The 112,932-nt window shown below is 67.9% G+C and carries 95 protein-coding genes, 4 tRNA genes, 4 pseudogenes and 1 riboswitch (1 of these 104 only partly in view); of the genes and pseudogenes, 35 read left to right on the forward strand and 68 right to left on the reverse strand.

The features are described 5' to 3' along the window. Positions 1-420: 420 nt before the first annotated feature. Positions 421-1,002 carry a hypothetical protein gene (locus AC1RCS_RS21910; RefSeq protein WP_492246001.1) on the forward strand — a complete coding sequence of 194 codons (582 nt, stop codon included), beginning with the start codon at positions 421-423 and terminating at the stop codon, positions 1,000-1,002. 53 nt (positions 1,003-1,055) lie between these two features. On the opposite strand, the gene AC1RCS_RS21915 is transcribed toward AC1RCS_RS21910, so the two are convergent. Further along, positions 1,056-1,637: a hypothetical protein gene (locus AC1RCS_RS21915; RefSeq protein ID WP_492246002.1), complete on the reverse strand. Its 582-nt coding sequence runs from the start codon at positions 1,635-1,637 to the stop codon at positions 1,056-1,058. 1,335 nt (positions 1,638-2,972) lie between these two features. Here AC1RCS_RS21915 and tnpC point away from each other — a divergent pair. Beyond that, positions 2,973-3,683: pseudogene (gene tnpC, locus AC1RCS_RS21920) on the forward strand (IS66 family transposase); the annotation flags it as partial. Between the two features lie 164 nt (positions 3,684-3,847). On the opposite strand, the gene AC1RCS_RS21925 reads toward tnpC, so the two are convergent. Both AC1RCS_RS21925 and AC1RCS_RS21930 read right to left on the reverse strand, forming a co-directional pair. Beyond that, positions 3,848-4,489 (reverse strand): class I SAM-dependent methyltransferase, encoded by a 642-nt coding sequence (locus tag AC1RCS_RS21925; protein WP_492255483.1) that lies wholly within the window; start codon positions 4,487-4,489, stop codon positions 3,848-3,850. 550 nt (positions 4,490-5,039) lie between these two features. After that, a pseudogene (locus tag AC1RCS_RS21930) lies at positions 5,040-5,543 on the reverse strand (transposase); the annotation flags it as partial. 511 nt (positions 5,544-6,054) lie between these two features. Here AC1RCS_RS21930 and AC1RCS_RS21935 point away from each other — a divergent pair. The 3 genes and pseudogenes from AC1RCS_RS21935 to AC1RCS_RS21945 all read left to right on the forward strand — a co-directional run bounded on the left by AC1RCS_RS21935 (position 6,055) and on the right by AC1RCS_RS21945 (position 9,481). Next, positions 6,055-7,158, forward strand: a complete 1,104-nt coding sequence (locus AC1RCS_RS21935; RefSeq protein WP_492246004.1) for a hypothetical protein — start codon at positions 6,055-6,057, stop codon at positions 7,156-7,158. 92 nt (positions 7,159-7,250) lie between these two features. Then, a pseudogene (locus tag AC1RCS_RS21940) lies at positions 7,251-8,607 on the forward strand (IS3 family transposase). Between the two features lie 196 nt (positions 8,608-8,803). Further along, entirely contained in the window at positions 8,804-9,481 is a 678-nt protein-coding gene (locus AC1RCS_RS21945; protein WP_492246005.1) for a 3'-5' exonuclease, read from the forward strand. Positions 9,482-9,553: 72 nt separating this feature from the next. Here the strand turns inward: AC1RCS_RS21945 and AC1RCS_RS21950 are convergent, their stop codons facing one another. Beyond that, on the reverse strand, positions 9,554-11,617 hold the full coding sequence (locus AC1RCS_RS21950) for an oxidoreductase (RefSeq protein ID WP_492246088.1): 2,064 nt from the start codon (positions 11,615-11,617) through the stop codon (positions 9,554-9,556). Positions 11,618-11,712: 95 nt separating this feature from the next. Here AC1RCS_RS21950 and AC1RCS_RS21955 point away from each other — a divergent pair, with 95 nt between their 5' ends. Further along, positions 11,713-12,345 (forward strand): TetR/AcrR family transcriptional regulator, encoded by a 633-nt coding sequence (locus AC1RCS_RS21955; protein WP_492246006.1) that lies wholly within the window; start codon positions 11,713-11,715, stop codon positions 12,343-12,345. 9 nt (positions 12,346-12,354) lie between these two features. Here AC1RCS_RS21955 and AC1RCS_RS21960 read toward each other — a convergent pair whose 3' ends face one another. After that, positions 12,355-12,582, reverse strand: coding sequence for a SlyX family protein (locus AC1RCS_RS21960; RefSeq protein WP_369642211.1), 228 nt, complete (start codon positions 12,580-12,582; stop codon positions 12,355-12,357). Between the two features lie 7 nt (positions 12,583-12,589). Beyond that, complete coding sequence (locus AC1RCS_RS21965; RefSeq protein ID WP_492246007.1) at positions 12,590-13,780, reverse strand: aminotransferase-like domain-containing protein; 1,191 nt, start codon at positions 13,778-13,780, stop codon at positions 12,590-12,592. 125 nt (positions 13,781-13,905) lie between these two features. On the opposite strand from AC1RCS_RS21965, the gene AC1RCS_RS21970 reads away from it, so the two are divergent. After that, the gene (locus AC1RCS_RS21970) at positions 13,906-14,382 is read left to right on the forward strand and encodes an AraC family transcriptional regulator (protein ID WP_492246008.1); all 477 of its coding nucleotides are present in this window, start codon (positions 13,906-13,908) and stop codon (positions 14,380-14,382) included. 11 nt (positions 14,383-14,393) lie between these two features. Here the strand turns inward: AC1RCS_RS21970 and AC1RCS_RS21975 are convergent, their stop codons facing one another. Together AC1RCS_RS21975 and AC1RCS_RS21980 are read right to left on the reverse strand one after the other, a co-directional pair. Further along, positions 14,394-15,377, reverse strand: coding sequence for a Bug family tripartite tricarboxylate transporter substrate binding protein (locus tag AC1RCS_RS21975; protein WP_492246009.1), 984 nt, complete (start codon positions 15,375-15,377; stop codon positions 14,394-14,396). A gap of 78 nt (positions 15,378-15,455) precedes the next feature. After that, entirely contained in the window at positions 15,456-16,940 is a 1,485-nt protein-coding gene (locus tag AC1RCS_RS21980) for an amidase (RefSeq protein ID WP_492246010.1), read from the reverse strand. A gap of 95 nt (positions 16,941-17,035) precedes the next feature. Between AC1RCS_RS21980 and AC1RCS_RS21985 the strand changes: the two genes are divergently transcribed. Further along, positions 17,036-17,983, forward strand: coding sequence for a LysR family transcriptional regulator (locus AC1RCS_RS21985; RefSeq protein WP_492246011.1), 948 nt, complete (start codon positions 17,036-17,038; stop codon positions 17,981-17,983). After that, entirely contained in the window at positions 17,980-18,618 is a 639-nt protein-coding gene (nth, locus tag AC1RCS_RS21990) for an endonuclease III (protein WP_369642207.1), read from the forward strand. Before AC1RCS_RS21985 ends, nth begins: the two co-directional genes overlap by 4 nt. Before the next feature lie 78 nt (positions 18,619-18,696). Here the strand turns inward: nth and AC1RCS_RS21995 are convergent. From AC1RCS_RS21995 to AC1RCS_RS22025, 7 genes and pseudogenes are all read right to left on the reverse strand, one after another. Next, a pseudogene (locus AC1RCS_RS21995) lies at positions 18,697-18,894 on the reverse strand (type II toxin-antitoxin system death-on-curing family toxin); the annotation flags it as partial. A 40-nt stretch (positions 18,895-18,934) separates the two neighbouring features. Next, on the reverse strand, positions 18,935-19,681 hold the full coding sequence (locus AC1RCS_RS22000; RefSeq protein WP_492246012.1) for an aspartate/glutamate racemase family protein: 747 nt from the start codon (positions 19,679-19,681) through the stop codon (positions 18,935-18,937). 16 nt (positions 19,682-19,697) lie between these two features. Then, positions 19,698-20,459, reverse strand: a complete 762-nt coding sequence (locus AC1RCS_RS22005; RefSeq protein ID WP_492246013.1) for a GntR family transcriptional regulator — start codon at positions 20,457-20,459, stop codon at positions 19,698-19,700. Between the two features lie 13 nt (positions 20,460-20,472). Next, positions 20,473-21,360, reverse strand: a complete 888-nt coding sequence (locus AC1RCS_RS22010; protein WP_492246014.1) for an ABC transporter permease — start codon at positions 21,358-21,360, stop codon at positions 20,473-20,475. A gap of 1 nt (position 21,361) precedes the next feature. Continuing rightward, positions 21,362-22,276, reverse strand: a complete 915-nt coding sequence (locus AC1RCS_RS22015; protein WP_492246015.1) for an ABC transporter permease — start codon at positions 22,274-22,276, stop codon at positions 21,362-21,364. Positions 22,277-22,459: 183 nt separating this feature from the next. Further along, the gene (locus AC1RCS_RS22020; protein ID WP_218340815.1) at positions 22,460-23,755 is read right to left on the reverse strand and encodes an ABC transporter substrate-binding protein; all 1,296 of its coding nucleotides are present in this window, start codon (positions 23,753-23,755) and stop codon (positions 22,460-22,462) included. Positions 23,756-23,818: 63 nt separating this feature from the next. Continuing rightward, positions 23,819-24,913, reverse strand: coding sequence for an ABC transporter ATP-binding protein (locus AC1RCS_RS22025; RefSeq protein WP_492246016.1), 1,095 nt, complete (start codon positions 24,911-24,913; stop codon positions 23,819-23,821). Between the two features lie 261 nt (positions 24,914-25,174). Here AC1RCS_RS22025 and AC1RCS_RS22030 point away from each other — a divergent pair, with 261 nt between their 5' ends. Further along, complete coding sequence (locus AC1RCS_RS22030; RefSeq protein WP_255591397.1) at positions 25,175-26,308, forward strand: GGDEF domain-containing protein; 1,134 nt, start codon at positions 25,175-25,177, stop codon at positions 26,306-26,308. Between the two features lie 67 nt (positions 26,309-26,375). Here AC1RCS_RS22030 and cobT read toward each other — a convergent pair whose 3' ends face one another. Next, positions 26,376-27,440 (reverse strand): nicotinate-nucleotide--dimethylbenzimidazole phosphoribosyltransferase, encoded by a 1,065-nt coding sequence (gene cobT / locus AC1RCS_RS22035; protein ID WP_492246017.1) that lies wholly within the window; start codon positions 27,438-27,440, stop codon positions 26,376-26,378. Between cobT and AC1RCS_RS22040 the strand changes: the two genes are divergently transcribed. Beyond that, on the forward strand, positions 27,439-28,230 hold the full coding sequence (locus AC1RCS_RS22040; protein ID WP_492246018.1) for a class I SAM-dependent methyltransferase: 792 nt from the start codon (positions 27,439-27,441) through the stop codon (positions 28,228-28,230). The genes cobT and AC1RCS_RS22040 overlap by 2 nt on opposite strands. A 28-nt stretch (positions 28,231-28,258) precedes the next feature. Here the strand turns inward: AC1RCS_RS22040 and AC1RCS_RS22045 are convergent, their stop codons facing one another. From AC1RCS_RS22045 to AC1RCS_RS22125, 17 genes are all read right to left on the reverse strand, one after another. Further along, the gene (locus tag AC1RCS_RS22045; RefSeq protein ID WP_492246089.1) at positions 28,259-29,725 is read right to left on the reverse strand and encodes a cobyric acid synthase; all 1,467 of its coding nucleotides are present in this window, start codon (positions 29,723-29,725) and stop codon (positions 28,259-28,261) included. 35 nt (positions 29,726-29,760) lie between these two features. Further along, positions 29,761-30,153: a DUF3037 domain-containing protein gene (locus AC1RCS_RS22050; protein ID WP_492246019.1), complete on the reverse strand. Its 393-nt coding sequence runs from the start codon at positions 30,151-30,153 to the stop codon at positions 29,761-29,763. Beyond that, positions 30,140-30,925 carry a HipA family kinase gene (locus AC1RCS_RS22055; protein ID WP_218294168.1) on the reverse strand — a complete coding sequence of 262 codons (786 nt, stop codon included), beginning with the start codon at positions 30,923-30,925 and terminating at the stop codon, positions 30,140-30,142. Before AC1RCS_RS22055 ends, AC1RCS_RS22050 begins: the two co-directional genes overlap by 14 nt. 80 nt (positions 30,926-31,005) lie before the next feature. Beyond that, positions 31,006-32,064: an aminotransferase class I/II-fold pyridoxal phosphate-dependent enzyme gene (locus tag AC1RCS_RS22060; RefSeq protein WP_492246020.1), complete on the reverse strand. Its 1,059-nt coding sequence runs from the start codon at positions 32,062-32,064 to the stop codon at positions 31,006-31,008. Continuing rightward, positions 32,061-33,053, reverse strand: a complete 993-nt coding sequence (gene cbiB / locus AC1RCS_RS22065; RefSeq protein ID WP_492246021.1) for an adenosylcobinamide-phosphate synthase CbiB — start codon at positions 33,051-33,053, stop codon at positions 32,061-32,063. The genes AC1RCS_RS22060 and cbiB overlap by 4 nt, the downstream gene beginning before the upstream one ends. Further along, positions 33,041-34,627: a PepSY domain-containing protein gene (locus tag AC1RCS_RS22070; RefSeq protein WP_492246022.1), complete on the reverse strand. Its 1,587-nt coding sequence runs from the start codon at positions 34,625-34,627 to the stop codon at positions 33,041-33,043. The genes cbiB and AC1RCS_RS22070 overlap by 13 nt, the downstream gene beginning before the upstream one ends. Before the next feature lie 28 nt (positions 34,628-34,655). Further along, positions 34,656-36,725 carry a TonB-dependent receptor gene (locus AC1RCS_RS22075; protein WP_492255484.1) on the reverse strand — a complete coding sequence of 690 codons (2,070 nt, stop codon included), beginning with the start codon at positions 36,723-36,725 and terminating at the stop codon, positions 34,656-34,658. Positions 36,726-36,856: 131 nt separating this feature from the next. After that, complete coding sequence (gene cobO, locus AC1RCS_RS22080) at positions 36,857-37,426, reverse strand: cob(I)yrinic acid a,c-diamide adenosyltransferase (protein WP_218294164.1); 570 nt, start codon at positions 37,424-37,426, stop codon at positions 36,857-36,859. 28 nt (positions 37,427-37,454) lie between these two features. Then, positions 37,455-41,687, reverse strand: a complete 4,233-nt coding sequence (gene cobN, locus AC1RCS_RS22085; RefSeq protein WP_492246025.1) for a cobaltochelatase subunit CobN — start codon at positions 41,685-41,687, stop codon at positions 37,455-37,457. Beyond that, the gene (locus AC1RCS_RS22090; protein ID WP_192428614.1) at positions 41,684-42,070 is read right to left on the reverse strand and encodes a DUF2149 domain-containing protein; all 387 of its coding nucleotides are present in this window, start codon (positions 42,068-42,070) and stop codon (positions 41,684-41,686) included. Before AC1RCS_RS22090 ends, cobN begins: the two co-directional genes overlap by 4 nt. Then, complete coding sequence (locus AC1RCS_RS22095; protein WP_492246026.1) at positions 42,067-42,534, reverse strand: hypothetical protein; 468 nt, start codon at positions 42,532-42,534, stop codon at positions 42,067-42,069. Before AC1RCS_RS22095 ends, AC1RCS_RS22090 begins: the two co-directional genes overlap by 4 nt. Then, positions 42,531-43,349 (reverse strand): ABC transporter ATP-binding protein, encoded by an 819-nt coding sequence (locus AC1RCS_RS22100; RefSeq protein WP_492246027.1) that lies wholly within the window; start codon positions 43,347-43,349, stop codon positions 42,531-42,533. Before AC1RCS_RS22100 ends, AC1RCS_RS22095 begins: the two co-directional genes overlap by 4 nt. Then, complete coding sequence (locus tag AC1RCS_RS22105; RefSeq protein WP_492246028.1) at positions 43,346-44,380, reverse strand: FecCD family ABC transporter permease; 1,035 nt, start codon at positions 44,378-44,380, stop codon at positions 43,346-43,348. The genes AC1RCS_RS22100 and AC1RCS_RS22105 overlap by 4 nt, the downstream gene beginning before the upstream one ends. Beyond that, entirely contained in the window at positions 44,377-45,279 is a 903-nt protein-coding gene (locus tag AC1RCS_RS22110) for an ABC transporter substrate-binding protein (RefSeq protein ID WP_492246029.1), read from the reverse strand. Before AC1RCS_RS22110 ends, AC1RCS_RS22105 begins: the two co-directional genes overlap by 4 nt. 4 nt (positions 45,280-45,283) lie before the next feature. Next, on the reverse strand, positions 45,284-45,877 hold the full coding sequence (locus tag AC1RCS_RS22115; RefSeq protein ID WP_492246030.1) for a bifunctional adenosylcobinamide kinase/adenosylcobinamide-phosphate guanylyltransferase: 594 nt from the start codon (positions 45,875-45,877) through the stop codon (positions 45,284-45,286). Next, complete coding sequence (locus AC1RCS_RS22120; RefSeq protein ID WP_492246031.1) at positions 45,874-47,235, reverse strand: cobyrinic acid a,c-diamide synthase CobB; 1,362 nt, start codon at positions 47,233-47,235, stop codon at positions 45,874-45,876. The genes AC1RCS_RS22115 and AC1RCS_RS22120 overlap by 4 nt, the downstream gene beginning before the upstream one ends. A gap of 142 nt (positions 47,236-47,377) precedes the next feature. Beyond that, positions 47,378-49,255: a TonB-dependent receptor domain-containing protein gene (locus AC1RCS_RS22125; protein ID WP_492246032.1), complete on the reverse strand. Its 1,878-nt coding sequence runs from the start codon at positions 49,253-49,255 to the stop codon at positions 47,378-47,380. Positions 49,256-49,339: 84 nt separating this feature from the next. After that, positions 49,340-49,577, reverse strand: a riboswitch (cobalamin riboswitch). 36 nt (positions 49,578-49,613) lie between these two features. Here AC1RCS_RS22125 and AC1RCS_RS22130 point away from each other — a divergent pair. The 3 genes from AC1RCS_RS22130 (at position 49,614) to AC1RCS_RS22140 (ending at position 51,397) form a co-directional block, all read left to right on the forward strand. Beyond that, positions 49,614-49,838 carry a DUF904 domain-containing protein gene (locus AC1RCS_RS22130; RefSeq protein ID WP_218294155.1) on the forward strand — a complete coding sequence of 75 codons (225 nt, stop codon included), beginning with the start codon at positions 49,614-49,616 and terminating at the stop codon, positions 49,836-49,838. Beyond that, positions 49,835-50,200, forward strand: coding sequence for a cell division protein ZapA (locus tag AC1RCS_RS22135; RefSeq protein ID WP_369642189.1), 366 nt, complete (start codon positions 49,835-49,837; stop codon positions 50,198-50,200). Before AC1RCS_RS22130 ends, AC1RCS_RS22135 begins: the two co-directional genes overlap by 4 nt. A gap of 381 nt (positions 50,201-50,581) precedes the next feature. Further along, positions 50,582-51,397, forward strand: a complete 816-nt coding sequence (locus AC1RCS_RS22140; protein WP_218294153.1) for a sulfite exporter TauE/SafE family protein — start codon at positions 50,582-50,584, stop codon at positions 51,395-51,397. Positions 51,398-51,477: 80 nt separating this feature from the next. On the opposite strand, the gene AC1RCS_RS22145 is transcribed toward AC1RCS_RS22140, so the two are convergent. The 4 genes from AC1RCS_RS22145 to hemN all read right to left on the reverse strand — a co-directional run bounded on the left by AC1RCS_RS22145 (position 51,478) and on the right by hemN (position 57,577). Beyond that, positions 51,478-53,925: a sensor domain-containing protein gene (locus AC1RCS_RS22145; protein ID WP_492246033.1), complete on the reverse strand. Its 2,448-nt coding sequence runs from the start codon at positions 53,923-53,925 to the stop codon at positions 51,478-51,480. Then, positions 53,922-55,220: a cyclic di-GMP phosphodiesterase gene (locus AC1RCS_RS22150; protein ID WP_218294151.1), complete on the reverse strand. Its 1,299-nt coding sequence runs from the start codon at positions 55,218-55,220 to the stop codon at positions 53,922-53,924. Before AC1RCS_RS22150 ends, AC1RCS_RS22145 begins: the two co-directional genes overlap by 4 nt. A gap of 210 nt (positions 55,221-55,430) precedes the next feature. Next, positions 55,431-56,189, reverse strand: a complete 759-nt coding sequence (locus AC1RCS_RS22155; RefSeq protein ID WP_492246034.1) for a sulfite exporter TauE/SafE family protein — start codon at positions 56,187-56,189, stop codon at positions 55,431-55,433. Positions 56,190-56,194: 5 nt separating this feature from the next. Further along, the gene (gene hemN, locus AC1RCS_RS22160; protein ID WP_218294149.1) at positions 56,195-57,577 is read right to left on the reverse strand and encodes an oxygen-independent coproporphyrinogen III oxidase; all 1,383 of its coding nucleotides are present in this window, start codon (positions 57,575-57,577) and stop codon (positions 56,195-56,197) included. 186 nt (positions 57,578-57,763) lie between these two features. On the opposite strand from hemN, the gene fnr reads away from it, so the two are divergent. After that, positions 57,764-58,486: a fumarate/nitrate reduction transcriptional regulator Fnr gene (gene fnr / locus AC1RCS_RS22165; RefSeq protein WP_218294148.1), complete on the forward strand. Its 723-nt coding sequence runs from the start codon at positions 57,764-57,766 to the stop codon at positions 58,484-58,486. A gap of 65 nt (positions 58,487-58,551) precedes the next feature. Here fnr and AC1RCS_RS22170 read toward each other — a convergent pair whose 3' ends face one another. The 9 genes from AC1RCS_RS22170 to AC1RCS_RS22210 form a co-directional block, all read right to left on the reverse strand. Then, positions 58,552-58,845: a hypothetical protein gene (locus AC1RCS_RS22170; RefSeq protein ID WP_218294147.1), complete on the reverse strand. Its 294-nt coding sequence runs from the start codon at positions 58,843-58,845 to the stop codon at positions 58,552-58,554. A gap of 51 nt (positions 58,846-58,896) precedes the next feature. Then, positions 58,897-59,178, reverse strand: coding sequence for a FixH family protein (locus AC1RCS_RS22175; protein ID WP_218294146.1), 282 nt, complete (start codon positions 59,176-59,178; stop codon positions 58,897-58,899). 72 nt (positions 59,179-59,250) lie between these two features. Continuing rightward, a complete protein-coding gene (gene ccoG, locus AC1RCS_RS22180; protein WP_369642186.1) occupies positions 59,251-60,696 on the reverse strand; it encodes a cytochrome c oxidase accessory protein CcoG in 1,446 nt (481 codons plus the stop codon). Between the two features lie 88 nt (positions 60,697-60,784). Continuing rightward, the gene (ccoP, locus tag AC1RCS_RS22185) at positions 60,785-61,705 is read right to left on the reverse strand and encodes a cytochrome-c oxidase, cbb3-type subunit III (protein ID WP_218294144.1); all 921 of its coding nucleotides are present in this window, start codon (positions 61,703-61,705) and stop codon (positions 60,785-60,787) included. Positions 61,706-61,729: 24 nt separating this feature from the next. Next, positions 61,730-61,867, reverse strand: coding sequence for a cbb3-type cytochrome oxidase subunit 3 (locus AC1RCS_RS22190; RefSeq protein WP_010460656.1), 138 nt, complete (start codon positions 61,865-61,867; stop codon positions 61,730-61,732). Between the two features lie 12 nt (positions 61,868-61,879). Continuing rightward, positions 61,880-62,512, reverse strand: coding sequence for a cytochrome-c oxidase, cbb3-type subunit II (gene ccoO / locus AC1RCS_RS22195; RefSeq protein WP_218340799.1), 633 nt, complete (start codon positions 62,510-62,512; stop codon positions 61,880-61,882). Positions 62,513-62,529: 17 nt separating this feature from the next. Beyond that, a complete protein-coding gene (gene ccoN / locus AC1RCS_RS22200; RefSeq protein WP_218294142.1) occupies positions 62,530-63,969 on the reverse strand; it encodes a cytochrome-c oxidase, cbb3-type subunit I in 1,440 nt (479 codons plus the stop codon). 64 nt (positions 63,970-64,033) lie between these two features. After that, complete coding sequence (gene ccoS / locus AC1RCS_RS22205; RefSeq protein WP_056169616.1) at positions 64,034-64,171, reverse strand: cbb3-type cytochrome oxidase assembly protein CcoS; 138 nt, start codon at positions 64,169-64,171, stop codon at positions 64,034-64,036. Further along, entirely contained in the window at positions 64,171-66,615 is a 2,445-nt protein-coding gene (locus AC1RCS_RS22210) for a heavy metal translocating P-type ATPase (protein ID WP_218340945.1), read from the reverse strand. Before AC1RCS_RS22210 ends, ccoS begins: the two co-directional genes overlap by 1 nt. A gap of 107 nt (positions 66,616-66,722) precedes the next feature. On the opposite strand from AC1RCS_RS22210, the gene AC1RCS_RS22215 reads away from it, so the two are divergent. Next, positions 66,723-67,166 carry a universal stress protein gene (locus tag AC1RCS_RS22215; RefSeq protein ID WP_218294141.1) on the forward strand — a complete coding sequence of 148 codons (444 nt, stop codon included), beginning with the start codon at positions 66,723-66,725 and terminating at the stop codon, positions 67,164-67,166. 170 nt (positions 67,167-67,336) lie between these two features. Then, positions 67,337-67,969: a TetR/AcrR family transcriptional regulator gene (locus tag AC1RCS_RS22220; RefSeq protein WP_492246035.1), complete on the forward strand. Its 633-nt coding sequence runs from the start codon at positions 67,337-67,339 to the stop codon at positions 67,967-67,969. Between the two features lie 55 nt (positions 67,970-68,024). Here AC1RCS_RS22220 and AC1RCS_RS22225 read toward each other — a convergent pair whose 3' ends face one another. From AC1RCS_RS22225 to lgt, 6 genes are all read right to left on the reverse strand, one after another. After that, positions 68,025-69,599 (reverse strand): malonate--CoA ligase, encoded by a 1,575-nt coding sequence (locus tag AC1RCS_RS22225; RefSeq protein WP_492246036.1) that lies wholly within the window; start codon positions 69,597-69,599, stop codon positions 68,025-68,027. A gap of 62 nt (positions 69,600-69,661) precedes the next feature. Next, complete coding sequence (locus tag AC1RCS_RS22230; protein WP_492246037.1) at positions 69,662-70,465, reverse strand: enoyl-CoA hydratase/isomerase family protein; 804 nt, start codon at positions 70,463-70,465, stop codon at positions 69,662-69,664. Between the two features lie 140 nt (positions 70,466-70,605). Continuing rightward, positions 70,606-71,619, reverse strand: a complete 1,014-nt coding sequence (locus tag AC1RCS_RS22235; protein WP_218294137.1) for a Bug family tripartite tricarboxylate transporter substrate binding protein — start codon at positions 71,617-71,619, stop codon at positions 70,606-70,608. Between the two features lie 209 nt (positions 71,620-71,828). Next, positions 71,829-73,328 carry a malonyl-CoA decarboxylase gene (locus AC1RCS_RS22240; RefSeq protein ID WP_492246038.1) on the reverse strand — a complete coding sequence of 500 codons (1,500 nt, stop codon included), beginning with the start codon at positions 73,326-73,328 and terminating at the stop codon, positions 71,829-71,831. Beyond that, positions 73,328-73,996, reverse strand: a complete 669-nt coding sequence (locus AC1RCS_RS22245) for a GntR family transcriptional regulator (RefSeq protein WP_492246039.1) — start codon at positions 73,994-73,996, stop codon at positions 73,328-73,330. The genes AC1RCS_RS22240 and AC1RCS_RS22245 overlap by 1 nt, the downstream gene beginning before the upstream one ends. A gap of 578 nt (positions 73,997-74,574) precedes the next feature. Beyond that, positions 74,575-75,402, reverse strand: coding sequence for a prolipoprotein diacylglyceryl transferase (gene lgt, locus AC1RCS_RS22250; protein ID WP_218294135.1), 828 nt, complete (start codon positions 75,400-75,402; stop codon positions 74,575-74,577). Positions 75,403-75,613: 211 nt separating this feature from the next. Here lgt and bfr point away from each other — a divergent pair, with 211 nt between their 5' ends. Then, complete coding sequence (gene bfr / locus AC1RCS_RS22255; protein ID WP_218294134.1) at positions 75,614-76,084, forward strand: bacterioferritin; 471 nt, start codon at positions 75,614-75,616, stop codon at positions 76,082-76,084. 88 nt (positions 76,085-76,172) lie between these two features. On the opposite strand, the gene AC1RCS_RS22260 is transcribed toward bfr, so the two are convergent. Then, positions 76,173-77,096, reverse strand: coding sequence for a LysR family transcriptional regulator (locus AC1RCS_RS22260; protein ID WP_369642179.1), 924 nt, complete (start codon positions 77,094-77,096; stop codon positions 76,173-76,175). 111 nt (positions 77,097-77,207) lie between these two features. Between AC1RCS_RS22260 and AC1RCS_RS22265 the strand changes: the two genes are divergently transcribed. The 3 genes from AC1RCS_RS22265 (at position 77,208) to AC1RCS_RS22275 (ending at position 80,906) form a co-directional block, all read left to right on the forward strand. After that, positions 77,208-78,506: an SGNH/GDSL hydrolase family protein gene (locus AC1RCS_RS22265; protein ID WP_492246040.1), complete on the forward strand. Its 1,299-nt coding sequence runs from the start codon at positions 77,208-77,210 to the stop codon at positions 78,504-78,506. Between the two features lie 145 nt (positions 78,507-78,651). Further along, entirely contained in the window at positions 78,652-79,665 is a 1,014-nt protein-coding gene (locus AC1RCS_RS22270; RefSeq protein WP_218294131.1) for a GlxA family transcriptional regulator, read from the forward strand. 65 nt (positions 79,666-79,730) lie between these two features. Next, positions 79,731-80,906: an MFS transporter gene (locus tag AC1RCS_RS22275; protein WP_492246041.1), complete on the forward strand. Its 1,176-nt coding sequence runs from the start codon at positions 79,731-79,733 to the stop codon at positions 80,904-80,906. A 1-nt stretch (position 80,907) separates the two neighbouring features. Here AC1RCS_RS22275 and AC1RCS_RS22280 read toward each other — a convergent pair whose 3' ends face one another. After that, positions 80,908-81,861 carry a LysR family transcriptional regulator gene (locus AC1RCS_RS22280; protein ID WP_492246042.1) on the reverse strand — a complete coding sequence of 318 codons (954 nt, stop codon included), beginning with the start codon at positions 81,859-81,861 and terminating at the stop codon, positions 80,908-80,910. Between the two features lie 163 nt (positions 81,862-82,024). Here AC1RCS_RS22280 and ilvD point away from each other — a divergent pair, with 163 nt between their 5' ends. Beyond that, a complete protein-coding gene (gene ilvD, locus AC1RCS_RS22285) occupies positions 82,025-83,731 on the forward strand; it encodes a dihydroxy-acid dehydratase (RefSeq protein ID WP_218294128.1) in 1,707 nt (568 codons plus the stop codon). Positions 83,732-83,900: 169 nt separating this feature from the next. On the opposite strand, the gene AC1RCS_RS22290 is transcribed toward ilvD, so the two are convergent. After that, positions 83,901-84,143 (reverse strand): TIGR04438 family Trp-rich protein, encoded by a 243-nt coding sequence (locus AC1RCS_RS22290; protein ID WP_218294123.1) that lies wholly within the window; start codon positions 84,141-84,143, stop codon positions 83,901-83,903. Between the two features lie 106 nt (positions 84,144-84,249). Here AC1RCS_RS22290 and AC1RCS_RS22295 point away from each other — a divergent pair, with 106 nt between their 5' ends. After that, positions 84,250-84,555 carry a c-type cytochrome gene (locus tag AC1RCS_RS22295; RefSeq protein WP_218294122.1) on the forward strand — a complete coding sequence of 102 codons (306 nt, stop codon included), beginning with the start codon at positions 84,250-84,252 and terminating at the stop codon, positions 84,553-84,555. A gap of 127 nt (positions 84,556-84,682) precedes the next feature. Here the strand turns inward: AC1RCS_RS22295 and AC1RCS_RS22300 are convergent, their stop codons facing one another. Beyond that, complete coding sequence (locus tag AC1RCS_RS22300; RefSeq protein WP_492246043.1) at positions 84,683-85,168, reverse strand: LapA family protein; 486 nt, start codon at positions 85,166-85,168, stop codon at positions 84,683-84,685. A 404-nt stretch (positions 85,169-85,572) separates the two neighbouring features. Continuing rightward, entirely contained in the window at positions 85,573-87,567 is a 1,995-nt protein-coding gene (gene acs, locus AC1RCS_RS22305; protein WP_218340791.1) for an acetate--CoA ligase, read from the reverse strand. Between the two features lie 187 nt (positions 87,568-87,754). Between acs and AC1RCS_RS22310 the strand changes: the two genes are divergently transcribed. From AC1RCS_RS22310 to AC1RCS_RS22345, 8 genes are all read left to right on the forward strand, one after another. Next, entirely contained in the window at positions 87,755-88,363 is a 609-nt protein-coding gene (locus AC1RCS_RS22310; RefSeq protein ID WP_255591377.1) for a TIGR00645 family protein, read from the forward strand. 61 nt (positions 88,364-88,424) lie between these two features. Beyond that, on the forward strand, positions 88,425-89,519 hold the full coding sequence (locus tag AC1RCS_RS22315) for an RDD family protein (protein WP_218294119.1): 1,095 nt from the start codon (positions 88,425-88,427) through the stop codon (positions 89,517-89,519). A gap of 197 nt (positions 89,520-89,716) precedes the next feature. Then, positions 89,717-90,577: a dioxygenase family protein gene (locus AC1RCS_RS22320; RefSeq protein WP_492246044.1), complete on the forward strand. Its 861-nt coding sequence runs from the start codon at positions 89,717-89,719 to the stop codon at positions 90,575-90,577. 237 nt (positions 90,578-90,814) lie between these two features. Next, on the forward strand, positions 90,815-91,117 hold the full coding sequence (locus AC1RCS_RS22325; protein WP_492246045.1) for a hypothetical protein: 303 nt from the start codon (positions 90,815-90,817) through the stop codon (positions 91,115-91,117). 20 nt (positions 91,118-91,137) lie between these two features. Next, positions 91,138-92,733, forward strand: coding sequence for an ATP-binding protein (locus tag AC1RCS_RS22330; protein WP_492246046.1), 1,596 nt, complete (start codon positions 91,138-91,140; stop codon positions 92,731-92,733). Further along, the gene (locus AC1RCS_RS22335; protein WP_218340787.1) at positions 92,730-93,422 is read left to right on the forward strand and encodes a response regulator; all 693 of its coding nucleotides are present in this window, start codon (positions 92,730-92,732) and stop codon (positions 93,420-93,422) included. Before AC1RCS_RS22330 ends, AC1RCS_RS22335 begins: the two co-directional genes overlap by 4 nt. A gap of 214 nt (positions 93,423-93,636) precedes the next feature. Beyond that, positions 93,637-94,866 carry a DNA topoisomerase IB gene (locus AC1RCS_RS22340; protein ID WP_492246047.1) on the forward strand — a complete coding sequence of 410 codons (1,230 nt, stop codon included), beginning with the start codon at positions 93,637-93,639 and terminating at the stop codon, positions 94,864-94,866. Positions 94,867-94,948: 82 nt separating this feature from the next. Continuing rightward, positions 94,949-95,734: a Crp/Fnr family transcriptional regulator gene (locus tag AC1RCS_RS22345; protein WP_492246048.1), complete on the forward strand. Its 786-nt coding sequence runs from the start codon at positions 94,949-94,951 to the stop codon at positions 95,732-95,734. A 30-nt stretch (positions 95,735-95,764) separates the two neighbouring features. Here the strand turns inward: AC1RCS_RS22345 and AC1RCS_RS22350 are convergent, their stop codons facing one another. From AC1RCS_RS22350 to fumC, 3 genes are all read right to left on the reverse strand, one after another. Next, positions 95,765-98,200, reverse strand: coding sequence for a TonB-dependent siderophore receptor (locus tag AC1RCS_RS22350; protein ID WP_492246049.1), 2,436 nt, complete (start codon positions 98,198-98,200; stop codon positions 95,765-95,767). 191 nt (positions 98,201-98,391) lie between these two features. Then, complete coding sequence (locus tag AC1RCS_RS22355) at positions 98,392-99,747, reverse strand: sigma-70 family RNA polymerase sigma factor (protein WP_492246050.1); 1,356 nt, start codon at positions 99,745-99,747, stop codon at positions 98,392-98,394. 25 nt (positions 99,748-99,772) lie between these two features. Next, positions 99,773-101,158: a class II fumarate hydratase gene (gene fumC, locus AC1RCS_RS22360; protein ID WP_492246051.1), complete on the reverse strand. Its 1,386-nt coding sequence runs from the start codon at positions 101,156-101,158 to the stop codon at positions 99,773-99,775. A 449-nt stretch (positions 101,159-101,607) separates the two neighbouring features. Between fumC and AC1RCS_RS22365 the strand changes: the two genes are divergently transcribed. The 4 genes from AC1RCS_RS22365 (at position 101,608) to AC1RCS_RS22380 (ending at position 107,306) form a co-directional block, all read left to right on the forward strand. After that, positions 101,608-103,770, forward strand: a complete 2,163-nt coding sequence (locus tag AC1RCS_RS22365; protein WP_218294111.1) for a putative bifunctional diguanylate cyclase/phosphodiesterase — start codon at positions 101,608-101,610, stop codon at positions 103,768-103,770. Between the two features lie 69 nt (positions 103,771-103,839). Beyond that, on the forward strand, positions 103,840-104,406 hold the full coding sequence (locus AC1RCS_RS22370) for a hypothetical protein (protein ID WP_492246052.1): 567 nt from the start codon (positions 103,840-103,842) through the stop codon (positions 104,404-104,406). Between the two features lie 243 nt (positions 104,407-104,649). Further along, entirely contained in the window at positions 104,650-106,218 is a 1,569-nt protein-coding gene (locus AC1RCS_RS22375) for a fumarate hydratase (protein ID WP_218340781.1), read from the forward strand. Positions 106,219-106,364: 146 nt separating this feature from the next. After that, entirely contained in the window at positions 106,365-107,306 is a 942-nt protein-coding gene (locus AC1RCS_RS22380) for a glutamate racemase (RefSeq protein ID WP_492246053.1), read from the forward strand. 49 nt (positions 107,307-107,355) lie between these two features. Here the strand turns inward: AC1RCS_RS22380 and AC1RCS_RS22385 are convergent, their stop codons facing one another. From AC1RCS_RS22385 to clpX, 8 genes are all read right to left on the reverse strand, one after another. Beyond that, positions 107,356-107,880: a M48 metallopeptidase family protein gene (locus AC1RCS_RS22385; RefSeq protein ID WP_218294107.1), complete on the reverse strand. Its 525-nt coding sequence runs from the start codon at positions 107,878-107,880 to the stop codon at positions 107,356-107,358. 131 nt (positions 107,881-108,011) lie between these two features. Then, on the reverse strand, positions 108,012-108,644 hold the full coding sequence (locus AC1RCS_RS22390; protein ID WP_218340779.1) for a DUF6806 family protein: 633 nt from the start codon (positions 108,642-108,644) through the stop codon (positions 108,012-108,014). A gap of 13 nt (positions 108,645-108,657) precedes the next feature. Next, positions 108,658-108,750: transfer RNA gene (locus AC1RCS_RS22395), tRNA-Leu, on the reverse strand. A 155-nt stretch (positions 108,751-108,905) separates the two neighbouring features. Next, a tRNA-Gly gene (locus tag AC1RCS_RS22400) sits at positions 108,906-108,981 on the reverse strand. Between the two features lie 189 nt (positions 108,982-109,170). Further along, positions 109,171-109,244, reverse strand: a tRNA-Cys gene (locus AC1RCS_RS22405). 58 nt (positions 109,245-109,302) lie between these two features. Then, a tRNA-Gly gene (locus AC1RCS_RS22410) sits at positions 109,303-109,378 on the reverse strand. 88 nt (positions 109,379-109,466) lie between these two features. After that, positions 109,467-111,899 carry an endopeptidase La gene (lon, locus tag AC1RCS_RS22415; RefSeq protein ID WP_492246054.1) on the reverse strand — a complete coding sequence of 811 codons (2,433 nt, stop codon included), beginning with the start codon at positions 111,897-111,899 and terminating at the stop codon, positions 109,467-109,469. A gap of 126 nt (positions 111,900-112,025) precedes the next feature. Continuing rightward, positions 112,026-112,932, reverse strand: the 3' portion of a protein-coding gene (gene clpX, locus AC1RCS_RS22420; RefSeq protein ID WP_218294104.1) for an ATP-dependent Clp protease ATP-binding subunit ClpX. It continues 359 nt past the right edge of the window; the window shows 907 of its 1,266 coding nt (coding positions 360-1,266); its start codon lies beyond the right edge, outside the window; its stop codon occupies positions 112,026-112,028.

Below are 112,932 nucleotides of genomic sequence, written 5' to 3' on the forward strand. Positions count from 1 at the left end.
GAGATACTTCACCGGTAGAGTTCGAAAGACGCCATTTCCAACGGCTCAAAAGTGTCTAGGGAATCCGGGGCGATTCAGGGCACAGCCTCCGCGTGAAAGCTGAGTGGCTGGCGAAGGCTCTGAACGATGCCGCGGATAGGGACTAACAACGTGCCGCAGATTCCAGACGCAACCAGGTACTCCACGAAGGCCCCCACAAAGGCCGCTCAGGAGCGGGCCGCAAAGATTGCCCACGCGGTAGCTCTGCTAGAGCCCCACCGCAACAATGAGGCGGCCTTGTGAGAGCACCTACCCGACACCTTCGCGGTGGCCTTTGGGATACCGCTAAACAAACGCGACGCCCACGATTTGATGCTGTGCGGGGTTATCGTGGGATCGCTGCTTAACCTGTAACCCCCACACAACGGCGAGAGATTTACGATGAACGCCCCGTTCAAACCGGACATAGAAGGCTGGCGCAAATACTGGAGAGGAATTTACGAAGTCCCCCGCGCATGGGCCATGAAAGGTGAAAACCTCTTTCACGCCTTTGAGGCTGTGGTCGCCGCGTCGGACGAGGGATCGATGCAATTCAATCTTCGGGATCAAGCCCTCATGCTTGCAGGCATGTCTATCGAGGTGATGCTCAAGGCGCTCATCATTGACAATCCAAAGTCGCGGGACCTTGTATTGGGCTTAAGCACCCCGGAGACACCCGCGTGTAGAGCGCTGAAAGGTGCCTTTTACAGCCATAGGTTGCGCGAACTTGCCGCACACGCGGGCGTGGAAATGTCGCCAGATCAAATAGACATATTGGTGTCGCTTACGTCGCATGTTTACTGGCGCGGCCGGTATGTCGTTCCCACCGAGGCCGCACTTAGAGACATCGTCCCCATAGAGGACGAAAGGGGACTCGTGGGGCCGCCTCATCGGCATGTCTCTTACGAAGAGACAACAGCTGTGATTCGTGCAATCATTGCGTCCGTTCAGGCGCGTCTCGGCAACGCAGCAGGCCGAAACTAGGAGCGTCGCTTCGCCCCCGCCCCTCCGCAGGGCAAACCATGAGGGAACGCTTCCTATGCGTGAATCCCGTCACGGATAGTTTTCGGTAGGTCCCGAGCGACGACCTTCCCACTCTGCCGACAAGTCGCCGAAGCATCACGCAGCAGGTTTGACACTTCGAGGAACGACCTCTCCCAGCGAGATATGGTGTCGTTGTTGACAGGACCATATGGAGGGCTTCCTGCGGATATCTCGGTGTTGAGAAGGTCGACCACTCCGTAGGCCCTACTAATTTTGTGAGCGCACTGGTTTTCTAGGGGCACCAGTGCCAATAGGCCAGCATCGTCCGGGGCGAACTTGAGCTGGCGTAGATGTACTGCGATAGCGGCCACACGCTCGCCATGGGGCGGCGAACGCTCCCCCACCAAGAATTCCATGTTCGACGCGGCTCTCGCCATCATGAGCGCGTCACGGTCGAGGAGCGGGTAAATCTTTGCCGCGATAAGAGTGGCAGCAGACATTGCCCGCCTGGCTTCCCTACGGGTTGCCGCACCCGCAACATGAAGCGCAGCGACCACAGCAGCAAAAGTGAACAGTGCTGCCACCCAGCCGCTGAGATTGTTCGCAGCGAATGCTGACGTAAAGTAGGTTTCCATCTCACTATCCTAATTTGAACTCGCATACGGCGCAGAGCTGTGCGAGACGGCTTCCTTGCTGCATTCTGGCCGTTGCAAAGGCTGAAACCCACGGGGAAGCCCCTGCGGTCCGGAATGCCGCCCGCCTCTCCTCCGTGCCATCCGCCACCAATGCCGCCATCCAAAAGGTGTCGGCTGGATCAAAATCTGACGACAACGCGGCAGCCCATGCTGCATCAGCGGCAACGGTCCATGCTTCCACTCCAATCGATTCGCTAGACGCACACCCTGCGGCGGCCAACGCTGCGGCCAATGCTGCAGCTTCTGGGGCATTTCCAGGACGTGCTTGCGCTTGGCATGCCTCAGCCGCCGCCACGGCACCCATATGGGCTGCTACCAGTGTCTCCTGTGAAGCTAACCCACGGGCGTACCTTTCCGCTGCATCGATTGCGCGGCGACTTCGCGAGTCCGTCAGGAGGTGTTGCTCGTCCTTCGCGAGAGACGCCGTGAAGAGACGTATCTCTTTTTCACGGCCCTCGACCGACCGCAAGCACCAGAGAGCGTCGTCGAGCCCCACGGCTGACAGAATTACTCGGATCGGAATAAGTGCATCGCTGGGGTGTGCGTTGGCGTTTAGGCGTTTAGGCGTTTAGCGTTGCGCCAGCCCTCAGCGCATGGAGAGTGATTGCGGATCGCCGCTATGGTTGTGTGCATGGTGTATTGCGTCCACTGTGTTGTTCATTCCCTGCTTGCTGGAGCACTGGGGTGCGTAAGAACGCGTGCCCTCCGGCCGCGCGGAGTTCAAGCGCGGTTCCAAGAGTGCCCTGGACAGGGCTGGGTTGGCGCCCTACCTGCGGGCTGCTGCTGGGCCTTGTGGGCGTACTTTGCGGGAGACACGCGACCACCGTAGGCGGCGCAGAGCGTGGCCATCAATCGGTCTTTGCGGTCGGTGCCACCGTGGATGAGTGCCCAAGCCGTTTCTAGACATTGGCTGTAGATCAGGGCGTCCCCTGTGTCCAAGACATCCCGCACCCCCTTGCCAAAGGTGTCCCGCCAGTAGGCCGCGCAGCGCCCCGTAAGGACTTCGCACACGATGGCTTTCACTAGCCGTTCACGGTCCATTGCGATGGCCTTAACCGAGCCTTGAAGGTTGCCCTCTTTCGCTTGGTCTGCTGCCCGCTTGATGAGCGTGTGGGACACCATCAAGCCATTCCCAGTCGTAGCAGGCCTTGCGCAAGATGGCGCGCACCAAGGCCATATATCGGTTCACCGTCCCAGGTGACATGCCCTTGGCGCGCTTGGCCTTCGCCTCGTCCAGAAATGCGCGGTTGATCTCATCCAGAGCTTCCCCCTAGACACCTGCGAGCGTATGCCGCCGGCGCGTTTGAAGACCCCAAAGCGGTTGTCTTTGACTTCTGCCTATCGCGGGCGGGAGAGAACGCCAAGGCCTTCTTGGGCGAATGGCGCGGCAGTCTGGTTTCGACGGCTTCAGCGGCTACAAGCAACTGGTAGCTCAGGCTGTCACCGAGGTCGGCTGCTTGGCCCATGCGCGCCGCAAGTTCTTTGACCTTCATGCCGGCCATAAGAGTCAGGTGCGCAAGCAGCGCTGGAGCAGTTCGCACGCGTCTATGACACTAGCGGGAGCTCAAAGAGTGCAGAGCTGACGCGCGCCAGCGTGTGCGGTAAGAACGCTCAAGGCTGCTGATGGATGCGCTGTACGCGTGGTTGCTGCTGACTCGGCAGAAGATAACGGATGGCGCGGTGCCACTGCCAAGGCACTTTACTACTACCTGCCGCGCAGGGGCATGTTGACGCACTTCTTGAGTGAAGGGCAATTGCCCTTGGACAGCAACACATCGAGAACCAGATACGGCCGATTGCCATAGGCCGCAACAACTGGCTGTTCGCCGGCTCCCTTTGCGCGGGCAAGCGTGGTGCCGCGGTGATGAGCCTGATTCGGAGCCCTAGCTCAATCATCACGACCCGTATGCTTATCTCAAAGATGTGCTGACGCGACTGCCGACCCAACGGGCCAGGATGACTCGTGAGCTGCTGCCAGCAGCCTAGCCTGCCGCCCGGGCTGACCAAGTGCACATACAAGCGGCCTCGAGATGACCGCTTTGAAGATGTCACGACCGGTTTAATCCGCCGCCCACAAGAGACATTGCTCCTGCTCGAAAGCTGACCTTGCCCGTGCCCGTGCCCGCGCCGTGGCTGCCTGACCCTAGGCCCTAGGCGCGCGCGGCAAAGGGCACGGCCCAGTCCATCGGCCAAAGGATGCCAAACTCGGGCACGTGCGCCGCGTAGATTTGCACCGACGAGAAACCGGCCGCCGCCAAGCGGCGGCGCAGATCTGGCTCGGAGAACATGCGCATCTCAAGCGTCATGCCGTCGCCGCCGTGGAAGACCAGGTCCTCGAACACCTCGTGCTCGCCATCGACCGTGGTGTTGTGCAGCATGCGTTTGCCATCTTGCTCCACTATCCTGAAATCGTGCATGCGCGGAAAGTGCTCCTGTGTCTCGCCTTCTTTGGTGTTGGGCACGGTGAAGATGAAGATCCCATCGTCGCGCAACAGGCGGCGGCTGTTGAGGAATGCAGCTTCTAGCGCCGAAACAGGAATGTGTTCAAACACGTCGGACGAGATCAGAAACTTCTGCTGTCCCATCCATTTTGCCGGCGCATCAGTGATGTCGAGCCGCGGCTCCATGTGATAGAAGGTATTGACGTAGCCGAGCTTCTGCGCCAGTGGAATCGCATAGCCGTCCCAGTCGCTCATGCCCAAACCGAGAATGCTCTTGTCATCGGGAAACTGCGGCAGCATCAAGGGCCTGCCAAAGATCTCCATTGCCAGTGTGTGCATCACCGAGCGCATGCGCAGGCTACTGCTGCAATGGAGGCATGACTGACCCTCTCGGTCCTGCACACGATGCAGCGGCTGTGCGCGATTCTCGTTGCCACACAGATTGCAGATGAAATCGACGCGCGGGCCTGTGTATGTGGGGAAGTGCAACGGCGGTGCTGGCGGCGCTTCCGGCAAGCTACCACTACGTGGCTGCTCCTTGCCCCGGATGAGTGATCTGAGTCGCCCTTTTACTACCGCTGCGGCTCTAAGGTGATCTTTCCAACTCAAACTTCACTCTCTTCTGTTTAATGGACCCGTGATCTGTGAAATCGCAGGGGCGACGAATGTCAGCTTCCGAGCACCATTCTGCAGCGCGGACGACCGACCGGTCTTGGCCGACAGCCGAAGTCTAGCCTAACGCTCCAGCGCATCTGCCCGTCAAGATGGGATGCCCGACCGCTTACGTCAGATGAAGGATCGATGCAGTTCAATCGTCGGGATCAAGCCCTCAGGCTTGCAGGCATGTCTATTGAGGTGATGCGCAAAGCGCTGATCGGTGATTGACCCGTGTCGCGGCCACCAGCGGTGTGCGCTCGCCACTGTACTTCTTGCCCTTGTTGCGCTTGCGCACGGCCAGGCCTTGCTCGCGATAAAGGCGAAACACCTTCTTGTGCTTGGTGCCAGGAAACTCGCCCTGCAGCATGTCGTGCAGACGGCGATACCCAAAGCGCCGCCGCTCCATGGCCACAGCCTGGATGCGTTCAGCCAGGCGCACGTTCCAGCATCTTGGCGATGGCATTGCGTTTGTCTTGCGGGGCCTAGCGCTTTACCCCGAACCCGACCTTGAGCGCCTCCAGGTCGAGGTGCGCTTCGGCCAGAAGTTTCTTGAGCTGGGCGCTCTCGACTTCAAGATCCCTCAGGCGTCGGGCCTCGTCGGCTTCCATGTCACAGTACTTGGCGCGCCACTTGTAAAACGTGGATTCGCTGAACCCGCCTTGCGGCAGACCTCCTTGACTGGCAGGCCAGACTCGGCCTGCTTCAAGAACCCAATGATCGGTTGTTCGGTGAATCGACTCTTCCTCATGTCCGTCATTCTCCAAGTTGGCGGACTTCACTTCCATTCAACTGGTACGGCTATGAGGGGCCACACAATAGGAGCGTCGCTCCAAAAAACACTGCTGGTCGAAACACGCGGGGCATGAGGGATGGAGTGCGAAGCAATCGCCAACTCGCTTCTCGTGGACTCAAACAGCTTTCTACACGAATGGCCCACGTTGCAGCTAGTTGCAATTGAGAAGCAGGGAGAACTCGACCAGAAGGTTAAGCTTATCGTTTATTGGGTTGCTCACTTCGCTTATGAGTGTCCAACACAACTCACTCTTGGAATATCTATGCCCACCGTCTCGAATCCAGTTTTGAATAGGCGAAATTTCTCCATCGTGTCATTGGCCACTACTCTGTCCGCGTGCGGGGGTGGAGGTGACAGCGACGACTCGCCTGTGACGGCCCCGACAATCCTCACGCAACCCAGCAACGCGTCTCTACGGACTGGTGCAATTGCGGCCTTCCGGGTCATTGCCCAGTCAGAGCGCCCCATGTCGTACCAATGGTTGCGCAATGGCTCATCCATCACGGGCGCGACGACGGCAGAGCTTTCAGTTGGCCCCGTTAACGTATTAGATTCAGGTAGCAATTTCTCTGTTCGGGTGAGCAACTCAGCTGGCACCATAGAGTCCGCTTCCGCTACGCTATTGGTTGAGGCAGCAGACGGCATTGCCTTGGCTCAAGGAGCCTTGAGCAAGCTCTCCCACGACGAAACTGCAGTGGGGTTTAGCTCGGCAGGCGATATTTTTGTTTGGGACCGCGGACCTTCGTCGGACCGGCAGTACCCAATGCGCTTGATTCGTCGAGCCTCAGACGGCACTCCGCGCCCTTTGCTGGGCAGTAAGCAAGCCCTCGATTTGAAATCGCCATGGCGAGTCTCGGTACTAGAGCATTCCAACGGAAACATCTACGTTTCCGAGAGCTACGTGACATTTTTCGGGCTCAATACTTATGCGGGAAATTACGGAAGAATCCATCGCATTACACCAGAGGGGGCGCATTCCGTTATTTACGATGCTGCTACGTCCGCTATTCCCATTACGCCGCTAGTTCTCGCTGAAGGCCCTGGTGCACGACTCTATACTCTGCACGTAAATACTTTATCACTCTACGAGATATCTGAAACGGGGAGGCCATCTCTAGTGTCAGGCCTCACGACCGAACCGATTATCAACCTGCCAATGGCATTCGCCATACAGCCGTACTTAAATATGGCCGTGACGCGAGGAGGAGGGGTGTTCATCAGTAATATTCCCAACTCGACCGAGCCGTTCTTCAAATTCAAAGACATAGTCGGCATGGGTTCTATTGGCGAGTATGTCTATGCATTGATCAGAGAAGGGAATAGCCTCATGAGTCTAATGCGCCGCAACCCTGACGGGTCTACCCAGCGGATTGCTGGGGGAGTAGCAGCCTCGGAGTCCGCAGACCCGCAACCCGGGCCCTTGACTGGGTCCCTAGGCGGCGGTGCTATACGCTTGATTGGGGTTATGCCTGACGGAAATATCGTCCTAGGACGGTCCGCTTTCAGCGGCTATTCGCCGGAAGACTACAAATACGTTAGCTACTTCGTCGTTACCCCGCCAAAGGTCTGAGACAGCGGAGTTCGCCATGGCAAGAATCACGACAATGAACCGCCCCGGGTTTGAACTGCCCCCCAGAAGTTGGACAAACTTCAAGGGGTTTCATGAAGAAGTATCAGACAGAGTTCAAGCTCAAAGTGGTATCAAGCTTTTTGGCTGGGGACGGCGGAGCGAAGCTGCTGGCGCGCCAATGGTCTGTGCCTGAGGAGAAGATCCGCACTTGGGTGAGCCACTACCGCCTGCACGGCATAGACGGGTTGCGCCCCAAGCGCAGCACGTACAGTGCACAGTTCAAACTGCAGGTACTGTCCCATCAAGATCGCGAACAGCTCTCCAACCGCCAGATCGCGGCGATCTATGACATCCGCAATCCCAACCAAGTCGTGGTCTGGCGACGCAATCTCGATCAAGGCCGCCTGCAGGCTATCGAGAACGAGAAAGAAGAGCGTCCCAAGATGAAGCTGGAAGGCCGCTGCGCAGCGCCGTCGAACAAGGTTGCCGCCGACGCAGCGCAAACCCTAAGAGAAGAGAACGAACGACTGGCGCCGAGGTCGCGTACCTAAAAAAATTGCAGGCCTTGATTCGGTCGAAGAGATCAGCTGCGCCGACAAAGCGCGTCTGATTGCCGGGTTGAGGCATCACCATAAATTGGCGGATCTGTTGCAGGTAGCAGGCTTGGCGCGCAGCACGTTCTACTACCAATGCCAGGCGAGCCAGCGCGCCGACCAGCAAAGCGCCTTGGAGGCCAGGATCCTCACTGTCTATGACGAGCACAAAGGACGCTACGGCTACAGACGGATCACGGCCGCGTTGTGCAATGGGGTGGCGGAACCGGTCAACCACAAGTGCGTGCAGCGTCTGATGCGCAAGATGGGGCTGCGCGCGTTGATTCGGGCGAAGAAGCGCTCCCGGCATGTTATAGGCGTCAGCGATGCGCACGTGCCGAACGTTCTGCAGCGCGACTTCCGTGCGTCCGCACCAAACCAGAAGTGGGCAACCGATGTCACCGAGTTCAATGTGAATGGCCACAAGCTCTACCTGTCAGCGTGCATGGACCTGTACAACGGAGAGATCGTCGCTTACCGCATGGCAAGGCGTCCGGTCTTCGAGTTGGTTTCCGGCATGCTCGAGGCAGCGCTGGCGCGAACCGCTTGCACGGGGGAACTGATCGTCCACTCGGACCAAGGTTGGCACTACAAGATGCAGCCCTATCGAGAGATGCTTGTGCAACGGGGAGTCAAGCAAAGCATGAGCCGAAAGGGCAACTGCTTTGACAATGCGGCAATTGATAGCTTCTTCGGCACCCTCAAGGCTGAGTACTTCCGGCTTGCTGCGCCCGACAGCCTTGATACGCTCGAAGCGGGCGTGCATGATTACATTCACTACTACAACCATGAGCGCATCAGGCTCAGATTGAACGGACTCAGCCCGGTGAGATACCGGCTGAGAAACACCGCCTGATTGGCGGCAAGGCAACCGTCCAACTTCTGGGGGGCAGTTCAAACCCGGGGCGGTTCAGATCGAACAGCGGCGGCGTCATTGACAGCCAAGCGAAGAAACACCTGGCAACTGCAGGAAGCCTGCTGATACGGGCATGCGCCTCAGTCTCTTGCGCAGGCACGTCGGGGTTCCAGGGCCCGCACGGCACAATGGGCCCATGACGGCACCACCCCCTCCCCGGCACCCCCACCCGCCTTCGCGCGCCGCCCACCACGCCACCCCCGGCAAAGACCAGATCGCCCTGCTGGAACCCTTCGAGCGCCTGGGCACCGACCGCATCGCCCTCGTCTCCACCCCGGAGCAGGCCGACAAGGCCTGCGATGCCCTGGCGGCGGCCAGCGCGTGGGGGTTCGACACCGAATCCAAGCCCACCTTCGTGCAGGGCGAACAGTCCGACGGGCCCCACATCGTGCAGCTGGCCACGCTCGACACCGCCTGGGTCTTCCAGCTGCACGACCCCGGCTGCCGCGCGCGCGTGGCCGAGCTGCTGGCCCTGCGCGGCGTGACCAAGGCGGGCTTTGGCCTGGGGGACGACACCAAACGCATCCAGCACAAGCTGGGCGTGCAGCCGGCCGATGTGCTGGAACTCAACACCGTGTTCCGCCAGCGCGGCTATCGCAAGGACATGGGTGTGAAGGGCGCGGTGGCCGTGCTGTTCAACCGGCGCTTCATCAAGTCCAAGAAGGCCGCCACCTCGAACTGGGCCAACGCCCGGCTGACGGAGGCCCAGCTGGTCTACGCGGCCAACGATGCGTGGGCCGCGCTGCGGGTGTTCAACGCACTCGAGAGTTCTGCCGCGCAGCGGGGGACATCGGCCGTCGGCCAGCCACTATAAAAATGATAGCTTCCAGCGCTTTCCTGTCCAACGCTGGCGGCCTGTTTTTCTTAGAAACCGGCTTCACTCGCCTTACAAGCGCGCCGCCAGCCGCGCCGCCTGGTCGATGGCGCGCTTGGCATCCAGCTCGCCCGCCTCCAGCGCGCCGCCGATGCGGTGCGGCTTGCGGCCCGTGGCCTCCAGCGCCTGCGCCAGGCTGAAAAGGGGCACCTGTCCCGCGCACAGCACCACGGTGTCGCAAGGGATCCAGGTCGGGTCCTCGCGCTTGTCGCCATAGGACACCAGCAGCCCCTCGTCGGCGATGCGCTCGTAGTTCACGCCGCTCACCATCTGCACTTCTTTCATCTTGAGCGTGGTGCGGTGGATCCAGCCCGTGGTCTTGCCCAGGCCCGCGCCCAGCTTGCCCTTCTTGCGCTGCAGCAGCGTCACCTGCCGCGCGGGGGGCGTGGCGCGCGGGCCCGAGGGGGCCAGGCCACCGCGCGCCTCGGCGGGGTCGGTGATGCCCCACTCGGCCTTCCAGGCCGGCAGGTCGAGCGTGGTGGAAGGGTGCTCGCCATGCGTGAGGTACTCGGCCACGTCAAAGCCGATGCCCCCCGCGCCGATGATGGCCACGCGCTCGCCCACCGGCTTGCCGTGGCGCAGCACGTCGATGTAGCTGAGCACCTTGGCGTGGTCCTGGCCAGGGATCTGCGGGTCGCGCGGCAGCACGCCCGTGGCGATCACCACCTCGTCGAAGCCCGCCAGGTCGCAGGCCTGCACCACGCGGTTCAGGTGCAGCTGCACGCCCGTGTCCTCCACCCGCGTGGCCAGGTAGCGCAGCATCTCGTGGAACTCCTCCTTGCCCGGCACCACCTTGGCCATGTTGAGCTGGCCGCCGATGGCGGGCGCCGCGTCGAACAGGTGCACCTCGTGCCCCCGTTCGGCCGCCACCGTGGCCGCCGTCAGGCCGGCGGGCCCGGCGCCCACCACGGCGATGCGCTTGCGTGCGGACGGTGTGGCGATGGGCCGGTAGACCAGTTCCGTCTCGTGGCAGGCGCGCGGGTTCACCAGGCAGCTGCTGGTCTTGTTCTGGAACACATGGTCCAGGCAGGCCTGGTTGCAGGCGATGCAGGTGTTGATGCGGTCGGCCCGGCCCTCTGCCGCCTTCTTCACGAAGGCGGCGTCGGCCAGCAGCGGACGCGCCATCGACACTATGTCGGCGCAGCCATCCGCCAGCACCTGCTCGGCCACCTCGGGCGTGTTGATGCGGTTGGACGTGACCAGCGGCGTGGCAATGCCTGCCGCCGCGAACTCGGCCTTCATCTTCTGCGTGACCCAGGCGAACGCCGCGCGCGGCACGCTGGTGGCAATCGTGGGCACGCGCGCTTCGTGCCAGCCGATGCCGGTATTGACGATGTTCGCGCCACCGGTGGCCACGGCCTTGCCCAAGGTGACGATCTCGTCCCAGGCGCTGCCGCCGGGCACCAGGTCGATCATCGACAGGCGGTAGATGATGATGAAGTCCGGCCCCACGGCCTCGCGCATGCGGGCCAGGATCTCCACCGGCAGGCGCATGCGGTGGCTGTAGTCGCCGCCCCAGGCGTCGCTGCGCAGGTTGGTGGTTTGCGAGAGGAACTGGTTGATGAAGTAGCCCTCCGAGCCCATCACCTCCACGCCGTCGTAGCCTGCCTCGCGCGCCTTCACGGCGCAGTTGACGAACGCGCGGATCTGGCGCTCCACCCCGCGCGCCGACAGCGCGAACGGCGTGAACGGCGAGATGGGCGACTGCAGGCGCGAGGGTGCCACGGCCAGCGGGTGGTAGGCATAGCGGCCGGTGTGCAGGATCTGCAGCGCGATCTTGCCGCCGGCGCCGTGCACCGCGTCGGTCACCACCCGGTGGCGCCGGGCGGCACCCGAGGTCGCCAGCGTGCCCGCGAAGGGCTTGGCCCAGCCCGCGATGTTGGGAGCAAAGCCGCCCGTCACGATCAGTCCCACATCCCCCTCGGCCCGCTCGCGGAAGTACGCCGCCATGCGCGTGAGGTCGCGCCCGTCCTCCAGGCCGGTGTGCATGGAGCCCATCAACACGCGGTTTTTGAGGGTGGTGAAACCCAGGTCAAGCGGCGCGAGCAAGTGCGGGTACAAGGCGGCACCGGGCATGGATGCAGCGGCTGCAGGGGCGGCAATGGGGGAAGGATGCATGGAAATCGTGGACTAGAAGTATTTTCTAGAACTTTATTCTAGAATCGCATTCCATGGCAAGCCGCAATTCCCCGCCCTCCACCTCATCCCCGGCCGAGGCCGCCACCGACCGCCGCCAGGACATCCTGAACGCCGCCCTCGCCTGCGCGGCCGAAGGCGGCGTGGATGCCGTCACCATCGACGGGGTGCGCGCCCGCTGCGGGGCCAGCGTGGGCAGCATTTATCACCACTTCGGCAACCGCGACGGCATCGTGGCGGCGCTGTTCTTCGACATCTTTCACGACCAGTCGCGCAGCGTGCAGGCGCAGCTGGATGCCGCCCAGGGCGTCGAGGCGGGCGTGTCGGCCCTGGTCACGGGCTATCTGGACTGGGTGGTGGCACAACCCGAGCGGGCACGTTTCCTGTTCCAGGCGCGCGGCGCCGTGGCCGCAGGCCCGCGCACCGCCGACCTGGCCGAGGCGGCGCGGGGCCGCAACCAGGCGCTGGTGGCCTGGTTCGAGCCGCACCGCCAATCGGGCGCGCTGCGCGACCTGCCTTGCGAACTGATGCCGTCGCTGGTCATGGGCCCGGTGCAGAGCTATTGCAGGGCGTGGCTGTCGGGCAACGCTGGCCAGGGCGGCCTGCCCTCGCCCACCACGTACCGCGCGGAGTTGGCGGATGCGGCCTGGCGGTCCGTGAAAGCCTAGATCGATAGATCAATAATGCGGCGGCAGCTCGTCGCGCAGGTTGCGCGGGCCGTTCGAGCCGCCCTCGGGCGCCTGCTGGCGCAGCTGGATGACCTCGTGCGTCAACCGGTCGATCAGTTGCTGCTGCTGGTAGATGGTCATGTTCAGCTGGTCCAGCAGGTCTTCGGTGAAGCTGGCCTTGATCTCCAGGCTTTCCAGGCGCTGGAGAATCTGGGCGAGATCGTTGGCGTCCGACATCGACGCTTCAGAGGGCCTGGCCCAGGCGCGCCACGCCTTCGCGGATCTTTTCCACGTCGGCCGTCGCGAACGACAGGCGCAGCGTGGCGTGGTCGGGGTTGGCGCAGAAGAACGGCGTGCCGGGCACGAAGGCCACACCCTTTTCGATGGCGCGCTGGGCCAGCACGTTGCCGTCGGCCACCTTGCCACCCGCGCCCGTGAGGCGCGCCCACACGAACAGGCCGCCCTGGGGCTGCACGAACTCGATGGCGCCGCCCAGCTCCTTGCGCAGCGCATCGCCCATGGCCTGGGCGCGTTCGGCATACACCTTGCGCACGTTCGCCAGCGTGCCGGGCATGCGGCCGGCCTTGAGGTACTGGGCGGCCGTGGCCTGGGCGAAGGTGCTGGTGTGCGCATCGCTGAACTGCTTGCACATGGTGGCCTTGGCCAGCAGCTCGGCCGGGGCAACCATCCAGCCCACGCGCAGGCCGGGTGACAGCACCTTGCTCAAGCTGCCGCAGTGCACCAGCAGCTCGCGGCTGCCGGGCACGCTGGCCGACAGGTTGAGCAGGCTGGGGGGCGGTGCGTCGCCGAAGTACAGGTCGCCGTAGGGGTCGTCCTCGACGATCAGGGTGCTGTGCTTCACGGCCATCTCCAGCACGGCCTTGCGGCGCTCCAGACTCAGCATGGCGCCGCTGGGGTTGCCGAAGGTGGGGATGAGGTAGACGAACTTGGGCTTGTGTTCGGCGATGAGCTTTTCCAGCTCGTCGGTCTTCACGCCGTTGCCGTCGATGGGCGCGCTGATGAGTTCGGCGCCGTACAGGCGAAAGCACTGGATGGTGGCCAGGAAGGTCGGGCCTTCCACGATGACCTTGTCGCCGGGACTGATGAGCGTCTTGCCCAGCAGGTCCAGCGCCTGCTGGCTGCCGGTGGTGACGATGAGGTTGTCGGCCGCCACGTCCTGGGCGCCCTTGCTGGCCATGAAGGCGGCCAGTTGCTCGCGCAGCGGGTTGTAGCCTTCGGTGGCGCCGTACTGCAGCGCGGCGCCGGGTTCTTCGGCCAGGGCGGCGTTGCTGGCAGCGCGGATGCCTTCCACGTCGAACATCGCGCTGTCGGGGAAGCCACCCGCGAAGCTGATGATGCCGGGCTTGCCCAGCAGCTTGAAAAGCTCGCGGATGGCGGAGGTTTCTACATTGTTCAGGCGGTCGGCGAATTGCATGGCGTGGACAAAAATGGGTGGCAAAGGATTCCCGCATTGTCGCCAATTGCCGAGCAGGTTTCCTGCGGCTTAGACTGCAAGGCACAAAAGCGCCCTCCCTACCGCAACCCCATCCAGGACCACCCATGCCCCTCGAAATCCGCCAGTTCCCCCCGATGCGCCTTGCCTACATGCGCCAGACCGGCCCCTACGGCCCGTCGCTCACGCAGCTGTGGGACCGCTTTGGCCAATGGTGCGCGGCCCATGGCCTCGCCGAGCCGCGCCCCAGGTACTACGGCATCAGCCTGGACAACCCCGCCTGCACACCGCCCGCGCAATGCCGCTACGACGCTTGCGTGCAGGTGGGCGTCGGGTTGCGCACGGGCACCGAGGCGCTGGTACAGGACTTTCCGGGCGGCGACTACGCCTGTTTGCAGTTCGTCGGCACCGGGCCCGAGATCGGCGCGGCCTGGGCGGGCATGATGGCCCCGGGGCAGATCCCCGCAGGCTGGGAAGTGGCCGCGCGGCCCGCCGTCGAGGTCTATGACGAGCACTTCGCCGTCAACCCCGCCACGGGCGCGTTTCCCTGCTGGCTGTGCCTGGCGGTGCAGCGCACCGCCTGAAACCCTCGCCCTCAGTCGACGCGGATGTCCGCCCGCGCCGCCACGGCGCGCATCAGCGGCAGCTCGCGCTCGATGCGGGCGCGCAGCGCGTCGCCGTTGCCCCAGGCCGGGGTCATGCCGATGTCCACCAGCTTCTTCTTGAACTCGGCGGAGGCCATGGTGTCGGCCAGGGCCTTCTCCAGCTTTTTCTGCACCGGTGCGGGCAGGCCGGCGGGCGCGACGAACGCGAACCACGACCCCATGTCAAAGCCCGGGTAACCGCTCTCGGCCACCGTGGGCACGTTGGGCAGCAGCGGCAGGCGCTGCGGGCTCAGCACGGCGATGGGCTTGATCTTGCCGGCCTTGATGAGCGGGGTGGAGGCCACCACCGTGTCCACCGCCAGCTGCACCTGCCCGCCCATCAGCGCCGTGAGGTTGGGCGAGCTGCCGTTGAAGGGCACGTGCATCATCGGGAAGCCCGCGGTGGCCTTGAGCATCTCGGCGCCGAAATGCACCGAAGAGCCCGTGCCGTAGGAGCCGTACGAGAACTTGTCCGGCGCGGCCTTGGCCTGGGCCACGATGTCCTTGAGCGTGCGGCCCTGCACATCGTTGTGGGCCACCAGCAGCAGCCCCATGTCGGCCACCATGCCGATGGGCGTGAAGCTGCGCACGGGGTCGTACGGCAGGTTGGTGCGGATGGCGGGGTTCATGGTGAGCGTGGTATTGGCGCCCAGCAGCAGGGTGTAGCCATCGGCCGGCGCCTTGGCCACCAGCGAGGCCGCGACCACCGTGCCCGCCCCGGGACGGTTCTCCACCACCACCGGCTGGCCCAGCCGCTCGCCCATCGCCGTGGCCAGCAGGCGCCCCAGGATGTCCGTGGCGCCGCCGGGTGCGAACGGAACGACCAGCTTCACAGGGCGGTCGGGATAGGTCTGCGCCAACGCCACGGCGGGCGCGGCCAGCGCGAACGCGCTGGCCAGAAGGCACGAGATGAAGCGGGAGCGCGGCAAGGGCATGGGGAAGTTCTCCGGTCAAGAAAATGCGGGAAAGGCGGCAGGGGAAGGCATATAAAACGTGGAACGGAACGGGGCCCATCAACCCAGCAAGGGGCTCGCCACACGGGCGTAGCCACTGGCCCGGTCGTATGCGTGCCCTATCTGCAGCACGGCCGCATCGGCCTGCGCCGGGCCGATGATCTGCAGCCCCGCCGGCAAGCCGCCGGGCCCGAAGCCCGCAGGCACGGCCAGTGCGGGCAGGCCGGCCATGGTGGCGGGCACCACGGCCTCCATCCAGCGGTGGTAGGTGTCCATGGTGCGGCCGCCGACCTCGTGCGGCCAGTCCAGGTCGGCATTGAACGGAAAGACCTGCGCGGCCGGCAGCACCAGAAAGTCGAACTGCTCGAACAATCCGCGCAGCACCTGGTACCAGGCACTGCGCACGCGGGCTGCGTCGTACACCTGCAGCGCCGTGAGGCGCATGCCGCGCTCGATCTCCCACACCGCCTCGGGCTTGAGGAGCGCGTGCGTGGCCGGGTTGCGGTACAGGGCCGCGTTGGCCCCCGCCACGCTGAAGCTGCGCAGGTCGATCCAGGCATTCCACAGCTGCTCCATGTCGAACGCGGGCACCACGGATTCCACCGCGCAGCCCACCGTGCGGAAGTGCGCAAGCGCCTGCTCGCAGGTGGCCAGCACGCCGGGCTCGGTGGGCAGGTGCCCGCCCAGGTCGCCCAGCCAGCCGATGCGCGCGCCGTGGAAGCCACGCTCCAGCGGCTGGCCCAGCAAGGCCACGTCCTCGTGCCGGCGGGTGAGCGGCAGCCGCGCATCGAAGCCCGCCTGCACCGACAGCAGCAACGCCAGGTCCGGGATGTTGCGGGCCATGGGGCCCGCCACGCTGAACTGCTGGAAGAACACCTCCTCCGTCGGGCCGTGCGGCACCAGGCCGAACGAGGTGCGCAGCCCGTACACGTTGTTGAACGCCGCCGGCGTGCGCAGCGATCCCATCATGTCCGAGCCGTCGGCCACCGGCAGCATGTGCAGCGCCACGACCACCGCCGCCCCGCCGCTGCTGCCGCCCGCCGACACGGCCGGGTCGAAGGCATTGCGCGTGGTGCCATACACCGGGTTGTAGGTGTGCCCGCCCAGGCCGAACTCGGGCGAGTTGGTTCGGCCCACGAAGAGCGCGCCGCTGGCACGCATGCGCTCGAACACCACGGCGTCGGTGGTGGACACCTGCCCCGCAAAGATGGGTGAGCCGCGCGTGGTGACCATGCCGGCGGCGGGCATGATGTCCTTGGGCGCCTGCGGAAAGCCGTGCAGCGGCCCCAGGCTCTCGCCGCGCGCCAGTTGCGCATCGCGCTCGGCGGCCTGCGCACGCAGCACGTCGCGGTCTGCCAGGGCCACCAGCGCATTAGCCACGGGGTTCAGGCGGTCGATCTGGGCCAGGTAGGCATCGAGCACCTCGACGCACGACACCTCGCGGGCATGGATGGCGTGTGACAGGCCCACGGCCGTGCGGGCCACGATGCCGCCGGGCGGGGTGCTGGTCTGGGGGTGCAAGGGGGTTGCGGGCGAATGTGTCATTGGGAAGTCAGCATAAGCAGCCGCTTGCGTTTCGACAATCGACGATTTCTGAGGTTATCGTTGCGCTTTACGCAAACCACACACCCAGGCCTCCCATGCTCTCAAGCCGCCTGCAGGACACGGCCCTGCGCTACTTTCTGGAGGTGGTGCGCAGCGGCTCGGTGAGCGAAGCCGCCACGCGCCTGCATGTGTCGCCCTCGGCCGTGAGCCGGCAGGTGGCGGCCCTCGAAGACCTGCTGGGCGTGCCGCTGTTCGACCGCCGCCCGCGTGGCATGGCGCCCAGCGCGGCGGGCGAGCTGCTGGCCGCGCACGCGCGGCGCGGCGCGCTGGAGGCCGACCGCGTGGTCTCGGACATCCAGGCGCTGCAGGGGCTGCACACGGGGCGGGTGCGGCTGTGCAGTTCAGCCGGTTTTGCCATCGAATTTTTGCCACGCGTGATGGCGCAGTTCCGCACGCAGTACCCGGGTATCCAGTTCCACCTGCGCGTGGTCAGCCCGGCGGCGGTGACCACGGCCGTGCTCAACGGCGACGCGGACATCGGCCTCACCTACAGCCGCTCGGCCGAGCGGGACATCACCGTGCAGCACCGCGAGGCCTCGCCGGTCATCGCGATCATGCGGCCCGACCACGCGCTGGCGCGCTTCCCCAGCGTGACGCTGGCGCAGATGCACCCCTGCCCCATCGCCCTGCCCGAACGCGACAACACCGTGCGCCAGCTGTTCGACATCGGCTGCAGCCAACGCGGCCTGGTGTTCGAGCCCGTGCTGGTGTGCAACCACTTCGAGACGCTGACCCACTTCGTGCTGCACGGCGGCGGGCTGTCGATATCGGGCGAAGTGACGGTGCGCGACCGCGTGCGGCGCGGCGAGCTGCATGCGGCACAGATCCGCGAGCCCGGCATGAACGCACGCGCCGCCGAACTGCAGACGCTGAGCGGCCGCACCCTGCCGGCGGCCGTGCGCATGTTCCTGGAGTTCTTGCGCACACAGCTACGGGACAATGCAGACCCCACGCATTCCTCCAGAACAAACTCTCCCCCATGAAAACCGCGCAGATCGAACCCTTCTTCGCCACCCTGAAGGCGGCCAACCCCATGCCCAACACGGAGCTGGAATACACCACCCCGTTCGAGCTGCTGGCCGCCGTGCTGCTGTCGGCCCAGGCCACCGATGTGGGCGTGAACAAGGCCACGCGCAAGCTGTTCCCGGTGGCGGGCACACCCCAGGCCATCCTGGACCTGGGGCTGGAAGGGCTGGAGGGCTACATCAAGACCATCGGCCTGTACCGCACCAAGGCCAAAAACCTGCTGGAAACCTGCCGCATCCTGGTGGAGCAGCACGGCAGCGTGGTGCCCCGCACGCGCGAAGCCCTGGAAGCCCTGCCTGGCGTGGGCCGCAAGACGGCCAATGTGGTGCTGAACGTGGCCTTCGGCGAGCCCACCATGGCGGTCGACACGCACATCTTTCGCGTGAGCAACCGCACGGGCCTGGCGCCCGGCAGGAACCCGCTGGCGGTGGAATTGCAGCTGATGAAGCGCGTGCCCGTCGCCTACGCGGTGGACTCGCACCACTGGCTCATCCTGCTGGGCCGCTATGTGTGCCAGGCGCGCAAGCCGCGCTGCTGGGAATGCGTGGTGAGCGAGTATTGCGACTACCAGCCGAAGACACTGGCGCCCTGAGCGTAGATTGCTTCTGTTTTCATAGCTACGCGCGCTTTCTTGATAAGCGCTGGAGCCTGAAAATACTTCAAATTGACATCAACGAGCGGCGGCGTGGTCGCGCAGCCAGGCGGCGAAGGCCTCTTCGGTGATGTCGCCTGCGGCGACAGCGAGCATGGCGAGCACACACGATGCATCGTCGGCGGTGAGCGCCTATCCGTTCAGCCGCAGGAAAAGCTCGGCGGCCACGAAGCCCGTGCGCTTGTTACCGTCGACAAAAGGATGGTTGATCTCCAAGTAATTACAAACGCAATACCTGACTTTCCACCTACCTGCGTCAAACCGTCCCCGCCACTCCCAAGGCCGCCATTTCCCCCGACACCCCCACCCACGCCACCTCAAACCCCGCCACTTTCCGCTCCGGCGGCACGGGGTGCGCACGCAGGGCCCAGGTCGCACCGGCCACCACGCTGTCGATCACCGGCACCGCCACCTGGGGTTGCACCGCAGCGGCCATGCCGGCAAGCCCTGCCCCGCCCAGGATGACAGCCTGCACCCCCATCTGCCGCACCACGTCGCGGCAGGCCTCCACCAGCAAGGCACGGGCGGCTTCAGGGTCTGCCGCCAGCTGGGCCCCCGTGGGCGCCACCGTGTGAATACCCGCGAGCCCGTGCGAATGCCCCAGCGCCTGCGCCAGGCGCTGCAGCATGGGGCCCCAGCGCTCGCCGCCCGTGACGATGGCATAGCGCCCATGGCGGGCGGCTTCGATGAAGGAGGCTTCGGCCAGGCCCGTCACAGGCACGGGGCAGCTTTCGCGCAGCGCCATCAGTCCCGGGTCGCCAAAGCAGCCGATCAGCACGGCATCGGGCCGGGGCCGGGGTTGCGCCAGCTCACGGGCCCAGGCGTCCAATGCGGCATGGGCTGCCACGGCATAGCTGGCCTCGCAGGCGATGTAGGGGGCGCCAAAACGTGCCGTGGCCGTGCGCACCGCCACATGCGAACCTGCGGCTGCCTGCACATGCCGCTGCAGCAAGGCGCTGACGCTGGCCGAGGTGTTGGGGTTGAGGACGAGCAGCTGGCGCATGGCAAGGTGTCGGGATTCAGACGCCCAGCAATTGCGCCAGATCGGGCACATCGCTGGCAGGTGGGGTGAACTCCAGCTGCGTTTCGATGCGGGCCAGGTGCGTCAGCATGAGGCGCGCCGCCTCGCGCGCGTCGCGCAGGCGGATGGCATCGATCAACGCCCGGTGCTCGCGGCAGCCGCAGGCCGTGGCCTCCTCGCGTTCGCGCGCGTGGCTCGGGCTGTAGGTCATGAGGATCAGCGAGGTGCGCGAGACCAGCTCCCGCAGGATGCGCCCCAGCGTCTGGTGCCCTGCGGCCTGCGCGATGTGCAGATGAAAATCGCCCGACAGGCGAATGGCGCGGCGCATGTCGCCACTGGCGCGGGCCGACTCTTCGTGGTCGATGCAGGCGCGCAGCTCGGCAATGTCGGCATCGGTCGCGTTGGCGATGAACAGCTCCACCAGGCGGGGCTCCAGCAGGCGGCGGGCCTCGAACACCTCCAGCGCCTCTTGCGGCGTGGGCTGGGCAATGGATGCGCCCCGGTGGGGCGTGAGCGTGACAACCTGTTCATTGGCCAGCCGCACCAGCACCGGCCGCACGCGCGTGCGCGACACGCCAAAGGCCGCCGCCAGCTTGTCCTCCACCAGCTTGGTGCCCGGAGGCAGCCGGTGGTCGAGGATGGCCGACACCATGCGGTCGTACATGTCGTTGTCGCTGAGCTGGCCGGTCGCGCCGGGCTGCACGGGCGGCTCGGTGACCGCAGCGCGTGTGCGCCGGGGCTTGGGGTTGATGGTCGTCATAAGGGTGCCGTTTTTAACCCGGACGGCCCTTGCGCCTGCGCCCCAAGGCCCATACCAACGCCAGCGTGATGCCCATGACGATGAACGACACCACGGTGGTCAGCGTGCCCAGCGCGTAGATGGACGGCGTGGTCACCGTGCTGGTCAGACCCTGCAGCTCCAGCGGCAGCGTGTTCACGTCGCCGATGGCCTGCGAGGTGCGGGCGATCTCGTCCCAGCTGAGCGTGAAGCCGAACATGCCGATGCCCACGACCGAGGGCGCGATCAAGAGCAGCACGACATGGGCGAAGCCCTGCCAGGGCGTGGCGCCCAGGTCGCGCGCGGCCTCTTCGTAGGATGGGTTGAAGCGGTTGAACACCGCGAACATGATGAGCAGGCCGAACGGCAGCGTCCAGGTCAGGTGCGCGCCCAGGGCCGAGGTGAACAGGCCGAGCGACGTACCGTAGCCCTCGAGCGTGCTCTCCATGCCCAGCCATTCCAGGGCCGCCTTGACGCCGTTGTCGATGAGCCGGAACTCCAGCCCGATGCCCAGCGACACGATGATGGACGGCATGATCAGGCTGGCCACGACGATGAAGAACAGCGTGTTGCCCCCCGCCAGCCGCTTGCGGAAGGCCAGGCCCGCCAGCACCGACAGCACCACCGTGCACAGCATCACCGCCACGCCCAGGCCCAGCGAGCGCCACAGCGCCGCGCCGATGTCCACCACCCCCAGCCCCTCGGCCAGCTTGTGGAACCAGTGCAGCGACACGCCGCGCATGGGAAAGGTCAGCCCGCCTTCGGGGCCCTGGAAGCTCAGGATGAAGATGACCAGCATGGGCCCGTACATGAACAGCACGAACAGGGCAAACACGAGGGCCAGGGGCCAGAAGCTCGCGGGGCGGGAATCGCGCATGGACATGTCAGAGTTCCTTTCGGATGTCGACCAGGCGCGTCAAGCACCAGATGATCATCAACACCACCGCGAGCAGGATCACGGCATTGGCCGCGGCCAGCGGGAACTGCAGGTACGAGGTCTGCACCTGGATGATCTTGCCAATCGATGCGATCTGCTGCCCGCCCATCACGCCGATGGTCACGAAGTCGCCCATGACGATGGTGATCACGAAGATGGACCCGATGATGATGCCGGTGCGCGACAGCGGGACGATCACGTTCCACAGCGTCTGCCAGCCGCTGGCGCCGCTATCGCTGGCCGCCTCGATGAGGCTGCGGTCGATGCGCATCATGCTGTTGAAGATGGGCACGATCATGAACATGGTGTACAGGTGCACGAAGGCCAGCACCACCGAGAAGTCCGAGAACAGCAACCATTCGATGGGCTGATCGACCAGCCCGGCCCCCACCAGGGTCTGGTTCACCAGCCCGTTGCGCCCCAGCAGCGGCACCCAGGAGATCATGCGGATCACGTTCGACGTCCAGAACGGAATGGTGCACAGCACGAACAGCAGCGTCTGCATGCCCGAAGAGCGCACATGGAAGGCCAGGAAATAGGCCACGGTGAAACCGATCACCAGCGTGATCAGCCACACGAGAAAACTGAACTTGAGCGTCGAGTAGTACGTCTTGAGCGTGACGCACAGGCCCTCCGAAGCATCGCCACAGCCCGCGAAGATCGACACGTAGTTCTTGAACGTAAAGCCCGGCAGCAATTCATACTCGTTGAAGTCCCAGAAGCTGACCATCACGATCAGCGCCAGCGGAATCAGGAAAAACAGCGCGAACACCAGCGTGAACGGCGCAGCCTGCCACCAGGCGGCAATGCTGCGGCCGGGGACGGCAGCAGCAGGCAAGGTCGGTGTGTGGGTTGTGCTCATGGTGTTTGCAAACAATCGGTATCAGATATCCGCAGCTCGGCGTTTCGTCTTAATCCTTGAAACTGGCGCGGCCAAAGGCCAGTGCCCCCGTGCAAGGGCCGCCCCGCCGCACCGGGGGCGTCCCCCTCCCAGATTGCGAAGCAATATGAGAGAGGGGGAAGGCGCGAAGCGCCTCAGGGGGAGTTACGCTGCTACGAACTCATTCCACTTCTGCACCATGTAGTTGTTCTCGTCCATCAACGCGTTCCAGCAGGCGATGCCGCCCATGCGCGACTCATAACTGCCGCCGTCGCGCACTGCACCGGCCTTGGCCAGCACATCGCCATTCGGGCTCTTGATGTCCTGCGTGGCGGGCTTGCCTTCCATCCAGTAGGCCCACTCGTAGGCTTCCATCTTGGACTTGGCGGTCTCCAGCACGGCGCTGTAGTAGCCCTGGCGGTTCAGGTAGGCACCGGCCCAGCCGTCCAGGAACCAGTTGATGAACTCGTAGGCGCCGTCGAGTTTCCTGCCCGACAGGGTGGCCGGCAGGCCGAAGCCGGCGGCCCAGGCGCGGTAGCCTTCCTTGAGGGGCTGGAAGTTGCAGGCGATGCCCTTGGTGCGCACGGCGGTGACGGCGGGGCTCCACATGGACTGGATCACCACTTCGCCCGAAGCCATCAGGTTCACCGACTCGTTGAAATCCTTCCACAGCGCGCGGAACTGGCCCTGCTTCTTGGCCTCGATCAGGGTCTTGATCGTGAGATCGATCTCCTTCTTGGTCATGTTGCCCTTGTCGGGGTACTTGTAGATGCCCATGGCCTCGACCACCATGGCGGCGTCCATGATGCCGATGGAGGGGATGTTCAGGATCGCGGTCTTGCCCTTGAACTCGGGGTTGAGCAGCTCGGCCCAGGAGTTGATGGGGCGCTTGATCAGGTCGGGGCGGATGCCCAGCGTGTCGGCGTTGTACACGGTGGGGATCAGCGACATGAACTGCGTGGGCGCGGTTGCGAACTTCTTGGACTTCTCGCCCTCCAGGTAGATCACCTTCTTGGGCGCCGTGCCCTGGTCGCCCACGGCCTTGCCAGCCACCTGGCCGGTCGTGAACAGCGTGGTGATCTTGTCGGCGTTCTTGATGCGCTTGGTGTCGATGCCCTTCAAGTTGCCCGTGGGCACGATCTTTTTCAGCGAGAAGTACTCGGTGTCGATCAGGTCGAAACTGTTGGGCGCGGTCACGGCGCGCTTGGTCACGTCGTCCGTGGTCACGGCCACGTACTGGATCTCGATGCCGGTGTCGGCCTTGAACTTCTCGGCAATGGCCTTGTCCTGGTTCACCGCCGTGCCCAGGTAGCGCAGCACGATCTTTTCCTGCGAATGGACGGCCGGGAACACGCCGGCGGCCAGGATGCCCGCCGTGCCCTTGAGCAGCGAGCGGCGCTGCACGCCTGCAGCCTCGGTAACGACAACAGCGGGGGAATCGGCACGGGAATCATCGGACATGGGAAAACTCCTTGGGTTGCGGAAGGGGACGGGTGGAAAAAGGGAAGTTGCGTGGCAGCGCCGTCAGGCGGCAACGGCCACGGCTGGAGATGGCACCGCCGGTGATGCGGCAGCAGGCTTGGACAGCGGGTGCGCCTGCTCCGGCGTCCAGTGCAATTGCACCGCCTGCCCCACCTGGTAGGGCTGCGCGGCAAAGGCGGCCTCGGACACCATCACCGAGTACGCCGCCGTGGCGTTGGCCGACAGCGCCACGCCCTGCTTTTGCAGGCCCAGCAGCACATAGGTGCCCTGGTATTCCACGTCGGTCACCACGGCCTGCATGCGCTGGGCACCCCAGGGCAGCTCGGCGATGGCGGGGGTTATCTGCAGGTGGTCGGTGCGCACGCCGACCTTGCCCTCGGGCGTGTCGATCACGTTGTGGCCGCCCATGAAGCGCGCCACGAATTCGCTGGCCGGGCGGTTGTAGACCTCGTGCGGCGAACCCACCTGCTCGATCACGCCGTGGTTCATCACCACCATGGTGTCGGCCAGGGCCATGGCCTCTTCCTGCGAGTGGGTCACGTGGATGAATGTCAGGCCCAGTTCCTTCTGCCAGCGGCGCAGCTCGGCGCGCATCTGGATGCGCAGGAAGGGGTCGAGTGCCGAAAGGGGTTCGTCCAGCAGCAGCACGCGCGGCTGGGTGATCAGCGCGCGCGCCAGCGCCACACGCTGCTGCTGCCCACCCGACAGCTCGGCCGGCTTGCGCTCGGCCAGATGGCCCATGGCCACGCGTTCGAGCAGGTCACGCGCCTTGGCTTGGCGCTCGGCCCGGGCCACGCCCTTCATCTTGAGGCTGAAGGCCACGTTGTCCAGCGCCGACAGGTGCGGGAACAGCGCGAAGCTCTGGAACATCATGGCCGTGCCGCGCGCGGCGGCGGGCAGGTCGGTGATGTTGCGGTTCTCCAGCAGGATGTCGCCGCTGGTCACCGACTCGTGCCCGGCGATCATGCGCAAGGTGGTGCTCTTGCCACAGCCCGAGGGGCCCAGCAGGCAGCAGTAGCTGCCGCTGGCGATGCGCAGGTTGATGGCGTCCACGGCGGGCTTGCCGCTGGCGTAGCGCTTGGTGAGCGCGACGATTTCAATGGCAACCGGGGGCTGGGCGGGGATGGGAGCTTGCATGGCACCCATGAACGCAAGGCCCATGCCAACTTTGTACACAATTTTTCATTGAGTTTGCGTACAAATTGCACCATCCTTGTGCCCGGCCTGTGCCGGCCCCCGTGCTGCGCGCACCATCCTTGCCGCTTAGGCTCCTTTTTCTGGTGCACGGAAACGTTTGCGGGGCCCATGGCACACACCTGAAACATATCCGTATGGCTATACTGAAATCGCAGCAGAAACAATTTCTTACGTAGCGCGCCCTCTTCCCATTCACGCTGGATGACGAACCTCGACCCGCGCTCCATGATCGCCATGGCGGGCTTCATGTCCGCCGTCATGGCCATCGTCCTGCTTTTCATGAGGCGCTACTACCCGCCGTCGATCCAGGGGGTGGGCGCCTGGGCGCTGGCGCCGCTGCTGTGGCTGGCGTCCACGGTGCTTTTCAGCGCGCGCGGCTTCATCCCGGACTGGCTGAGCCTGGTGCTGGCCAACCAACTGCTGGTGCTGGGCACCGTGACCTACTACATGGGCACGCGCAGCTTCATGGGCAGGCCCTCCACCTGGCGCACTTGGTCCTGGGTCATGGCGGGCACCACCCTCGTGTTCATCTGGCTGACCTACTGGATGCCGCACTACGGCCTGCGCGTCGGGTTCTTCACGGTGGCCATGGGCATCGTCTATGCCGCGCAATTGCGCTTCATGCTGCGGCACGGCGGGCGCAACTTCCCCGTGCGGCTGGTGGAGGTCGTCCTGGCGCTGCACATGGGCGTCCTTGCCGTGCGCCTGGGCTCCATCATGGCCGGGCGCGCCGGCGCGGACCTGATGGAACCTTCGCTGTTCCAGACCCTGTACATCGGCGCCTACGTGCTGACGGTGCTCATGCTGTCCATCGGCGCGGTGCTCATGGCCACCGACCGCCTGCGCACCGAGCTGGAACATCTGGCGACGCACGACTCGCTCACCCAGACACTAAACCGGCGCGCGCTGCTGCAGCGCTGCGAGGACGAGCTGGAGCGCGCACAGCGTTACGGCAACGGCCCCTCGATCATGATGCTGGACCTGGACAACTTCAAGTCCGTGAACGACACCCATGGACACCAGCACGGAGATGCCGTGCTCGTGCATTTCGCCGAACGGACGCGCCAGGTACTGCGCCGCGCGGACCGCCTGGGGCGGTATGGCGGAGAGGAATTCATGGTGCTGCTGCCAGGCACGCAGGGAGTGGCGGCCCGGAGCGTGGCGCAGCGCATCCACGCCGCGCTGGCGACGGGCCACCCGCTCGACTGCGAGGTCAGCATCGGACTCACCAGCTGGGCAGGCCCCGGCGAGACGCTGGACGGCATGCTCTCGCGCGCCGATGCCGCGCTGTACCGCGCCAAGGAGCAGGGGCGCAACCAGACGGTCGAGGCCTGAGAGACAAATCGCACGCCGCCGGGCGCCCAGCGGTGGAAGGCTGCGCCGCAGGGCGCCGCCCCCTGGTTCAGGCGGTCTGGGTGGCGACCCCGGCCGACTCGAAGCTCGCCATCTCGCTGAGCACCGCGCACGCCGACTGCAGCAGCGGCCAGGCGAGCGCAGCGCCCGAGCCCTCGCCCAGGCGCAGGCCCAGGTCCAGCAGCGGCTCGGCCTGCATCTGCGCGAGCATGAGGCTGTGGCCGCGCTCGCCCGATCGGTGGGCGAACACGCAGCGCTGCAGCACGGCCGGCTGCAGGCGGCTGGCCACCAGCACGGCGGCGCTGGTGATGAAGCCATCCACAACGATCACGCGGCGCTCGGCCGCGGCCTGCAGCACCGCGCCCACCAGCGTGGCGACCTCGAAGCCGCCCAGGGCGGCCAGCGCATCCAGCGGGCCGGTGGCCCCGGCGTTCACGTCCAGCGCCTGCTGCAGCACCGCGCGCTTGCGCTCGATGCCGGCCGCATCCAGCCCCGTGCCGGCGCCCGTCACCTCGGCCAGCGGCAGGCCGGCCAGCCGTGCCAGCAACAGCGAGGCCACGGACGTGTTGCCGATGCCCATCTCGCCCAGCAGCAGCGCATTGCCGGGCAGGCCGCGCACCACCTCCGCGCCGTTCGCCAGGGCCCCAGCGCACTGCGCCGCCGTCATCGCTGGCCCGACGGAAGCGTCCTGCGTGCCCAGCGCCACCTTGCGCAGCAGCAACTGCGGCTGGCCGGGCGCTGCCTCGCGCGCGGCGATGGGCTTGGCCACGCCGCAGTCCACCACCGTCAGGCCCAGGCCGTGCTGGCGCGCGAGCACGCTCACGGCGGCGCCACCGGCCAGGAAGTTCTCGACCATCTGCCAGGTCACATCGCTCGGAAACGCCGACACGCCCCGCGCTGCCAGCCCGTGGTCGCCCGCGCACACCAGCATCTGCGGCGCATGCAGTGCGGGCGTCTCGGTGCCCAGGATGAGCCCCAGGCGCAGCGCCAGGCGCTCCAGCAGCCCCAGGGAGCCGAGCGGCTTGGTCTTGTAATCGATCACGTGCTGCAGGCGGCTGGCCAACGCGGCATCATGGAGGTCATCAACGGGTGGAAGAATGAAAGGTGCGGTCATGGTGGTAGAGAACACGAAGAAAGATGCTGTGCACGCAGCGGCACAGCGGGGATATGCGAATGAGGCCCAGACATACGCGCGCGGCCGGCCCGACTACCCGGCGGCGCTGTCGGCCTGGCTGGGGCAGACCCTGGGCCTGGGCCCCGGCCGCCAGGTGGCCGATGTGGGCGCGGGCACGGGCAAGTTCACTGCGCTGCTCGCGGCCACCGGGGCCGGTGTGGTGGGCGTGGAGCCCGTGGATGCGATGCGCGCCAGGATCGATGCCCTGCAATTGCCCACGGTGCGCGCCGTGGCGGGAACGGCCCAGGCCATTCCGCTGCCGTCCGGCGCGCTCGATGCCGTGGTCTGTGCGCAGGCCTTCCACTGGTTTGCCACGAGCGAGTCTCTGGATGAATTCCACCGCGTGCTGCGCCCCGGCGGCCGGCTTGGCCTGGTGTGGAATGTGCGCGACGAGTCGGTGGACTGGGTGGCGGAACTCACGGACATCATCACGCCCTTCGAGGGCGATGCGCCGCGCTTCTACAAGGGCGACTGGCGCCGGCCCTTCCCGCACCCCAGCTTCAGCCCACTGGCCGAGACCCGGCTGCCGCATGAACATGTGGGGCCGCCACAGCAGGTCATCATGGACCGCTTCATGTCGGTGAGCTTCATCGCCGCCCTGCCCGACAGCGAGCGGGCCCAGGTGCGCGCACGGATCGAGGCACTCATCGCCCACCACCCCGCGCTGCGCGGGCAGGGCACCGTGCGCTTCCCGTACACCACGCTCGCATACCACTGCGAACGGGTGTAAAGCGCCGAGGCCCGCCACCGCGGCAGCCCTACGCGGCCACCAGCGCATCCAGCACCCCGGGCGTGAAACAGGGGCCGATGGCGTGCGCTAGGCCGTCGAACACGCTGTCGAGCGTGGGCACCGGCGCGGCGAGCCGCGCACCGAACAGCGCCTGGAGCGCCGCCCCGTCCTCGAACAGGCCGTGCAGGTACACCCCCAGCACATTGCCCGCCGCATTGCTCCAGGCCAGGCCTGGCATCACCTCGTGCGCCACATCGCCCTTGGCCGCCATGGCCGGGTGCTGCGCGGTCTGGCCGTGGTGGATTTCATAGCCCGCCACCTCCACCCCCGACAGCGCCCCCCAGGCGCCCGGCAGCACACCGCAACGCGCGCGCGTGAGCCGCACCGTCTTGTCGCGCGCGAAGGCGGTGACCAGCGGCAGCAGGCCCAGGCCGGGCGCATTGCCGTCGATGCCCTCGGTGTCGATCAGCGCCTCGCCCAGCATCTGCAGGCCGCCACACACCCCCAGCACGGCCCCGCCCCGCGCGGCATGGGCCGCGATGGACTGGTCCAGCCCCTGCGCGCGCAGCCAGGCCAGGTCGGCGGCCGTCGCCTTGGAACCGGGCAGCACCACCCAGTCCGTGGGCTTCAGGCCGCCCAGGTCGGCCGGGCTGCGCGCCCACAGCAGGCGCACGCCGGGCACGTTCTTCAGGGGCTGGAACTCGTCGAGGTTGCTGATGCGCGGATAGGCCACCACGGCCACGGTGGTGTGCACGGTGCCGGCCGAGGTGCTGCGGTCGTCGAACACGCCATCCTCCTCGGGCAGGCCATGGCGCCAGTGCATCGGCACCGTCGCCACGGTGGGCACGCCGGTCAGGTCCTGCAGCATCTGCGGCGCGGGCGCCAGCAGGCGGGCATCGCCACGGAACTTGTTGAGCACGAATCCATGGATCAGTGCGCGCTCGTCCTCGGGCAGCAGCGCCCAGGTGCCGTACAGGTGCGCAAAGGCGCCGCCCCGGTCGATGTCGGTCACCAGCAGGCAGCGGGCGCCGGCATGGCGCGCGACGCGCATGTTCACGATGTCGCTCGCGTGCAGGTTGATCTCGGCGGGCGAGCCCGCGCCTTCGATCACCACCACGTCGTTTTCGGCGCGCAGCGCATCGAGCGCGGCGGCGATCTGCGGCCACACCTTTTCGCTGCGGCCGCGCCAGGGCATGGCCGTGAGCTCCGCGCTCACCTGCCCCATCAGCACGACCTGGCTGTGCGTGTCGGCCTCGGGCTTGAGCAGCAGTGGGTTCATGCGCACCTCGGGCCCGGCGCGGGCCGCGAGGGCCTGGAAGTACTGCGCGCTGCCGATCTCGCCCAGCAACCCGCCGGGGCCGGGCACGACGCGCGCGTTGTTGCTCATGTTCTGCGCCTTGAACGGCGCGACCTTCAGGCCCAGGTTGCTGTAGTGGCGGCACAGCGCGGTGGTGAGCCAGCTCTTGCCGGCGCCGCTGGTGGTGCCCAGCACCATCACGCAGCGCGCCATGCGCGGAGAAGTGGATGCGTTCAAGGCAGGGGCCTCACCATGCGGTCCATGATGTGGTCGAGCGCCGCCGCCGCGTCGGTGCAGCGGCCGGTGTGCACGGGCGATGTCTGGATGACGGCACTGCGCCTGGCGGTGAGCCAGTGAAAGCGCGAGCGGTAGGGCAGCCGCGCAATCGGCCCGCAGCCCTCGTCCCCGGCGCAAATGGCCACGATGGCCCCCAGGTGGCGGCGCACGGTGTCGATGTCGGCCCGCGGGTCGATGGCCAGCAGGCGCGCCTCGTCGAGCGCGATGGCGGCCTGCAGGAAGCCGCTGCGCTGGCACGAGAGGATCACGCCCGCGTTGATGAACTCCTCGCGCTCCACGCGCGGCACCACACGCACGATGGCGTAGTCGTACACCTCAGCCGCGTGCATCGATGGCCCCCTTCACCCAGGCCTCGCGCCCCGCGATGCGCGCCGCGAAATGGTCCACATAGGCCTGGCGATGGCTGGCCGGGGCCGACAGCGGGCCCTCGGCATGCTCGGCGCCGGCCAAGGCCAGGAATTCATCGGGCACATCCGCCAGGATGCCCGTGAGCACCTCGCGCGTGAGCAGCGCCGCCAGTTCGCCGTCCACCTCGCCGATGGCCGTGGCGCGGTGCAGCAGCACATGGTCGGCAATCGGCGCGAAAGGCCTGGCGGGCTGCGCCACCGCGCCATTCCACGCATGGTGGAAGGTGAGCGAGGCGCCATGGTCGATGAGCCAGGGCTTGCGGTGCCACACGAGCAGGTTGGTGTTGCGCGCCGTGCGGTCCACATTGGCCACCAGGGCATCGAACCACACCAGGCGCGAGGCGAAGTCCTCGGAAACCTCGTCCACCGCGGGGTCGAAGTTGAGCGCGCCCGACAGGTAGTCGAGCCCCACGTTGAGACCGCCGCTGGCGCGCACCAGGTCCTGGATCTCGGGGTCGGGCTCGGTCTGGGCCAGGCCCGTGTCCAGCTGGGCGAGCACGATCTCGGGCACGGGCAAGCCCAGGGCCCGCGCCAGCCCCCCGGAAATGAGCTCGGCCAGGAGGGCGCGCACGCCCTGCCCCGCCCCCCGGAACTTGAGCACGTACAGCCCGAGGTCGTCGCCTTCGACCACGGCGGGCATGGATCCGCCTTCACGCAGCGGCGTGACGTAGCGGGTGACGGTGATGGTTCGCACGGGGGCCGGGCCTCCTGAAGAGATAGGGAGAGGAAGATGCATGGATGAATCCGGCATGGTAGCGCCCGCGCGGCGCGGGATCAGCGCCCCCATGCCTGCAGCAAAGCCTGTTGCGACGCTGGCGGCAGCACCCCCAGCCGCACATGGCCCGGCAGGCCGAACGAGGTGCAGTCGCGCAGCTTGATGCCCTGGCCGCGCAGCCCGGCCAGCCGTTCGGCCAGGGACTGGGGATCGGGCCCGCCGTCAGGCCGGGCGCAGAAGTAGTTGGCCTGGCTGCCCGCCCGCACCGCCCAGCCCAGGCCCGCGCACAGCGCCAGCTGGCGCGCTTTCCAGTCGCGCAGGGTGGCAAGGCTGCCCACCACCCACTGCTGCACGGCGGGGTCCAGCCAGGCCTGCAGCAGGGCCACGCCGTGCGCGCCCAGCGGCCACGAGGGAGCCAGCGCAACCAGTGTGTCCACCTGCCCTTCGGCACCCGCGGGCGCCACGGCATAGGCCGCACGCACGCCGGTGAGGCCCAGTGCCTTGTTCGGCGTCCACACCTGCCAGCAATGGGCCGGGGTGGTGGCGGGCCGGCCGGTCCAGGCGCCCGGGCCCTCCAGCCGCAGGGGCGCATAGGCGCAGTCGAGCACGCGCAGGACGCCGGGGACGCCGCCATCGGCCGGCGCATGCCAAACATGCGCGGCAGGGTCTGGCCGGCCCAGGGGACTGGAAGGGTCGCAGGCCCATTGCAAGCCCGCCAAGCCCGCCAGGCCCGCGCCCGCTTCGCCTGCGCGCGCCAGTGCCAGGCCCCGCGCCTGCGCGGCCTGGGCGTAGTCGCCATAGCTGTGCGCGGGCAACGCGACCTGCACGCAGCCCTGCCGCACGGCCAGCGCAGTGATGCGGTGGATGAACTCGCTGGCGCCGCCCGCCAGCACGATGCGCCGGGGGGCCACGCCGTGGAATGCCCCCAGGCCCTCGCGCAGGGCGGTGTAGGCCGGGTCGGGGTAGCGGGTGGCGTCGGCCGCCCGCACGGCATGCAGCGCTCCCGGGCATGGCCCGCAGGCATTGCTGTTGGTGGAGAAGTCATGGAGCGCGGCGCCCATCGCATCCGGCCCGCCGTGCTCGGGGGCGGCCGCGCTCCAGCGCAGGGGCCCGCTCATGCCGTGCACACCATCACCAGCAGCAACTGGGCGGCCGCCAGCAGCGGAACCAGCGCCAGCACCGCGTTGCCGCCCAGGCGCGCCGCGCGCCGCGTATCCAGCGGACCGGCCGCGCGGCCCGCGCCATGCAGCGTGTACACGCCGGGCTTGGCCAGCCGCACCCCGAGCGCCAGCGCCATGGCCGCCATCGGCCAGCCGCTGTTGGGCGAAGGCGTCTTGCGGGCCTGGCGCGCCAGCGTGCGCAGCCGCATGCCGCGTGCGCCGGCCACCAGCAGCAAGGCGGTGATGCGCGCCGGCAGCCACGACAGGACATCATCGGCATGCGCGGCCCATTTGCCCGCCCACTGCCAGTAGCGTCCCCCGCGCATGCCGGGGTAGCCCCACATGGCATCGGCCGTGTTGGCAAACCGGTACAGCGCGGCACCGGGCAGGCCCAGCAGCACGAACCAGAACAGGGGCGCCACCACCGAATCGTTGAGGTTCTCGGCCAGCGATTCGATGGCCGATTCCCGCACCTCGACAGCGCTCAGGGCGCTCACGTCCCGGCTCACCAGCCGCGACAGGCGCGCGCGCCCTTCGGGCAGCGACTGGCCCAGCGCCACCTCCACCGCCAGCACCTCGTCGCGCAGCATGCGCCAGGCGAGCAAGGGCTTGAGCAGAAAGGCCAGCACGGCCGCGGCAAGCAGTTCATGCAGTGCGAACGCCGCATGCTGCAACATCGCGGAAACTATCAAAACAATAGCTGCCAGCGCACACCAGACAAGCGCTGCAAGCCAAAAACATCTCCAATCCTGCGCCACGGGCACCGTGGGGGCCAGCCGCTCGCCCCCGCGCTGCAGCGCCTTGCCCATCCACACCACGGGGTGCCAGGCCGCGGGCGGCTCGCCCAGCCACCAGTCGATCACCAGGGCCAACGCGGGTACCCACACCAGCACGCGCCATGCGGCCCAGCCCGCGCCGGGAACCAGCCCCGCGACTACGCCGTCCATGCGCCTCCCGCATCGCGGGCCGGCCCCTGGGCGCGGGCGGCGCGCCGCCGGGGCACCAGCACCCGCCACGCGATCACGCACGAAGTGGCACACAGCGCGACACCCAGCAGCGAAAGCCCGACGATCAGCCAGGTGCGCAGCACAGGCCGCGCGAGCAGCGGCGCGAAATCCAGGCTGTGCAGGCCGTGGTACAGCACGCGCTGCCACGCCGTGCCCGCGTCGGTGCGCAGCACGATGCGGCCCGACGCCGGGTCGACATACACCGCCACCCCGTCATCGGCCCAGCGCGCACGCCACACCGGCAGCGGCCGCGTGTGCAGGGCAGCGCCGTCCTGGCGCCGCGCATAGTAAAGGTCGTCGTAGTGCTCCATCTTCTCCACGGCAGGTGCCGGTGCTTCGGGGCGCAGCATCTGCAGCCGCGCGCGCAGCATGGCGTCGGGCAGTGCCCGCGCCATGGTGGCAGACGGACCATCCGCCCGCACCAGCCATTGTGAAGGAATGCCCGCGGATTCCCGGCCACGCACCCGGTACCAGGCCTGGCCCGCGATGCGCAGCAGATCCAGCTCCTGCACGACCATGCCCTGCGCCGCCGCCAGCACCACCGCATCCCGTGGCCCCCGGCCGAGCGGGGCGGGCTCACCGGCCCACTGCGCCCGCGCCTGGGGCCCCACGGCCGCGCCGCCGAACACGCCAAACGGGTTCATCGACATCAACCCCGAGAACATCCAGGTGAGCGTGAACACCGCGGCCACCAGGCCCAGGATGTGGTGCCAGCGCATCCAGAACCTGCGGTACGGAATCCACCGCTGGCGGTTCAGGAACAGCTGCCAGACGCCGAGCACGATGCCCGTGGCGGCCAGCAGCACCCCGGGGATGGAAAGCCACACCACCACGTGGTGCCAGGCCCTGGGGAACTGCCGCAGCACGGTGGGGTAGATCCAGTGCGGCACGGCGCCCACCCAGTTCCAGAAGCGTTCGGCGCGGCGCGTGTCGCGCACCACCTCTGCCGCGCCGGGCGAGACGTACAGCTGCAGTCCGTCATCGCCGTCCAGCAGCACCTTGATGAGGGGACGGTGCACATCCAGGCCCTGCGGCACCGTCCACTGGTCGCGCTCGACCCACTCGGTGCCCGTGGCGCGGCGGCCGCTGAAGGCCTCGGCCACCCGGGCGGCCGCGTCCGGCGACAGCGGCGCGAGCAGCGTCCCGCTGCGCGCGTCCACGGTGCGCCAGCGCGGCCTGGCATCGGGCTGCGGCGCACGCGCCACGGCGCGTGCCGGCACTGCCTCTTCCGTGGCCAGCAGGCGCCACACCGGCGCATCGCCCAGCATGCCCAGGCGCGCCTCGCCGCCCACCGCAGGCCGCAGCCCCGCGCGCTGGGCGGCATCCTGCGCCGCAAGGCAGCATCCCGGGCCTTCCAGCGTCAAGGCGGGCAAGGCGGCCAGCCGCTCCGCCGCCGTGAGGCTGGGGAACGGCACGAAGTACAGCACCACCCCGCTCACGAACCACATGAGGAAGAACAGCGCCAGCACCACGCCCAGCCACTTGTGCACGAAGATGACGAGCTTCTTCAGCATGCGCCGCGCCTTGCCCGGTTCGCCGCGATCAGAACGTTGCGCGCGCGGTCAGCTGCACGGTGCGCGGCGCACCCAGCAGCCAGCGCGCGTTGGCCGTGCCGGCCAGCGCATAGTCGCGGTCGGCCAGGTTCTTCACGGCCAGGCCGAGCTTGAGGTTGCGCGAATGGTCGTAGGCCAGCGAGGCATCCAGCACCACATACGACGGCAGTTGCGTGGTGTTGGCGGTGTTGCCCTGGCGCGCGCCCACGTAGCGCGCGCCAAAACCCGCCTGCCACTGCGGCAGGAAGCGGTAGGTGGTCCAGATGCTGGCGGTGCGCTCGGGCACGCCGGTGGGCGTGTTGCCATCGCGCGAGACCAGGGCGCCGGAGACCAGTTCCTTGAATGCGTCGTAACGCGCACGCAGCAAGGCGGCATTGGCGTCGATGGTCCAGCCGCGCACGGGCTCGGCCGCGAAGGCCAGCTCGATGCCGGTGGAGGACTGCTGGCCCACCTGCTGCGAGAGGTTGGGGTTGCCGGCGTCGCGTGACAGCAGGTTGCGTTTTTCGATCTTGTACAGCGCCACGGTCCACTCCCCGCGCACGGCGGGCACCGCGCCCTTGGCGCCGACCTCGACCTGGCGGCCCTTGGTGAGGTCGAAGGTGTTGCCGCCGCCCGGCAGCGACAGCGCGCCGGACAGCGGGTCGGTGCCGGTGCCGAACTGGCCGTAGAGCGACAGCGCCTCGCTGGGCGACCACACGGCGCCCAGGCGGCCGGTGACGGGCGAATACTTCTTGACCAGGTTCACGCCCGTGCGCAGGTCGGTGGTGTCAAGCTCCATGCGGTCGCTGCGCAGGCCGGCCACGAGCTTCCATTCCTTGGTGAGGTCGAGCGCGTTCTCGGCGAACAGCGCGGTGGTCTGGAGTTCGGACGCGCGGCCCGGGAGGGTGGGCACGGGGCTGATGAAGCCGCCCGGGGCGAAATTGAACGGGTCCACCGTGCTCGCCCCGCCGTACGGGGAGTTGTTGGTGTGCAGCAGCCTGGTGCGGTACCAGTCCAGGCCCACGATGAAGCGGTTCTTCATGCCGCCGAGGTGGCCGTCGAACGCGGCGTCGAGGCGGTTGCCGGTCTGCTGCTGGTCGTGCAGGATCTCCAGGTAGTCGCTGCGGTTCACGGCCGTGCCGGCGGCATTGAAGGCATAGGCCTCGGCATTGCGCCAGTGGCGGTCGGTGGTCAGGTGGTAGGTCTCGTTGCGCAGGCGCACGCCGGCGGCGGCCTGCCAGTCGACCTTGGCGCGCCAGATGCGGTCGTCGTACTGGACCACCGAGTCGGCCACGTTGAAATTGGTGCGGCGCAGGCGCTCGTCGAGCACGCCATTGCGCAGCGGGGTGCCGAAGTAGCGCGCATCGTCGTTCACGCCACCGTCCAGCGACAGGGTCACATTCAGATCGGGGCTGGCGCGCACGGCCAGGGCCAGCGCGTAGTTGTGGCGCTGCGTGTCCATGAACTGGCGGTAGCCGTCGCTCTTTTCGGCATCGAGGTAGACCGAGTAGGCCAGCACATCGTTGATGGGGCCGCGCAGGCCCACGCCGCCCTGCACGCTGCCGAACGAACCCACGCTCAGGAACGCCTCGCGCTGCGGCGTTCCGAAGACCGGGCGCTTGGTCACGTAGTTCACGGCCGCGCCGATCGCCCCGTCGCCATAGAGCACCGAGGCCGGGCCGCGCAGCACCTCGACCGACTCCATGGGCCAGGTCGAGAACGGGTAGGTGATGGTGCCCGAGGCCACGATGAGGCGCGTGCCGTCCACCATCTGCGCCACCGAGCTGTGGCCCGCAAAGCCGCGCGCCACCAGGCTGGTGCCGCCGTTGCCGGGGGCCGGCGCCTCGGTGATGCCGGGCATGCGCACGGCCACGTCCTGCGCGCGGGTCAGGCTGCGCTCGGTGATGTCGGCCGCGCCCAGGCTGCTCACGCTGGCGGGCGTCTCGCGTGCGGTGAGGCCCAGGCGCGAGCCGGTGGTGCCAGGCAGGTCGAGCCCCAGCGTGCTGCCGGCCGTCTCACGCGGCGCCGTCACCTCCACCGGCAACAGGGTGGCTGACTCGGCCGCAGCCGGTGACTGCATGCCAAAAGACCAGAGGCACAGGGAAATGGAAGTCAGGGAAACGCGCATAGAACAGGACCTTGGGAAAGCGGAAGGGCGAAAGCATAACGCAACCAAGTTGCATTATTGACGCAAAGCGACTTTGAACGTGCTCAGTCCTCGATGCCGCGCTGTGCGGGAATGCCCGCCTTGAACGCGTGCTTGACCATCTGCATCTCGGTCACCGTGTCGGCCAGCTCGATGATCTCGGGCGGGCAGCGGCGGCCGGTGAGGCACACATGCACCTCCTTGGGCCGCTCGCGCAGCGTCTGCAGCACACCCTCCAGCGGGAGCCAGCCGTAGATCAGCGGGTAGGTGATCTCGTCGAGCACCACCAGGAAGTGCTCACCCGACAGGATGGCGGCGCGCGCCTTCTCCCAGCCGTCGCGCGCCAGCTGGGCCGAGTGCTCCAGGTCCTTGCTCTTCCAGCTGAAGCCGTCGCCCAGGCCCTCGATGGGCAGGCCGAGCTGCTCGAACATGCGGTGCTCGCCGAAGCGCGCGGTGGGCACCTTCATGAACTGGAAGATCTTCACGGCCTTGCCCCGGCCGTGGGCGCGCAGCGCCAGGCCAAAGGCCGCCGTGCTTTTGCCCTTGCCGTCGCCGGTGTTGACGATGACGATGCCCCGGCGCTCGCCCTCGGGCTTTTCATAGCGCTTCTCGGTGGGTGGGGTTTCGATCTGCATGGTGGGGGTACTTTCAAGAAGGGTCGATTCACGCGCGGGCCAGGCCGGGCGCTGCGGACAGTGAGAACGGACGGCGCGCCTGCCACGCAGCGCCCGCCAGCACCACCAGGGCCATGACCAGCAGGGCCACGATGCCGGCCATGCGCTCCACGGGGCTGGGTTCTTGGGCGGTGTCGGGGGCTTCGCGCTCGGGCTGGCGCTCCAGCAGCACGCCCATGGCGGACACGGTGGGTGCGGCGGGCGGGGCTTCTGCCTGGGCGGGTGGCGCAGGCAGGTCGGCAGCAGGCGGCACGGGCCGCGGCGCCGGCGCGGCAGGCGACTGCGGCGTGGCCACGGCCATCCCGGCGGGCACGGACTCTACTGCTTGCACATCCTGTGCGGCCTGCTCCACCCAGCGCCGCACGCTGGGCAGCTCGGCCGCCAGCGGGGCCGCGCGCGTGAGCTCCTGGTACATCTGCGCGAGTTGCTTTTGCGTGGCGGCATCGGCCTGCCAATAGCCCTGGCGCTGCGCCTGCACCAGGCGCTCCAGCGACTGGGCATAGGCCTGCGGATGCTCTTTGAGCCACTCGGGCAGGCCCAGCTGGTGCTTGTCGCGCACCAGCACGTCGTAGAAACTCTGCCAATGGTCGCTGCGCACCGTGTCGGGCGCCACGGCCTGCCAGCCCCAGGCGAACTGCACGGCCTTGAGCACCTGCAGCGTGCCCGAATAGCCCTCGGCCTTCTGCGCCTTGAGCCAGCCCGGGTGCAGGTAGCGCGACTGCATCTCCAGCGCAATGGCGCGCTGCGCGGTTTCGGTGGTGGGCTCGCTCACATCCTGCAGCTGGGCCACGTGCAGCTCCAGCCCCTGCGGCCGGCCGGCCACGCGGGCTGCGGCCGACAGGCCGCCCAGGTACTGGAACGGGTCGTCCGAGCTGACCATGGCGTACAGGTTCGAGCTGCGCGACAGGATGGCGGCGTCGGTACGGCGCAGGTGGGCCCCCAGCGCCTTCGCGGCCGTGCCGCCCGCAACCCCCGTCACCGGTTCGCCCTCCAGATAGGGCTGGCTCATGCGTTCGAGGAACATCTGGCCCAGGCGCGCATCGTTGGTTTGCAGGCCGTCGCTCTGCACCGCGTCGGACAGGCCGGTGCCATAGTCGCCCACCGCGTTGCCGAACGAGCGCACGCGCGCCAGTTGCTCGGCCTGCGCGCGGGGCACACCCTGCTTGCGCAGCTCCTGGCCGATCTGCTCGGTGTTGCGCGCAATCACATTGCCGGGCTCGGCCGTCGCGGCCTGGGCCACGGCGCGGTCGAGGAGCGCCATCAGCGCGGGGAACTGGTCGCGGTACGAGCCGGTGATGCTCATGAGCACATCGACGCGCGGGCGTTTGAGTTCTTCTGCGGCAATGGTCTCCACACGCACCGGGCGGCCCGAGTCGTCCCACACCGGGCGCATGCCCACCGCCACGAGGGCCTGCGCTTCCATGATCCCCTGGTGGCGCAGTGTTTCACCCGCCCACAGCGACAACGCCATGCGCTGCGGCACCTGGCCGCCATGGCGCGCCTGGTAGTCCTTGAACCAGTCGTTGAACAGCGTCTGCGCCACGGCATAAGCCTGGCGCGTGGGCAGGCGGCTCGGGTCCAGCCCCGTGAGGTTGCGGCCCGTGGGCAGGCTCTCGGGGTTGCGGATCGGGTCGCCGCCGTACGCAGCGGTGAGGAAACGGCCCTCCAGCCCCGCCAGCAGGCCGGGCATTTCGCCTTCGGTGGCCAGCAGGCGCTCCAGCTCCTGTGCGCGCTGGGCCAGTTGCAGCAGCGCGGGCGTGTCGATGGGCTTGCGCGCGGCGCGGTTGGGCACATGGTCTTCGGCGCGCACCACGTCGGAGGCGCCCGCCGCACCCGGTGTTGCCACCTGCGCTGGCAGCACGGGGCGCAGGTCCAGCACGCTGGCGGCCTGCGCGTCGGTCAGCGCCACTTCCAGCCAGCGTGCGGGGCGCGCGGCCAGCACGGCATCGTGCTTGATGAGGAAGGCTTCGTCGATGTCTTCGCCCAGTGCCTCGATCAGCGGCTTGCGCAGCGCCTGCAGGATGGTCTCGCGCCGCTGCTCGGGAGCGGGCACGCGGCCGAACACGGCCAGGCCCTTGGGCTGCGAGCTTTGTGCGAGCTGGTCCAGGTAGGGGTGCAGGATTTCCAGGAAGCCGCTGAAGTCGGCCGCGATGCGCTCGGCGCTCCAGCCCAGGTCGCGGTGCAGCTGGTGCTCCACAAACTGCGCCACCAGCTGCTTTTCGAGCGCGCGGCGCGTGGGGCCTTCGTCCACGGTTTCCCATTCGTGCATCACCTCGTGCATGTGGGCCATGCGCGCCTCGAAGCCTGCCGGGGCGAACACGGGCGTGCGGTGGCTCACCAGCACGGCGCGGCCCCGGCGCTTGGCCGTGAGGGCCTCGCCGAGGTTGTCCACGATATAGGGGTAGACCACGGGCAGGTCACCGAGTGGCAGCAGCGCGTCGTCGTGCACATCCAGCGCACGCGCCTTGCCACCGGCCCATTCCTGCGTGCCGTGCGTGCCGAAGTGGATGAGCGCATCGGCCTCCAGCTGCGCCCACAGGTACACCGCCAGGTAATGGTGCGACAGCGGCGCCTTGCTCTTGTGCATGAAGGGGTTCTGGCCCAGGCGCAGGGTTTCTTCGCGCGGGGGCTGGGGCAATACCGAGAGTTTGCCCACCTGCAGGCGCGGGATGGCGAACACTTTTTCGCCCTGCCACTCGACCACGTACCGGCTCTTTTCGGGCGCGCCCCAGTGCGCGTTCATGCGCTCGCGCACGGCCTTCGGCAGCGTGGCCAGGTGCTGCTCATAGCGCGCCAGTGGCAGCGCGGCGGCCTGCCCGCTTTGCAGCAGCGCGCGCACGTCGGCGCCGGGGTAGTAAGCGGCCAGCAGCGGCTTGAGCCCATCGATCCAGCCCTGCTCGGGCACCTGCTGCGTGCGGTAGCCCGCCTGGGCCAGCCCGCCAGAGACCTGCTCCAGGCTGCGCGGCACGTTGAGGAACGATGCGCCGAAGTTGGTGCCGCCCGGCGGGTAGTTGTAGACCATGGCCACCAGGCGCTTGTCGGCGGCGGGCTTGGTCTGCAGCGCGATCAGGCGCCGTGCCTTGGCGGCCACGGCCTGGGCCTGGCGCTCGATGAGGCGAAAGTCTTGCCCCTCGGCGCCGTGGGCGGCGACCAGGACCGGGTCGATGGCACCCGCCGCTTCGGGCTGCGCCAGATAGAACGGCACATCGGACAGCGACAGGCCCGTGTCGCTGGCCTCCCACGCGGCGGCATCGCCCGCGCGGTAGGGCTGCGTGCCCAGCAAGGGTGCGCCCCAGCGGGCCAGCAGCGGCTGCAGCGCGGCGGCCTGGGGCACGAGCTGGTGCAGCACCAGGGCGGAGGCATGCAGGCGGCCGGGGCCGGTGCCGCTCTCGGAGGGCAGCTCCAGCACCTCGGCCAGCGTCTGCGCCGTGACCTGCTGGCCGAACGCCGCATAGGCGAACAGGCCCTGCTGGCGGAAGATGCGCAGCCAGGCATCGAGCCATTCGGTGCTGCCATCGACAAAATGGTGGCGGTGCACCAGCACGGCCACCGCCGGCAGGCCGCGCAGCGCGGGCTGGCCCTGGCGCCATGCCTCCAGCGCCACGGCGTTGGGCAGCAGGCGGGGCGCGTCGGGGTGGTAGATACCCCGGGTGGGCAGGATCTCCGGCGCGGACAAAACGGGCATGGCCACACCCGCCACGGTGGCACGCGCCAGGGCGATGGCGCTCTTCAGGTTGCGCGGGCCGCCGGCCTGCAGGTAGGCCACCATGCGGCCGGACGCATCGAGCGCGGTCAGGTCGGCGGCGGGGGCGCCCGCAGGCACCCACACCACGCGGCCGGGGGAACGTGTGGCACGGCCATCGAGCTGCGCCCCCGCCATGCGGCGCAGGCGTGCCTCCACGCTGGCGTGCGGCGCATCCACCCACACCAGCGCAGCGCCCGCCAGCGCGCGCTCCAGCTTCTGGGCCTGGGCCGCGTCCAGCACCGCCGGGCCACCCAACGTGTAGTCGATATGCACAAAGCCCAGACCCGCCTCGGTGGCCAGGCGCTGCACCATGGCCGTGCGCGTGGCTGTGGTGATGTCGGAGGTAAGCCACAGCAGCACGGGTGCGGCCTTGTTGGCGCCAGCTGCGCCCTGGGCCTTGTCCGCCTGCACGGCATGCACCAGCGGCGCAGCCAGCAGCAGGCACCAGAGTGCCGCGCGCAGGATCAGCGCCTTCATGGCTTGGCGGGTGCCGGCGTGGCGGCGCCACCCGCGCCACCGGCCGAAGCGCCGGCAGGAGCAGCGCCCGTTTCAGGGATGTAGACGATGTTGCCGTCTTCGAGCTTGTAGGCCACGCCCGCGCGCACGCCCTGCCCTTGCGCCGCGCTGCCCGCGCCCTTGAAGCGCACTTCCTTGCCCTGCTCGCGCACCACCACTTCCATGTCGGGCTGGCCGGGGTTGCGGATGATGGTGACGCTCTCGTTGGCGCTGGTCTGGGTCTGCACGGCCACGGCCGTGAGCAGCGCCACCACGAGCACCAGGAACACGTCCACCAGGTTCACGGCCGACAGCATCGGGTCGTCGTCGTCCTCGGCCAGCACATTCAGGTGCTTCAAGGTCATTGCGCCACCCCGCGCTCCTTGCGCACCACCAGCAGTTCGGCCAGCAGCCAGCGGCGGCGCACCGAATACACCACCAGGCCCACCGACGCGGCGGCCAGCGCCAGCACCACGCCTGCAAAGGCGCCGCTGAACACCGCCAGCGCCTGCTGGCCGTTGCCCGCCGCCACGCTCTGCAGCGCGGGGCCGAGCGGGATCATCGTGGCGATCAGCCCCAGCATGGGCGACAGGCGGCTGAGCAGGCGCACGGGCTCCACCTGGCGCACCAGTTGCAGCTCCAGCTCTTCCATCGACAAGCCAGGGGCCACGCGCAGCGAGCGGTACTGCGGCTGGCGCCAGCGCTGCCAGGCCTCCATGAGCGTGGCGCCGCCCGACCAGAGCGCATAGACAAACGCCAACGCGACCAGCACCAGCACGGGCCACAACAATGACTGCGCGACCTGCGAAAAACCCGATTCGATGTTCATGCTTGCACTTCCTTCATTCCTTGGTTGTTGTTCTTGCGTTGCAGGGACGGCAGCGCCATCCACATGCCATCCAGATGCCGCACATGGATGCGGTGGTCAAACACGCTCTCCAGCGCGGCGTGGGTATCGGGCGCATCGCAGGCACCCTGGTGCAGCACGCGGCCCTCCGCCATCACCACCATGTCGTCGGCCTGCAGCGCCAGCGACACCTCGTGCAGCACGCTGACCACCGTGCCGCCCGCGTCCACCAGCGCGCGCATGGTGTGCAGCCAGTCGGTCTGGTGGGGCGGGTCGAGGTTGGCCAGGGGTTCATCCATCAGCAGCACCTGCGCCTGCACGGCCAGGGCGCGGGCCAGCAACACGCGCTGGCGCTCGCCGCCCGACAGCTGCGCCAGCGGGCGGTGGCGCCAGTCCCAGGCCTGCGTGGTGCGCAGCGCCTGCTCGACCGCCGCGTGGTCGGCCGCACCCGGCGGCGCCAGCCAGGCCTGGTGCGGCAGGCGGCCCAGCATGGCCACGTCGTAGCTCGTGAGGTCGTCGGCCGAGCCTTCGTTCTGGCCCAGCCAGGCGAGCTGGCGGGCACGTTCGCGTGCGGGGATCTGCGCGAGTGGGCGGCCCAGCAGCAATACTTCGCCCTGCACCGCAGCGCGCGGCAGCAGGCCCGCCAGCACCTTGAGCAAGGTGGACTTGCCCGCGCCGTTGGGGCCGACGATGCTGGTCCAGCGCCGGGCAGGCAGTTGCAGGTCAATGCCCTGCAATATCAAGCGATTTCCGATGCTGGCGCTTATCTGGCAAGCGCTGATAGCTACAGAATTCATAGCGAACCACCTTGCGACGTCCGCCGGTGCATGAGCCACAGCAGGTAGGTTCCACCCAGCGCCGCCGTGAGCACGCCCACGGGCAGCTCCTGCGGTGCCAGCAGCCAGCGCGCCAGGATGTCGGCCGCCAGCAGCAGCACCGCGCCCATCAGGCTTGCGAGCACGATGTGCCGTTCGTGCGTCACGCGCACGATGGAGCGCACCAGGTGTGGCGCGGCCAGCCCCACAAACGCGATGAGCCCCGTTTGCGCCACGGCCGTGCCCGTGGCCAGCGCCATGGCGGCCACCAGCCCGACGCGCATGGGCATGAGCGGCAGGCCCAGGCTGGCCGCCGTGGCCTCGCCCAGCGTGAGGCCATCGAGCGCGCGCGCCAGCATCCAGGCGACCACCGAGCACAGCCCCCAGGCCACGGCCATGAGCACGCAGGCCATCCAGCCCACAAAGGCGGTGCTGCCCAGCGTGAACGCCTGCATGGCCTGCAGGATGTCGGGCGAGGCCAGCTCCACCAGGTCGCGCAGCGCGCCCAGCACCACGCCCACGATCACCCCCGCCAGCAGCAGGCGCAGCGTGTGCTGCACGCCTTTGGCCAACAGCAGCGTGAGCACCACCGCCCCCGCCGCGCCCAGGAAAGCCATGCCCGTGATGCCGATGCGGGCCATCCACTGCGCCGCCACCGGCGACACACCGAACAGCGCCATCGCCACCGCCCCGCCCAGCGCGGCGCCCGAGGCGCTGCCCAGCAGGTACGGGTCGGCCAATGGGTTGCGAAACAGCCCCTGCGCCACAGCACCCGACAGGCCCAGCAGCGCACCCGCCAGCCACGCGCCCAGCGTGCGCGGCAGGCGGATGTCCCACACGATCTGCCAGGCGACGGGGTCGCCGCGCATGCGCAGCACGCTGTCAAAACCCGTGCTGCCCACGCTGGCGCCACACACGGCCAGCACAACACTGGCCAGCAGCAGCCAGGCGGCACACCATGCCGCGCGGCGGCTGGCGGAACCGGTTGGCAGGTCCATCGGGACGCTGGTCATGGTGCCTTGTCCACCAGGCAGCGCGCCATGATGCGGGCTGCCTCGGCCATGCGCGGGCCAGGCCGCACCACCACATCCGAATCGCCGGGGCCGAACACGCACAGCCGGTTGTCGCGGATGGCGCGCATGCTGGCCCAGCCGGGGTACGGCACCATGGCCTGCATGCTGCGGTTGCCGATCATGATGATGTCGGGGTTGGCGCGCACCACAAATTCGGGGTTCAGGCGCGGGAACGGACCGAGCGACGCAGGCACCACGTTGCGCACCCCCAGCCGGGTGAGCGACTCGCCGATGAACGACGCCTCGCCCGCCGCGTATGGCCCCCGGCTCACCTCGAAGTACACGCGCGCATTTTTCGCCTTGGGCGGCAGGGACTGTGCCGCCGCCAGCACGCCCGCATCGATCACGCGCCAGAGGCGGTCGGAGCCTTGTGCGCGGGGCACGCCCAGCAGGTCGCTCACGGTGCCCAGCACGCGGCGCACGTCGGCATGGGTCTTGGGTTCCAGCTGCACGACGGTGAGACCCAGCGCCTCCAGCCGGTCGCTGGCGCGCGAGCTGACGGACATGAGCACCAGGTCCGGCTTGAGCGCGACGATGGCCTCGATGCTGGGATCTATGCCGCCTCCCATCTTGGGCAGCTTGCCAACCACGGCCTCGGGCCAGTTGGAATAGCGGTCCACCCCCACGAGCCGGTGGCACTGCTCCAGCTCGCACACGCTTTCGGTCAGCGAGGGCAGCAGGCTCACGATGCGCTCGGGCGGGCGGGGCAACGCGATCTTGCGGCCCTTGTCGTCGGTGATCTGCACGGGCTGCGCCCGCGCCAGCCCGGCCATGAGCAGGCCCAGCAGCAACAGGATGGCGATCACCCACAGGATGCGGCGCACGGGGGTTGGTTTCATAGTTTCATTTCAAGGTCAATGGCAGCCCGGCGGCCATCAGCGTGACGCGGGGGCAGATCTGCGCCACCCGCTGGTTCAGCGTGCCCAGCGCATCCACGAAGGCGCGCACCTCGCGCCCCATCGGGATGACCCCCAGGCCAATTTCGTTGCCCACCAGAACAACGGGGCCGGGGGATTTCCGAACCGCTATCAAAAACATAGCTGCTTGCGCTTGCCAATCCAGAGCCAGAGCCTGTTTTTGCTTCAAATCCATGTCTTCGCAGCCCATGGGCATGGTCCAGTGGGTGAGCCACAGCGTGAGGCAGTCCACCACCAGCAGGGTCTGCGGCGTGCTGTGCAACGCCACGGCAGCGGCCACATCGTGTGGCTCTTCCACCGTCTGCAGACCCGGCACCCGTTCGGCGCGGTCCCGCTGGTGGCGGGCGATGCGCTCACGCATCTCGTCGTCCCAGGCTTGCCCCGTGGCGATGAGCACGGCGCGGTGGTCGCTGGACTGCGCCAGCCAGTCGCGCGCCAGCAGCTCGGCGCGGCGGGACTTGCCGCTTTTCTGGCCACCCAGGATGAGTTCGCTGGTGATGGGGTGCGGGGTGGGAGTCATGCCGAGACGCCTCCCAGCAGATGCGCCACGGCCTCGGGGCTGGACGGAAACCACGCATGGAAGTAGCTGGCGTGGAGGCTGCCCTGCTGGTACAGCGCCTCGCCCGCATCCGGCGCAACCGCTTCATGGGGGCGGGCCGTGCGGGCCACCACGGGGGCGCTGCTGTCGCTGGTTGAGTAGTGGAAGGTGTGGCCGCGCAGGGTGTGCCCCGCCACCGCCAGTTGCTGCGGCCCGAGCGCCGCCAGGCGTTTTTGCATGGTCACGCGGCCGGGCAGCAGGCCCCACAGCGGGGCCGTGCTGCCGTCGGCCAGCGTGATGGATTCAAACAGCGCCATCATGCCGCCGCACTCGGCCCACAGGGGTTTGCCCGCGGCCCCATGGGCGCGCAGGCTGGCCTGCATGCCGGTGTTGGCCACTATCTGCGCGGTGTGCAGCTCGGGGTAGCCGCCGGGCAGCCACACGGCATCGCAGCCGGGCAGCGCGGCATCGTGCAGCGGCGAGAAGAACACCACGCGCGCGCCCATCTGTTCAAGGCATTGCACATTGGCGGCGTAGATGAAACAGAACGCGGCGTCGCGCCCCACGGCCACGGTGCGGCCGGCCAGCAGCGGCGGCACCGTGTCTGCCACTGCGGGAGCCGGAAACTCCACGGCCCAGCGCTGCAGATCCTCCAGCGTCATCTGGCCCAGGGGCGTGGCCGCCAGGGCATCGGCGGCGGCGTCCAGACGCTGCAGACTGTCGGGCAGCTCATGCGCCGCGACCAGACCCAGGTGGCGTTCGGGCAGCAGCGCCGCACCGGCCTTACCGGTGGCGAGCGCAGTGCCTGTGGCCTGCACGCGCATCAGCGCCCCCATCCATTCCTCCGCATCGTGCAAGCCACCCTGCAGCATGTCGGCGTGGCGGGCACTGCCCACGCGGTTGGCCAGCACACCGGCCCAGGGCAGGCCCGGTCGGTAGTGGCGCAAGCCGTAGGCCAGCGCGCCAAAGGTGCCCGCCATGGCCGAGGCATCGACCACGGCCAGCACGGGCACACCAAAGTGCCGGGCCAGGTCGGCCGCGCTGGGCGTGCCGTCAAACAGGCCCATCACGCCTTCGATCAGGACCAGGTCCGACGCGCGCGCCGCGTCATGCAGGCGCTGCGCGCAGTCCGCCTCGCCGTTCATCCACAGGTCGAGCTGGTGCACCGGCGCTCCGCTGGCCAGCTGGTGCCAGTGCGGGTCCAGAAAATCCGGCCCGCACTTGAACACCCGCACCCGCCGCCCCTGGCGCGCATGCAGGCGCGCCAGGGCGGCGGTGACGGTGGTCTTGCCCTGCCCGGAGGCCGGGGCGGCGATCAGCAGCGCGGGGCACCTGGTCATTTCAGCAACCCTGTGGGACACATTCCCGGCATGCCGATGAAACTGGCACGCACGAAGCCAGTGCCACCGTGGAACCGGCTCCACCAGGCCCCGGGTGGCATCCCCCCGTGGGGGGAAGGCGCGCAGCGCCTCAGGGGGTGCTTCACTGCGGGGCCCACTTCACGCCGACGTAGGCGGTGCGGCCCGCGGTGGCGTAGGTGCGGGCCAGCTCATAGTGCTTGTCGGCCAGGTTGTCCACGCGCGCCACCAGGGTGAAATCGCGAGCAACCCGCGTGCTGGCATACAGGCTGACCAGCGTGTAGCCGCCCAGCACCGTGGTGTTGGCGGCGTTGTCGAAGCGGCGGCCAGAGGCCTGCACCTCGGCGCCCACCGTCCAGCCAGCGAGTTGCGTGTCGGCTCCGAGCGTGCCGTGGCGCTTGGAGCGGCGGGCCAGCAGCTTGCCCGTGGCCAGGTCGCGCGGGTTCTGCAGATCGAGCGAGCCGCGCAGCTGCACGCCGCCGAGGCGGTACGAACCCGCCAGCGTCACTCCCTTGTACTCGGCCCGCGCGGTGTTCACGTAGCAGCCGAAATCCGACGGACAAGGCCCTGCGGCCCCGAACGTGATCAGATCCTGCACCCGGTTGCGGTAGGCGGTGGCGGAGAAGCTGCTGCTGCCCTCGGCCCAGCGCAGGCCCACCTCGACATTGCGGCTGCTCTCGGGATTGAGCGACCCCGTGCCGTATTCGCTGAAGCGGTGGTACAGCGTGGGGGCCCGGAAGGCCGTGCCCACCGATGCCGTCGCGCGCCACTGGGGTGCAAAGGCGTAGCCGTAGGCCAGGCTGCCCGTGCCCTTGCCGCCGAACTCGCTGTCCGCGTCGTGCCGCACATTGGCCTGCACCGTATGGCCGCCCGCGCTGTAGCCATAGCCCAGCGCAACGGCGTCCTGCGAGCGCTTGCGGTCGATGGGCTTGTTTTCCAGGTTGTCTTCGCGGCGCTCCAGCGCGGCGGTCAGCAGGTGCGCACCCTCGCGCCATTCATTCTGGAACAGGTAGCCGCGCAGGTGGGTATCGCTCAGGTACACCGAGGGCTTGGTTTCGTACCTGTCGCGCGAATCGGTCAGCTGCAGGCGCGTCTTGTACTGCGGGGTCCATTGCGCCTGCCAGTTCAGGCCCAGGGCATGCAGCCTGTGCTTGTTGCGGTCATCCTTGCCCAAGCCGCTGTCGTAGCCGCTGTCGAGGTCGTTGACCAGCAGCGTGCCTTCCAGCCGGTGCATGGCGTTGACCTGCAGGCCCACCCGCGCGTTGGCAGAGGTGCTTTCATACCCGTCGCGGTCGGGGTTCTGCGTGGCGACGGTGCGCGCGTTGAAGCCCTTGCTTTCCTCGCGTGCAATGCCCAGCGCGTAGTCGATCGTGCCGCTGGCACCGCTCACACCGGCTTCGATCTTGCGCGTGCCGTGGCTGCCGAACCCCACGCCCACATAGGGCGCGGTGCCGTTTTCGCCGCGCTTGGTGAAGATCTGCACCACCCCACCCATGGCGTCGGAGCCATAGACCGCGCCCGCCGGGCCGCGCAGCACTTCGATGCGGTCGATCTGCGCCAGCGGGATCGACTCCCATGCCGCGCCGCCGGTGGATTGGGAATCGATGCGCACGCCGTCGATGTACACGGCCGTGAAGCGCGACTCAGCGCCGCGCAGGAACACGCCCGTGGTCGTGCCGGGGCCGCCGTTGCGCGAGAACTCGATGCCGGGGACACGGGCGAGCACGTCGGCCAGGCCGGTGGCGCCACTGGTTTCGATGGTCTCGCGATCCAGGACGGTCACATCGGCCACCAGGTCGGACAAGGGCTGGGGCGTGCGCGTGGCGGTCACCACGGTTTCGGTCAGCGAGGGCGCGCGCAGGTTCTGCGCCAGCAGCACGGGGCCGCCGGCATCGGCCTGCTGGGCCTGCACGGAGCAGGCGCCCACAACGGCCAGCGCCACCAGCGCGGGACGCAGGCACAGCGGCGCAGCAAGGCGCGCACGAGAGGTACGGATTTTCATGGGGAACATCGTCAACAAACAAAACCCGCGCCGGCCTCCCCGCCAGCAAATGGGTGATACGGCTGCGCGCACCCTGATCGGGCGCGTGCAACCACCGTGTTGGCCGGTATCCGGGCTGGCGGAACACCCTTCAAAGCCTTCCCAGGGGCTTGTTCAAGGCACCCAGTGGCATGTGTATGAAGGGGGAATCGGAACGATTCGTCCGCTGACCGTTGCGGGGGCAGCGCAGGCTGGGCGCACCATGGTTGGCGGCACCTCCCTGCTTCCCGTTGAACTGCGGCATGTGAACCACACCGCGAGCACCAACAACGGGATTTTACGACCGTTTACAACCGCCAACCCTACAATCGACAGCTGTATGGCAACACCGTCCACCACCGACCAGATCGCCGAGCGCGTCGAACGCCTGCTGCTGCGGCATGCGGAACTGCAACGCACCAACGCGCTGCTCGCCGATCAGGTGGCCGCCCTCGCGCAGGAGCGGGATTCGCTCAAATCGCGCCTGAGCGCGGCCCGCGCCCGGGTTGACGCGCTGCTGGAGCGGCTGCCCGCGGCGGCCCCTGTCACGAAAGAATCCGAATGAAGCAAATCGAGGTGCAGATCCTGCAGCAAAGCTACCTGCTGACCTGCCCCGAGGGGCATGAAAGCCGCTTGCTGGATGCCGTTGAACGCGTCGACACGGCCATGACCCGCATCCGCGACGCCGGCAAGGTGCGCGCCCGTGAACGCATCGCGGTGCTGGCCGCGCTGAACCTGGCTTTCGAGATTGCGGACCGCGAGGCGGCCGACCTGGCGGCGGGCGCGGCCGCCAAGTCCTCCCCGCCGCCTGCGGCACAGCCCGGAGCGCAGGCTGCCTTGCCCCTGCCCGAGCGGGACGAGGACCACCTCAAGGCCCTGGTCCAGCGGCTCGACGAGGCATTGGGCGAGGACGGGCGCCTGCTCTGACACGGCGCCCCCCGGCACCTCTGAACCCGGCGCGCCGCCCTGCGGTCTTTACATGTCCTGGCGCCGGCGTCGGACTCCGCCAGCGCCTACAATCAGGCTGTCTGCGATGCTGTCGGGCTTTATATTTCCTTGAACCAATGCTCAACGAGCTCGGGCTTGGTACATTGCCCGGTGAGCGTGATCATCTCGCGTCAGATGAACCCAACGCTTGGCTGCCCTCGCCCACCTGAACCCCCGGTTCAGGATGAGAGTCCGGTGGCAATCGCAGACACCTTCTTCCTTCCCCATGCCGCTGTCGCCACCGCCTCACCTTCCCGCTGAACGGCCGACCGGGCGCCGCCTCCCCGCCCCTTGTTCCCTCCCCTTCTCCCTTTTTGCCCCATGCTGGATCCTCTCCTGATCGTTGAACTCGGTGTACTGGGCCTGGCAACCGGCTTTCTGGCCGGCCTGCTCGGCATCGGCGGCGGCATGCTGCTGGTGCCGTTCATGACGTACATCCTGGGTGCCCAGAAGGTGGCACCGGACCTCGCGGTGAAGATGGCCATCGCGACCTCCATGGCGACGATCATGTTCACCTCGATCTCCAGCGTGCGCGCGCACCACCAGCGTGGGGCGGTGCGCTGGGACATCGTCAAGCGCCTGGCGCCCGGCATCGTGCTCGGTGGATTCATCGCCAGCCTGGGCGTGTTCGCGCTCCTCAAGGGCTCGTTCCTGGCGATCTTCTTCGCGCTGTTCGTGAGTTTTTCGGCCTCTCAGATGTTCCTGGACAAGAAGCCCGCCCCCTCGCGCCAGATGCCTGCCGGCGCGGGGCAGGTGGCGGCGGGCGGCGTGATCGGGTTCCTGTCGGGGCTGGTGGGTGCCGGCGGCGGCTTCGTGAGCGTGCCGTTCATGACGTGGTGCAACGTGCCCATCCACAATGCCGTGGCCACCAGCGCCGCGCTCGGCTTTCCCATCGCCCTCGCCAACGTGGTGGGCTACGTGATTGGCGGCCAGAACGTGAGCGGATTGCCCCCGGCATCGCTGGGCTACATCTGGCTTCCCGCCCTGGCGGTGATCGCGACCTGCAGCGTGCTCACCGCGCCCCTGGGCGCCAGGGCGGCGCACAGCCTGCCGGTCAAGCAACTCAAGCGCGTGTTCGCATCCCTGCTCTTCGGCCTGGCGGCCTACATGCTCTGGAAGGGCATCGCGGCCTCCTGAGGCTCTGCCGTGGGGCCACGGCGCAAGGGCAGCGGAGATGGTGGCCAAGGCGGTGGTGCGAAGCCCTTGGCCTCGCGCGCCTAGGTCTGGACGGAATTGCGCCGGCCCTGCGCCTTCAAGGGCAGCGGCTTGCCCAGCAGGGCACGAAACTCGTGGGCAGGAAGCCCGGGCGCGCACAGAAAACCCTGGTAGTGGTCGCATTGCATCTGAAGCAGCACCGCCTGCTGGGTTTCGGTTTCCACGCCCTCCGCCACCACCTCCACATGCATGGCGCGCCCCATGCTGATGATCGCGCTCACGATGGCCCGGTCGCCATCGTCGTCGGGCAGCCCGCGCACGAACGACTGGTCGATCTTGAGCTTGTGGATCGGCAGCTTCTTCAGGTACGCCAGGCTGGAATAGCCCGTGCCGAAATCATCGATGGCGAGGCCAATGCCCAGGCCGGCCAGCACGCGCAGGCGCTGCTCCATCTCCTGCGCATCCTGCAGCAGGATGGTTTCGGTCAGCTCCAGCTCCAGCAGCGTGGGCGGCAGCTGGTGCACCGCCAGCAGGCGCGTGATCCGGTCCACGAAATCGGGCTGGCGGAACTCCAGCGCGGACACGTTCACCGAGATCATGATGGGCATGCCGCTGTGCATCCACACCGCCGCCTCGCGCACGGCCTGCTCCATGACCCAGGCACCCAGCGTGACGATGTAGCCGGACTCCTCCGCGAGGGGGATGAACTGCCCGGGCGAGACCGCGCCGAATTCAGGGTCGGTCCAGCGGATCAGGGCCTCGGCGCCCGTGATGCGCCCCGTGGCCATGTTGACCTGCGGCTGGTAGTGCACCGCCATGCGGTCCAGACCCAGCGCCTGGCGCATCGCATGCTCCATCTGCATGCGCGACAGCAGGTTGGCGTTCATTTGCGGCTGGTAGAAGCCATAGCTGCCCCGGCCGCGCTCCTTGACGCGGTACATGGCGGTATCGGCCTGCTTGATGAGGTCGTCCAGCGTGGCCCCGTCCTGCGGGTACAGCGCCATGCCGATGCTGCACTGGATGGAGAAACCCATGCCGTCGAGCATGAAGGGCTTGAGCATGTCGTCCAGGATGCGGCGCGCCACGCTCTCGGCCACCACGGCATCCCCACCGTGCAGATAGATGACGAACTCATCCCCGCCCAGCCGGCACAGCATGTCCGTCTGGCGCAGGCAGGCCTGCAATCGCTCGGCCACCAGCTGCAGCACCCGGTCGCCAAAGGGATGGCCCAACGAGTCATTGATGATCTTGAAACGGTCGAGGTCCAGGAACAGGATCGCGAAACCGGTGTCGCTCTGGCGGGCGCCCTGGATGGCCGTGTCCACCCGCTGCGACAGAAGCAGCCGGTTGGGCAGCCCTGTGAGCACATCGCTGTACGCCAGCTCTTCGATGCGCTTCTGGGCCGCATGCTGCAGCGTCAGGTCGCGCATGAAGCCGATGCTCTGCACCAGCCGCCCCTCGTCGTCGCGCAACGCCACCCACGACAGCTGCACCGCGCAATAGGTCCCGTTGTCCCGGGGAAGCCACAGCTCGCCTTCCCAGAAGCCTCCGCTGGACCAGCCTTGCAGCACCTGTTCCATGAACGCCGCATCGGGGCCGCCGCCAAAGAGGGAGGCCGCCGTGTTGCCCTCGAACGACTTGGCCGACGGGCCCACGAGGCGCTCGCATCCCGGGTTCATGCGCAGGACCCGGTGCTGGCTGTCGGCGATGAAGATCGCGTCCAGGCTGGATTCGAACACCCTGGCGGCAAGGCGCAGGCTGGCTTGTATCTCGGTCTGCCGGGTGATGTCCCGGAACGAGTACACACGCCCCACCGGCCGCCCCTGGCTGAACTGGGGGACCGTGCGCAGCTCCAGCACCGCGCCGTTGCGCAGCACCAGGATGTCGGTGCTCTCCTGCATCGGCTCGCGCGCAATCGCGGCCAGGCGCTCCGAATAGGCCGCCGCATCGTTCACCTGCGTGGCCATGTGGGCATACACCGCCCCGTCGTCACGCTCAAGGAGCAGGTCGCGCGGAATGTTCCACAGCTGTGCAAGGCGCTGATTGAACGCCCGCACCCGGCCATCAAGGCTGCAGACGAGCATGCCGTCGGCCGCGGAGTCCAGGGTTGCGCGCAGTTCGGACAGCAGGGTTTCCAGTTCGCGCTCGGTGGCCTCCTGGGCACTGCGGTCCAGCATGGTCAGCATGTACACCGTATCGCCGCCCGCCGCCCCCCAGGGCACGCGGCTTACCTGCCGGTCCACGGGCACCAGCGTGCCATCCGCACGCAGAAGACGGGTGTGGGAATGGATGCCGCCCGCCACCACCTCGGCGGGCTCCCCCCAGAACGCCTGGTCCTGCGGCGTGGTGGCCAGGCCAAGCACCGATGCACCGACCATGGCGGACACGGGGGTCCCTACCAGCCGCTGCGCGGCGGCATTCGCGTGCAGGATGAGCAGGCTGGCCTCATCGACAAGCCAGACGGCTTCTTGCAGCGCGTCCAGCCAGCCGTGGGATTGCGAAACCCTCACGAACCAGCCTCTTCATTGCCGGGACTGACCGCACGCTCGAAAAAGTAACAGATGCGCTGACGGGGAGAGAGATAGTCCAGCGCATCGCGCGGCAGCTGCGCGGGCTTGAGGCTGCGCCGGATGCCCAGCTCGGGCACCGTTTCCAGGTCCAGGATCGGTGCTTCGTCCTTGGGCACACGGGAATCGTGCACGATGACCTTGGGCCGCAGGGGCCGCGACGAGTTGACCGAGGCAACGATCGCATAGCGGTCATTGACCAACTGGACAATGGAGCCCGGCGGGTAGACCCCCATCATGCGGATGAATGCCCCCAGAACCACGGAATCGAAGCGCGCCTTGAGCTGCGCGAAGATGACGGACAACGCCTCGTGGGGCGTGAGCGCATCTACGCCGTTGGCCGGGTTGCACATGCGGTCGTACCGGTTGACCAGCGCCAGCACCTGCCCCGCCCGTCCCAGGTCAGGCCCCGACAGCCGCAGGGGGAACCCGCTGCCATCGGCCATTTCGTGATGCCGCGCAATGGCCGTCAGCACCGCTTCGGGCAGCCCCATGCGCGTGGCGAATGCCACGGACTCGCCCACGTGGGACTCGTAGCGCGTTCGCTCCATGGGGATCATCGAGGGCGTGGGCTGGCGCAGGTTCGGCGGCAGCTTGAGCTTGCCCAGGTCATGGATCAGGGCCGCGATGCCGAGATCATGCAGCTCGGAGCTCTTCATGCCCAGGGCACGGCCCAGCAGCAGGGAGATCACCATCACGTTGATGGGGTGCAGGGCATTGCGCTCGCCAACGCCCTCCGACAGCAACCGGATGACGGAGTCACCGTTCTCGAGGAGTTCCGATACGCAGCCAGCCACCAGCGCATCGCCCTTGGTGCGGGCCTGGTCCGGGTGCTCGGACGCAACGCGTTCGAGTGCCTGGTACTGCCGGGTGGCCTCTCCGAACCGCTGGTTGCAGGCCGCCAAGGTGCGGTTCTGCGCCTCCAGTAATTCGCGCCGGCGCTGCGCCTCCGGGTCCACGGTGGCCGTGGCGCCGGGGGCATCCGGTCCCTGGGCCGAGGGCACCGTCATCTCCGGCACGCTCCAGGCGGCCGGAACCAGCTCTCTTTGCTCCGGATCGCTTTTCTTGGGGACGTATCGCACCTCGGTGAGCCCCAGTTCCCGTAACGTCGCGATCTGGTCCGCCGATGCCACCCGAAAACTGCTCACCGGGAACGGATGGTGCATCCAGCCCACATCGAGCTGGATGTACATGCCGACGCGCAGTTGGCTGATATCGATGAGGATGGAGGAGTTCACTTCGGGGCGCGCGAAACATGGAGACGTGAATGCCACCAATAGTTACACAGATTATCGCCAGTTCGAAGGCCTTGTCGAAGGAGCCCACCCGCGCCGCGGCGGCACGGCAACACTTGCCTGCCCGAAGGCGCGGGGCGGGGCAATCCCCCTCATGGGGATGTGGGTTACCGAAACCGCCTCGCCCTCAGGCCGCCGCGGCCCGAATGCACGCTAGCGGCACCACAGTGAGGGTTTGTAGACGAGGTCCATCCACAGTGCCCAGCTTGCCACCGCGCAGAGCAGGCCACCGGCGGCGCGCGTCCCCCAGTCCGCGCGCACGGTGTTGAGCCGGGCCCGCAACCGCGTCCAGGCCCAGGGCCCGCCGACCAGCCAGACGCCGCTGCCAATGCCAAAAAGCGCCATGGACAATGCGCCCTCCAGGGGCCCTCCGCTCAAGGCAGCCACCAGCAGCGCCGAATACAGCAAGCCACAGGGCATCAGCGCCCAGAGAAACCCCGCGGCAAGAATGCCTCCCGGGGCACGGACCAGAGGCCGCACGCGCTCCCACACGCCACGGCCCGCCTGCTCCACCCAGAGCGGCTGCCGCGCCTGGACCATCAGCATCAGCCCCCACGCCATCACCGCGACGTGCATCAAGGTCCACGCCGGGCGCAGTGCCATGGTCTGCTGAGTGAGCCACGCCAGGCTGTCCATGGCCAGGGCGGCCAGCCCGCCCGCCAGCGCATATCCTGTCAGGCGGCCCGCATGAAAGGCCACGGCCCGCCGGGCCACGCCACCGCGCGGTGCCCACCGCACCGCCTGCACCTTCGGGGGAGCCCCCTCCGCCGGCGCCCCGCCGCCGGGGGCGGATGCGCAGCCCGCGCTCCCCTGCCCCACCACGGCGCCACAAGGTGCCGAGCACATGGCCAGGCAATGGGACCCGCCAACGAGCCCCATCAACAAGGCAGTCGAGGCAACCGTTGCAAGCATGGGATTCAGATGATGCGTGAAAAACGCGCGCGGTTGCGGTCTGCCTGCAGATATCGGTCGAAAACCATGGCGATGCCGCGCACGAAGAACCAGCCCATGGCCGTGACCTCGACACCGTCGGGCCTCACCTTGACCAGCCCCTGCTCGGCCATGGTGTCGAGTTGCGCCAGTTCGGCGGAGAAATAGTGCCGAAAATCGAGAAGCCAGGCCTGTTCCATGGGCTCGAACAGCAGTTCTCCCTGGCACATCAAGGACATGATGACGGCGCGGCGCACGAGGTCGTCCCGCGTCAGGGCCAAGCCACGCACCACGGGCAGACGCCCCTGGTTCAGCAGGTCGTAGTACTCATCCAGGGTCTTGGCGTTCTGGCTGTAGGTGGCGCCGACCCTGCCAATGGCCGACACGCCCAGGCCGATCAGGTCGCAGTCGGGCTGGGTGCTGTAGCCCTGGAAGTTACGGTGCAGGCGGCCCTGCCGCTTGGCGACGGCCAGCGAGTCCTCCGGCAGCGCGAAGTGGTCCATCCCCACATACACATAGCCGGCGCCCATGAACGCGTCGAGCGAACGGGAGAGCATCGACACCTTGCCGGAGGCTGCGGGCAGTTCGGCGGAGAGGATGCGGCGCTGGGGCTTGAACCGCTCCGGCAGGTGGGCATAGGCATACAGCGCAATGCGATCAGGCCGCAACTGAACCACCTGCGCCAGCGTACGGTCGAACGACTCCGGCGTCTGGCGCGGCAACCCGTAGATCAGGTCCACATTGATCGATTCGAAGCCGAGCGAGCGCGCGGATTCCACCAGCGAAAACACCTGTTCGGCGGGCTGGATGCGGTGCACCGCCTTCTGGACCTCGGGGTCAAAATCCTGCACGCCAAAACTCAGCCGGTTGAATCCAAGCTCCGCGAGCACGGCAAGCCGGTCGGCATTGACGGTACGGGGGTCCACCTCGATCGAGTACTCCCCGCCCGGCGCCAGGGTGAAGCTGCGCTGGAGCATCGCCATGAGTTCCCGCAAGCCATCGTCCGACAGGAAGGTGGGAGTGCCGCCGCCCAGGTGCAGCTGGCTCACCACCTGGCCCGTGCCGCAGTGCGCCGTGTGCAGATCGATCTCGCGGCTGAGATAGCGCAGATAGACTTCAGCCCGGTCGTGGTGCTTGGTGATGATCTTGTTGCAGGCGCAGTAGTAGCACAGCGACTCGCAAAAGGGGATGTGCACATACAGGGACAAGGGCAGCGCCTTGGTCAGGGTGCCCATGCGGCGCTGCTCGAGGGCGAGGGCGTAGTCCTCCTGGCCGAAGGCTTCCACAAACCGGTCGGCCGTCGGATAGGAGGTATAGCGGGGGCCTGGTACGTCAAAACGGCGCAGCAGGTCAGGCGAAACAGCGGTCATGGGGCGAATCCTTGCGTACACCTTGACTGTGCCGTAAGCTGCTCCCCATGTCCTTGACATGAATCAAGTGATGGAGTGGCCGGAACAGCGACAATTTGATGCATGTCAGTCGCCTGCCCGCCCTCCAAGAGACTCCCTCTTCGGCCATCGGGCGGTATGCTCGAAACCTAACTCCGCCCTGTGCCTATGAACCCGCTCACCATCAAAGTCGCCTGTTCCAATTGCAACCTGCGCGAGCTGTGCATGCCGGTGGGCCTGAGCGAAGAGCAACTGCACCGCATCGACGAGGTCGTTGCAGTTCGCCGCAAGGTGAAGCGCGGCGGCACGCTGTTTCGCAATGGTGAGTCGTTCACCTCGCTTTATGCCATCCGCACCGGCTTTTTCAAGACCTGCGTGGCCACCGAGGACGGACGCGACCAAGTCACGGGGTTCCAGATGGCGGGCGAGATCATCGGCCTGGACGGCATCGTGAATGACCACCACACCTGCGATGCGGTGGCCCTGGAAGACGCCGAGGTCTGCGTCATGCCGTTTGACCGCATCGAGGAACTGTCCCGCGAGGTCACCGCGCTGCAGCACCACGTGCACAAGATCATGAGCCGCGAGATCGTGCGCGAACACGGCGTGATGCTGCTGCTGGGCAGCATGCGTGCCGAGGAGCGCCTGGCAGCGTTCCTGCTCAATCTGGTGCAGCGCCTGCACGCCCGCGGATTCTCGCAGTCCGAGCTGGTGCTGCGCATGACGCGCGAGGAGATCGGCAGCTACCTGGGCCTCAAGCTCGAGACCGTGAGCCGCACCTTCTCCAAGTTTGTGGAAGAAGGCATTGTCGAAGTCAAGCAGCGCCATGTCCGCATCCTCGAGACCGACGCGCTCAAGCGCATCGTGAACAACCAGTCCGCCTGCCACTGAGCAAGGCGAGCCAGGTCCGCCCGTCCCGGCAACGCCTTGCCACCGGAGCCCGGCCGGTGCGCTGTTCAAGGGCAGGATGATGTCTTTCGGCAATCATCAGGGCGCTCGCCTTCGGGCACGGGGCAGCGGTTGAGTTCAAAGGGCGACATTGCCAGCAGCGTGGTCAACGCGCTGGAGGCCATGGTGATGGCCCAGAACGCAAAGAACGCGAGCGTGTAGACGCCCTGGCGCGACAGGGCCAGCGGCTGCCCGAACCAATGCAGGTCCTGCGGGTCCACCATCGCAAAAACCAGCATCTCCATCGCGCCCGCCATCAGAAAGGCGGGCCATGCAATCCACATCAGGCGTTGCGTCCACATCGGGGTTGTCTCCTGGTAAGGCCGCGCAGACCCGCTGCTCGGCCAGGGGTTTCAGCGTGGCTGGTCCTGAACCGGTGTCGCCGCGTGGTTGCGGCCCTTCATAGCCGGGGCCAGGCTCTTCTCCGGAGCCTCCAGCGTCTTGTTGATTTCGATGCCCTGGCGGTAGTAGTCCTCGGCGACCACGGGGTCTGGCCGCGAAATCGCCAGCCACAGCGTGACAAAGCCCGCCACGATGACGATGGCAGGGCCGGCGATGATCAGCCAGACGTGGCCGAATTTCCACCAGGGCGCAGCGGTGGCGGGGGCGGAGCCGATGGCTGGATTGGATGGCATGGGTGCTTGCTCCTCAAAAATCTTCTCGGTCATACAACGTCCCCGGGGCCGTGCACCGGGGTGCACGTCGCCTCATCGGGGCACCAGGAATACGGACTTCTCGGTCACATGGGCCGCAGCGCCCACCGCCTGCACATCGAACTGCACGGCATGGGAGCCCGGGGGCGCGGAGCCATACGGTATCTGCAGGCGCACGGCCACCCACCGGGACTCCGCGGGGCCAATGTCCACCTCGGCTTCAGAGGCCACCTCCAGCCCGTCCAGGCCGCGGGCGCCGATGCGGTAGCGCTGGGGGCCTTCGGTGGCGTTCATGATCTGCAGGCGGTAGATATTCTCCAGCTTGCCGCCCGCCACGATGCGCGACAGGGCCGCGCGGTCGCGCACCACATCCACCTTGAGCGGCGTGCGGGTGACCAGGCTGGCCATCATGCCCACGCACAGTGCCACCAGCACGGCGGTGTAGATCAGCACGCGAGGCCGCAGGACGCGCCGCAGGATCTGCGACTGGCTCCAGCGCTGCGCCACGCCGTTCTGCGTGGAAAAGCGGATCAGCCCCCGGGGGTAGTGCATCTTGTCCATCACCGTGTTGCACGCATCCACGCACAGTCCGCAGCCAATGCACTCGTACTGCAGGCCCTTGCGGATATCGATGCCCACGGGACACACCTGCACGCACAGGGTGCAGTCAATGCAGTCACCCAGGCCCTTGGCCTTGTGGTCGATCGTCTTGTTGCGCGGGCCGCGCGGCTCGCCGCGTTCCACGTCATAGCTCACGATCAGGGTGTCCCGGTCGAACATCGCGCTCTGAAAGCGCGCGTAGGGGCACATGTACTTGCACACCTGCTCGCGCATGTAGCCCGCATTGCCATACGTGGCAAAGCCGTAGAACAGCACCCAGAATATCTGCCAGTTGCCCTGCAGCGCCAGCAGTTCCGCGCCGAGCTCACGAATGGGCACGAAATAGCCCACGAACGTGAACCCCGTCCACAGCGCCACGGTGATCCATACCACCTGTTTGAGAAACTTCTTGCGGATCTTCTCGAAGCTCCAGGGCCCGTTGTCCAGCCGCAACCGGGCACTGCGATCGCCTTCGATCTTGTGCTCGATCCACATGAACATTTCGGTGTAGACCGTCTGGGGACAGGCGAAACCGCACCACAGCCGCCCCGCCACGGCCGTGAACAGGAAAAGCGACAGCGCCGAGATGATGAGCAGGCCCGTGAGATAGATGAAGTCCTGCGGATAGAGCACCAGCCCGAAAATATAGAACCGCCGTGCCCCCAGGTCGAACAGCACCATCTGGCGCTGCCCCCACTCGAACCAGGGAAGGCCGTAAAAGACCAGCTGCGTGAGAAACACCATGCCCCAGCGCCAGCGTGCGAACAGGCCACTGATGGAGCGCGGGTAAATCTTCTTCTGCGCTTCGTACAAGGAGACGATCTCGCCCTCGGACGAGGCATCGGATGCAACCGGTGCAATCGGAATGACCTTGCGGGCTGGCCCGCTGGGTGGCTTCATGGTGGTGTCGACCTATTGGCTTGGTGTGTCTTCAGCAATGGGGCAAAAAGCCGGGCGCAGCGCCAGGGGGCGCGCCACCCGGCCCGGATCAGCGCACCGCGGCAGCCTGCTTGCCGTTGGACAGGCCCCATACGTACGCAGACAGCACGCCGATCTGCGCTTCCGTCAACTTGTCGGCCTGGGCCGGCATCTGGTTGACCTTGCCGTTGTTGACCATGGCGGTAATGGCCGCCTCGCCCCAGCCATGCAGCCAGACGTCGTCGGTCAGATTGGGGGCACCCAGCGCCTGGTTGCCCTTGCCGTCCATGCCATGGCAGGCCGCGCATGCCGTGAACTTGGACTTGCCCAGCGAAGCACGCAGCGAATCGTGCGGGCTGCCCGACAGGCTCAGCACATAGTGCGACAGGTTGCGCACGTCTTCGGGCGTGCCCACTGCGGCCGCCATGGGAGGCATGTTGCCCACACGGCCCTTCTCGATCGTTTCACGGATCTTCTCGGGCGCCCCGCCATGGAGCCAGTCACCGTCCGCCAGATTGGGGAAACCCTTGCTGCCGCGCGCGTCGGAACCATGGCACTGAGCGCAGTTGTTCATGAACAGGCGCTCGCCAATGGCCTGGGCCTGCGGGTCCCTGGCCACGTCTTCCGGCTTCATCGAGGCGAAACGGGCATACAGCGGCTCCAGTTCAGCCTTGGCTTTGGCCATCTCGGCTTCGTATTCGCCCTTCTGCGTCCAGTTCAGCTTGCCGGTGAAACTGCCAAGGCCTGGGTAGGCCGCCAGGTAGCCGAAGCCGAAGACGATGGTGATGACGAACAGCCAGACCCACCAGCGCGGCAGGGGGTTGTTCATCTCGACCAGGTCCTCGTCCCAGACGTGGCCCGTGGTGTTGTCGGCCGTGGCCATCACCTTCTTGCGGCCTGCCATCCATAGCAGGATGCCGCAGGCGATGATGCCGACCAGGGTCAGCGTGGTCACAAAGACCGACCAGAAATTGCTGGTGAAGTCACTCATGGGGTGTTCTCGTTCTGGTGGGGGTCAATCTTGTTCAAAGGGCAGCCGAGCGGCCTCGTCAAACCGGGCCTTGTTGCGGCCCCGGTAGGCCCAGACCCAGATGCCGACGAAGCAGGCCATCGAGGCCAGCGTGGCGACGATGCGCATGGTGGTGATGTCCATTGCGAACCTCCTTTACTTGAGCGCACGGCCCATGACTTGCAGGTAGGCGACCAGCGCCTCCATCTCGGTCTTGCCCTTGACGTCGGCCGCGGATGCCGCGATCTGCTCGTCCGTGTAGGGCACGCCGACGGTGCGCAGCGCCTTCATGCGCGGCGCAACGCTCGCGGGGTCCACCGCGCTCTTTTCCAGCCAGGGATAGGCGGGCATGTTCGACTCGGGCACCACGTCGCGCGGGTTGTTCAGGTGGATGCGGTGCCACTCATCGCTGTACTTGCCGCCCACGCGGTGCAGGTCGGGTCCGGTGCGCTTGCTGCCCCACTGGAAGGGATGGTCGTACACGAACTCGCCCGCCACCGAATAGTGGCCGTAGCGCAGCGTCTCGGCGCGGAAGGGGCGGATCATCTGCGAATGGCAGTTGTAGCAGCCCTCGCGGATATAGATGTCGCGGCCCACCAGTTGCATGGCGTTGTAGGGCTCCACACCCTTGACCGCCTCGGTCGTGGACTTCTGGAAGAACAGCGGCACGATCTCCACCAGGCCGCCAATGGCGATCACGAGCAGGATCAGCACGATCATCAGGAAGTTGTTGGTCTCGACTTTCTCGTGGGAGAAGCCGGTCGAAGAAGATGGATTGTTGTTGGACATGGGTTATCTCCTTCGGCTCAGGCGTGCGCCGCATTCACGGCGGGAATGGCAACCTTGACCGAACGGCCCGAGATCGCTGTCACCCACACGTTCCAGGCCATGACCACCATGCCCCCCAGATACAGCAGGCCGCCAGCCACACGGATCACATAGAAGGGGTACGTGGCCTTCACGCTCTCGACGAAGGTGTAGGTGAGCGTGCCATCGGGATTGATGGCGCGCCACATCAGGCCCTGCATCACGCCGGCGATCCACATGGCGGCGATGTACAGGACGATGCCGATGGTGGCCATCCAGAAGTGCAGCTCGATCGCCTTGATGGAGTGCATCTTCTCGCGGCCGAACAGGCGGGGAACCAGGTAGTACAGCGACCCCATCGAGATCAGACCCACCCAGCCCAGGGCGCCGGAGTGCACGTGGCCCACGGTCCAGTCGGTGTAGTGGCTCAGGGCATTGACGGTCTTGATGGACATCATCGGGCCCTCGAACGTGGACATGCCGTAGAACGACAGCGACACGATCAGGAAACGCAGGATCGGGTCGTCGCGCAGCTTGTGCCAGGCGCCGGACAGCGTCATCACGCCGTTGATCATCCCGCCCCAGCTGGGGGCCAGCAGGATCAGCGAGAACACCATGCCCACCGATTGCGTCCAGTCGGGCAGCGCGGTGTAGTGCAGGTGGTGGGGACCGGCCCACATGTAGGTGAAGATCAGCGCCCAGAAGTGGACGATGGACAGGCGGTAGCTGTACACCGGACGGCCTGCCTGCTTGGGGATGAAGTAGTACATCATCCCGAGGAAGCCCGCCGTGAGGAAGAAGCCCACGGCATTGTGGCCATACCACCACTGCACCATCGCATCCTGCACGCCCGCATAGGCCGAGTAGCTCTTCATGAAGCCGGCGGGAATCGCTGCGCTGTTGACCACATGCAACAATGCCACGGCCAGGATGAACGCACCGAAGAACCAGTTGGCCACATAGATGTGCTTGACCTTGCGCACACCGATGGTGCCGAAGAACACGATGGCGTAGGACACCCAGACCAGCGTGATCAGGATGTCGATGGGCCATTCAAGCTCGGCGTACTCCTTGCCGGAGGTGTAGCCCAGCGGCAGGCTGATGGCGGCGGCCACGATGACCAGCTGCCAGCCCCAGAACGTGAACGCCGCCAGCGGCCCGGCGAACAACCGGACCTGGCTGGTGCGCTGCACCACGTAGTAGCTTGTGGCGAACAGCGCGCAGCCGCCAAACGCAAAAATCACCGCGTTGGTGTGCAGGGGGCGCAAGCGCCCGTAGCTGAGCCAAGGTATGCCAAAGTTGAGTTCAGGCCAGGCCAGCTGGGCGGCGATGATGACGCCCACCAGCATGCCAACCACCCCCCATACCACGGCCATGATAGAAAACTGCCGCACCACCGTGTCGTTGTAGTGCGCAGCATTTGTTTTTGGAGAATCCATCGGGCACCTCTTTGTATTGCAGTAAGAGTTTGTTGCAGCCAGCTTTTCAGGGCATTGACACAAGTCAATCGTCTCGGAGAATCCGTTCACCTTCTTGCTCGACGCTCTCGAACTGGCCGTGATGGACCGCCCACCACAGTCCTGCAAGAACCATCAAGACCAGCACCACGGACAGCGGAATCAGCAGGTACAGAATGTCCATCAGGCGGCCTTCAGCGTTGTCTTGGTGATTTCAATGGCCGGAGCACCCTCTGGCGGCAGCGGCGCCGCGCCCGAGAAAGACAACGGCGGAAGATCTCGTGCGAGGCGCGCGGCATTGAGAACCACCAGCAGCGAACTCAGCGCCATTCCCAGCCCGGCGAGCCAGGCGGGCATGAAACCCGCCACGGCCAATGGAACACACAGGGCGTTGTAGCCCGCGGCCCACCACAGGTTCTGGCGCACCACACGCAGAGTGCGCCGCGCCAGCAGCACTGTTTGCGGCACCAGCGCCAGGCTGTCGCCCAGCACGACAAAATCGGCCTGCGCCTGCGCCAGCGGCACGGCGCGGCCAAACGCGAAGGACACATGGGCGCCTGCCAGCACCGGGCCATCGTTCATGCCATCGCCCACCATGGCCACGTGGTGGCCGCCGGCCTGCAGCGCCTGCAATGCGGCCAGCTTGCCCTGGGGCGTGCACTCCCCCGCCGCCTGCGCTATGCCCGCCTGCGCAGCCACGCGCCGCACCGACACGGCCCGGTCACCGGACAGCAGCTGCACCGCCATGCCGGCATCCGCCAACGCCGTCACCACGGCCGGGGCCTCGGCGCGCAGAGCCTCCACCAGGTCGAAGCGCGCCAGTTCCAGCACCCGCCCGTCGGGGCGCTGTTCCGACAGCACCACCTGCAGTGCGGCGCCGTCCTGCGGCGCCACGCCCGCATGGCGGGCGGAGCCCAGCCGGAACGTGCGGGCAGGCTCCGCGCCCAGGCCATCCCGCGCCACGGCCACCAGGCCGAGCCCGGCTTCCTCCTGCAGGCCGCTCACGATCCAGCGCCCGTCGTCCTGCGCGCCAGCGGCGGCCACCACGGCGCGCGATGCGGGATGCATCGATTGGCGCGCCAAGGCGGACGCCAGCGCCAGCGCGCCCCGTGCCGCCCATCCTTCGGTGGTATGCACGGCTTGCAATGCCATTCCGTCCCGCGTGAGCGTGCCGGTCTTGTCAAACACCACGGTATCCACACGGGCCAAGGCCTCCAGGCCCTGCAGGTTGCGCACCAGCACGCCATGGCGCGCCAGCGTGCCCGCCGCCGTGAGCATGGCGACCGGTGTGGCCAGGGACAGCGCGCAGGGGCAGGTGACGATGAGGACCGCCACCGCCACCATCAGCGCATGGCCAGGATCGGAGGGCCACCAATACGCGGCCGCCAGGGCCGCGGCCGCGAGCACCGCCACCAGGAACGGCCGCGCGATGCGGTCGGCCAGTTGTGCCAGCCGGGGTTTCTGCAGCGACGCGCTTTCCATCAAGGCCACGATCTGCGCGAAGCGCGTCTGCCCGCCCGTGCCCTCCACCTGCACCTCCACCGGCGCCTGCAGGTTGTAGCTGCCAGCCGTGACCACGCTGCCCACGGGCCGCGCCACCGGGGTGGACTCTCCCGTCAGAAGGGATTCGTCGGCCTGGGTGCTGCCCCGGGTGATGCGCCCATCGGCCGGAAAGGCCTCGCCCGGCAGCACGCGGATCGTGTCCCCCACGGCCAGGCGGCGTGTGGCCACGCGCACGAAACTGCCATCCGCCGAGCGCCGCTCCACGCTGTCGGGCAGGCGGTTCATCACGGCTTCCAGCGCGCCGGCAGTGCGGTCGCGCAGGCGCAGCTCAAGCCAGCGCCCCGTGAGCAGGAAAAAGACGAACATGGTCAGCGAGTCGTAGTACACCTCTTTCCCGAAGATGCCCGTGGGGTCGAAGGTCCCGGCCGTGCTCACCGCGAAAGTGATGGCCATGCCCAGCGCCACGGGCAGGTCCATGCTCACGCGGCGCAACCGGATATCGCGCAGCGCGCTGGAGAAGAAGGGTCCGCACGCAAAGACCACCATCGGCAAGGTAATGACCCAGGAAGCCCAGCGCAGCAGCTGCTCCATCTCCTGCGTGAGGTCGCCCGGCTGTGCCACATAGGCCGGCCACGCGTACATCATGACCTGCATCATGCAAAAACCCGCCACCAGCCAGCGCCACAGCGCGCGGCGGCTCTCGCGCAGGCGCTGCTCGCGTGCAAAGGCGTCCATGGCGGGCATTGCGCGGTAGCCTGCCTTGTGCACTGCTTGCATCCACTGCGAGGGGCGCACCTGCGCCGGGTGCCAGACCACGCGCGCGCGCCGCGTGGCGGCGCTCACATCGGCCTGCTGCACGCCCGGCACGGCGCGCAGCGCGTCTTCGATGGTGAGCGCGCAGGCCGCGCAGTGCATGCCCTCCAGCACCACCTGGGATTCCCAGGCGCACGCGGCAAGGTCCGCGGGAGCACCACCCGCCTGAGCACACGGGCGGCCGAATGCCGACCATTCCTGCGGGTCGTCCAGCAGCACGGCCTGCGGAGCGGGCGCGGCCGCCGGCCACGCGTCCGTCCCGGCATCTGTCTGATGCACCGGGGATGAGGCCGGCGCACCGGGTCCAAACATTGACATGGTTCAAGCCTATCGTGAGGGCCCGGCAGGTACATTGACCTGGATCAAGCCCCGGAACATGATTGATCCTAAGCTTGTTCCATCACTTTGAGGAGCCCTTTATGTACAAACGCATCCTGATTGCCACGGACGGTTCGGCCCTGTCGGACAAAGCGGTGGAGCACGGCCTGTCCCTTGCAGCCCTGTCGGGCGCCACGGTGGTGGCCCTCAAGGTCGTGCCACGCTATCCCCGCAGCTACTTTGAAGGCGGCATGCCGGTCGACATGAGCGACGTCAAGCGCATCGAGAAACAGTGGGGCGACGCCGCGCAGGCCATGGTCGATGGCGTCAAGACCGAAGGCATCGCCCAAGGCGTTGCCGTGAAGGCCGTCATCGCCAAATCCGATCTCGTCGCGGAAGCGGTGATCTCCGCCGCCAAGAAACACAAGTGCGACCTGATCGTCATGGCATCGCACGGCCGCAAGGGGCTCAAGCGCCTGCTGCTGGGCAGCGAAACCCAGCATGTGCTCACGCACTCGCACATCCCCGTGCTGGTGCTGCGCTGAGCACAGGGCAGAGGCCCCGCCGCGCGGGCCTTGCCCAACGGCAGGGTCGGACCCAGGGCCGTGGCCCTGGCCGCCCCCGCGGAGCGGGCTGAAGGCACGCGGCGCATGCAGGCCTGCCGGCAACATACAGGTCTGTATCACATCTCCGCGCGATGTGGGAAAATCTGCGCATGAGACCACCTGGAACCTGTGACGGCACCCCGTCCTCGCGAGCTGCCTCCTCCGCCACGCCCGCGGCCATGCCGCCCGGCGATGTGCAGCAACGCATCCTCGACACCGCTTCCCAGCTTTTCTACAACGAGGGCGTTCGCGCGGTGGGCATCGACCTGATCATCGAGCGCGCAAAGATCGCCAAGACCAGCCTCTACCGCTACTACCGCACCAAGGATGACCTGATCGCGGCCTTCCTGGAGCGCGAAGACCGCGAGTTCTGGCAGCAATGGGACGACGTTGTCTCAACGCACGGCCCCGATCCCGCGGCGGAGCTCGACGCCCTGCTCCAGTGGGTGGGCGAGCGGGTGGCCCGCCCGGGCTACCGGGGTTGCCCCCAGCTGAACGTGGCCGCGGAATTCGCGGACCCCGCGCACCCTGCCCGCGCCATCTCGGCCCGCCACAGGCTGGAGCAGCGCAAGCGGCTTTCGGCGCTGTGCCGGCGGCTCGGTGTGAAAAAGCCGGACGTGACCGCCGCCCAGCTCTCGCTGCTCGTGGATGGCGCGTTCAGCAGCGGGGCACTGCTGCTGGGCGACAGCGCGGCCAAGGCCCTGCGGGCGGCCGGACGCGCCCTGGTCGGCGGCGGGCACTGACTGCGGCGGGCAGGTGCCAGCAGGCCGCGCCTGCGGCAGCCGCCAGCCCACGGGGTCAGGAAAACAGTGCCTTGTGCTGCTCGCGCAGAAGGTTCTTCTGCACCTTGCCCATGGTGTTGCGCGGCAACTCGTCGGCCACGAGGCAGCGCTTGGGGATCTTGAAGTTGGCCAGCTGCGACTTGAGCCGCGCCACGATGGCCTCGCCGTCGAGCTTCACGCCCGGCTTGGCGATGACCACGGCCACGCCCACTTCGCCGAAATCCGGGTGGGGCACGCCGACCAGCGCGCTTTCGGCCACGCCGGGCATGTCGTTGATGTAGCCCTCGATCTCGGCGGGGTAAACGTTGTAGCCGCCGCTGATGATCAGGTCCTTGCTGCGGCCCACGATGCTCACGTAGCCGCGCTCGTCCACCTTGCCCACGTCGCCGGTCTTGAACCAGCCGTCAGGCGTGAACTCCTCGGCCGTCTTCTCGGGCATGCGCCAGTAGCCCTTGAACACGTTGGGGCCTTGCACCTGGATGTTGCCGATCTCGCCCACGGGCAGCGGCTTGTTGGCATCGTCCACCACGCGCAGGCCCACGCCGGGCAGCGGGAAGCCCACGGTGGCGCCACGCCGCTCGGTCTGGCCGGCATGGCGCGCGTCGGCCGCGTAGGGGTTGGAGGTGAGCATGATGGTCTCGCTCATGCCGTAGCGCTCCAGGATGGTGTGGCCGGTGCGCTGCTGCCATTCGTTGAAGGTCTCGATGAGCAGCGGCGCCGAGCCCGCGACGAACAGGCGCATGTTCTTCGCCGCCTCCTTGGTGAGGCCGGCCTCGCCCAGCAGGCGCACGTAGAGCGTGGGCACGCCCATGAAGACGGTGGCGCGCGGCATGGCGGCGAGCACGGCCTTGGGGTCGAATTTGCTGAACCAGATCATCTTGCTGCCATTGATCAGCGCGCCGTGGATGGCCACGAACAGGCCGTGCACGTGGAAGATGGGCAGGGCGTGGATCAGCACGTCGCCACGGCCATCAGGCCCTCCGGTAGCCGTCCAGCCCCAGCACTCCTTGAGCACCTGCGCGTTCGACAGCAGGTTACCGTGCGTGAGCATGGCGCCCTTGCTGCGGCCCGTGGTGCCGCTGGTGTACAGGATGGCGGCCAGGTCATCGGCCGCGCGCTGCACGGGCGTGTGGCTGTCGCCATGGTGCACCGCGCGCTCCAGCAGGCTGCCGGTGCGGTCGTCGCCCAGGGTAAAGACGTGCTGCGTGCCCAGCGTGAAGGCGATCTTCGACACCCAGCCGAAGTTGCCCGGGCTGCACACCACCACCGCAGGCTCGGCGTTGCCGATGAAGTACTCGATCTCGGCGCTCTGGTAGGCCGTGTTGAGCGGCAGGAACACGTAGCCCGCGCGCAAGGTGGCGAGGTACAGCAGCATGGCTTCGACCGACTTTTCCACCTGCACGGCCACGCGGCTGCCCTCGGGCAGCTTGAGCGAGGCCAGCAGGTTGGCGATGCGCGCGCTGGCATGGTCCAGGTCGGCCCAGCTGTAGTGCAGCGGGGTGCCGTCGGGCGCCGTGGTTTCCACGGCGGTGCTGCCCAGGTCGGAGGGAAAGGCTGCGCGCAGGGCGCTGAAGAGGTTGTGTTGGCTCATGGCAGTTGGGCGGGGTTGCAAATGGTCAGATCCACAAGAGGAATGGAAATGGGCAAGGCCCATCAAAACAGGGGGGCGCGTTTTTCAAGGAACGCAGTGATGCCTTCGCGGTGCTCGGCGCTGTCCGCGTACGCATAGGGGTCAGGCGCATCGTTTGCTATATATTTAATAGCTGATTGCGCATTTACAGCAGGCGCTACAGGCACTTTCAATGCCCGAAATGTCTGTTTGTTCATGCGGGCGGCCTGGGGTGCCAGCGCGGCAATGCGCTGCGCGCTGCCCACCGCCTCGGTGGCCGTCCTGTCATCGGCCACCACGCGGCTCAGGAAACCGCGCGCCAGCATGTCGGCGGCGCTGAAGGTGGCGGCTTCCAGCAGCATCTGCCGGGCCGTCACATCGCCCACGGCGCCGGCCACCAGCTGCGCCTCGCGGGGGGCCATGGGGAAGCCGAGCTTGGCGATGGGGGCGCCAAAGCGGGCCGTGCCGCTCGCGATGCGGATGTCGCAGCAGCTGGCGATCTCCACCCCGGCACCCATGCAGGCCCCACTGATCTGGGCCACGATGGGGACGTCGCACAGGAGCATGGCGCTCAGCCCGCCCCAGACGTCGTTCTCATGGAAATCGCGCAAGGCCGCGGTGTCGAAGCGAAAGCCCGGGTACTCCGAAATGTCGCCCCCCGCGCAGAAGGCATCGCCCTCGCCGGCGATGAGCACGCAGCGCACATCGCTGCGCCCCTGGATGTCTTGAAACACCTCGCGCAGTTGCCGCCACATGCCCCGCGACATCGCGTTCAGCCGCCCGGCATGGCGCAAGGTGACATGCACCACGCCACGCTCACCGGCATCCATCAACACTTCACCTGACATATTCGTTGCCCATCACGTTTGCAAAGTCCACGCCCCACAACAACTGGCGCAACGCCATCGCCAGTGCCACCGTGGAACTGGCTCTGCCAGGCCACGGGTGGCGTCCCCCTCAGGGGGATGGCGCGAAGCGCCTCAGGGGGTCAATCAAGTTTTGCGCCAGAAGCCTTCACCACCGCCGCCCAGCGCTTGACCTCGCTGCTGACCATGCCGGCGAACTGCTGCTGCGTGAGGCCGCCGTATTCGGCGCCATTGCTGGCCCAGATGGTCTTGAGCTCGTCGGCCGCGCCGAGCTTGCGGATCTCCTCGACGATGCGCGCCTGGACATCGGCCGGCGTTCCCTTGGGCGCCCACAGGCCATACCAGGTGGTCACGGTGTAGTCGGGCAGGCCCACTTCGGAAGCGCAGGGCACGTCCGGGAAGGCCGCGTTGCGCTTGGAGCCGGACACCATCAGCGCCTTGATGCGCCCCGCCTTGATATGCGCGGCCGACGAACCCAGGCCATCGAACATCATGTCCACCTGCCCACCGATCAGGTCCTGCAGCGCAGGGCCCGCACCACGGTAGGGGATGTGCGTGATGAAGGTGTTGGTCTGCTGCTTGAACAGCTCGCCCGCCAGATGGTGCGATGTGCCCGCGCCCGCCGAGCCGTAGTTGAGCTTGGCGGGGTTGCGCTTGACATGGTCCATGAACTGCTGGAAGTTGCCCACCGGCACGTTCTTCGGGTTGACCACCACCACCTGCGGCACGTTGGCCAGCAGGTACAGCGGAATGAAGTCCTTCTCGATGTCGTAGTCGAGCTTGGGGTACATCGACGGGGCGATGGCGTGGTGCACCGCGCCCATGAACAGCGTGTACCCGTCGGGCGCGGCCTTGGCGGCAAAACTGGCGCCCACGGTGCCCCCCGCCCCGCCCCGGTTGTCGATCACCAGCGTCTTGCCGGTGGCGCGGGAAAACTGCGCGGCCAGCGGCCGTGCGAACGCATCGGTGCCGCCTCCGGCCGGAAAGGGGACGACCAGGTTCACGGGCTTGGAGGGCCAGGCGGAGGCCTGCGCCCAGCTGCCGCCGCTGCCCAGGCCCAGGCCCGCTGCCGCCGCTGCGGCCAGCAGGCTGCGGCGCTGCACCGCTCGGTCGTCGATTCGCATGTTGTCTGTCATTTCCTTGTCTCCTGTCGTCGTTGTAAAAATGGAAACCGGCCCGTGGCGTGCGATCGGCCATCGGCCACCGGTTGCTGCCTGCACTTCTACCAGAAAGACGCCGCGCCCCGGGCGCCACGCCTGCCAGGCGGGCAGGTCAGCCGCCTTTCGGCCCCCGGCCCACCGGCCCAGGGCCAAAACAGTGCCGCCCGCCGCGCGGGCGGCACGGATCAATCACCACGGCACAGGCTGTCGATGTCCCCCGACACCGGCACCTTGCCCTGCGCAAGCAGGCTGCGGTGCTTGTCGATGCGCTTGAGGTCATACAGATAGTTCACCATCAGCCCGTACGACTGCTTGAGCCCCTTGCCGGAAGGATCGCCCGCCCAGTTCAGCCGTTCAACCCGCGCGCCGTTGCCCAGGTGAAAGCGTGCCACCGGGTCGACCGGCTTGCCTTCGTGCAGTTCGCGCCCCAGATAGCGGGCGGCGCATTCCAGCAGCATCTGGCGCACGGGCGATTTCGCGTCAAGCTCCAGGGCCTTGTCGATGGCGGCCAGCAGGTGCGTGGGCTGTGGCGGCTCGAAGCCCACCGCGCGGCCCAGCTCGGCGCGGCGCTTGTCATCCAGGCGCTCGAGCATCGCGCCCGCGTGCTTGCTCAGCCACGAGCGGAAGCCCGGAATGGGCGACAGCGTGGCAAAGGTGCGCAGCCGCGGGAACTCCGCGGTGAGCGTCTCCACCACGTGCTTGATGAGCGAATCGCCGAAGCTCACGCCGCGCAGGCCCGTCTGTGTGTTGCTGATCGAGTAGAAGATCGCCGTGGTGGCCCGGGAGATGTCCACCGGTGCGGCCGCCTCGTCCAGCAAGGGCGTGATGCTGGCAGAAATCTTGTCCACCAGCGCCACCTCCACGAAGATCAGCGGCTCGTTGGGCAGGCGCGGGTGAAAGAAGCCGTAGCAGCGCCGGTCGCTGTCGAGCCGGTTCTTGAGGTCCGCCCAGCTGCGGATGTCATGCACGGCCTCGTACTTGATGAGCTTTTCGATCAGCGAGGCCGGCGAATCCCACGACAGGCGGCGCAGCTCCAGGAAGGCCACGTCGAACCAGGTGGAGAACAGGTGTTCCAGCTCCGCATCCAGCGCCAGCAGGCGCTTGTCGGCCTTGAGCAGCGGCAGCAGCTCGGCCCGCATGTCCACCAGGAAGCGCATGCCCTCGGGGAACACGGAAAAGCGCTGCAGCAGCCGGGTGCGCGGCGACACCAGCGCGCGGCGCAGGCTGATCTCGGCCTGCCCCTCTTCGGCCGTGCCCGCCGCGGCCTCGTAGCGCTGGCGGGCCGACTTGAAACGCGTGGCGTCGGGCGCGAACTGCTCGCACATCAGGAGCCACATGTCGCGCCGCATCTCGGTCTCGGCCCTGGCATACCACTCGGCCACCGCCTGGGCGCGGCGCCCGCCCTCGAGCTCACTCACCTGCGGGGCCACCACCTCCTGCAGGTCCGCCAGCAGGCGGCGCAGCGCGCGCGGCGACAGCGCCTCCTGCCCGCGGCGCAGCGTCGCCTGCAGACGTTCGTGCGTGGAGCGCGGCACGGCCACCTTGGCCACCACATCCGTCACCGACTTGTCGATGGCGGCCCTCGCGGGCTTCTCGCCGGACTTGTCGGCCGCCTTGTCCGTGGCAGGCGCGGCGGTGCGCAGGCGGGACACGCTGCGGGCGATCCATTCGGGGGTACTGTTCATCATGGTCTCAGCCTCGATTGCTGGTTGCGGGCAACGTCGCGCAGCGCATCGCGCTGGCGCAACAGGTGGGTGCGCATGGCCTCCTCGGCAGCGTCGCAGTCGCGCGCCTTGAGCGCGGCGAACACGGCCAGGTGCTCGGCCAGGCTTTGCTGCAGGCGGCCCGGCGCATGCAGCGTCTGCAGCCGCGCCAGCCGCAGGATCTTGCGCAGGTCGCCGATCACCTGCGCCAGCCAGCGGTTGTCCGCCAGCGTGATGAAGGCCTCATGGATCGCGTAGTTGGCTTCGTAGTAGTCGGTAAGGAGTCCGTCCGAGGCGCACTGCTGCAGGCGCTCGTGCAGCACCTCCAGCGCCGCGACGTCGGCGGCGCCCGCCTTGCGGGTGGCCTCGTGCGCGGCCCGCCCCTCCAGCAAGGCGATCACCGGGAACAGGTCGTCCAGGTCGCGTTCGGAGATCTCTGCCACGAAGCACCCCCGGCGCGGCTCGTGGCGCAGCAGTCCCTCGGCCACCAGCACCTTGAGCGCCTCGCGCAGCGGCGTGCGCGAAATGGCCAGCCGCTCGCACAGCGCCGCCTCGTCCAGAAAACTCCCCGGCGGCAAGGCCCCGGCGAAGATCTGCTCGCGCAGCCGCGAGGCGGCTTCGTCGTGCAATGAGTTGGGAATCGGGCGCATGGTGCGGGTGAACTCCAGTGGCAGAGGCGGCACAGTCAGATTCTCTGACGCCTTTGGCCGCCAACACGCCGCCAAAAGCTCACAAATACCGGGCTTTCTCTGATTTCTACGTAATTTCTCATAATTATGAAAAATTACAAGACCTGGAACGCCCAATTCGTTGAATTTCGCAAAAAAATGCGGGCCGGTGGCTCCCACACCACATCCGCGCGCACTCAGCGGGCCATGGGGGCACGCTGGAAGAGGTCACGGAGAAGCCAGGCGCTTCGCGCACGTCGGGATGAGGTTGGCGGGGCTGCCCGCCCCCAGTGGCAAGGCCTGCACGGCCGCCGGACTCACCGGAAAACCGGTGCCCCAGGCCCTGCAGGACGCGCCGCGCGCATGGCACGGGTTCGGGTTCGGCGCCAGCCAGGGCCCCGCCGCGAAGGAGCGCCCTGAGGAAGGCAGCGGAAGAAGCCGCGTGCGCAAGCCCGCCACCCCGCGATACAGGCTGCGGGATGAGCAGCCGGCCACAGCCCGCTGTTTGCTATATTTTCAATAGCTGCCAGCGCTTGATCATCAAGCGTCAGAAGTATTTTTTACTTGAAACCGGGCACGGGGGCCGGCTGCCGCTGCGCCCACAGCCACAGCGCGACGCCGGCGACGATCATGGGCACGCAGAGCCATTGGCCCATGCTCATGCCCAGCGACAGGACGCCCAGGAAGGCGTCGGGCTCCCGGAAATACTCGGCGATGAAGCGGAATGCGCCGTAGCCCACAAGGAACGCCGCCGCCACCTGGCCCTGGCGGCGCTCCTTGCGCGCATAGAGCCACAGCAGGATGAACAGCAGCAGCCCTTCCAACAGGAACTGATAGATCTGCGACGGGTGGCGTGGCTGCATGGAGCCGCTGTGCGCGAAGACCATGCCCCACGGCAGGTCGGGGCTGGAAAAGCGGCCCCACAGCTCGCCGTTGATGAAGTTGCCGACCCGCCCCGCCGCCAGCCCCGTGGGCACGCAGGGCGCCACGAAGTCGGCCACCTGCAGCCACGGACGCTTGCGCGAATGGGCAAACCACAGCATCGCCGCGATCACGCCCAGCAGTCCGCCGTGAAAGGCCATGCCCCCCTGCCACACCGCGAAGATCTCCAGCGGGTGGCTCAGGTAGTAGCCGGGCTTGTAGAACAGGCAGTAGCCCAGGCGCCCACCGACCACCACGCCTGCCACGCCGAGGAACAGGATGTCCTCCACATCCTTGCGCGTCCACGCGCCGGGCCCTGTGATGGACGCGAATGGCGGGTGCCGCAGCCGGGCGATGCCCAGCAGCATGAACAGCCCGAAGGCCGCCAGGTAGGTCAGGCCATACCAGTGGATGGCCAGCGGGCCCACTTGCAGGGCGACGGGATCGATGTGGGGGTAGATCAGCATTTGGGCGGTATTGTGCCCGCGCGCCGTGGCGGAGGGCAGCCGGCAGCCCCGCGGGGCGTGGGGGCAGCCGCGGCGCGGGCCGCGCGCCCCATTTGCGCCCCAATGAGAACGCTTCTGATCCCGGTACGCATGCAGAGCGGCAAGCCGGGGGCATTGCCCACAAAGGCACGGTCCGCGCGATACTCCCCACCAGAAATTCAAGGATAAGAACATGCAGGGAAACCCACAAGTCGTCGAGTATTTCAAGGATCTGCTGCGCGGCGAGCTGGCCGCGCGCGACCAGTATTTCGCGCACTCGCGGATCTACGAGGACCAGGGCTTCGTCAAGCTCTATACCCGTCTCGACCACGAGATGCAGGAAGAAACCCAGCATGCCGACGCGCTGCTGCGCCGCATCCTCTTCCTGGGCGGCCGCCCCGACATGCGCCCCAAGGAATTCACCCCCGGCGAGACCGTGCCCGAGATGCTGCGCAAGGACCTGGCCACCGAGTACGAAGTGCGCGCCGCCCTGCAAAACGGCATGGCCCTGTGCGAAAGCGTGGGCGACTACGTGAGCCGCGACCTGCTGCTGGCCCAGTTGCGCGACACCGAGGAAGACCACGCCTACTGGCTCGAAAAGCAGATCGGCCTGATCGACAGGATCGGCCTGCAGAACTACCTGCAGTCACAGGCATCGGCGTAGGAACCTGTTCAAGGCCTTTTCGGCCAAGAACAACTCCAGGGATTGCCATCCCGGCAAGGCTGTGCCCGGCCGCAGCATGCGGCGCGCCTCATGAACGAACTGACTGCGCGCCGATGTCGACCCGTTCGGCAAGGAAATCCAGGAAGGCGCGCACGCGCAGCGGCAGGTAGCCTCCCTGGCCGACGAACACGGCATGCACTTCCTCCAGGCCGCCCGGATTGGATTCCTCCAGCACGGGCCGCAACCGGCCTGCCGCCAGGTCGTCGCGGACCTGGAAGGCGGCCAGGCGCGCCAGCCCCAGGCCGGCCAGCGCCAGGTGGCGCAGGGCTTCACCGTCGCTGGCCTGGGCATTGCCCGCCACCGGAACCACCACATCCACACCGTTGTGCCGCAGCGGCCAGCCGGCCTGGGCGCGCACGTAGCTGGTGCCCAGCCGGTTGTGCAGCAGCAGATCATCCGGCGCGGCCGGCATGCCCTTACGCTCCAGGTAGCCGGGCGCGCCAACGATGACCATGCGCGTCTGACCGAGCTTGCGCGCCATCAGGTTCGAGCTCTTGAGCGGGCCCGCGCGCACGGCCACGTCGGTGCGCTGCTCCAGGATGTCGATGACTTCATCGGTCAGCACGATGTCCAGGGTGACATCGGGACAGCGCTCAAGGAACTGCGGAGCAAGCGGCAGCAGGAAATGGTGCCCGAACGGCACGTTCGCGTTCACCCGCAGCCGCCCGCGCGGCGCGGCGTGCGCATTGGCGCAGCGCTCGGCCTCGTCCAGATCGGCCAGGATGCGCACGCCACGCTCGTACAAGGCACAGCCCTCGGGGGTGAGCTGGAGCTGCCGCGTGGAGCGGTTCACCAGCCGCGTGCCCAGGCGTTGCTCCATGCGCGCGACCAGCTTGCTCACGGCAGAAGGCGTCATGCCGCAGGCACGGGCTGCCGCGGAAAACCCGCCCAGCTCGATGACACGGACAAATACCTCCAGTTCGCCGGAGCGATTGACATCCAGACGGGCCATCGCGGCTTCCTCGGTGAATTCAAATCACAAATGTTCTTCCGGGGAGAAGTCTAGTTTATTCATGTCTTTGAATTCATCATTGAATCTTACAAAGCCAATGAATTCAACAATATGAAAACCCTCCCTGCCCTCTCGGCTTCGGCGCTGCTGGCCATTGCACTTTCGGCTGGCGCGGCCGCGCCCCACGCTCCAGCGCCTGTCGGTGCGTCCACCTGGGTGGCAACCTGGGGCGCCAGCCCCCAGCCTGCCTGGGAACCGGACTTCCTGTTCCCCACCCACCTTCCGCCGGTGCTGCATGGCCAGACGGTGCGGCAGGTGGCGCGCGTCAGCCTGGGCGGGCCCCGCGTGCGCATTGTGCTGTCCAATGCCTACGGCCGGCAGCCGGTGGCGCTGGGCAAGGCGACGGTCGCGCGGCCAGCTCCCGGCGGGGCCGTGTTGGCAGACAGCCTGCACACCGTCACTTTTGGCGGCCAGGAGGCGGCGACGATCCTGCCCGGCGCGTCGCTGGTCAGCGACCCCGTGGGGCTGGCCGTGCCCGCGCTGGCGCAGCTTGCGGTGAGCCTGTACCTCCCCGATGAAACGCCGGTGAGCACCTTCCATTGGGACGGACGGCAGACCACCTGGATCGCCCCCGGCGACCAGGCCACCACCCCGGAGCTGGTCGCCGGAGGCGCAGCGGTGCAGAGCACCACGGCGCGCCCGCTGCTGGCGGGCATTCAGGTGGAAGCCGCACCGGCCGCGCGCGCGGTCGTCGTGATCGGGGACTCCATCACCGACGGGGCCACCGCCAGCCTGGACAAGGACCGCCGCTGGCCGGATTTCCTGGCCACCCGCCTGGCGCCGCACGGGGTGGCGGTCGTCAATGCCGGCATTTCCGGCGCCCGCCTGCTGTCCGACGGCATGGGCGCCAATGCGCTGGCGCGGCTGGAGCGCGACGTGTTGGCCCAGCCTGGCGTGCAAAGCGTCATCGTGATGCTGGGCATCAACGATATCTCCTGGCCGGGCACCGCGTTCGCCCCGGCAAGTCCCCGGCCGACGCTGCAGGCGCTGGCGGCTGGCTACCGCCAGCTGATCGCGCAGGCACGCGGCCACGGGCTGAGGGTGATCGGCGCGACGCTCACACCGTTCGAGGGTGCCTTGCCTGGCACGCCGCTCAGCAACTACCACCATCCCGACAAGGACGCACTGCGCCAGCAGGTGAACGACTGGATCCGCCACGGCGGCGCATTCGATGCGGTGATCGACTTCGATGCGGCGCTGCGCGACCCGGCCCACCCTGCCCGCATCGCGGCGCGCTTCGATTCAGGCGACCGGCTGCATCCGGGCGATGAAGGCAACCGCGCGATGGCCGAGGCCGTCGATCTGAGCGCCGTCCTGCCCGGCATCGGCGCACCGCCGTCCCCGCGCTGAATCGCCTGGCGACTGCCCCGGCCCCGGTGCGAACGCCGGCGACCCGCCGGAAGCACCCTGTCCCCCAGGCCGCCCTCCAGCCAGTGGCCAGATCTGTGGGGATGTTGTCGTTGCAGCCAACCCACGGAGCCTTCACACTGGCGCCATGCACCCTCCATCCCGCGCTGTCGCCTGCCTCCTCTACCCCGGCGTCATGAGCCTGGACGTGGTCGGCCCCATGCAGGTGTTTGGCTCTGCGAACGCAGAGCGCACGGGCCATGGCCTGCCGCCGGCCTACACGCTGCACCTGCTGGCCGAAGCGCCAGGGCCCGTGCCCACATCGGCCGGGTTCGCGCTGGTGGCCGATGGCGCCTGGGGAACCCTGGATGCGGCTGGCTTCGACACCGTGCTGGTGGCGGGCGGCGATGGGGTGATTGCGCAGCTGTCCAATGCCGGCCTGTGCGAGTGGCTGCGCCACGCCGAGCCGCGGGTGCGGCGGCTGGGGTCGGTGTGCTCCGGCGCGCTGCTGCTGGCACAGGCGGGGCTGCTGGACGGACGGCGCGCCACCACCCACTGGTCACGCCTGGACCGCCTGCGCCAGAGCCACCCGAAGGTGCTGGTGGAGCACGACTGCCTGCACACGTACGACGCCGCCAGCCCACACGACAGCCATGTCTTCACTTCGGCGGGCGTCACCGCCGGCATTGACCTGGCCCTGGCGCTGGTGGAAGCGGACCTGGGCCGTCCCCTGGCCCTGGCCGTGGCGCGGCGGCTCGTGATGTTCATGCGCCGCCCGGGCGGGCAGGCCCAGTTCAGCCCCCTGCTGGCGCCCGAGACCCTGCACGCCCCACGGCTGGCCGCGCTGCTCGAATGGATTCCCACGCAGCTGGGCGGCGACCTGTCGCTTGATGCCCTGGCCGAACGTGCCTGCATGCCCACCCGCACGCTCTCGCGCGTGTTCCAGCGCGAGCTGGGCATGACGCCCGCCCGCTACGTGGAACGCGTGCGCGTGGAAGCTGCGTCCACGCTGCTGGCGCAGGCCCAGGCATCGATCTCCACCGTGGCCCGGCTGTGCGGGTTCGAGCACCCGGAGAACCTGCGCCGCAGTTTTCACAAGCACCGCGCCGTGAGCCCGCAGGCCTATGCGCAGCGCTTTGGCGCGGGTGTGCCGCTGGACTGACCGCCCCGCGGCCCGGCCCCTTTCCTTCCTACGCGCCCACCGGGGCGCACCACCGAAAGCCATCCATGCTGCTCTTGCGCAATGCGTCCGTTCGCCTTCTGTTCGCGGGCCAGGCCCTTTACTGGGGCTGCTCCATCATCGGCATCACACTCACCTCCATCGTGGGGGCAAGGCTGGCGCCCTGGCCCACCCTCGCCACGCTGCCGCTGGCGCTGCTGGTTCTGGGCAACCTGCTGTCGGTGCAGCCGCTGTCGCTGTTCATGCAGCGCCGGGGGCGGCGCGCGGGGCTGCAGGCCGGTGCGCTCCTTGGCGTGGCGGGCGGGCTGGTGAGCATGGCGGGCGTGCAATGGGGCAGCTTTGCCGTGTTCTGCGCGGGCACGCTGGCCATCGGCGCGTACCAGGCATCGTCGGGCTACTACACCTATGCGGCGCTGGAGGCGGTGGACCCGCAGCAAAAAGGGCGCGCGGCGGCCTGCGTGGTGGCAGGCGGCCTGTGCGCCGCCGTGTTCGCGCCACCGCTGGCGCTGTGGTCGCGCAACCTGCTGGCCACGCCGCTGGCGGGCGCCTACCTGGCCATTGCGGTGTTGTCCGCACTCGGGTGGGCGGTGATGGCACGGCTACGCGAGGGGGCCGCGCCCCAGCCTGCGGCGGGCGGCATCGCGGCCATGCGCACCCTGCTCGCCCGGCCCGGGCTGCGCGCCGCCGTGGTGATGGCGGCCATCGGCCACGGCCTGATGATCCTGGTGATGAACGCCACGCCGCTGGCCATGGAGGTGTGCGGCTTCTCGGCGGCATCGGCCGCGCAGGTGATCCAGTGGCATGTGATCGGCATGTTCTTCCCGGCGCTGTTCGCGGGCCAGCTCGTGGACCGCTTCGGCAGCCGCCCGGTGGCGGCCGTGGGGGCGGCCTGTCTGGCGGCCAGCGCGGCGGTGGCGCTCTCGGGCATGGCGTTCACCGAATTCCTGGCCAGCTCCTTCCTGCTGGGCACGGGCTGGAACCTGATGGTGATCTCGGGCACAGCGCTGCTCGCCGAAAGCCATGCACCCGAGGAGCGCGGCCAGGCGCAGGCGCTGATGCAACTGGCCAACGGCACCGTGGCGGCGGCCATGTCCTTTGCCTCGGGCGCGCTGCTCACTGGCGTGGGCTGGACGGCGATCAACGCGGTGATGCTGCCACTGCTGGCCATCGCGGTGGGGCTGCTGTTCGCGCGCGGGCGCACCGCGCCGGCCGCGGCGGGCTGACTCAGCCCACCGCCGAGCGCTCGCGCACAAAATCAGTGAAGCGCGCCAGCGCGGGGTTGTTGAGCGCGGCGGGCCAGACCAGGCTGGTTTCGCACACGGGCAGTGGCGGCGCGGCGGCCGCCTTGGCGGCCCTGGCCGGCGCGGCCCCGAACGCATCCGCAGCGCGGTAGACCACGCCCTCGCGGCGGAACTGGGTCACGCTCTCGGGCACCCACGCCACGCCCAGGCCGCCCCATACCAGGTTGACGATGGTCTGCATCTGGATGGCCTCCTGCGCCACCACGGGCACGCGGCCCGCTGCGTGGTACAGCGCAAAGATCGCGTCGTGCAGCGAAGGCACGATGCGGCGCGGAAAGATCACCAAAGGTTCGGCCAGCACCCGCGCCAGGTCCAGGCGCGGCGCACCGGCCAGCGCGTGGCGCTCGGGCAAGGCGAGCACCAGCGGCTCCTGCGCCACCACCAGCCGCGCCAGCCCGGGCGGCGCGAAGCCCGGCGAATGCAGCATGAGCCCGGCGTCCAGTTCACCGCGCGCAAACAGTTCGCGCTGCACATCGCCCGTGGCCTCTACCAGTTCCAGCGCCACCTGGGGGCACAACACGCGAAAGTCCCGCACCCATTCAGGCAGGCGCTCGAACCCGATGGTGGAGACGAATCCCAGGCGCACGCGCCCCACCTCACCGGCCGCCGCCGCGCGGGCGCGGGCCGGCAAGGCCTGCGCACGCTCCAGAAAGTCGCGCACGTCGGGCAGCAGCGCCTCGCCCGCCGGGGTCAGCGCCACGCGCCGGCGCGTGCGGTCGAACAGCACCACGCCCAGCGAGCGCTCCATCTGCGCGATCGCCTGGGTCAGGGGCGGCTGCGTCATGTGCAGGCGCAGCGCGGCGCGGCCGAAGTGCAGCTCCTCGGCCACGGCCACGAACTGGCGCCAGGCGCGCACGTCGATGAATGCTTCTTTCATAGCGGTGGTGATCCGGTGATATGTTTTATATATTACTGAAGCAGGCGAAAGGGATTGGAAACGCCACTCCAAACCTCGCATACTTGCACCCCGACAGCCGAAGACCCGTGCGCCCCTCTGCGGCGTCTTCCCACTACAACGACTCCCCACCAGGAAAACCGCCATGGCAGACAGCAAGACCATCCCGATCCAGCCCATCAACCGCCGCAGCGCCAACATCACGCAAGGCAAGTCGCGCGCGCCCAACCGCTCCATGTACTACGCCATGGGCTACGAGGAAGGCGACTTCGTCAAGCCCATGGTCGGCGTGGCCAACGGCCACAGCACCATCACGCCCTGCAACAGCGGCCTGCAGAAGCTGGCCGACGCGGCCATCGCCGGCATCGAGGAAGCGGGCGGCAACGCCCAGGTGTTCGGCACGCCCACCATCAGCGACGGCATGGCGATGGGCACCGAAGGCATGAAGTACAGCCTGGTGAGCCGCGAGGTCATCAGCGACTGCATCGAGACCTGCGTGGGCGGCCAGTGGATGGACGGCGTGCTGGTGGTGGGCGGCTGCGACAAGAACATGCCCGGCGGCCTGATGGGCATGCTGCGCGCCAACGTGCCCGCCATCTACGTCTACGGCGGCACCATCCTGCCCGGCCACTACCAGGGCAAGGACCTGAACATCGTGAGCGTGTTCGAGGCCGTGGGCGAGAACGCCGCGGGCAAGATGAGCGACTTCGACCTGAAGGAAATCGAGAAGCGCGCCATCCCCGGCACCGGCTCGTGCGGCGGGATGTACACCGCCAACACCATGTCCAGCGCGTTTGAAGCCCTGGGCATCAGCCTGCCGTACTCGTCCACCATGGCCAACCCGCACGACGAGAAGATGAACTCGGCCAAGGAATCGGCCAAGGTGCTGATCGAGGCCATCAAGATGGACCTGAAGCCCCGCGACATCGTGACCAAGAAGGCCATCGAGAACGCCGTGGCCGTGATCATGGCCACCGGCGGCTCCACCAACGCGGTGCTGCACTTCCTGGCCATCGCACACGCCGCCGGCGTGGAATGGACCATCGACGACTTCGAGCGCGTGCGCCAGAAGACCCCCGTGCTGTGCGACCTCAAGCCCAGCGGCAAGTACCTGGCCGTGGACCTGCACCGCGCGGGCGGCATCCCGCAAGTGATGAAGGTGCTGCTCAACGCCGGCCTGCTGCATGGCGACTGCATCACCATCAGCGGCAAGACGATTGCCGAAGTGCTCCAGGACGTGCCCGACGTGCCCCGCGCCGACCAGGACGTGATCCGCGGCATCGACAACCCGATGTACGCGCAGGGCCACCTGGCCATCCTCAAGGGCAACCTGAGCCCCGAGGGTGCCGTGGCCAAGATCACGGGCCTGAAGAACCCCGTCATCACCGGCCCCGCCCGCGTGTTCGACGACGAACAATCGGCCCTCGAAGCCATCCTGGCCGGCAAGATCAAGGCCGGCGACGTGATGGTGCTGCGCTACCTCGGCCCCAAGGGCGGCCCCGGCATGCCCGAGATGCTGGCCCCCACCGGTGCGCTCATTGGCGCCGGCCTGGGCGAAAGCGTGGGACTGATCACCGACGGCCGCTTCTCCGGCGGCACCTGGGGCATGGTGGTGGGCCACGTGGCGCCCGAGGCGGCGGCCGGCGGCACCATCGCCTTCGTCAACGAAGGCGACAGCATCACCATCGACGCGCGCCAGCTGCTGCTGGAGCTGAACGTGCCCGAGGAAGAAATCGTCAAGCGCCGCGCCGCCTGGACGGCCCCTGCCCCCCGCTACACCCGCGGCGTGCAGGCCAAGTTCGCCTTCAATGCATCGAGCGCGAGCAAGGGTGCGGTGTTGGACGCCTATTGAGTTGTCGCCTGCGGCGCCAGAGACAGGGTGAGCGGGGAGTGCGCCAATGCCCCCCGCTCTCTAGGCAAAAAAATGCCCGGAGCACGTGTGCCCCGGGCGTTTTTATTGGGATGGCGCAGCTAAGCTGCTGGTTCAAACCGCCTGGGCACAGGGCCAGCACGGCATGCACTCAGCGTGGTTTGCGCGGGCGCATGCCCAGGGCTTCCTTGTTCTTGTTGATCCGGTCCTGCTTGCGCTGGTCCATCTTTTCCATGGCTTTACGTTTCGTATACCCTGTGGAATCCGCCCAGGCCCACCATAGGGCCGTGGCGGCAAAGGGTGCCAGCACCCACCACCAGGACCAGTTGGCCACGGGTCCGATCTCGAAATACTTCAGTGCCAGAAGCACCAGTGAAAGACCCAGCAGGTACATCGCGATCTCCAGAAAACGCCGGGTTGACGACAGACAAATGCCTGTCAACCCAACTCACTACAATTCCATTAAAAGAACTGTAACCCAACCCACAGGAAATCCCACCATGAAGCGTACCCTGATCACCCTTGCCATGACGCTGTCGGTTGCGGCACCCGCCATGGCCGATCTGGCCCTGGCGACCTCGAAGAACTGCATGGCCTGCCACGCCGTGGACAAGAAGCTGGTGGGTCCTTCGTACAAGGACGTGGCCGCCAAGTATGCGGGCCAGAAGGATGCCGTGGACAAGCTGGCCGCCAAGATCATCAAGGGTGGCGCGGGCGTATGGGGTCCGGTCCCGATGCCGGCCAACGCGCAGGTCAACGATGCAGAGGCCAAGAAGCTGGCGGCTTGGGTGCTGACGCAAAAGTGATGCGCCTTTGATGGACTTACGGCGGGGGGCTGCATCGCCCTTCCCCGCCCCTTGCGGCCGTGCCAGATCCCTGTCACGGCCGCAAACGTTTCCGGGCCCTGCCGCCCGCGCCTCGCGCAAGCGGGGATCAGACGAGTGGCGGCACCACGGGCGCGGGCTCCAGGCCCCGGGTGCGCAGCTGGTGTTCCAGCTGCCCCACGTAGGCCGCGGTGGAATTGTCGGATTCGGCGACCCGCGCCGCCAGGCGCGCCTCCAGCTGGTCCAGCCGGGTCAGCAAGGCGGCGTGCGCCTGATGGTGCTGGGCATCCAGGAAGGTGCGCAATTCCGTGAACCGCGAGGCTTCTGCCTTGTCGGCCAGTTCACGCTGGACTTGCATCTCCTTGCCGTGGCGCCGCGTCTCCATGAGCACGAACCCCTGGAGGGACAGGACGTAGGCCAGGAAGAGTATCCCCAGCAGGGCCGTCAGGGCCAGCATGATGAGGCCCAGCGGTGCCTCGAAGACCACGATCCCCAGGGAGACCAGGGCGGGAGCGGCCAGGGTGGGCCAGTTGAGCGCCGCGAGGATCGCGATGGCCAGCACCGTCAACAAAAGGACTATGGAACGCAGATGCATGGGAAACCTCCGGTATGCAGCGCCCAGGCATGCAGCCTGGGACACGATGCCGCCGTTGTAACCCATGCAGGGGCCATCCCGCGCCGCGGGGGAGCGGTTTCAGTCGGTGTCCTACAAGGGGCCGCGCACGCCTTCGGGCTGGACGGCACCCCGTTGCCGATGGCGAGGTTCCCGTGAACGGTGAACGCCAGCCACGCCCCCAGGCAGGCCCCCCCACCACGCTGATTTGCAGGCGCAGCGCGCCCGCGCCCCGCGGCGGTGCACCGCCCTCTGGTCAGTTGGCCTTGGCCAGCTGGTCCAGGATTGCCGGATTCTGTGGCCACGTCACATCGCCTGTGGCGACATGAGTGGCCCCAAACCCGCAGGCGCTGCACGCTGGCGCCGCATGCACGGCACCTCCTGGATCAGTTGGTCTGGGCCAACTGATCCAGGATTGCGGGGTTCTCCAACGTGCTCGTGTCCTGCGTGATGGCTTCCCCCTTGGCGATGCTGCGCAGAAGCCGGCGCATGATCTTGCCGCTGCGGGTCTTGGGCAGGTTGTCGCCAAAGCGGATGTCCTTGGGCTTGGCGATGGGGCCAATCTCCTTGGCGACCCAGTTGCGCAGTTCGTTGGCGATCTGCTTGGCCTCGTCGCCGGTGGGGCGCGAGCGCTTGAGCACCACGAAGGCGCAGATCGCCTCGCCGGTCACATCGTCGGGGCGGCCCACCACGGCGGCCTCCGCCACCAGGTCGGTCTTGGAGACCAGTGCCGATTCGATCTCCATCGTGCCCATGCGGTGGCCCGACACGTTGAGCACGTCGTCGATGCGGCCCGTGATGCGGAAGTAGCCCCGGTCGGCGCTGCGCACGGCGCCATCGCCAGCCAGGTAGTAGCCCTTGAGCTCTTCGGGGAAGTAGCTCTTCTTGAAGCGCTCGGGATCGTTCCAGATGGTGCGGATCATGCTGGGCCACGGGCGCTTGATGACCAGGATGCCGCCGGCGCCGTTGGCCACATCGTTACCGGTCTCGTCCACGATGGCTGCGGTGATGCCGGGCAGCGGCAGCGTGCAGCTGCCGGGCACCAGCGGCGTGGCGCCGGGCAGCGGGGTGATCACGTGGCCGCCGGTCTCGGTCTGCCAGAAGGTGTCCACGATGGGGCAGCGCTCGCCGCCCACGTTCTTGTGGTACCACATCCAGGCCTCGGGGTTGATGGGCTCGCCCACGCTGCCCAGGATGCGCAGGCTCGACAGGTCCGACCGCGCGGGGTGCACGGCGGCGTCGGCCTCGGCCGCCTTGATGAGCGAGCGGATGGCGGTGGGCGCGGTGTAGAAGATCGTGCACCGGTGCTTTTCGATCATCTGCCAGAAGCGCCCGGCGTTGGGGAAGGTGGGAATGCCCTCGAAGATGATCTGCGTGGCGCCAGCCGCCAGCGGTCCATAGGCCACGTAGGTGTGGCCGGTGATCCAGCCGATGTCGGCCGTGCACCAGAACACGTCGTCCGGGCGCAGGTCGAAGGTCCAGTCCATCGTGAGCTTGGCCCACAGCAGGTAGCCGCCGGTGCTGTGCTGCACGCCCTTGGGCTTGCCGGTGGAACCGCTGGTGTACAGGATGAACAGCGGGTGCTCGGCCCCCACGGCCACCGGCGGGCAGTCGGTGCTCTGGCCCGCAAGCGCCTCGGCGAAGGTCTTGTCGCGCCCCGCCACCATGTTGCAGGCCGTGGATGTGCGTTCATAGACAAACACGTGGCGCAGCGTGTCGCAGCCGCCCGTCGCCAGGGCCTCGTCGATGATGGCCTTGAGCGGCAGTTCCTTGCCGCCGCGCATCTGGTAGTTGGCCGTGATGACGGCCACGGCCCCCGCGTCGATGATGCGCTCATGCACCGCCTTGGCGCTGAAGCCGCCAAACACCACGCTGTGCGTGGCGCCGATGCGCGCGCAGGCCTGCATGGCGATCACGCCCTCGATGGTCATGGGCATGTAGATCAGCACGCGGTCGCCCTTGTTCACGCCGTGGGCCTTGAGCGCGTTGGCGAACTGGCTCACGCGGGCCAGCAGCTCCTTGTAGGTGATCCTGGTGACGGTGCCGTCGTCGGCCTCGAAGACGATGGCGGTCTTGTTCTCGGTGGGCGTGCCGATGTGGCGGTCCAGGCAGTTGGCCGAGGCGTTGAGTTCCCCATCGGCGAACCACTGGAAGAAGGGTGCGTTGGATTCATCCAGCGTGCGCGTGAAAGGCTTGGTCCACTGCACGTTCTCGCGGGCCAGGCGGGCCCAGAAGCCTTCGAAGTCCTTGTCGGCTTCGGCACACAGCGCATCGTAGCCCGCCATGCCCGAAATGCGGGCAGCCTTGACGACCGCATCGGCGGGCGGGAACACGCGGTTCTCAACCAATACGGACTCGATCGCGGATGTGGGCGCACTCATGGTGTTGTCTCCTGGGTCTGATGGAATTGGAATTGGGCGGTACTGTCGGACGCGGCACTTACAAGCCACTGACTGGCACGAAGCTTACAGAATCGCCAGTGCCGGGCAGGGAAGAAGGCACCTGTGCGCGAGGGGCTGTCACGCGGCACCCCTAAAATCGCGCGACCCAAGTCCCACCCTACATTCCATGTCCCTCCCCCCAAATCCCGCCACCCCGTCGCCCATGCGCCCCTTGCCGTCGCTGATCTTTGCCAGCCGCTGGCTGCAGCTGCCCCTGTACCTGGGCCTGATCCTGGCGCAGGCGGTGTACGTGTTCCACTTCTGGGTGGAGCTGGTGCACCTGATCGAGGCAGCCTTCGGCAACACCGCCGCGCTCAAGCAGCTGGTCTCCAGCATCGGCTACAAGAGCGATTTCGAGGTCACCGCGCTCAACGAGACCATCATCATGCTGGTGGTGCTGGCGCTGATCGATGTGGTGATGATCTCCAACCTGCTGATCATGGTGATCGTGGGCGGGTACGAGACCTTCGTCTCGCGCCTGCACCTGGAAGACCACCCCGACCAGCCCGAATGGCTGAGCCACGTGAACGCCTCGGTGCTCAAGGTCAAGCTGGCCACCGCCATCATCGGCATCAGTTCGATCCACCTGCTCAAGACCTTCATCAACGCCGCCAACTACGACCTCAAGGTGCTGATGTGGCAGACCATCATCCACGTGGTGTTCCTGCTGAGCGCGCTGGCCATCGCGCTGACGGACCGCCTGATGGCGCACACCGCGCCGCCCGCACGGCACTGAGCCCCCACCCCGCGAGGAGGCCGCCTGGCGCGGCCTCTTGCCCACCCCAGGCGCACCCTCCATGCAATGCCCCCGCTGCAACTGGCAGAACCATGCTTCCTACACGCAGTGTTTCAGTTGCCAGGCGCCGCTGGTGGCGGACATGCCCGCCCCGAGGGCCCCGGCAGGCCGGGGGCAGCCCGCCCAGACACCCGCGCCGGCGCGGCTGGTGGAGGTGTTTCCGGGCACCATGGCGCGCCTGGGTGCCACGCTGATCGACGGCGCATGCATGGCGGCCTTTCCGGTCGCGCTGGCGCTGGCCTGGGTGTTCGCGCGCCCGGCCTTCGACAGCGCCCCGGGCGCCACGTACCCGGCCGCGCTGGCGCTGGGCATCCTCGGCCTGTTCCTCCCCGCGCTGATGGATGCGCTGGGCCAGGGCTCGGCGGGCAAGCGGCTGCTCGGCATGCGGGTGGCGACCCGCACGGGTGAACGCCCTGGCATCGCGCGGTCCGTGCTGCGGCACTTTCTGAAGTACTCGCTCACCCTGGCGCTCACGCTGGCCGTGCCGTTCCTGCTGCACCGCCTGCTGACCGCCCTGTTTGGCGAGCGGGGCCTGCACAGTTCGATCACGGGCACGTTCGTGGTCTCCCGCCACGCCAGCGATACCGCCATCCAGCAGGCCGTGGCCCTGGTCCGCGGGCCCGGCTGGTTCCTCAAGGCGCTGGTGATGCTGGGCGGGGTGGCCGCCTTGAGCTTTGCGGCCATGGTGGCCGTGGCGCTGTGGCACCAGGGAGAGGAGCCCGCCAATCCGCGCCGCGAAGCCGTGCGCCAGCTGGACGGCGCCGCGCGCACGGTGCTGGGGCTGGTGGAGAACCACTACCGGAGCACCGGCGCCTTTCCCGCCAGCGCCGCCGCCATCGGCCTGGGCCGGCCCGGGCAGCTTCCCACCGGCTTCCAGGCCATGGCCATCGATCCGGCCAATGGCGTGGTGCGGCTGACCATTGCCGACAGCTCAGGCGACCGGGCGCTGGCTGGCAAGCACCTGGTCTACACCCCCGTGCTGCGCACCCGCAAGCAGCAGACGGACATCCACAAATGGCAGTGCGGCAGCGACGACATCGTGCGTGGCGACCGGTCCTTCAGCTGCCGGCACGAGGCCACCGGGGCGGCGAAGTAAGCCCACGAAGCCCGCCCGGCGCCGCGCAGTGCGCTTGCATCCGGTGCCCACGGTTTCCGGCAAAAAACCGCTTTTGCGCTTTAGGGACAAGCGCTGATAGCTATTGAATTTATAGCATTCCGAGGGAGCAGCGGCTCCCAAATTTCTCCCCAATCGGACGGCACAGTGCAGGCCATACCCACTTGCAGGAGCCATCCATGGACCGCCTCCCCTTCCCCGAGCCCCTGGCCGCCGCCGCACAGGCCCCTTCCAACCGCCGCCTTGCGCTGAATGCCCTGGGTTCGCTGGGCGTGGCCACGCTCCTTGGCTGCGGGGGCGGGGGCAGCGACACCGAAGCCAGCGACACGACCGAGACCGCCGGCACGGGGACCGGAACGGGAACAGGCACGGGCACCGGGACAGGCACCACCACCACCTGCTCGGTTGTTCCGGAGGAAACCGCCGGCCCCTACCCTGCCGATGGCTCCAATGCCAGCAACAACACCTACAACGTGCTGGCGCTCAGCGGTATCGTGCGCTCGGACATCCGCAGCTCCATCGGTTCGTCCACGCAGGTCAGCGGCGTGCCGTTCACCATCACGATCACGCTGACCAACACCAACGCAAGCTGCGCCGCGCTGTCCGGCTACGCCATCTACCTGTGGCACTGCACGCAGGACGGCAACTACTCCGTGTACAGCTCCAGCAACATCGCCGACAACTACCTGCGCGGCGTGCAGGCCACCGATGCGAGCGGCACGGTCACCTTCACCACCATCGTGCCTGGCTGCTACGCGGGCCGCATGCCCCACATGCACCTGGAGGTGTACCGCAGCCTGGCCGCCGCCAGCAGCGCGAGCAACAAGATCAAGACCACGCAGCTGGCCTTCCCCACGGCCTTGCTCAGCACCATCTACAGCGCCAATTCGGGCTACAGCGCCAGCGTGCGCAACCTGGCCTCCATGTCGTTCGCCACGGACAACGTCTTCAGCGACGGCACCACGCTGGAGATGACCACCATGCAGGCCAACAGCGGCGGCGGGTACTCGGCCAACATCACGATCTCGATCGCTGCTTGACTGAAAGCCCCCCTGAGTCGCCTTCGGCGCCTTCCCCCGAAGGGGGACGCACCCGGTGGCCCGGCGAAGCCGGTTCCTCGGGTGCACTGGCCTGGGCGGCGCCGGTTTCTGACAACGTGCCCCACCCGTCAACCGCTTTCCTTAATCCACTGCGCCCTCAGACGCGCCGCGCCGGTAGCACGTGCTGGCGCTGGCTCGCTGATCTCCTTTCTCCACAACACTGAAAGAAAAAACACCATGCCTGTGCACTCTCTTCGTCCCCGCTGGCTGGCCCGCGTGGCGCTCACGACCATGCTGGCTGCAATATCCGCCACCCCCGTGCTGGCGCAACCCCACGGCCGGCAGGACCCGCCCGCGCCGCCGCCCGAGGCCTATGCCGCCTGCAAGGGCAAGACCGAAGGCGCCAGCGTGACGTTGACCATGCCCGACGGCAAATCGCTCGCGGGCACATGCCGCACAATGGGCGGCACCCTGGTGGCCATGCCCGCGGGCGGGCCTGGCGGCCCCGGCGGTGCGGGCGGCCCGCCACCCGCCCGCTGACGACACCTGCAGCCCCACCGATGCCCCACCTGACCCTGCACCGCAAAGCCTTCATCGCCCTGGCGGCCCTGCTGCTGGCCTTGCTGCTGATCTTTGCGGGCTTCTCCCGCCTGGGGTTGCAGCGAGGCCTGGGGCCCTACGTGGCCGAGATCGAACTGGCCCGCATGGGCTGGCTCGCGGAGCGCCTGCAGGCCCACCACACACAGACGGGCGGCTGGGACACGTTGCGCGGCCAGCCCCGCCTCTGGGGCCAGCTCAGCCACCCGGGCGCAAGCCCGCGCCGGGGTGGCCACCAGGGCATGGAAGACGCCCCGCCCAGCGACCGCAGCGGACAGCCGCCCGGCATGCCCCCCGGGATGGCGAACGGCAACCCGGCGTCGGAGCGCGGCATGCAGCAGCCGCCGCCGCCCCCGCCCCCCGATGGCGGCCCGCCCCCGGGCGAGCGTGGCACCAGCGGCCCCCCGCCCCCATCCGCGCAACGCCACCCCGACGACCTGTTTCCCCGCCTGGGCCTGGTGGACGCGCAGCAGAAGCTGGTGGCAGGCACGGCACCCCAGCCCGGCAGCGCGCGCGTGGCCCTGACCGGCGCCGACGGCCAGGCCATCGGCCATCTGGTGCTGGCGCCCCCGCAGGGCGTGCGCAGCGAGGCCGACCAGGCCTTTCTGGCGCAACACCTGGGCTTCGTGGCGTGGACGGGCCTGGCCGGCCTGGCGCTGGCGCTGCTGCTGTCGGGCTGGCTGGCACGGCGCTGGCTGGCCCCGGTCGAGGCCCTGGCCACCGGCGCGCGCGAGATTGCGCAGGGCCACCTGCACACCCGTGTGCCCGTGCACGGCAACGATGAACTGGCCCGACTGGCCCGCACCTTCAACACCATGGCCGAACAACTGAGCAGCATCGAGTCTTCGCGCCGCCAGTGGCTGGGCGACGTGGCCCACGAGCTGCGCACGCCCCTGGCCGCCATGCGCGCCGAGATCGAAGCCGTGCAGGACGGCGTGCGCCCGTTTGACGACAAGACCGCGCTGCGCCTGCACCGGCAGGTGATGCGCCTCATCCAGCTGGTGGGCGACCTGCGCGCCAGCCTGGATGCCGCTGGCACCAGTGCACCGTCGGCCCAGGTGCCCGTGCACCCGCTCGCGCTGCTGGCCGAGGCGCTGGCCTCCATGCGCCCGCGCCTGGCCCAGGCCGGCATCGAGGTGAACACCACGGGCCTGGAGGCCCTGGCCGCGCAAGCCCCCGCGCCACTGGTGCGGGGCGACGCGCAGCAGCTGCACCAGGTCTTCATGAACCTGCTGGAAAACAGCCTGCGCTACACCGATGCGGGCGGGCAGTTGCGCGTCACGGCCGGGGAAACACGGGCCACCGATGGCGCGCCGCTGCTGCGCGTGCAGCTGGACGACAGCGCGCCCGGCGTGCCCGCGCACGAGCTGCCGCGCATCTTCGAGCGCCTGTACCGTGCCGAAACCTCGCGCAGCCGCGACCACGGCGGCTCCGGCCTGGGCCTGGCCATCTGCCGCGCCATCGTGCTGGCCCATGGCGGCACCCTCGCGGCCGAGGCCTCCCCGCAAGGAGGCCTGCGCGTCACCCTGCAACTGCCCCTGCTGGACAACCCTTCATGAGCCACCGCATCCTCGTCGTCGAAGACGAACCCGACATCGCCGCCATCGTGGTCGACTACCTGCGCCACGCGGGCTACACCGTGGAGCACCAGGCCGAGGGCCGTGCCGCGCTCGCCAGCCTGCTGGCCGCGCCACCCGACCTCACGCTGCTGGACATCATGCTGCCCGGCATGGACGGCCTCTCCATCCTGCGCCAGGCGCGGCGCCACACGCAGCACCCCATCATCATGCTGACCGCCCGCGTGGAAGAGGTGGACCGCCTCATCGGCCTGGAGCTGGGCGCGGACGACTACATCTGCAAGCCGTTTTCGCCGCGCGAGGTGGTCGCCCGCGCCAGGGCCGTGCTGCGCCGCACGGCCGCCGCGCAGGAACCGCCGCCCGCCGCCGGATCGGCGCTGGTGCTCGACGAATCGCATTGGCAGGCCACGCTGCACGGCACGCCGCTGGGCCTCACGCGGCGCGAGTTCCGGCTGCTGCAGGTGCTGGCGCGCCAGCGCGGGCGCATCTTCTCGCGCGCGCAGCTGCTGGACCAGGCCTACGACGACACGCTGGACGTGAACGAGCGCGCCATCGACAGCCACATCAAGAACCTGCGCAGGAAGCTCAAGGCCGCCAGCGGCGACGGCTGCGACTGGATACGGTCGGTGTACGGCGTGGGTTTTGCGCTGGAACCGGCTGCGGCCGATTGAGCGCGGCCCGACCGAGCAGATTGCTACATTTTTTATAGCTATTGGCGCTTGTTCAATAAGCGCAAGGGCCACTATTCACCCCAAATGGCGGCGCGGCGGCGCTGCCGATTCGGTCCCTGTCTCACCCCGGCGCACGCAGCGCACCTACACCAGCACCGCCCGGGCACGGGTGTGATCGGGGCCACGCACTGGTCCTTATCACCTGCTCGCCCCGATGCCCACCCCCTGCCCATCGCCCCGCGCACCTGCGCCACCCCGGCCCACCCCCCGCCCACAGAAGCTGCCCGGGGGGCTGGTGTACGTCACCCCGTCCATGCCAGGCCTCACGCGGGAGCCCGGCAGCGACAAGACTTTTCGCTACCGCCTGCCCGACGGCCAATGGCTCCGGGACCCGGACGAGATCGCCCGCATCCAGCGCCTGGCCATTCCACCCGCGTACACCGATGTGTGGATCTGCCCCCTGCCCCACGGCCACCTGCAGGCCACGGGGCTGGATGCGCGCGGACGGCGCCAGTACCGCTACCACCCGCAGTGGCGCCAGCAGCGCGACGAAGGCAAGTTCGAGCACATGCAGGCCTTTGGCCGCGCGCTGCCGCGCATCCGCGCCCGCGTGGCGCGCGACCTGGCCGCGCACCGCGGCGGCCAGCCGCTCACGCGCACGCTGGTGCTGGCCGCGCTGGTGCGCCTGCTGGACACCACCTACCTGCGCGTGGGCAACGAGGAATACGCCAGCAGCAACCGGTCCTACGGCCTGACCACGCTGCGCACCCGGCATGCGCGGCTTCACGGCAGCCAGCTCAGGCTGCGCTTTCGGGGCAAGAGCGGCGTGTTGCAGGAGGCCGAGCTGAACGACCCGCGCGTGGCCCGGGTGGTGCGCCGCTGCCAGCAGCTGCCAGGGCAGGAGCTCTTCCAGTACGAGGACGGAGACGGCACCCCACGTACCGTGGGCTCGGGCGACGTGAACGACTACCTGCGCGAGATCACGCACGACACGGCCGCCACCGGCGGCGACCACTTCACGGCCAAGGACTTCCGCACCTGGCATGGCACCACGCAGGCGCTGGAGCTGACCCGCCTGGCATGTGCGCAGACCGATGCCTCCGGCGCGGCCGACAAAAACGTGCGCTACAGCGCCAAGACCATCCTGGCCGAGGTGGCGCGCCAGCTGGGCAACACCCCAGCGGTGTGCAAGAAGTCATACGTTCATCCTGCCGTGCTGGAGCTGGGCTCGCGGCTTGCATCCGACGCCGGCCCGGGCTTGCAGGAAGTGTGGGACCGCATCGGCGGCAGCGCGTCGCCCCGGGGGCTGAGCGCGGCCGAGCGCAGGCTCCTGGCCTTCTTGCGCAAGCCGCGCGCCCGTCCACGGCCCGCGAAGGCCCCGCCTGGAGCGCCTGCTGTCGCGCAGGTGCCGCGCCGCGCCCGGCATGCCGGGGCGCATCGCTAAACTTGGCGCCTGCGCCTTTTTCTCCGCCCTGTCGGCCCGGCCCCGCGCACAGGCCGGCCCCGCCCAACGCCAGCCTGCCGCCATGCCCACCACCGCCTTGCCAGAGTCCGAGAGCCCCCTGGCCGACCGCCACCAGCAACGCCCCTTCCTCAGCCCGCCGGAGCGCGAAGCCATCAACCGGGGCCGCTGGTTCGCCGCGCTCACGCCGTCGCTGCGGCACGACATCTTCCGGCTGGGGCGCGTCACGCGCTACACGCACGGCCAGATGATCGTGGAGCAGGGTGATCTGGCGCAGGACTGGTTTGCCTGCGCCAGCGGCGCCATCCGGTTTCGGCGCACCACGCCCTCGGGCAAGCAGGTGACGCTGGCCTACGTGGAGCCCGGCATCTGGGTGGGCGAGGCCGAGGTGCTGCACCGCGGCCCCAACACCTACGACGCGCATGCCCACGGCCCCACCACGGTGCTGAGCGTGGCCGAGGGCGTGTTCCGCCAGCTGCTGCGCGAACACCCCGAGTTCGGCGAGGCCCTGCTCACGCTGCAGGCGCGCCGCATGCGCTACCTGTACTGGATGATGGAAGACATGGCCACCCTGCCCCTGCGCGCGCGGCTGGCCAAGCAGCTGCTGCACGTGCTGCGCCGATTCGGCGAGCGCGCCGCCGTGCCCGGCCAGCGCGGCGCCATCGGGCTGTCGCTGGTGCAGGACGAGCTCGCGCAGCTCCTGGGCGGCTCGCGCCAGCGCATCAACGTGGAGCTCAAGTGGATGGAACGCGAAGGCATCATCGGCATCCACCAGCGCAGCATCGTGGTCTACCAGCAGGAGCAGCTCGAGGCGCTGGCGCAGCAGGAAGTGGCCGAGCCCCACGGCTAGGCCCCGCACATCCCCGCCCGCCGCAGCGCATCACCAGCGGTACGCGGCCGAAAGCGTGGCCGTGCGCGGGCTGCCGTCCCGGCAGTGGGCGCCGTTGCAGATCAGGAACGCCTTGTCGAACAGGTTGCGCACGTTGAGCGCCACGCGCCACGGCCCGTCCTGCCAGGCGAGCATGGCATCGACGAGTCCATAGCCCGGGATGCGGTAGGCGCTCGCCGTGCCATCGACCATGTCGCCGGTGTAGCGCAGACCCGTGCCCAGCGTCCACGCCGGAAGGCCCCAGGCCGCCAGGCGGTAGTGCCCCCAGACCGAGGCCTGGTGGTAGGGCACCTCGGCCGCACGGCGGCCCACTTCGTCCGGCAGGTTGCTGCGCGTGATGCGGCGGTCGGTGTAGGCATAGGCCCCCACCACCTCCAGGTGGCGCGCCACCTGCCCGCGCACCTCCAGCTCGGCCCCGCGCGAGCGTGCCTGCCCCGTCTGCACGCTGAACTGCGGATGGGCGGGATCGGGCGTGAGCACGTTGTCCTGGCGCAGGTCGTACACGGCGGCCGACAACATCATCCCCTCGCTGCCGTTGGGCTGCCACCGCACCCCCAGTTCAAACTGCTCGCCCTCGGTGGGCTTGAAGCGCCGGCCCTGCGCGTCCGTGCCGCCCTGCGGCTGGAACGACTGGCTGTAGCCCGCGAACGGCGCCCAGCCGCCCGGCGCCAGGTAGACCACGCCCACGCGGCCGGTGAAGGCATCGGTGCGCTCCACCGACCAAGGCGCGGCCGTGAAGAACGGGCGCGAGCGGTCGTCGCTCCAGTCGTGCCGCAGGCCGGCCAGCACCACCCAGCGCTCGCCCAGCTTGATCTGGTCCTGCGCATACAGGCCCGCCTGCCAGCGCTGCGACGTGTCCGAGAACGCCATCGGCGCGGGCGCGCCGGGCACGGCGCCGTATTGCGGCTGGTACAAATCCAGCGGGGCGAGCGTGCGCGCGTACCACTCCGATTCCGAGCGGTAGCGGGTGTAGTCCACGCCGGCGATCAGCGTGTGCTCCACCTCGCCACTGCGCCAGCGCTGCTGCCAGCTGGTGTCCGACGAGAAGCCGCGCACGCGCTCGAACTCGTCGATGGCGCGGCGCTGCGCGCGCGTGGGTGCGGCCGGGTCCACGCTGGCGTTGGTGAAGAAGATGTCCGCCTCGGAGTCGAAGAACCGCAGCCCCTGGCGCAGGGTGACATGCTCGTTCACCTGGTGCTCGAACAAGGCGGTGAGCGTGGTCTGCCGCACATCCTGCCGGTCGTAGGCAGGCTCTCCCACGAAGCGAAAGCGCGCGATGCGCTGGCCGCCGGGGCCGGGCAGCAGGGTGCCCACCCGCGGCAGCGGGTACGAATAGCCCAGGCGGCGCTTCTGGTGCTGCATCAGCAGGGTGAGCGATGTGGCGGCCGACGGCTGCCAGCGCAGCGCGGGCGCGATGTACACCGCGTCGTCCTGCAGCGGACGCACGGGCGTCTCGCTGTCGCGCGCCAGCGCGGTGAGGCGCCAGGTCCAGTCGCTGCCCGGTGCCACCTCGCCACCCAGGTCCACGCCGATCTGCCGGTGCGCATACGTGCCCGCCTCCACCACCACCTCGCGCACGGCATCGGCCGTGGGGCGCTTGCTCACCGTGGCCAGCACGCCGCCGGGCGCCGACATGCCGTACAGCACCGACGCCGCGCCCTTGACCAGCTCCACGCGCTCCAGCCCGTACGGCTCCTGCTTGCCCGAGGCCCAGGAGTTGTCGGACACCTTGAGCCCGTCGGCAAACAGGCTGCCATTGCGCGCATCGGCCCAGAAGCCCCGGCTGTAGATCGCGTCGTACGAACCGCTGTAACCGGACACGGGACGCACGCCCGCAGAGTATTCGAACGCCTGCTCCAGGTCGCGCACGCGCTGCACCTGCATCTGCTCGGCCGTGACCACGGTGATGGTCTGCGGCGTTTCCATGAGCGGCGTGTCCGTCTTGGTGGCGCTGGCGCTGCGCCGGGCCACCAGTCCGCGCACGGGGCCGGTGGCGGTTTCGACCTCGGCCTCGGCGGCCACGCGCACCTCGGGCAGCGCGGCGGCGCCGTCGGCCGGAGCGCGTTCCACCACCAGGGTGGCGCCGTCGCGGCGCATGCGCAGGCCACTGCCGCGCAGCAACTCGGCCAGCGCCGCCTCGGGGCTGCGCGCGCCCTGCACGGGCTGGGCATGTCGGCCCTGCACCAGCTCGGGCGGGTAGATCAGCTGCACGCCCGACTGCCGGGCGAATTGCGCCAGCGCCTCAGGCAGGGGCTGGGCGGCAATATCGAAGGCCGCCGGGGCGGGTGCGCCCTGGGCGGTGGCCATGTCCATCTGCAGCGACGCCATGGCCAGCATGGCGGCGGCGAGTGCGTGGCGGGCAGGACGGGAGGTGCGTGCGGGGCCGGAAGGCCGGGGGGCCGGGGTGCGGGGCCGTTGTCGGTTCATGGTGAAGTCCTTTCCCCGCTACAACGAATGGGCCCTCCCACTTCCTGAATGGCGGCGCGCCTGCCAGCGCCCTGATCGGCCAAACAGCTATTAAAACAATAGCTTTCAGCGTTTATGGAGCAAGCGCTGGCGGCCACTTTCACCAACATTCCCCAAAATCGCGCGTCCTGCCCCATCCTCCGGCCTGGCCGTCAGCGCGCGGCCACCCGCCATTGCCCCGCCACGAGCCGCACCTGCACCGGCACGACGGAAGGCAGTGCCCGCACGAAGTCCTCGGCCTGTGCAATGCGCACCTGCCCCGACAGGCGCAGCGCGGCGGCACCGGCCTCCACCTGAACCGGGCGCGGCAGGTAGCGGCGCAGGCGGTCCACGGCCTCGGCCAGCGGCGCATCGGCAAAAGCCACCACGCCGTGGCGCCAGGCGGCGGCCTCGTGCGCCGGGGCGACGGCCTGGGCGAGCGGTTCGCCCGGCCGCACCCGCAGCGCCTGTCCGCCCGCGAGTTCCCGCACCGCCAGGGGCTGGCCATCCGGCCCCAGCGACTCCACCCGCACGCGGCCCGACTCCACCTGCACATCGACCCCGCCGGCGCCGTGCTCCACGCCGAAGCGCGTGCCCAGCACGGTCACGCGCACGGCGCCCCCCTCGGCGCCACCGGGCACCTCCACCACGAAGAGGCGGTCCGCGTCGCGCACCACGTCGAAGAACGCCGCCCCGGCCAGCAGGCTCACGCGGCGCTGCCCGGCGTAGTACGCCATGTGCACGCGGCTTTGCGCGTCGAGCGTGATGCGGCTGCCGTCGGGCAGCGGGTGGCGCAGCGTCTGCCCCTGGCCGGTGCGTGCCACCTGCTGCCACTGCGCGACTGCGGTGCGCCACCATTGCCAGGCCCCCACGCCACCCACGCCCATTGCGGCAAAGCTCAGCAATGCCGCCAGCGAGCGGCGGCGGCCGGTGCGGCGGGCTTCGTGGTGCGACGCCGGTGCCACAGGAGAGCTGCGGCCCGCCGCGTGCCACTGCTCCATGGCGGCCTGCACGCGGTCCATGGCGAGCATCATGTCGCGCTCGACCATGTTGCGCGAGATGCCGTATTCGGCCGCGAGCGCGCCCTGGCCTTCGCCGTTGATGCGGTGGCGCAGGAAGACCTGGCGCGCGCGCTCTGGCACGGCGGCGAGCGCGGCTTCGACCGCGTCCACCGCCTGCCGGTACATCAGGGCCTCGGCGGCATCGGGGCCGTGGCGCGCCGCCGTGCCGGCGCCCGAGTCCGCATGGGCCTGGGCCAGCGCATGGCGGGCCACCACGCCCGCGTGGCGCTGCCGGTCGATGACGAGATTGCGCGCCATGGCGAATACATAGGCCCGCGCCTCGGCCTCGCACAGCGCGGGCTGCTCGCCGCGCAGGTCCATGTCGGCCAGGCGCAGCCAGGTGTCGTGCGCCACGTCGCGCGCGTCATCGGCATTGCCGGTGCGGTGCGAGAGGTAGCGCAGCAGGTCGCGGTAGCTGTCGCGAAAGCTCGCGAGCAGCGGAGATGACGGCAGTGCCCCCGTGCCCATGGCGTGCAGGCCGACCCGGGCGGAATCAGCGGCCCACCATGTGGCCCGGCACCACCCACTGGTCGAACTGCTCGCCCGTGACGTGGCCCGAGGCGACAGCCGCTTCGCGCAGGCTGGTGCCTTCCTTGTGCGCCTTCTTGGCGATGTAGGCGGCCTTGTCGTAGCCGATGTGGGTGTTGAGCGCGGTCACCAGCATGAGCGAGCGGTCCACCAGCTCGGTGATGCGCTCGCGGTTGGGCTCGATGCCCACGGCGCACTGGTCGTTGAAGCTCACCATGCCGTCGGCCAGCAGGCGCACGCTCTGCAGGAAGTTGTGCGCCACCATGGGACGGAAGACATTGAGCTCGAAGTTGCCCGAGGCACCGCCGAAGTTGATGGCCACGTCGTTGCCGAACACCTGGGCGGCCAGCATGGTCACGGCCTCGCTCTGCGTGGGGTTGACCTTGCCGGGCATGATGGACGAGCCGGGCTCATTCTCGGGGATGCTCAGCTCGCCGATGCCGCTGCGCGGGCCGCTGGCAAGCCAGCGCACGTCGTTGGCGATCTTCATCATGCTGGCGGCCAGGGTCTTGAGGGCTCCGTGGGCGTGCACCAGGCCATCCACCGAGGCCAGCGCCTCGAACTTGTTCGGCGCGGTGACAAAGGGCAGGCCCGTGAGGCGCGCCAGCTCGGCGGCGGCCTGCTCGGCATAGCCCTTGGGCGCGTTCAGGCCCGTGCCCACCGCCGTGCCGCCCAGGGCCAGCTCGTACAGGTGGGGCAGCGCGGCGCGCACGTGGCGCTCGCCATGGTCGAGCTGGGCCACATAGCCCGAGAACTCCTGGCCCAGCGTGAGCGGGGTGGCGTCCTGCAAATGGGTGCGGCCGATCTTGACGATGCCGTCGAAATCCTGCGCCTTCTTCGCCAGTGTGGCGCGCAGCCTGGCGATGGCGGGCAAGAGCCTGTGCGTGAGCGCTTCCACGGCGGCCACGTGCATGGCGGTGGGGAACACGTCGTTGCTCGACTGGCTGCGGTTCACATCGTCATTGGGGTGCACCAGGCGGCCTTCGCCGCGCTCGCCGCCCAGGATCTCGCTGGCGCGGTTGGCCAGCACCTCATTGACGTTCATGTTGGTCTGCGTGCCCGAGCCCGTCTGCCACACCACCAGCGGGAACTCGCCCGGGTGCTTGCCGGCGATCACTTCGTCGGCGGCGGCCACGATGGCCTCGGTCTTTTTCGCGTCCTGCAGGCCCAGGGCCTGGTTGACCACGGCCGAGGCGCGCTTGACCTGGGCCAGGGCCTTGATGATCTCGCGCGGCTGCTGCTCGCCCGAGATGTCGAAGTTCTGCAGCGAGCGCTGCGTCTGCGCGCCCCAGAGCCTGTCGGCGGGGACCTCGATGGGGCCAAAGGTGTCGCGTTCGGTACGGGAGGTCATGGGCAGTGGTTCTCCAAGTGAAACAACAGGCGGGCGGACGCCGGACGCCCGGCGTGGCGGGAAGGCCACGGCGGCGGGCCGGCGTCTGGCCGGAAAAGGGTGCGACCGGGGAATGTCGGCGCGACCGGCAGCATAATGCAAAAACAAACCATTCTCATTTACAGACTTGTATGGCCCGTGCGGGAGCGTGGAGCAGTCAGTGTGCGGCAAGCCTTGCCCCGGAAGGAAACAGCCCGCACCGCCACCACTGCAGGTGGGGACATCCGCCCGGCCCCCCGACCCGGCCCAGCCAGGGCAAACCCCCACTCCGGCGCGGCTTCGCGCCCCTGGCTACACTCCGTCGCGCGCGGCCCCTGCCCTGCAGGCTTTCGCCGCATGTCTGCCCAGGCCCTTGACGGCGCCGCGCGCCCGATGCACCCTGCCCTTCCAACCCCAGCACCTTTCGCACCATGAACACGTTCATGCCCTCCAGCTACAACCTGTTCGTGGTGGCCGCCTCCTTTGCCATTGCCATGCTCGCGTCGTACGTGACGCTCGACCTGGCGCGGCGGGTGCGCACCGCGCAGCGCCGCGTCGGCCTGGCGTGGTGGGCCGCGGGGTCCATCGTCATGGGCACGGGCATCTGGTCCATGCATTTCCTGGGCATGCAGGCCTTCCGGCTGCCCATCGAGATCGGCTTTGCCGGCGGGCTCACGCTGCTGTCGTGGCTGGCCGCCGTGGCCGCCTCCGCCATGGCCCTGCAGCTCGCAAGCCGCACACACTTTGGCCGGATGCAGCTGGCGCTGGGCGCGCTGGTGATGGGGGCCGGCATCAGCGGCATGCACTACATCGGCATGGCGGCCATGGAAATGGCGCCAGGCATCGTGTGGAACCTGCCGCTGGTGGCGCTGTCGGTGCTGATCGCGGTGCTGGCCTCGGCCACGGCCCTGCTGATCTTCAAGCTGCTGCGCCGGGTGCGGCCCAGCCAGCGACTGCCCTACCAGCTGGCGGCATCGTTCGTGATGGCCGTGGCCATCTGCGGCATGCACTACACCGGCATGGCGGCGGCCAGCTTTGCCATGGGCTCCGTGTGCCTGAGCGCGGGAGAGCTCGGCGGCCCGGGCCTGACGGCCATGGTGCTCATGGCCACCGGCATGCTGCTGGTGAGCACCTTGTTCACCTCCATCCTGGACGCGCGGCTGCAAGCCACGGCCGAGCGTCTGACGCGGTCGCTGCAGGACAGCAACACCCGCCTGCAGGCGGCCAATGACGAACTGCAAAAACGCGCATTCGCCGATGCCCTCACCGGCCTGCCCAACCGGCTGCTGTTCGAAGACCGCCTCATCCACGCGCTGCTGCGCCTGGACCGCACCAACCACCACCGCGTGGAAGACCGCCTGGCCGTGCTGTTCGTGGACCTGGACGGCTTCAAGCCCATCAACGATTCGTTCGGCCATGCCGCGGGCGATGTGATCCTGCGCAGCGCGGCCGACCGGCTGCGCCGCGAAGCCCGCGAGGGCGATACCGTGGCGCGCGTGGGGGGCGACGAATTCCTGATCCTGCTGGAGGACGTGAGCGACGTGGCCGACTGCGTGACAGTGGCCAACCGGGTGCTGTCCTCCCTGTCGCAGCCGTTCGAGGTGTCGGGCAAGCAGGTGCAGATCGCCTGCTCCATCGGCGTCGTGGTGCACCCCGACCACGGTGACCGCAACAAGCTCGTGGCCAACGCCGATGCCGCCATGTACGCCGCCAAGCGCGCGGGCGGCGGCTGCTATGCGCTGTTCGAACCCCACATGGGCTCCGATGCATCCGAGCAGCTGGAGTTGCAGAACGACCTGCGCCAGGCGCTGGACCGGGGCGAACTGGCCCTGCACTACCAGCCCAAGATCGACGGCACGCGCGGCCAGATCAGCGGCGTGGAGGCCCTGCTGCGCTGGAACCATCCGAAGCATGGCATGGTGAGCCCGGTGGTGTTCATCGCGCTGGCCGAGCGCTTCGGCCTGATCGGGCGGCTGGGCAACTGGGTCATCAACGAGGCCTGCCGCCAGGTCGCCGAGTGGGCGCGCAGCGGCATGCGCATGCGCGTGGCGATCAACCTGTCGGTGCACCAGCTGCGCGAAAGCGGGCTGGCCGAGCGCATCGGGCAGGCCCTGCTGCGCCACGGGGTGGATGCCTCGCAGCTGCTGTGCGAGATCACCGAATCCGTGGCCATGGAAGACATCAAGGCCACCCAGCGCACTTTCGACGGGCTGGCGCGCATCGGCGTGTTCCTGTCCATCGACGACTTCGGCACCGGCTACTCCAGCCTGAACTACCTGCGCCAGCTGCCCGCGCAGCAGCTCAAGATCGACCGCAGCTTCGTGAACGACCTGGAAAGCAGCGAGGACGCCCGCGCCGTCGTGGCCGCCGTGGTCAGCCTGGCGCATGCCCTGGGCCTGCGCGTGGTGGCCGAGGGAGTGGAGACCAGCGGCCAGCGCGACATCCTGCTGGGCATGGGCTGTGACGAGCTGCAGGGCTTCTTCTACGCCCGCCCCATGCCGGCAGACACACTGCTGGCCTGGTCGCAGGGCGAAAAGCCCGTGGGCAGCGCGGACTTCACCCCGTCCGTCATCGGGACGCTGCCGGACTTCTGAGCGCGGCAACCAGCGCCCGGGCACCTTTTCAAGGCCTTGGGAAGCTACCGGCGAAGATGGACGACACCCATGTCAGCGCTGCCTGACGCGGGGCAGCGCCGTGCACGCCGACGATGGCATTGCGGCGGTGTTTCCGCCTCCGCGCCGCGGATCCGCATGGAGCCCGCGCCCCCTCCTCAACCATCGGAGCAGACCATGGCCACCAGCAGCCTTCTCGGCATCGACGCCGACAACCTTCCCCCCGCCCACAGTGCTACCGGCATCGACAGCCTGGGGCCCAGTGACGCCTCCGACTCCGGCAGCGACAGCGCAGGGGCCTACAGCACGGAATCGGACAGCGACACCGATCGCTTTGGCACGGGCGAGCGCGGCAGCGTGGAGCCCGACCCGCAGCCCAGCGCCCGCGACATCCTCCCCGACCATGTGGAAACCATGCAAGCTGGCGGTCCCGGTGACGGCGGCGGCCCGGATGAAGGGATGCAGGATGGCGAACGCGACGCCGTGGATACCGAGCGCGAGACGCCAGGGCGCGGCAACCGGCAGGCCGGCGCGCCCCCCTTGAGCGCGGACGACCTGCCGGGCAGCAGCGACACCGACGAAGAACCGGAGGACGGGGAGGGAACAGGCGCGCCGTGAACACGGCGGACCGAACACCACCCCATGGGGTATCTGGCGCCCCCGTGCAGGCGCCAATGGCCGACCGGCGGCGCCCGCCTTTGCCCGGGCGCAAGGTGGCGCCAGCGGGGGTCTGTCAAAATACGGTCCGCCTGCCATCGGCAGCGCGGTTTGCGGCCCAGCGCTGGTCGACAGGCGGCGTGTGCGGCGGGCAGGACAGGAACGCGTTTGCGTTCTCCACAAAAGACTCCCCCACGAACCGCCATGACCACCTCCATCCGCCAGGACGATCTCATCGAATCCGTAGCCGCCGCGCTGCAGTACATCAGCTACTACCACCCCACCGATTACATCGCCCACCTGGCCCGCGCCTACGAGCGCGAGCAAAGCCCGGCGGCCAAGGACGCGATCGCGCAGATCCTGACCAACAGCAAGATGAGCGCCACCGGCCAGCGCCCCATCTGCCAGGACACCGGCATCGTCAACGTGTTCCTGAAGGTGGGCATGGACGTGCGCTGGGACGGCTTCACGGGCAGCCTGGACGACGCCATCAACGAAGGCGTGCGCCGCGGCTACAACCACCCCGACAACACCCTGCGCGCCAGCGTGGTGGCCGACCCGCAGTTCGACCGCAAGAACACCAAGGACAACACGCCCGCCGTGATCTTCACCGAGATCGTGCCCGGCAACACCGTGGACATCACCGTGGCGGCCAAGGGCGGCGGCTCGGAGAACAAGTCCAAGATGTACATGCTCAACCCCAGCGACAGCGTGGTGGACTGGGTGCTCAAGACCGTGCCCACCATGGGCGCCGGCTGGTGCCCGCCCGGCATGCTGGGTATCGGCATCGGCGGTACGGCGGAAAAGGCCGTGCTCATGGCCAAGGAGAGCCTGATGGACGACCTCGATATGTACGAGCTGCAAGCCAAGGCCGAAGCCGCCAAGACCGGCGGCCCCGCGCTCGACAAGGTCGAAGCGCTGCGCCTGGAGCTGTTCGAGAAGGTCAATGCCCTGGGCATCGGCGCGCAGGGCCTGGGCGGCCTGACCACCGTGCTGGATGTCAAGATCAAGATGTACCCCACGCACGCGGCCAGCAAGCCGATCGCGATGATCCCCAACTGCGCCGCCACGCGCCACGCGCACTTCGTGCTGGACGGCTCGGGGCCCGTCTACCTCACGCCGCCCAGCCTGGACCTGTGGCCCGACGTGAACTGGGCACCCGACTACAACAAGAGCAAGAAAGTGAACCTGGACACGCTGACCAAGGAAGAAGTGGCCAGCTGGAAGCCCGGCGACACGCTGCTGCTCAACGGCAAGATGCTCACCGGCCGCGACGCCGCGCACAAGCGCATCCAGGACATGCTTGCCAAGGGCGAGAAGCTGCCCGTGGACTTCACGAACCGCGTCATCTACTACGTGGGCCCCGTGGACCCGGTCAAGGACGAGGCCGTGGGCCCCGCCGGCCCCACCACCGCCACGCGCATGGACAAGTTCACCGACATGATGCTGGAGAAAACCGGCCTGATCGCCATGATCGGCAAGGCCGAACGCGGCCCGGTGGCCATCGAGTCCATCAAGAACCACAAGAGCGCCTATCTCATGGCCGTGGGTGGCGCCGCCTACCTGGTGAGCAAGGCCATCAAGACCGCCAAGGTCGTGGGCTTCGAGGACCTGGGCATGGAAGCCATCTACGAGTTCGACGTGGTGGACATGCCCGTGACCGTGGCGGTGGATTCCGGCGGCACCAGCGCGCACATCACCGGCCCGGCCGAGTGGCAAAAGCGCATCGCCACCGGGGAGTTCAAGGGCATCGGGGTCGCCGCCACCGCCTGACAGGCGGCCCGCGCAGCCTGGTGGGTGGCCTCCTCGGGCCCTCGCCAGGCACGCGCTCCCCGGAGTGCCTCCCGCCGCGCGGCATTTTGCGCGCGACTGCGGCACACTGTCGACTTCATCTCCCCCAGCATCGCAGTGATTTTTTCATGATCCAGCCAACGCCGCCGCAGCCACAACAACCCATCGGCGTGTTCGACAGCGGGGTCGGCGGCCTGAGCGTGCTGCGCGCCCTGCGGGCCGAGCTGCCCCACGAGCGTTTCGTGTACCTGGCGGACAGCGCCAACGCCCCCTACGGCGAGCGCGGCGATGCCTACGTGAGCGCGCGCACCCACGCCATCACGCAGTACCTGCGCGGGCAGCACCACATCAAGGCCCTGGTGGTGGCATGCAACACCGCCACGGCGGCGGCCATCCACGAGGTGCGCAGCAACCACCCCGACCTGCCCCTGGTGGGCCTGGAGCCCGCCATCAAGCCAGCGCTGGCAGCCACCAGAACAGGCCGCGTGGGCGTGATCGGAACGCGGGGCACACTCACCAGCAGCAAGTTCGGCAAGCTGCTGGGTTCGCTGGCGGATCAAGCGGAGTTCGTGGTGCAGCCGTGCGACGGCCTGGCCCATGCCATCGAGCGCGGCGTGGCCCAGCCCATGCCAGCACCTGGCGGCGCCGTCGGTGCTACCGAAACCGGCGCCCTGTGTGAGCGCTACATCCACGCCATGGGCATGTTCGGCGCTTCAGCCGGGCAGATCGACACGCTGGTGCTGGGCTGCACGCACTACATCTTTGTGGCGCATGAATTGCGGGCGCTGGTGGGGCCTGACGTCCAGTTCATCGAAACCGGCGCGCCTGTGGCACGGCAGACGCAGCGGCTCCTGGAAACAGCGGGATTGCTCAACACACCCTCCAGCGCCACCGCGGCGAAATCGCCGGACATCCGCCTGCTCACGACCGGCCCGGTGGCCATGCTCGAGGCGGCGGCGCAGCGCTGGCTGGGCCTGCCCGCGGATTGCTGCGAAACCGTTGCGGTGCCTTGTCCAGGCGCCTCGGAGGCCCTCAGCGCGCGCAGCGCAGGCCTGCCCATCATCTCCTGAGCCGCACCGCCCGCGGCCGTAGCCATCGCGCTGGCGTCCAGGAGCCGCTTCACGCAGGCTCCGCGCTCCAGAGCCGCTCTCCGGCATGCTCCACGTGCGTGAGGTACAGACGCAGGTCGAATTCGTACTGGTGGTACTGCGGCTCCATGTGGGTGCACAGCTGATAGAACGCCTTGTCGTGGTTCTTCTCGCGCAGATGCGCCAGCTCGTGGACCACGATCATGCGCAGAAACTCGTCCGGCGCTTGCTTGAACATTGCGGCAATGCGGATTTCATGCTTCGCCGCGAGCCGGTTGCCCTGCACGCGCGACACGGCCGTGTGCAAGCCCAGCGCATGGCGCACCACATGGATCTTGTTGTCGAAAAGCACCTTGTTGACCGTGCCTGCGTTGCGCAGGTGGCGCGCCTTGAGCTCCAGCGCATAGTCGTACAGCGCCTTGTCGCTGCGCACCGCATGCGCGCGGGGGTACTTGCGCAACAGCATCGCCCCCAGGCGCCCTTGCGCGAGCAGGTCGCGGGCCTGGTCCTGCAGGGACTCAGGGTAGGAGCGCAGGTAAGGAAGATCGGATGTCATGGTTCATGAACAGCGAAGAGGCAGCGGCGGCTACTACGGTGCCGGTTCAGCGCCAGCGCTTGCACCGCGCGCTGATGCCCGAGCCCGCTGCGGCCCCACGAACAGCGGAGCGATGCAAAGCCGGCGGCCGCTCAGTGGAGGTGGCGCGGACGGCGCCCCCCCCCGCCACCGTGTCCGCTGCCCGAGCCCCCCGGGCCCCTGGGGGGCTTGCCGATTTCCAGCGAGTTCACCAGGGCATCGAAGCGCTGGCTGAACAGCTTGTCGATCTCGGCCACCACGCCGCCGAGTTCCGCGCCGTCGAAATGGCGCTCCATCATGTTCACCACGTCCTGAACCAGGAGATCGCGCTGCACCTGCATGATGGCCGCAGGCGTCGGACCCACGAAAAGCATGACGAAATCATCGCGCGACTCTGCGTCCTGCTCTTCCTCTTCCTCGTCGAAGTCCGCATCGTAGAACGTGACTTCAATGGCGGCACCCTGCTCGGCCAGCTCGTTCAGGCTCATGCACATCTCGTCGAGCGATTGGCGAAAATCCTCATCCCCCCGCACGGTCCAGCACATCTGCAGCAGGTGCTCCTGCGTGTCGAACTTGATGCCCGGCTCTTCCTCGTAGGCGCTCGCAGCACCGTCGGCCAGGGAGCGGGCTCCTGCGTACTTCCACAAGGGTTTGAGCGCCTCCTGGAGCTGGTCGAAGCTGGCATCGGCGCGCAGCTGGACTTGTCCGTGGACGTGGATTTCAAAGGGAGCGTTGTAACTTGACATGATTGAATCGTAGTGGTGCCCCGAGCCGGGGTCGAACCGGCACGCCCCTTTTCAGGAAAGCGGCGGATTTTAAGTCCGCAGTGTCTACCAATTTCACCATCGGGGCGCCGGCTGCCCAACGCACTCCTGCGTCGCAGCGTAACCCGGGCAGCGCATGCGCGCAATGCCCTGTCGCATCTCTGGTCACAGGGCCGCTGGTCGCCAAACCACCTTTGCTGCGCCGCCAAGAAAAAAGGGAAGCCGAAGCTTCCCTTACAAATATGGAGCGGGAAAAGAGTCTCGAACTCTCGACCTCAACCTTGGCAAGGTTGCGCTCTACCAACTGAGCTATTCCCGCATTTTGCCTACTGCAGCCGATGTTTCCATCTGCATGAATCAGCAAGCCTCAAATTATATCGCTATTTTTTGGCTCCATTCGATTGCAAGCCAAAAAAGTCAACCAACTGACCACCATCCATCCTCCACGATCCGGCCGATGCAAAGATCCCGCAGGATCCTGTGCCGCATCGACGGCACAAACCGTATCTGGAGGCGCGGTCCGGAGTCGAACCGGACTAACCGGATTTGCAATCCGGGGCATAACCGCTTTGCTACCGCGCCAGGAATTCACATTCCTCTGACAAAAAAGGGAAGCAATTGCTTCCCTTTTTGTGGAAATTGGAGCGGGAAAAGAGTCTCGAACTCTCGACCTCAACCTTGGCAAGGTTGCGCTCTACCAACTGAGCTATTCCCGCATTTTTACCGAAGCCTCACATTGTACAACGTTTGCTGCGATGGAATGAATTGTAGCGCATTTTTTGAAGCATCCCAAAAACTTTTTCTTCAATGCTTCAAGCCATCCGTGGCAGCGGCCGAGCCCGCGCTCTTCTCCGCCGCAGCAGCGGCCACCACGGCCACCTCCTCGTCCGTCAGGGGCACGGGCTTGGTTTCCAGCGCGATCTCGAGCACCTTGTCGATCCAGCGCACGGGCACGATCTCCAGGCCGCTCTTCACGTTGTCCGGGATCTCGGCCAGGTCCTTGACGTTCTCTTCGGGGATCAGCACCGTCTTGATGCCGCCACGGAGGGCCGCCAGCAGCTTTTCCTTGAGCCCCCCGATGGCCGTGACCTCGCCCCGCAGCGTGATCTCGCCCGTCATCGCGACGTCGCCACGCACGGGAATGCCCGTGAGCGCCGAAACGAACGCGGTGGTCATCGCGGCACCCGCACTCGGGCCGTCCTTGGGCGTCGCGCCGTCCGGCACGTGGATGTGGATGTCGCGCTTCTCGAAGGCCTCGTCCTTGATGCCCAGGATGCGCGAGCGGCTTCGCACCACCGTGCGGGCAGCCTCGACCGATTCCTTCATCACATCGCCCAGCGAACCGGTGCGCGTGATCACGCCCTTGCCGGGCATCGCCGCGGCCTCGATGGTCAGCAGGTCGCCACCCACCTCGGTCCATGCCAGGCCGACCACCTGGCCCACCTGGTTCTGCGCCTCGGCACGGCCGTAGGTGTACTTGCGCACGCCCAGGAAGTCGGGCAGGTTGTCGGCCGTGACGGTGACCTTCGGCTCGAGCTTCTTGAGCTGCAGGCCCTTGACCACCTTGCGGCAGATCTTGGACAGCTCGCGCTCGAGCGACCGCACGCCGGCCTCCCGCGTGTAGTAGCGCACCATGTCGCGCACGGCGGGCTCGGTGATCTCGAGCTCCTCGTCTTTCACGCCATTGTTCTTGAGCTGCTTGGGCAGCAGGTACTTCATGGCGATGCTGGTCTTCTCGTCCTCGGTGTAACCCGACAGGCGGATCACTTCCATGCGGTCGAGCAGGGCCGGCGGGATGTTCATCGAGTTCGACGTGGCGACGAACATCACGTCGGAGAGGTCGAAGTCCACCTCGACGTAGTGGTCGCCGAAGGTGTGGTTCTGCTCGGGGTCCAGCACCTCCAGCAGCGCGCTCGAGGGGTCGCCCCGGAAGTCGGTACCGAGCTTGTCGATCTCGTCGAGCAGGAACAGCGGATTGCGCGTGCCCACCTTCGAGAGGCTCTGCAGCACCTTGCCCGGCAGCGCGCCGATGTAGGTGCGGCGGTGCCCGCGGATCTCGGCCTCGTCGCGCATGCCACCCAGGGCCATGCGCACGTACTTGCGGCCGGTGGCCTTGGCGATGGACTGGCCCAGGGAGGTCTTGCCCACGCCAGGAGGTCCCACCAGACACAGGATGGGCGCCTTCACCTTGTCCACGCGCTGCTGCACCGCGAGGTATTCAAGGATGCGGTCCTTGACCTTGTCCAGGCCGAAATGGTCTTCGTTGAGCACGCCCTCGGCATTGACCAGGTCGTGCTTGATCTTGGTCTTCTTGCTCCAGGGGAGCGCCGTGAGCACGTCGATGTAGTTGCGCACCACGGTGGCCTCGGCCGACATGGGCGACATGAGCTTGAGTTTCTTCAGCTCGGCGTCGGCCTTCTTGCGCGCCTCGGCGGGCATCTTGGCGAGCTTGATCTTCTTCTCGATCTCCTCGATGTCCGCGCCTTCGTCGCCTTCGCCCAGTTCCTTCTGGATCGCCTTGACCTGCTCGTTGAGATAGAAGTCGCGCTGGTTCTTCTCCATCTGGCGCTTCACGCGCCCACGGATCTTCTTGTCGACGTTCAGGATGTCGACTTCGCGGTCAAGCTGCTCGAACAGGTTTTCCAGCCGCGCCTTCACGTCGGCGAGATCCAGCACGACCTGCTTGTTTTCGAGTTTGAGCGGCAGGTGGGCCGCAATGGTGTCGGCCAGGCGGCCGGGGTCGTCGATGCTGGAGATCGAGGTCAGGATCTCTGGCGGAATCTTCTTGTTGAGTTTGACGTACTGGTCGAACTGCTGCATCACCGCACGGCGCAGGGCTTCGATTTCGCTCGGCTTGTTGGCCTCGGGCGTGGCTTCGACCGGCGTCACGGTGGCCGTGAAATGGGTTTCGGCATCCTCGATGGAGGCCACCATGGCACGCTGCTGGCCTTCGACCAGCACCTTCACCGTGCCATCGGGCAGCTTGAGCATCTGCAGGATGGTGGAGACGCAGCCCACGTCGAACATGTCCGACACGGAAGGCTCATCCTTGGCCGCGGCCTTCTGGGCGACCAGCATGATGCGGCGATCCGCCTCCATGGCCATCTCGAGCGCCTTGATGCTCTTGGGACGGCCCACGAACAGCGGGATGACCATATGGGGAAACACCACCACGTCGCGCAGGGGCAACAGCGGCAGGTCAATGGGGGTGGCTGGCAGGGGGGTGTGTCCGGACATGGAAATCCTCAAAGTGCTCTGTGGAAGTTGGTCCACATGTGGGGATTTTCAACCCTGGCGCGCAGCCGCACTGCCGCCAGGGTTGATGGTTCAAGGGGCGGCAACAAGGCGCCCGCTCCGGGCATTTCAGGCCTTTTTGGCCGCTTCGCGGTAAACGAGCAGCGGCGGCTTGTTTTCTTCGATGGTGGACTCATCCACCACCACCTTTTCGACATTGCTGGTGTTGGGCAGGTCGAACATCGTTCCGATCAGCGATTGCTCCAGGATGGAGCGCAGGCCGCGCGCGCCAGTTTTTCTGGCCAGCGCCTTGCGGGCAATGGCCTTCAGCGCGGCGGGGCGGATCTCCAGATCCACGCCTTCCATGGCCAGGAGCTTGCTGTACTGCTTGACCAGCGCATTCTTCGGCTCGGTCAGGATCTGCACCAGCGCGTCCTCGCTCAGCTCGGCCAGGGCCGTCACCACGGGCATGCGGCCCACCAGCTCGGGGATCAGGCCGAACTTGATCAGGTCTTCCGGCTCGATCTCGGTGAACACCTCGGTCAGCGAACGCTGCTTCTTGCTCTTGACCGATGCGCCGAAGCCGATGCCGGATGCTTCGGTGCGGTTCTCGATGACCTTCTCCAGGCCCGCGAACGCGCCCCCGCAGATGAACAGGATGTTGGTCGTGTCGATCTGCAGGAAGTCCTGGTTCGGGTGCTTGCGCCCGCCCTGGGGCGGCACGCTGGCCATCGTGCCTTCGATGAGCTTGAGCAGCGCCTGCTGCACGCCCTCGCCCGACACGTCGCGCGTGATGCTGGGGTTGTCCGACTTGCGCGAGATCTTGTCGATCTCGTCGATGTAGACGATGCCGCGCTGCGCGCGCTCCACTTCGTAGTTACAGCTTTGCAGCAGCTTCTGGACGATGTTCTCCACATCCTCGCCCACGTAGCCGGCTTCCGTCAGCGTGGTGGCGTCGGCCATCACGAAGGGCACATCCAGCATGCGAGCCAGGGTCTGCGCCAGCAGCGTCTTGCCGGAACCCGTGGGCCCGATC

Source organism: Acidovorax sp. GW823-FHT01C06, assembly GCF_058798375.1.

What these genes read in the sequence shown, in the direction of transcription:
- AC1RCS_RS21945 (WP_492246005.1), top strand. Translation starts at nt 8,804, where the DNA reads ATGACGGCACCACCCCCTCCCCGGCACCCCCACCCGCCTTCGCGCGCC.
- AC1RCS_RS22315 (WP_218294119.1), top strand. Translation starts at nt 88,425, where the DNA reads ATGCAATGCCCCCGCTGCAACTGGCAGAACCATGCTTCCTACACGCAG.
- AC1RCS_RS22280 (WP_492246042.1), bottom strand. Translation starts at nt 81,861, where the DNA reads ATGAAAGAAGCATTCATCGACGTGCGCGCCTGGCGCCAGTTCGTGGCC.
- AC1RCS_RS22015 (WP_492246015.1), bottom strand. Translation starts at nt 22,276, where the DNA reads ATGAGCACAACCCACACACCGACCTTGCCTGCTGCTGCCGTCCCCGGC.
- AC1RCS_RS22060 (WP_492246020.1), bottom strand. Translation starts at nt 32,064, where the DNA reads ATGAGCGGGCCCCTGCGCTGGAGCGCGGCCGCCCCCGAGCACGGCGGG.
- AC1RCS_RS22350 (WP_492246049.1), bottom strand. Translation starts at nt 98,200, where the DNA reads ATGAACCGACAACGGCCCCGCACCCCGGCCCCCCGGCCTTCCGGCCCC.
- cobT (WP_492246017.1), bottom strand. Translation starts at nt 27,440, where the DNA reads ATGACCGCACCTTTCATTCTTCCACCCGTTGATGACCTCCATGATGCC.
- AC1RCS_RS22275 (WP_492246041.1), top strand. Translation starts at nt 79,731, where the DNA reads ATGCTGCTCTTGCGCAATGCGTCCGTTCGCCTTCTGTTCGCGGGCCAG.
- ccoP (WP_218294144.1), bottom strand. Translation starts at nt 61,705, where the DNA reads ATGAGTGACTTCACCAGCAATTTCTGGTCGGTCTTTGTGACCACGCTG.
- AC1RCS_RS21985 (WP_492246011.1), top strand. Translation starts at nt 17,036, where the DNA reads ATGCTCTCAAGCCGCCTGCAGGACACGGCCCTGCGCTACTTTCTGGAG.
- AC1RCS_RS22375 (WP_218340781.1), top strand. Translation starts at nt 104,650, where the DNA reads ATGACCACCTCCATCCGCCAGGACGATCTCATCGAATCCGTAGCCGCC.
- AC1RCS_RS22260 (WP_369642179.1), bottom strand. Translation starts at nt 77,096, where the DNA reads ATGGCCCGTCTGGATGTCAATCGCTCCGGCGAACTGGAGGTATTTGTC.
- AC1RCS_RS22380 (WP_492246053.1), top strand. Translation starts at nt 106,365, where the DNA reads ATGATCCAGCCAACGCCGCCGCAGCCACAACAACCCATCGGCGTGTTC.
- AC1RCS_RS22070 (WP_492246022.1), bottom strand. Translation starts at nt 34,627, where the DNA reads ATGCTGAAGAAGCTCGTCATCTTCGTGCACAAGTGGCTGGGCGTGGTG.
- fumC (WP_492246051.1), bottom strand. Translation starts at nt 101,158, where the DNA reads ATGACCTCCCGTACCGAACGCGACACCTTTGGCCCCATCGAGGTCCCC.
- AC1RCS_RS22310 (WP_255591377.1), top strand. Translation starts at nt 87,755, where the DNA reads ATGTCCCTCCCCCCAAATCCCGCCACCCCGTCGCCCATGCGCCCCTTG.
- AC1RCS_RS21960 (WP_369642211.1), bottom strand. Translation starts at nt 12,582, where the DNA reads ATGTCGGACGCCAACGATCTCGCCCAGATTCTCCAGCGCCTGGAAAGC.
- AC1RCS_RS22075 (WP_492255484.1), bottom strand. Translation starts at nt 36,725, where the DNA reads ATGCAGTCACCGGCTGCGGCCGAGTCAGCCACCCTGTTGCCGGTGGAG.
- AC1RCS_RS22175 (WP_218294146.1), bottom strand. Translation starts at nt 59,178, where the DNA reads ATGCCATCCAATCCAGCCATCGGCTCCGCCCCCGCCACCGCTGCGCCC.
- AC1RCS_RS21910 (WP_492246001.1), top strand. Translation starts at nt 421, where the DNA reads ATGAACGCCCCGTTCAAACCGGACATAGAAGGCTGGCGCAAATACTGG.
- AC1RCS_RS22090 (WP_192428614.1), bottom strand. Translation starts at nt 42,070, where the DNA reads ATGACCTTGAAGCACCTGAATGTGCTGGCCGAGGACGACGACGACCCG.
- AC1RCS_RS21965 (WP_492246007.1), bottom strand. Translation starts at nt 13,780, where the DNA reads ATGCAATTCGCCGACCGCCTGAACAATGTAGAAACCTCCGCCATCCGC.
- hemN (WP_218294149.1), bottom strand. Translation starts at nt 57,577, where the DNA reads ATGACCGCTGTTTCGCCTGACCTGCTGCGCCGTTTTGACGTACCAGGC.
- AC1RCS_RS22210 (WP_218340945.1), bottom strand. Translation starts at nt 66,615, where the DNA reads ATGTTTGGACCCGGTGCGCCGGCCTCATCCCCGGTGCATCAGACAGAT.
- AC1RCS_RS22170 (WP_218294147.1), bottom strand. Translation starts at nt 58,845, where the DNA reads ATGTGGACGCAACGCCTGATGTGGATTGCATGGCCCGCCTTTCTGATG.
- AC1RCS_RS21970 (WP_492246008.1), top strand. Translation starts at nt 13,906, where the DNA reads ATGCCCCTCGAAATCCGCCAGTTCCCCCCGATGCGCCTTGCCTACATG.
- AC1RCS_RS22115 (WP_492246030.1), bottom strand. Translation starts at nt 45,877, where the DNA reads ATGACTCCCACCCCGCACCCCATCACCAGCGAACTCATCCTGGGTGGC.
- AC1RCS_RS22110 (WP_492246029.1), bottom strand. Translation starts at nt 45,279, where the DNA reads ATGAAACCAACCCCCGTGCGCCGCATCCTGTGGGTGATCGCCATCCTG.
- acs (WP_218340791.1), bottom strand. Translation starts at nt 87,567, where the DNA reads ATGAGTGCGCCCACATCCGCGATCGAGTCCGTATTGGTTGAGAACCGC.
- AC1RCS_RS21975 (WP_492246009.1), bottom strand. Translation starts at nt 15,377, where the DNA reads ATGCCCTTGCCGCGCTCCCGCTTCATCTCGTGCCTTCTGGCCAGCGCG.
- AC1RCS_RS22340 (WP_492246047.1), top strand. Translation starts at nt 93,637, where the DNA reads ATGCCCACCCCCTGCCCATCGCCCCGCGCACCTGCGCCACCCCGGCCC.
- AC1RCS_RS22005 (WP_492246013.1), bottom strand. Translation starts at nt 20,459, where the DNA reads ATGACGACCATCAACCCCAAGCCCCGGCGCACACGCGCTGCGGTCACC.
- AC1RCS_RS22040 (WP_492246018.1), top strand. Translation starts at nt 27,439, where the DNA reads ATGGTGGTAGAGAACACGAAGAAAGATGCTGTGCACGCAGCGGCACAG.
- AC1RCS_RS22365 (WP_218294111.1), top strand. Translation starts at nt 101,608, where the DNA reads ATGAACACGTTCATGCCCTCCAGCTACAACCTGTTCGTGGTGGCCGCC.
- AC1RCS_RS22235 (WP_218294137.1), bottom strand. Translation starts at nt 71,619, where the DNA reads ATGACAGACAACATGCGAATCGACGACCGAGCGGTGCAGCGCCGCAGC.
- AC1RCS_RS22130 (WP_218294155.1), top strand. Translation starts at nt 49,614, where the DNA reads ATGGCAACACCGTCCACCACCGACCAGATCGCCGAGCGCGTCGAACGC.
- AC1RCS_RS22295 (WP_218294122.1), top strand. Translation starts at nt 84,250, where the DNA reads ATGAAGCGTACCCTGATCACCCTTGCCATGACGCTGTCGGTTGCGGCA.
- ccoN (WP_218294142.1), bottom strand. Translation starts at nt 63,969, where the DNA reads ATGGATTCTCCAAAAACAAATGCTGCGCACTACAACGACACGGTGGTG.
- AC1RCS_RS22325 (WP_492246045.1), top strand. Translation starts at nt 90,815, where the DNA reads ATGCCTGTGCACTCTCTTCGTCCCCGCTGGCTGGCCCGCGTGGCGCTC.
- ccoG (WP_369642186.1), bottom strand. Translation starts at nt 60,696, where the DNA reads ATGAAGCCACCCAGCGGGCCAGCCCGCAAGGTCATTCCGATTGCACCG.
- AC1RCS_RS22125 (WP_492246032.1), bottom strand. Translation starts at nt 49,255, where the DNA reads ATGAAAATCCGTACCTCTCGTGCGCGCCTTGCTGCGCCGCTGTGCCTG.
- AC1RCS_RS21925 (WP_492255483.1), bottom strand. Translation starts at nt 4,489, where the DNA reads ATGCGCTCGGTGATGCACACACTGGCAATGGAGATCTTTGGCAGGCCC.
- AC1RCS_RS21955 (WP_492246006.1), top strand. Translation starts at nt 11,713, where the DNA reads ATGGCAAGCCGCAATTCCCCGCCCTCCACCTCATCCCCGGCCGAGGCC.
- AC1RCS_RS22190 (WP_010460656.1), bottom strand. Translation starts at nt 61,867, where the DNA reads ATGGACATCACCACCATGCGCATCGTCGCCACGCTGGCCTCGATGGCC.
- AC1RCS_RS22000 (WP_492246012.1), bottom strand. Translation starts at nt 19,681, where the DNA reads ATGCGCCAGCTGCTCGTCCTCAACCCCAACACCTCGGCCAGCGTCAGC.
- lon (WP_492246054.1), bottom strand. Translation starts at nt 111,899, where the DNA reads ATGTCCGGACACACCCCCCTGCCAGCCACCCCCATTGACCTGCCGCTG.
- AC1RCS_RS22140 (WP_218294153.1), top strand. Translation starts at nt 50,582, where the DNA reads ATGCTGGATCCTCTCCTGATCGTTGAACTCGGTGTACTGGGCCTGGCA.
- AC1RCS_RS22215 (WP_218294141.1), top strand. Translation starts at nt 66,723, where the DNA reads ATGTACAAACGCATCCTGATTGCCACGGACGGTTCGGCCCTGTCGGAC.
- AC1RCS_RS21915 (WP_492246002.1), bottom strand. Translation starts at nt 1,637, where the DNA reads ATGGAAACCTACTTTACGTCAGCATTCGCTGCGAACAATCTCAGCGGC.
- AC1RCS_RS22245 (WP_492246039.1), bottom strand. Translation starts at nt 73,996, where the DNA reads ATGCGCCCGATTCCCAACTCATTGCACGACGAAGCCGCCTCGCGGCTG.
- AC1RCS_RS22290 (WP_218294123.1), bottom strand. Translation starts at nt 84,143, where the DNA reads ATGTACCTGCTGGGTCTTTCACTGGTGCTTCTGGCACTGAAGTATTTC.
- AC1RCS_RS22265 (WP_492246040.1), top strand. Translation starts at nt 77,208, where the DNA reads ATGAAAACCCTCCCTGCCCTCTCGGCTTCGGCGCTGCTGGCCATTGCA.
- AC1RCS_RS22025 (WP_492246016.1), bottom strand. Translation starts at nt 24,913, where the DNA reads ATGCAAGCTCCCATCCCCGCCCAGCCCCCGGTTGCCATTGAAATCGTC.
- bfr (WP_218294134.1), top strand. Translation starts at nt 75,614, where the DNA reads ATGCAGGGAAACCCACAAGTCGTCGAGTATTTCAAGGATCTGCTGCGC.
- AC1RCS_RS21950 (WP_492246088.1), bottom strand. Translation starts at nt 11,617, where the DNA reads ATGCCCGGTGCCGCCTTGTACCCGCACTTGCTCGCGCCGCTTGACCTG.
- AC1RCS_RS22240 (WP_492246038.1), bottom strand. Translation starts at nt 73,328, where the DNA reads ATGAACAGTACCCCCGAATGGATCGCCCGCAGCGTGTCCCGCCTGCGC.
- AC1RCS_RS22045 (WP_492246089.1), bottom strand. Translation starts at nt 29,725, where the DNA reads ATGGTGCTGGGCACCACCAGCGGCGCCGGCAAGAGCTGGCTCACCACC.
- AC1RCS_RS22220 (WP_492246035.1), top strand. Translation starts at nt 67,337, where the DNA reads ATGAGACCACCTGGAACCTGTGACGGCACCCCGTCCTCGCGAGCTGCC.
- AC1RCS_RS22335 (WP_218340787.1), top strand. Translation starts at nt 92,730, where the DNA reads ATGAGCCACCGCATCCTCGTCGTCGAAGACGAACCCGACATCGCCGCC.
- AC1RCS_RS22155 (WP_492246034.1), bottom strand. Translation starts at nt 56,189, where the DNA reads ATGCTTGCAACGGTTGCCTCGACTGCCTTGTTGATGGGGCTCGTTGGC.
- ccoS (WP_056169616.1), bottom strand. Translation starts at nt 64,171, where the DNA reads ATGGACATTCTGTACCTGCTGATTCCGCTGTCCGTGGTGCTGGTCTTG.
- AC1RCS_RS22120 (WP_492246031.1), bottom strand. Translation starts at nt 47,235, where the DNA reads ATGACCAGGTGCCCCGCGCTGCTGATCGCCGCCCCGGCCTCCGGGCAG.
- cobO (WP_218294164.1), bottom strand. Translation starts at nt 37,426, where the DNA reads ATGCAGATCGAAACCCCACCCACCGAGAAGCGCTATGAAAAGCCCGAG.
- AC1RCS_RS22385 (WP_218294107.1), bottom strand. Translation starts at nt 107,880, where the DNA reads ATGACATCCGATCTTCCTTACCTGCGCTCCTACCCTGAGTCCCTGCAG.
- AC1RCS_RS22020 (WP_218340815.1), bottom strand. Translation starts at nt 23,755, where the DNA reads ATGTCCGATGATTCCCGTGCCGATTCCCCCGCTGTTGTCGTTACCGAG.
- cbiB (WP_492246021.1), bottom strand. Translation starts at nt 33,053, where the DNA reads ATGGACGGCGTAGTCGCGGGGCTGGTTCCCGGCGCGGGCTGGGCCGCA.
- AC1RCS_RS21980 (WP_492246010.1), bottom strand. Translation starts at nt 16,940, where the DNA reads ATGACACATTCGCCCGCAACCCCCTTGCACCCCCAGACCAGCACCCCG.
- cobN (WP_492246025.1), bottom strand. Translation starts at nt 41,687, where the DNA reads ATGAAGGCGCTGATCCTGCGCGCGGCACTCTGGTGCCTGCTGCTGGCT.
- AC1RCS_RS22105 (WP_492246028.1), bottom strand. Translation starts at nt 44,380, where the DNA reads ATGACCAGCGTCCCGATGGACCTGCCAACCGGTTCCGCCAGCCGCCGC.
- nth (WP_369642207.1), top strand. Translation starts at nt 17,980, where the DNA reads ATGAAAACCGCGCAGATCGAACCCTTCTTCGCCACCCTGAAGGCGGCC.
- lgt (WP_218294135.1), bottom strand. Translation starts at nt 75,402, where the DNA reads ATGCTGATCTACCCCCACATCGATCCCGTCGCCCTGCAAGTGGGCCCG.
- ilvD (WP_218294128.1), top strand. Translation starts at nt 82,025, where the DNA reads ATGGCAGACAGCAAGACCATCCCGATCCAGCCCATCAACCGCCGCAGC.
- fnr (WP_218294148.1), top strand. Translation starts at nt 57,764, where the DNA reads ATGAACCCGCTCACCATCAAAGTCGCCTGTTCCAATTGCAACCTGCGC.
- AC1RCS_RS21935 (WP_492246004.1), top strand. Translation starts at nt 6,055, where the DNA reads ATGTCGTACCAATGGTTGCGCAATGGCTCATCCATCACGGGCGCGACG.
- AC1RCS_RS22230 (WP_492246037.1), bottom strand. Translation starts at nt 70,465, where the DNA reads ATGTCAGGTGAAGTGTTGATGGATGCCGGTGAGCGTGGCGTGGTGCAT.
- AC1RCS_RS22050 (WP_492246019.1), bottom strand. Translation starts at nt 30,153, where the DNA reads ATGCACGCGGCTGAGGTGTACGACTACGCCATCGTGCGTGTGGTGCCG.
- AC1RCS_RS22300 (WP_492246043.1), bottom strand. Translation starts at nt 85,168, where the DNA reads ATGCATCTGCGTTCCATAGTCCTTTTGTTGACGGTGCTGGCCATCGCG.
- AC1RCS_RS22030 (WP_255591397.1), top strand. Translation starts at nt 25,175, where the DNA reads ATGACGAACCTCGACCCGCGCTCCATGATCGCCATGGCGGGCTTCATG.
- AC1RCS_RS22095 (WP_492246026.1), bottom strand. Translation starts at nt 42,534, where the DNA reads ATGAACATCGAATCGGGTTTTTCGCAGGTCGCGCAGTCATTGTTGTGG.
- AC1RCS_RS22390 (WP_218340779.1), bottom strand. Translation starts at nt 108,644, where the DNA reads ATGTCAAGTTACAACGCTCCCTTTGAAATCCACGTCCACGGACAAGTC.
- AC1RCS_RS22270 (WP_218294131.1), top strand. Translation starts at nt 78,652, where the DNA reads ATGCACCCTCCATCCCGCGCTGTCGCCTGCCTCCTCTACCCCGGCGTC.
- AC1RCS_RS22355 (WP_492246050.1), bottom strand. Translation starts at nt 99,747, where the DNA reads ATGGGCACGGGGGCACTGCCGTCATCTCCGCTGCTCGCGAGCTTTCGC.
- ccoO (WP_218340799.1), bottom strand. Translation starts at nt 62,512, where the DNA reads ATGTCCAACAACAATCCATCTTCTTCGACCGGCTTCTCCCACGAGAAA.
- AC1RCS_RS22320 (WP_492246044.1), top strand. Translation starts at nt 89,717, where the DNA reads ATGGACCGCCTCCCCTTCCCCGAGCCCCTGGCCGCCGCCGCACAGGCC.
- AC1RCS_RS22135 (WP_369642189.1), top strand. Translation starts at nt 49,835, where the DNA reads ATGAAGCAAATCGAGGTGCAGATCCTGCAGCAAAGCTACCTGCTGACC.
- AC1RCS_RS22100 (WP_492246027.1), bottom strand. Translation starts at nt 43,349, where the DNA reads ATGAATTCTGTAGCTATCAGCGCTTGCCAGATAAGCGCCAGCATCGGA.
- AC1RCS_RS22225 (WP_492246036.1), bottom strand. Translation starts at nt 69,599, where the DNA reads ATGAGCCAACACAACCTCTTCAGCGCCCTGCGCGCAGCCTTTCCCTCC.
- AC1RCS_RS22370 (WP_492246052.1), top strand. Translation starts at nt 103,840, where the DNA reads ATGTCAGCGCTGCCTGACGCGGGGCAGCGCCGTGCACGCCGACGATGG.
- AC1RCS_RS22010 (WP_492246014.1), bottom strand. Translation starts at nt 21,360, where the DNA reads ATGTCCATGCGCGATTCCCGCCCCGCGAGCTTCTGGCCCCTGGCCCTC.
- AC1RCS_RS22345 (WP_492246048.1), top strand. Translation starts at nt 94,949, where the DNA reads ATGCCCACCACCGCCTTGCCAGAGTCCGAGAGCCCCCTGGCCGACCGC.
- AC1RCS_RS22330 (WP_492246046.1), top strand. Translation starts at nt 91,138, where the DNA reads ATGCCCCACCTGACCCTGCACCGCAAAGCCTTCATCGCCCTGGCGGCC.